This is a genomic window from Streptomyces sp. NPDC048288 (assembly GCF_043201555.1).
Classification (GTDB): Bacteria; Actinomycetota; Actinomycetes; order Streptomycetales; family Streptomycetaceae; genus Streptomyces.
Genome location: NZ_JBICZD010000015.1, coordinates 157,287 through 247,190 on the forward strand (window position 1 = coordinate 157,287; position 89,904 = coordinate 247,190).

Sequence of the window (89,904 nt, forward strand, 5' to 3'; positions counted from 1 at the left end):
CCACTTAGTCCGTGTGTGGTTTCCCCCGCGAGGCCGCGGGGGCCGGGGGGTGTGCGGGTTTTGTGGGGGGGGGGGGGTGGGGGTGGGGGGGGGGGGGGGGGGGGGGGTCCCCCCCCGCCCCCCGCACCGGTGAAAATGAGGGATCAGCCCGCGTGGCCGTCGGAGCGCTTGCGGTGCAGGGTGAACTTCTCGAAGACGGAGAGTTCGCCGTTCGGCTTGTTCACGTTGTAGTACGTGATGTGCATCCGGGTGGTGTCACCGGGGTGCCGGCCGGGGTCGACGGTGAACGCGGCGAAGCCGTAGGGGTGTTCGACGTCCCGGACGCCGACCCACACCGCCTCCTCCTTCACATAGGTGGAGGTGCGCTTGCCGTTGGAGCCGGCCGTCGCCGAGACAGCGGTGATCACCTTGGCGGTGCCGTCGGTGAAGAACTTCTGGTTCGTGGTGCCCGAGACGCCACCGCCGCCGAGGATCATGTGGACGGTGCCCAGACCGGCGTCGATGTCGTCGGTGGCCTGGGAGACCGGGTTGGGGGTGAGCGTCTCGCTGCCCGTCACCACGCCCCGCACGGACAGCGACCGCTCGTAGTTGTGCTCGTGGCCGCAGAGCACCAGGTCGACGCCGTACCGATCGAACAGCGGGCCGTACTTCTCGCGCAGGCCGAGGTCCGCGCCGTTGGCGTCCGAGGAGCTGATCATGACCTGGTGCATGGCCACGACCACCCAGTCGATGTCGCTGGAGGAGCGCGCCGCCTTCAGTTCCTTCTCCAGGAAGGCGAGCTGACGGCCGCCGGAGTAGCCGCTGATGTAGACGTCGCCGCCGTCCTGGAGGCAGTTGTCGTCGTTCTGCAGCACGATCACCCGGACCGAACCGGCCGTGAACGCGTACCACAGGCCCGCGAGTTCGGCGTCGGTCTCGGTGGAGGGGAGGGAGAAGTAGGCCTGGTAGGCGCCGAGCCCGAGCGGACCGTTGGCCTTCTCGATCTCGTGGTTGCCGGCCGCGGGCATCCAGGGGCGGAAGCGCGCCGAACGGGTGTTGTTGGTGAAGAAGTTGTTCCAGGTCCGCACCCGGTCGACGTCCAGGTTGGCGTAGCAGAGGTCGCCGTTGAGGAGGTGGAACAGCGGGGCGACCTGCTCGATGCCGGTGACGATGTCCTTGGTAGCGGGCGTGGAATTCGCGTCCAGGCCGACGGTGCCGTCGGCCGCCCAGGTCACCTGCGGGGCGGACTGGTCGCCGAAGCTGGTGAAGGTGACGGGCCGGCGTCCGCGCGGAGCGGTGCGGAACGTGCCGCTGTCGGGGGTCGCCCCCTCGTGCGTGGCGAGGTAGAGGTAGTCCGTGTCCGGGGAGAGCCGGTTCAGGGCGGCGTGGTGGACGTAGACGGTGCGGTTGGAGGTGCCGTCGACGTAGGTGACGGTGCGGGCGGCGGCGGTGGATCCGAAGCCGTGCTCCAGGGTGCCGTAGCGGACGACGGGCTTGGTCACCGGCCGGTCGGTGATCCACGAGACCGCCATCTGGGTGCGCGGGTCGGCGCCGAAGGTGAGGTGCAGGCCCTGGACGGGGGGCGCACCGGAGGAGTCCGCGGTGAGCTGGAAGGCCGGGGCGGCGAGCGGCGCGGCCTGTGCCGTACCCGCCCCCAGCAGCCCGGTGGCGGCGGCGCCCGCCCCCGCGGTCCCCAGCAGGCCCAGCGCGTGACGACGGCTGAACCCTTCCGAACCCCCCGGCGATCTGCCCTCTGACGAGTCTGCCTGTGTGGTCATGACGCCCTCCCGACGTGCAGCTGAGCCGACAACGACCGCACCCTGGCCCAGCCCAACTGCCCCCACATGAACACCACATGACCACACGGCCCGCACACGTCAGACAAAAGACCGCGCAGACCGACACGTGCCCGTCCCTTTACCGGCAGCCGCCCCTTCCTTGACCCTCGCGCCCCGGACCGCGCCTGACGCTCCGTCAGCCGGTGGGGCGCGGGGCGCGCAGATGGGCGCGCTCGGCCAGTTCCTTCTCGTCGACCAGCTCCAGCATGGGCTTGCCGGGCGCGCACATCATGGTCACGACGAACCGGGTCCTGGCGTCGGCGAGCGCGTTGCCGTCCTGGTAGTGGATGACGTCGCCGCCCGGCTCCCAGAACGTTCCGCCGGCCTCGACGACCCGCTCGGGCTCGCCCTCCAGCTCGAAGCGGACCGCGCCCTCGATGACGTAACCGAACGCGGGTCCCGAGTGGCGGTGCGGCGGGGTGCCCGGGTCGCCGGGCTCCCACTCCACCCGAATGGTCATCGCCGAGGCGCCCTCGGGAATCGTGATCGGTGCCGCGTCCTGCAGCAACGTCACGGCCGTCTTCCACCCCTCCGAACGAGGCTGCCCGCCGGTGCCCTGCACCGCGTCCTGGTCCGCCATGGTGTTCCACCTCCGTAGGTCGACCGCCCCATGGGACCACCACATCCTCGGTGGGATGCGCATTCACCCTTCGGATCCCCTGCGGCGTTTCTCTCCGCCGACCGGACCCGCGGGGGGATCCGTGGCACGGCGGGCACGGCGGGCGCGGCCGCAGGTGCGCCGGGCGGCGCCGAGTCCGGCTTGTAGGATGATGATCCAACTCTGGAGGACATCCATGCGCTCCGACGACCACGCGGACTCCCTCGACCAGGCGACGAAGGACTTCGTGGCGGCGCGTCCCCGGCTCTTCGGCATCGCGTACCGCGTGATCGGCAGCGCGGTCGAGGCCGAGGACATCGTCCAGGAGACCTGGGTGCGCTGGCAGGGCACCGACCGGGCCAGCGTCCACGAACCGGCCGCGTTCCTGACCACGGTCACCACCCGGCTGGCGATCAACTTCATCCAGTCCGCCCGGGTGCGCCGGGAGTCCTACGTCGGCCCGTGGCTTCCGGAGCCCGTCGACACGAGTCCGGATCCGCAGCTGGGCGCGGAGCGCGCGGAGGCGCTCGACATGGCGGTGCTCTTCCTGCTGGAGAAGCTCAACCCGGTGGAACGGGCCGCCTACGTGCTGCGGGAGGCGTTCGACTACACCTACCAGCGGATCGCCGACATCGTGGAGACCAGCGAGGCCAACGCGCGCCAGTTGGTGAGCCGGGCCCGGAAGCGGCTGGCGACGGAGCGCAAGGAGCCGGTCGGCTCCGCCGAGCACCGGCGGTTCCTGGAGGTGTTTCTCGCCGCGGCGCAGAACGGCGACCTGTCGGTGCTGGAGGAGGTCCTCACCGAGGACGTGGTCAGCTACTCCGACGGCGGCGGGGTGCGCGGGGCGTCCAGGATCCCGGTCGTCGGGCTGCCGCACGTCTCCAAGTACCTGGTCGCCTTCGCGCCGCGGTTCTGGCCGCCGACGGAGGTCCGCTGGGTCGAGGCGAACGGCAGGCCGGCCGTGCTGGTCTCGGCCGGCGGCACCGCGGTCGCCCTGCTCACCGCCGATGTGTCGGAGCGCGGCATCGAACGTCTCATGTGGGTGATGAACCCGGCCAAGCTGGCGCCCTACGTGGCGGGGGGGGGGGGGGGGGGGCCCCCCCCCCCCCCCCCCCGGCGGGGGGGCCCCCCCCCCCCGCGACGGTGTCACAGCGGAAGCGGCTGTCCGGTCACCACTGGTGCAGACAGAAACTTCCGAGAGGAACGCATCATGAAGATCGTCGTGATCGGTGGCACCGGGCTGATCGGCTCGAAGGTGGTCGCCGGGCTCCGCGAGCACGGGCACGAGGCGGTCGCGGCCGCGCCCAGTACCGGCGTGAACACCCTCACCGGCGAGGGTCTGGCCGAGGTCCTGGAGGGCGTCTCCGCCGTGGTCGACGTGTCCAATTCGCCGTCGTTCGAGGACCAGGCCGTCATGGACTTCTTCCGTGCGTCCACGGCGAACCTGCTCAAGGCGGAGGCCGAGGCCGGCGTGGCCCACCATGTCGCGCTGTCCGTGGTGGGCACGGACCGGCTCCAGGGGAGCGGGTACTTCCGGGCCAAGCAGGCCCAGGAGGAGCTGATCGAGGCGTCCGGCCTGCCGTACTCCATCGTCCACGCGACGCAGTTCTTCGAGTTCGCGAAGGGGCTCGCCGACGGGGTCACCGAGGGCGACACCGTGCGCCTGCCCGACGCCAGGATCCAGCCCGTCGTCTCCGACGACGTGGCCGCCGCCGTCGCCCGCACCGCGGTCGGCGCCCCGGTCGACGGCGTGGTGGAGGTCGCCGGCCCCGAGGCGTTCTCGCTGGAGGAGTTCATCCGGATGGGCCTCAGCGCCCAGGGCGACCCCCGCAAGATCGTCACGGACCCGGCGGCCACCTACTGGGGCGCCGAACTCCAGGACGACACGCTCCTGCCCGGCCCGGACGCGCACATCGCCGAGGTCACGTTCGCCGACTGGCTCGCCCGGCAGCGGTGATCCCCGAGGAGAGCGGCCCCCGCCGGGATGCCGGGGGCCGCTCTCCCACACCGCCGGGCGGCTGAGCGGACTTCAGTGGGTGTCCTCGCCATAGAAGCTGGCCACGGCTGAGCCCGCGGCGCAGGCGCCGGGCACCGCGTGCGCCGACGGCGTCCGGGCCGGGGCCGACCGGGGCCCGGGTACTCGCCGCGAGACCGGTCCCGGAGAGCAGGTCGTCCGGAAGGTCGTATCCCGTCGGCCCTCCGAACATCCCGAGGACCAGCGCCGCCCAGTGGTGGGCCTGCCGGATCAGCAGTCCGCCGCGTACGTCGAAGGAGATGCGCAGCGCGTCGCTCTTCGTCGTCCTGGCTCCGCTCCCCCACGATGTCCAGCACGCCGTTCGCCGATCGCCTCACATCGTGCTTCTGCCATGAGGCGGAGCGGGAGCCGGATCTGTGGCACGGGGCCGACCGGGGCCGGCGGAGCCGCTGCTACGACGCGCCGACGAGGATCATGGTGACGCACAGCCCCATCGCCACGGTGATCAGGATCATCGCGGTCAGCGTTCCCCGCAGCCACTGCCCGAAGCGGGCGCGGTGCCGCTGTTCCACCACGTTGATGCTGGTGGCGATGTGCTCGGTCACCATGCGGGCCACATAGGTCTGTTCCTCCAGGTACCAGCGCTCGATGTCGGTGCGCTGCTCCGGGGTCAGTCCCGGCTCCCGGGCGGTGAAGTCCGTCACGCGCCGGCGTGCGGCGCGCAGGTGGGCCTGCTGGTGCAGGTAGTCCTGGAGGTCGCTCAGGCCGCGGGCGGCCTCCTCGCTCGTGTCCATGGTGTGCTCCACAGGTGAGGCGGCGGCCGTCCGGCCGGTCGCGGTCAGCGCCGGCGAGGGAGAGCAGCGCGCACGAACGTATCGAGCCGGGACGGGTCGGGACCGGCGATCTCGCGAACGCCGCGGAGAGCTGGAGGAGCAAAAGGTGTGAACCACCAGCCTGACAACTTCCACCGGAAGCCGCAAGGGCGCCGAAGAAGACGTCATCAGTACGCAAGCGCGCGACGTCGTTCCCGTCCATAGCGGCTTCGTGGACGGATCCGGCCGGCGGGGGGGGTCTACGACGCTCCGAAGCGGGAGGGGTACGACGTGAGCCTCGTCCCCAGCACCCGACCCTACGGACAGCTCACTTGTGGCCCCTCACGCGGCCGCGGTGACGGACCGGTGCCGGTTCAGCTCGGTCGTGCGGTGGGCAGCGGTGGCAGTTGGAGGTGCTCGCGCAGGGTGGTGCCGCGGTACTCGGTGGGGTAGACGCCTCGGCTCTGGAGTTCCGGGACGAGTTTGTCGACGATGTCGGTGACCGAGGTCGGCAGCAGGTCCGGCACGATGTTGAAGCCGTCGGCGGCGCCGGTGGTGACGTACCGGGTCCATTCGTCGGCGACGGAGGACGGGGTACCGACGAAGGACGGGTGGCCGGGCGCGACCTCGGTGGCCAACTCCCGCAGCGACAGGCCGCGTTCGGCGGCCAGTTCGCGCCATTTACGGATCTGGGCGAGCTTGCCGGTGCGCTGCGCGATCGCGATCGTGCCCCGGGACGGGTCGAGTTCGGCCTCGCTCGGCTCGATGTCGGGCAGCGGGCCGTCCGGATCGTAGCCGGACAGGTCGGTGCCCCAGTACTGCTCGAAGAAGGCGAGCGCCCGGGGCCCGTTGACCTGTTCGGTGCGCATCCAGCGGGCCTTCTCCGCCGCCTCCCGCGCGGTGTCCGCGAGGATGACGCTGGCGCCCGGCAGGATGCGCAGCGAGTCCGGTGAGCGGCCGTACCGGGCCAGCCGCTCCCGCAGGTCGGCCGCGTAGGCGACGGCCTTGCCGTACTCGGTGTTGTTGGAGAAGACCACGTCGGCGTGGCGGGCGGCGAGTTCGCGGCCGCCGTCGGAGTCGCCGGCCTGGAAGAGCACGGGCCTGCCCTGCGGACCGGCCGGGACGGTGGCGAGGGCCCGCAGCCGCACGAGGTCCGTCTCCCGCTCGACCGGGCGGGCCGGGCCGTCGGCGTCCCGGGAGGCCCACAGTTCCTTCGCCGTGTCGACGAACTGTCCCGCGCGGTCGTAGCGGCGCTCGTGCTCCAGCCAGCCCCCGTGCCGGAAGTTGGCTCCGGTCCAGGCGTTGTCGGTGGTGACGATGTTCCATCCGGCCCGGCCCTCGGACAGCAGGTCGAGGGAGGCCAGGCGACGGGCGAGGTCGGCCGGGTAGTTGTAGGTGGTGTTCTGGGTGGCCACCAGGCCGATCCGGTCGGTCACGGCGGCCAGCGCGGACAGCTGGGTGATGGCGTCGGGGCGGCCGGCCACGTCGAGGTCGAAGATCCGGCCCCGGTTCTCCCGCACCCGCAGCCCCTCACCGAGGAAGAAGGCGTCGAAGAGTCCTCGTTCCAGGGCCCGCACCACGTCGACGAAGGTCTCGATCGCGGTGTGGGAGGGAGCGTCGGGGTCGGTCCAGACCAGTTGGGGCCCCACACCGGCGTAGAACAGGCCGAGATGGAGCTGGGGTCGGGTGGACGGTTCGGTCATGGCGGTCACCTCAGGCGTGGGCGGCGGGCGCGGCGGCGAATCGGTTGGCGGGGCGGGGCAGGCCGAGCGTGGTCCGCAGGGTGTCGCCGGGCCGGGGCGGCTGGTGGAGGCCTGCGGCGGCCAGGGCGGGCAGTACCTGCTCGGCCAGCACCGGGAGGTCGTCGGCGAGGACGGCCGGGTGCAGTCGTATGCCGTCGACGAACTGGGCGAGTTCGGCGAGGAGTTCGGTCAGTTGCTCCGGGGATCCGGTGTGCCGCAGTCGGCCGGACTCGGGCCGGGGGGCGGTGCGGTCCAGTGCGGCCAGCCGGTCGGCGGCGGGCACGGCGGTGTCGAGGACGACCTCCACCTCGGCGAAGACCAGGGGTGCGCCGGCCTCCCGGGCGGCGTCCACGCGGGCGGCGACGGCGGCGGGCGCGGGCCGGCCGACCAGGACCACGTCGGCGCGCTCGTCGATCTCCAGCGCGTCCGGTGCGAGGACCACGACCTGTCCCTGCGGCGGACGCGGGGTGATGAGCGGGCCCTTGACCGTGAAGGAGGCGCCCTCGAAGTCGATGTGGTGCACACGGTCCGCGTCCAGGTACCGGCCGGTGGCGACGTCCTTGACGACCGCGTCGTCCTCCCACGAGTCCCACAGGGCGCGGGCGGTGTCGACGACGTCCTCGGTCTCCCGGCGCAGCGCCCCGGCCGGGACCGGTTCCCGGCCCACGGTGGCGAGTGCGGCCGCGTCGGCCGCCGCTCCCACCAGCCAGGCGGCCCGGCCGTGCGACGCGTGGTCCAGGCTCGCCAGCTGGGTGGCGAGGTGGAAGGGCTCGGTGGTGGTGATGTGCAGGGTGGGCGCGAGCCCGATCCGGTCGGTGAGCAGGGACAGGTACGCCGCGCGCGCCCCGGCCTCGATCCGGCCGACGGACCCGGTACCGGGCGGCAGCGGGGCGTCGGCGAAGGTGACGAGGGCGAAGCCCGCCTGCTCGGCGGCGACGGCGGTCTGCCGCAGCGCCTTCGGGGTGACGGCGGCCCGGGTGGCCGGGTGGGCGCCACCGCCGTCGGCCTCCAGGGCGAGGTGCAGTCCGGGCAACCCGGTGTGACGGTCAGTCATGGGGAGTTCCTCCGGTGGACGGTTCGCACTGCGGTGCGGGGGCGGGGACGGGGAGGGCCGGGCGGCCGGTGGCGGCGGACCCGGAGACGTGCGGGGCCGCCCGGGCGGCTGCCGTGGGTGCGGTGCGGGCCGACCAGAGCGCCACGCCGACCGCCGCCAGCACCGCGATGGCGGCGCCGGTGGCCAACCCCCAGCGCACTCCGGCGTGTTGGGAGATCCAGCCGATGACGGGCGCACCGACCGGGCTGCCGCCCAGGGAGATCACCGTGTAGACCGCCATCACCCGCCCGCGCATGGCGTCGCTGACCTCGGACTGGACGAAGGCGCTGACGGCCGTGTTCAGCGTCATCAGCGTGAAACCGGCGGGCAGCAGCAGTACGAGGAAGGCGGGATACGACGGCATCAGCGCCGCCATCGCCTCGAACCCGCCGAACAGCAGCGCGCCGACGACGACCGTCCGCACCCGGGGCGAGACCCCGCGCGTGGCGGCGATCGTCCCGGCGACGGTCCCGACGGCCAGGGCCGTGTTCATGAAGCCGAGGCCCCGGGAGCCGACGTCGAAGACGCGCCCGGCGAACAGGGTCAGGGTGGTCGGGAAGTTCACCGCGAAGGTCGCGGTCAGCCCGAAGACCGTGAACACGCCGACGAGTTCGGGCCGGGCGGCCACATAGCGCAGGCCCTCCGCCCCCGCCCCCGTCCACGGCGGGCGGGGCGTGGCCGGCCCGCCGCCCGTGCGGGGCCGGATCGCGAGCACACCCGCGAGGACCACGGTGAACGACACCGCGTTGAGGGCGAACACCCACCCGGTGCCGATCGCCCCGATCAGCACTCCGGCGATCGCCGGGCCGATCAGACGCGCGGCGTTCAGGGAGAGGATGTTCAGACCCGCGGCCTTCGGGATCAGCGTCCGGCCGACCAGTTCGGTGACGAAGGACAGCCGGGCGGGGTTCTCCACCGTGAACACGCTGCCCAGGGCGAAGGACAGCGCGTACAGCGCCCACAGCGGAGCATGACCGGAGAACACCAGCGCCGCCAGCAGCAGTGCCTGCACCGCGTACAGCGTCTGGGTCCACAGCAGCAGGGTCCGCCGGTCGTGGCGGTCGGCCAGGACTCCGCCCCACAGACCGAACAGCAGCACCGGGGCGAACTGCAGACCGGCGACCGACCCGAGCGCGGTCCCGCTGTGGGTGAGCGTCAGGACGTACCAGTCCAGCGCGACGCCCTGCATGGCGCTGCCGATGTTGGACACCAGACCCGTGCTCCAGTAGATCCGGTAGTCACGGACCCGCAGCGCGGCGAACGCCCCTGACGGGACGGTTCGGTTGACGGCCATGCGTCTCTTTCCGAGGGTTCGATCCACGGTGGTGAGGGCCGTACGACGATCTCGTCGCCAAGTCGGCCTGGGGCGAAGGCGATGGGTAGCCGCGCGGGGGCTTCGCAGGCGACGGCCCTACGCGACGACGGCGCTACGAGGCGCGGGTGGGGAGAGAGAAACCCGGTGGGACGGGCCAGGGGTCAGCGACAGGTCTCGTCGAACTGATCGGCGCGACGGCCCACCCAGAACGGGTCGAGCAGCACGGTGCGTGCCTGACCTGCGGTCTCCATGACCGGATCAAAACACACGGCGGAAGGTGCGTCCACCACGCGTCCCGCCCCGTGAGACGGCGCGGTCAATCGAACGCGCGGTGTCCCCGGTGGCCCGCTGGTCGTCGCCACGGCACCGCGTCGATCTGCCCTGACGGTGTCCGTCACACCGTGTCGTCCGCCGGCAGCGCGTACAGCCCGGGCAGGTTGACCACGATCGCCTCCTGGGTGCTGCGGGCGATGACGACGACGGCCTCGTCGGTGGGGTCGGGGTTCTCCTCGCGGTGCGGGACGTACGGGGGGACGAAGATGTAGTCGCCCGGTGCGGTGCGCAGCCGTACCTCCTCCGGGCGGTCGCCCGTGTCGTCGACGAAGACGAACTCGGGGTGGCCGCTGACCACGTAGATGGCGGTCTCGGAGGCGCCGTGGTGGTGGTCGGAGCTGGCGGTCGCGGGGGCGACGTGGGTCTGGCCCATCCAGAGTTTCTCGGAGCCGACGGTCCGTCCGCTGACGGCGGCGAACCGCCGCATGCCGCCGCTCTGTGCGGTGTCGCCGTCGAGGGCGTCGGCGCGGACGTGGTGCAGCCGGGTGCGCAGGGGTGCCGCCGGGCGGTCCTGGGTGTCGTGGAGATGCGGGTGGAAGCCTTCACCGGGGGTTGTCAGCGGCTCGCTCATGGCGGGGACGCTAGGACCGGACGGAAAAGGATGTCAAGAGGTGTCCTTTGGGGTTCACCTGCGGCAATGTTGCCGCAATGAAGGAGGCGGGCGGGCCGGAACCCGCTGCGGGGCGGTGCGGTTCCGGCATGATGAAGGTATGTACATCTCTGCGAAGGCGGACTACGCGGCGCGTGCCCTGCTGGAGCTCGCCCGGCAGCCCGACCGGCCGCTGACCTGTGAGGCGGTCGCCTCCTCCCAGGACATTCCGTTCCGGTTCCTGAAGTCCGTGGTGGGCGAGTTGCGCCGGGCCGGACTGGTCCGCAGCCAGCGCGGCTGCGAGGGCGGGTACTGGCTGGGCCGGCCCGCCGCCGAGATCACGCTGCTGGATGTCGCCCGGGCCGTCGACGGAGAGGTGATCACGCTGCGCGGCGAGCCGCTGGCCGAACTGGACTATCCGGGGCCCGCCGGGGGGCTGCCCGGTGTGTGGCGGCGGATCGAGGAGGAGGCCACGGCGGTGCTGGCGGGGGTGACCATCGCCGGGCTGCTGCTGTCGGACACGGCGGGCCGGGGCGCCGCCCAGGGGGCCGCGTGACGGACGGGCGCCGGGCCGGGCCGCCGGTCGAAGTGGTCGAGTACACCGATCCGTTGTGTCCCTGGGCCTGGGGTTCGGAGCCGGTCTTCCGCGCGCTGCGTTCGGCGCTGGCCGGGCGGGTGCGCTGGCGCCGGGTGTACTGCATCCTCTTCGACCACGACGACGACCCCGCCCCCGATCCGGCGGCCGAGACCGCCTGGTACGCGCGTTACGTCGAGGACATCGGCGGTCACACCCGGGCCCCCCGGGCGGTACGGCTGAGCCGGGTGGCGGCGAGTTCCTGGCCGTCCTCGCTCGTCGCGAAGGCGGCCGAGCTCCAGGGGCCGGAGGTGGCCGACCGGGTGCTACGACGGCTGCGGGAGACCGTGTTCGTACTCGGGGAGCCCGCGGACACCGGGGCCTCGGCGCTGGACGCGGTCCGGGGTGTGCCCGGGCTCGACGCACGGCGGCTGGCGGCCGACGCCGGTTCCGCCGCCGTACTGGACGCCGTGCGCGCCGACCACGCGGAGGCGCGCCGGCCGGTGCCCGACGTGCTGTCCGTGCGGGCCGATTCGCCGCATCCCGGCGCGGCCAAGGAGACCCCGGACGGCGGGCGCCGGTACGCGTTGCCGACGCTGCTGGTGCGCGGGCCCGGCGGCTGCCGTGCGGTGCCCGGGTGGCGACCGTACGAGGCGTACGCCGCCGCTGTCGACGCCGTCCGCCCGGGGCCGGCGACGGAGGTCAGGACGCTCCCCGGGGCGGCAGCGCTGGCCCGGCACCGCACCCTCACCGAGCCGGAGCGCGCGCTGCTGACGCGGGGCGCGTGGCCGCCGGCGGACGCGGTCCAAGTGGACACCGCCGGCGGCCCGTTGTGGCTGCACCCGGAGGAGGCCGCGACCCATCCGGCCACCCGGCAGGCGCCCTCACCGGCGCCCTGACCGGCACCCTGACCGGCACCCTGACCGGCAGGGGAGCGCCGTCCCGCCCAATGAGACACCAATTGGTGTCCATTGACAGCCACTCCCCGCGACCCGCACGATGTGGGGCATGCACACGACCCACCCCGGTGTGGTGTGCCGCTATGTGGATCTGCGGCGCACCTGTAGCGCACTCTGTCACTGACCGCCTGCCCACGCCCCGCAGGCGCCTGACCGCAGCCACCGGTACCGGCCCTTCTCTCCCCCGCCGGACCCGACCGCTCTGCGCGCCCCCCTTCTCGCGCCGCGACGTCTTCCGAGCGCGGCCCGCCGCCCCCGCAACGCGCTGTCACGGCCCCGCCGTGACCCGCCCGTCGCGGTGCGGTCGCGGGCCGCCGCCCGACGCCTTTCCTCCTCCCCCGGCTGTGCCCTCGCGGCGTGGACCGGGGCCGTAGCAGAGAGACAGCCATGTCCGCACGCCTCACCCCGCCACGCCCCAGACCGGCCACCCGATCCCGCCGCCCCGCCGGCCGGCTGCGCGCCACCGCCCTCGGCGCCGTGCTCGCCACCGTGCTCGTGCCCTCGCTCAGCGCCTGCGGCGGCACCGGCGCCGCCGCCTCCGGGAGCGCCGCCACCCTCAAGTGGGCCTCCTCCTACTTCCCCGCCCACTGGGACCCGGTGGTCTCCGGCAGCGGCGCCCAGTTCCGCGAACTCGCCCTGGTCTACGCGTCGTTGACCCGCACCGACGGGAAGGGCAACGCCGTCCCCGACCTGGCCAGGAGCTGGGACTACAACAAGAAGGGCGACGAGATCACCTTCCACCTGCGCCCCGGGCTGAAGTTCAGCGACGGCGAGCCGGTCGACGCGGCCGCCGTGAAGGCCGCGATCGAGCGTGCCAAGAAGCAGAAGAACTCCGCCCTGTTCGGCGACCTGACGTCCATCAAGTCCGTGGACGCCAAGGGCCTGGACGCGGTCGTCCACCTCACCCAGGTGGACTACCAGATCCCGCAACTGCTCGGCGAGCGCGTCCTGCAGATCGCCAGCCCGAAGGCCGCCGCCTCCCCCGACACGCTGGACCAGCACCCGGTCGGCGCGGGCCCGTTCACCGTCACCCAGCTCGTGCCCGGCACGAAGGTGGTCCTGAAGAAGAACCCGGACTACTGGGACGCGAAGAACATCCACATCGACCGCGTCGAACTGACCTCGGCCCCCGACGCGTCGACGGTCGTCTCCGGACTCCAGACCGGCGTCTACAACTTCGCGGACATCGCGCCCAGTCAGGCCGACGCGGCGAAGAAGGCCGGCCTCGACGTCTTCGTCCAGCCGGGCTTCAACGCCTCCAACATCAGCCTGAACATCAACAAGGCGCCCTTCGACAACACCGAGGTCGTCGACGCCGTCCGGTACGCGATCAACCGTCAGGAGTTCGTGGACAAGCTGACGTTCGGCTACGGCGAGGCCACCGACCAGCCCTTCCCCAAGGGGTACATCGCCTACGACCCGAAGTCGGCGGACGCCTACCCCTACGACCCGGCGAAGTCGAAGAAGCTGCTCGCCGAGGCGGGGTACAAGTCCGGGGCCATCAAGCTGAACCTGGTCATCCCGGCGGAGGACCCGCAGGCGGAGATCGTCCAGTCGCAACTGGCGAAGGTCGGCATCACCGTCACCATCAAGATCGACAAGAACTGGGCCACCCCGTTCTTCGCCAAGGACCTCACGTTCTCCGTGTACGGCACCACCGGCCGTGACTCGGCGCTGCAGACCCTCACCGCGCACTTCGGCCCGAACGGCCCGCTGAACCTCAGCTCGCCGTACGAGCCGGCCGGCTTCGAGGCCGCCGTGGCCAAGGTCCGGGAGACCCCGCTGGACGCCTCGGACTACACCCAGGTGCTCCAGGCGGCGACCAGGGCCGGGCTGCGGAGCAAGGCGCTCGTCTTCACCTACTCCTCGCCCAACCTCTTCGCCAAGAGCAAGTCGGTCTCCGGCCTGCCGAAGAACCCGGCCCACCTCGACTGGACCGGCGTGACCGTCTCCGGCTCCGACTGACCGGCGTCCGCAGCCGGAAGAACACCGACAAGAGAGGGGGCAACACCATGACGGCAACGCAAGCTCCGGCCGGCCCGGCCGTGCGCGCACCGCGTCACCGGGGTGCCACGGCCGGGGTCCGGCGCGGGTCGGCCCGGGTCCTGGCCACCCTCGCCCGGTCCGTCGCGATCTTCGTGCCCGTCTTCCTGGTCGCGACCTTCGTGACGTTCGCGCTGCGGTCGCTGAGCGGGCTCAGCCCGGCGCGCATCCAGCTGGGCGAGGACGCGACTCCCGAGGCGATCGCCCGGATCGAGGCCCAGTGGGGGCTCGACCGGCCCTTCCTGGTCCAGTACGGGGACTGGCTCGGCGGCGTCCTGCACGGGCAGCTCGGCACCAGCTGGGTCAACGGCGCCGACATCTCCACCCTGATCGGCCTGGGGCTCGGCGTCAGTCTGTCGGTGGCGACCTTCGCCCTCGTCATCGGCGTGGTCGCGGGCTTCGTGCTCGGCACGGTCGCCGCGCTGCGCCGCACCACCTGGGTGGACCGGACGATCACCGGCTTCGTCACCGTCATCTCGGTGATGCCCGCGTTCGTCGTCGGCATCGTGCTGGTCGCGGTCTTCGCCGTCGGACTGCGTCTGTTCCCGTCCGCCGGGTACCTCCCGGCGGCGCAGGGCATCGGCCCGTGGCTCGCCCACATCACCCTGCCGGCCGTGGCGCTCAGCTTCGACGTGGTCGCCGACGTCGCCCGCCAGCTGCGCACCAGCCTGGTCGCCGCGTACGGCGAGAACTACGTGACCGGCGCGGTCGTCCGGGGGCTGAGCCCCCGGCGGATCTTCTTCGGCCATGTGCTGCGCAACGGCCTCGGCCCCGCCCTGGCCACGCTCGGCCTGAAGTTCCCCGCGCTGGTCGGCGCCTCCGTGGTCACCGAGTGGATCTTCGGACTCCAGGGTTTCGGCCGGTTCGCCAACGACTCCGCGCAGGCCGGTGACGTACCGGCCGTGCAGGGGGTCCTCGTGGTGTCGATCGTCCTGGTCGTCACCTTCAACCTGATCGTCAACCTGGTGCTGGCCCGGGTGACCCCGGCCGCCCGGCGGGGGGTGTGAGCATGGTCCGCCGCGTCCTGTCCCTGGCCTCCGGCAGAATCGCCGTCGCCGTCCTCGTCCTGGTCGCCCTGCTCGCCCTGCTGGGGCCGCTGCTCGCCCCGCAAGATCCGCTGGCCACCAGCGACAACACGCTCGCCGCCGTCTCCGGGGCGCACTGGCTGGGCACCGACTACCTCGGCCGGGACGTGCTCAGCCGGCTGCTGGACGGCTCCCGGATCAGCGTCCTCGGCTCCCTCGAAGTAGCCCTCACCGCACTGGTCGTAGGGGTCGTCCCCGGCATCCTGTCCGTGCAGCTCGGCCGGGTCTTCGAGTGGATCACGCTGCGGCTGGCCGACACCCTGGTGGCGCTGCCGTTCCTGCTGTTCGCCGTCGCGGTGATCGCGCTGCTCGGCAACGGCATCACCCAGGCCATGCTGGTCACCGGTGTGCTGGTGTCCCCGCTGTTCTACCGGGTGGCCCGGGCGGCGACCCTGGCCGTGACCCGCTCCCCGTACGTGGAGGCGGCGGTGATCTCCGGTGCCTCGACCGGCTGGATCGTGCGCCGGCACGTGTGGGCCAAGGTGCTGCCGCCCATCGCGGTCGCCCTCGCCCAGACCGTCGGCGTCGGCTTCGTGATCGTCTCCAGCCTGACCTTCCTCGGCATCGGCGTACAGCCGCCGGCGCCCACCTGGGGCGGACTGCTCGCCTCCGACCTCGGCTATCTCAGCCACCGGCCGTGGGCGCCGGTCACCCCCGCGCTGCTGATCACGGTCACCGTCTGGGCCTGCAACCTGCTGGCCGACGCGATCCGGGACGTCTCCGGCGAGGCGGGACGCGCTCTCGTCAACGACCGCCGGGCGCGGGCCCGTCGGGCCGCCGCGGCCGGCCCCGTCACCTCAGGAGGTGCGTGATGACGACCCTGTCCGGCGACCTCGTCCCCGCCGGGACACGTACCTCCGCACCGGCGGCCGACCCGGTGCTCTCCCTGCGCGGGGTGCGCATCACCGACCAGGCCCGGGGCCGCGAGATCGTCCACGGCGTGAGCTTCGACCTCGCTCCCGGCCGGACCGTCGGCATCGTCGGCGAGTCCGGCAGCGGCAAGACGCTGACCTGCCGGGCCGCGCTCGGGATCCTGCCCCCGCACTTCGAGGTGACCGAGGGCACGATCGAGATCGCCGGCACCGACATCGCGACCCTGTCCGCCCGCCGCTGGACCGAGCTGCGGGGCACCACCGTCAGCGCGGTGTTCCAGGACCCGGCGTCCTACCTGAACCCCTCGATCCGGGTCGGCGCCCAGATCGCCGAGGTGGTCCGGGTCAAACTCGGCGTGCAGCGCCGCGAGGCCCGGCAGCGGGCGCTGGACCTGCTGGACGCGGTCCGGCTGCGCGATCCCGAACTGGTCTACGGCCAGTACCCGCACGAGCTCTCCGGCGGCATGCTCCAGCGGGTCCTGATCGCCACGGCGGTCGCCGCCGACCCGCTGGTCCTCATCGCGGACGAGGCCACCACCGCCCTCGACGTCACCGTCCAGGCGGAGATCCTCGACCTCCTCGCCGATCTGCGCAACCGCACCGGGCTCGCCCTCGCCCTGGTCTCCCACGACCTCGCCCTGGTCGCCCAGTGGTGCGACGAGGTGCTGGTGATGCGCCGGGGCGAGGTGGTCGAACAGGGGCCCACCCACACGGTGTTGCGGGAGCCGCGGCACGAGTACACCCGGCTGCTCATCGCCGAGCACGAGCAGTACGGCCTGGAGAAGTTCCTCGGCACGGAGAGCTTCGCCGATACGGAGGAGGAAGCGTGAGCGGCCCCACTCAGACGGAAGCGGACGACCCGGTCCTCGCCGTCACCGGACTCGACGTCGACTACGGCCCGCGCCGCCGGCGCCGCCGTGCCCTGGACGGCGTGTCGCTGACGGTCGCGCCCGGCGAGACCGTCGGTCTCATCGGGGAGACCGGGTCCGGCAAGTCGACCCTCGCCCGGGCCGTGCTCGGCCTGGTGCGCCCGTCGGGGGGCTCGATCGCCGTCGCGGGCGAGGACGTCACCGCGCACGGCCGCCGGCAGTGGCGCGAGCTGCGCCGCCGGGGCGTCGTGCAGTACGTCTTCCAGGACCCGCTGCGCAGCCTCGACCCCGACCTCACCGTGGCGGACTCCCTCACCGAGCCGCTGCTGGTGCGCGGTGTCCCGCGCAAGGAGGCCCTGGAACGGGCCGGTGCCCTGCTCGACCGGGTGCGTCTCGCCGCCGAGCTCCTGGACCGGCTGCCCGCCGAGCTCTCCGGCGGCCAGCGCCAGCGGGTCGCCGTGGCCCGCGCACTGGTCACCCGGCCCCGGCTGGTCATCCTCGACGAGCCGGTGAGCGCCCTGGACTCCGGCAACCGGGTCCAGGTCCTGGAGATCCTCAAGGACCTCCGCGACACGGGCGTGGCCCAGCTCTTCATCTCCCACGACCTCGGATCCGTCGCCGGCGTCGCCGACCGGATCGCGGTGCTCTACCGGGGCCAGCTGGTCGAGACGGGCACCGCCCGTGACGTCATCGCCCGCCCCCGGCACCCCTACACCCGGCTGCTCGTCGGCTCGGCGCCCACGCTCCGGGGCACCGCGCCCGCCGGCCGCGCCGAACGCGAGGCGCTGCGCGCGCTGCTGCACGCCTGACGCCGTGCCGAGCGCCCCCGCCTCCTCGCCAAGCACCCTCGCCCAGCCCCCTCGGAAAGGACCGTCCATGTCCCGCAAGATCCACCTCGCGCTGCACCCGTACGGCGTCGGCGGCCCCGGCCAGCACGGCCTGTGGAAGGACGACCGGATCGCGAAGAACGCCAGCATCGACATCGGCTACTACATCCGGCAGGCGCAGGCCGCCGAACACGCCCTGTTCGACGCCCTGTTCATCGTGGACAGCCAGTTCATCAACGCCACCTACCCGGCGCACTACCTCAACCGCCTGGAGCCGCTGACCCTGTTGTCGGCGGTCGCCACCCACACCCGGCACATCGGCCTGGTGGGCACGGCCAGTTCGACCTACAACTCGCCCTTCAACCTGGCCCGCCGGTTCGCCTCGCTGGACCACATCAGCGGCGGCCGGGCCGGCTGGAACGTGGTCACGAGCTTCGACACCGGCACGTCGAAGAACTACGGCCTCGACGAGCACCTCGACTACGCCACCCGCTACGGCCGCGCCCTGGAGTTCGTGGAGGTGGCGCGCGGGCTGTGGGACTCCTACGAGGACGACGCCTTCCCCGCCGACGTCGCGCGCAACCTGTTCCTGGACCCGGGCAAGCTGCACGAACTCAACCACGAGGGCGAGCACTTCAGGATCGCGGGCCCGCTCAACCTGTCCCGCTCGCCGCAGGGACAGCCGGTGATCTTCCAGGCCGGTGTCTCCGAGGAGGGCCGGGATCTCGCCGCGCGGGTCGCCGAGGGCATCTACGCGCCGGGCGGTTCGCTGGAGCAGGCGCGGGAGTACTACGCCGACATCAAGCGCCGTACCGCCGCCTACGGCCGCGACCCCGAGCACATCAAGATCTTCATCCACGGCGGCCCGGTCGTCGCCGCCACCGACGAGGCGGCCCGGCGCCGGGAGCGGGAGATCTTCGAGGAGGACAACGACCTCGAACGCAACCTGGCGCTGCTGGGCCGGTCGTTCGGCGCCTACGACTTCAGCGGCCATGACCTGGACGGGCCGTTCCCGGACATCGCGCACCTCGCGGAGAAGGGCGGCCGCACCAGCGCGGCGCAGGTCGTCGAGCGGGCCCGCACCGAGCGGCTGACGCTCCGCCAGGTCGCGGAGTCCGCCAACGAGTTCCGCCGCTCGCCGTTCGTCGGCGCGCCGGAGACCGTCGCGGACGCCGTCGAGCGCTGGTTCGCCGCGGGCACCTTCGACGGCATCAACCTCGCCTTCCGTACCGAGGAGGACCTCGAACTCTTCGTGGACGGCGTGGTCCCGCTGCTCCAGAAGCGCGGCGTGTTCCGTACCGAGTACGCCGCCGACACCCTGCGCGGCAACCTCGGCCTGCCGGTCCCCGTCAACCGTCACACCCGCGAGCGCGCGCTCGCGAACGACTGAGTGCGCGGGCGACCGGCCCACGGTGAACGCCCCCGCCCCGTCCCCAAGTGCCCGTCCGTGGCCGCCCGCCGAGCGTGCGGCGCCACCACCGACCTCCGGAGCGACCCCATGAGCACACCCGAGTACACCGACCACCACGCCCCCTCCGGTCTGGCCACCCGCGGCACCGTCCTCCTCGTGCCGGGCCGGGGCGAGACCCGGGCCACCTACGAACGGCTCGGCAGGCGACTCGCGGTCGACGCCTACCGGGTCCGGGTGGTCGACGCCCCGGACCTCGACGCCGACGACCTGCCCGCCGCCCTGGCCGACTTCGGCGCCGCTCTCGCCGAAGCCGCCGGGGGCACCGCGCCCGACGGCGCCGAGGGGGTCGTACGCCCCCTCGTCCTGGCCGGGGCGGACACCGGTGCGCTGGCGATCGCCGCGCTGCTGGGCCTGCCGGGGGCAGCGGGGGACGCGCGGCCGGACGCCGTCGTCCTCGCCGGCCTTCCCGGCCGCTCCGAGGCGCGCCCCGGCGGCGGCACCTGGGACGAGGAACTCGACGTCCGCACCTCGTGCCCGACGCACCGCGCCCGGCTCACCGACGACTCCCGCTTCCGCCGGGGAGCACTCGACGGGCCGGTGGCCGAGGCGCTGCTGACAGCGGCGTACGAGGGTGAAGTCGCCGTACCGGCGCTGCTGTTGACCGGTGACGCCGATCCGCTCGCGGACCGCGAGCTTCTGGACCGGGCGGTCAAGGCCTGGCCGCGGACCCGTCTCGCGGTCGTCCGGGGCGGCCACCACGACGTGCTGAACGATCTCCAGCACCGTTCGGTGGCGGGGGAGGTCGTCACCTTCCTGGAGGCGCTGCGCAACGACCTCGTCCCGGCGATCGCGGTCGCGTCGAGCGCGTGGTGAGCGCCGTCGGCACCCCCGCCCACTGACCCCGACCTCTCCGTCCCGACCCTGGAAGGGCCCGCCCTCATGGCCACTGTCCTGTCCGTCTCCGGAAGCCCGTCCGCCACCTCGCGCACCGCGCGGCTCCTGCGTCACCTGGACCGCCGACTGGCCGCACAGGGCCACGAGGTGATCCCGCTCGATGTGCGGACCCTGCCCGCGCAGGCCCTGCTGGGCGCGGACTTCGCGCACCCGGCCGTCGTCGAGGTCGCCGCGCTGTTCGAACGGGCCGAGGGCGTGGTGATCGGCACGCCGATCTACAAAGCGGCCTACTCGGGCCTCCTCAAGTCCCTCCTCGACCTGCTCCCGCAGTACGCGCTGGCCGGCAAGACCGTGCTGCCGCTGGCCACCGGCGGCAGCACGGCACATGTCCTGGCCATCGACTACGCCCTGCGTCCCGTGCTCAGTTCGATGGGCGCCGCGCACATCGTGCCGGGCTGGTTCACGCTCGACAAGGACATCACGACGGACCCCGACGGCAGGCTGACCGTGGCGCCCGCCTCGGCGACGGCGCTGGCCGAGGTCACCGACCGGTTCTCGGCGGCGCTGAGCGGACGGACCTCCCGGCTGGCGGCCGCGGGGTGAGCCGAACACCCATTCTCTTGCGGAGGTTAACGGTTGGCCCGCGTGGGACGCGACGCATTTCCCGCGCCCGCCCGCCGGGGCACGGCCGGTCAGCTGTCGAAGTCGACCGTCAGCTTCTCGGAGACCGGGTACGACTGGCAGGTCAGCACGTACCCGGCGGCCACCTCGGCCGGTTCGAGGGCGTAGTTGCGGCGCATGTCGGCCTCGCCGTCGGTGATGCGCGCACGGCAGGTGCCGCACACGCCGCCCTTGCAGGCGAAGGGGAGGTCCGGGCGGATGCGGGCGGCGGAGTCGAGGAGTGTGGTGCCGCGCGGCAGCCGGGCGGTGGTGGAGCGGCCGTCCAGGGTGACGGTGACCTCGCTGGCCGGGCCCGTGGCCACCGCGTCCTCGTGCCGGAGGGGTTCGATCGGCTCGTCGGCGTAGAAGAGTTCCTGGTGGACCCGGCCGCCGGGCACGCCCAGCGCGGCCAGGAGCTGTTGGGCGTCGCGGACCATCCCGTGCGGGCCGCACAGCCACCAGTGGTCGGCGGACGGGACGTCGATCAGCCCCTCGATCAGCGCGCCGAGCCGGTCGCCGTCGAGGCGGCCGGAGAGCAGGTCGGCCTCGCGGGGTTCGCGGGACAGCACATGGGCGAGGTGGAAGCGGGCGCGGTACTCGTCCTTCAGGTCGGCCAGTTCGTCGGCGAACATCACGGTGTCGGTGCGCCGGTTGCCGTAGAACAGGGTGACCCGCGAGCGGTCGTCGGCGGCCAGGACCGACTCGGCGATGGACATCATGGGGGTGATGCCCGAGCCGGCCGCGATCAGCACATGGTGGCCGGGCACCGTGAGGTCGGGGGTGAAGGCCCCGGTCGGTGGCATGACCTGGACGGTGTCGCCCGGGCGTACCTCGTGGACCAGCCAGGAGGAGAAGAGTCCGCCGGGCACCTCGCGGACGCCGATGCGGGGCGGTGCGCCGGCCGGCGAGCAGATCGAGTACGAGCGCCGTTCGTCCCGTCCGCCGACCTCGCGGCGGAGGGTCAGCGACTGTCCGGGGCCGAAGGCGAACTCCTCGGTGAGGGCCGCGGGGACGTCGAAGGTCACCGCCACGGCGTCCTCGCACAGCCGCTGCACCGCGGCGACGCGCAGGGGATGGAAGGCCGGGCGGCGGCGCCGTGCCGTCGTCGCGGGGGCACCGGCGGTCGGTGCCGTCAGCTCTGCCATCAGATCTCCTTGACGTACTCGAACGGCTCGCGGCAGCTGAGGCACCGCCACAGCGCCTTGCAGGAGGTGGCCGCGAAGCGGGAGGTCTCCTCGGTGTCGGCCGATCCGCAGCGCGGGCACGCGACCGTGCGCCGGGTGGGCGACAGGGTCAGCGGGACGGGACCGGCCGGGTGCCGGGGCGCCGTCATCGGCGGGGCGATGCCGTGTTCGGCGAGCTTGCGGCGTCCGTCGGGGGTGATCCAGTCGCTGGTCCACGGCGGGTCCAGGACCGTGCGGATCTCCACCCGGGCGAAGCCGGCGTCCCGCAGCCGCGCGGCGACCCCGGCGCGCATCTCGGCCATGGCGGGGCAGCCGGAGTAGGTCGGGGTGAGGCTCGCGACCACCGTGCCGTCGGCCTCGACGGCGACCTCGCGCAGCACCCCGAGGTCGGCGAGGGTGAGCATGGGAAGTTCGGGGTCGGGGACCTGTTCGGCGAGGTGCCGGGCCCGCCGGAGGTCGGACAGCACGGTGGTCACCACGTCGCCTCCGGGTGGGCGCGGGCCACGCTCTGCAGTTCGGCGAGGAGCGGGGCGAGGTGCTCGGTGTGGTCGCCGTCGCGGCCGTCGCCGGGCCGGGGCGCGGGGTGCGGCAGGGGCAGTCCGGCGGCGTCGAGGACCTGCCGGAGGTCCGCCTGGACCGCCTCGCGGACGTCCTGTGCGGCGAACAGCTCCGCCCAGTGGGGAGACTGCGCTTCCAGGGCCGTCAGCATGCGCGCGTGGGACTCCTCGGTGCCGTCGCCCAGGCGTACGACCCACTCGGCGGCGTACTGCCGGTGGTAGGTGAGTTCCTTGACGCCCTTGGCGGCGATCGCCGCGAGCACCGGGTCGGGTGCGGCGGCCAGTTCGGTGAAGTGGGCCAGGCGCCAGCTGGCGAAGACCAGGAGCCGCAGGACGGAGAAGGCGAAGTCGCCGTTGGGGAGTTCGGCGAGGGTCACGTTGCGGAAGTCGGCGGGGCCGCGGAAGTAGGCGTAGGCGTCCTCCGTGCGGCCGGTGCCGTCCGTCTGGCCGCAGCGGGAGTAGAGCAGGCGGGCCTGGCCGAGCAGGTCGAGCCCGATGTTGGCCAGCGCCACCTCCTCCTCCAGTTCGGGGGCGAGGGTGACCCACTCGGCGAGCCGCTGGGCCAGGACCAGGGCGTCGTCGCCGAGCGCCAGGCACAGGGCGGCCAGCGCGGTGGCGTCGACGCCCTCGGGCACGGTGGTGTCGACACCGTGCAGCGGGTCCTCGAAGCCGGTCCCGAACGCCCAGCGGGCGTCGCCGTCGTCGTGGCCCTCGGCCAGGCTCAGGTAGACGTGGTCGTCGTCGCTCATCACCGGCTCCTAGATGTGCGGGACATCGTCGGGGATGTCGTAGAACGTCGGGTGCCGGTAGACCTTGTCGGCGCTCGGGTCGAAGAAGGGGTCCTTCTCGTCCCGGGTGGAGGCGGCGATGCGGTCCGAGCGCACGGCCCAGATGCTGACGCCCTCGTTGCGCCGGGTGTACAGATCGCGGGCGTGGGTGAGGGCCATCTGGTCGTCGGCCGCGTGCAGCGAGCCGACGTGGACGTGGTTGAGGCCGCGCTTGCCCCGGACGAAGATCTCGTACAGCGGCCAGTTCCCGGTGTCGCTCATGCCACAGCCTCCTCGCGTGCCCGGGCGGCCTGCTTGGCGGCGTGGGCGCCGGCGGCCGCACGCACCCAGGCACCCTCCTCGTGGGCGGTGCGTCGGCGTTCCGTCCGCTGCGCGTTACAGGGGCCGTTGCCGCTGATGACTTCCTTGAGCTCGGAGAAGTCGGGGGTGCCGAAGTCGTGGTGGCCGCGCTCCTCGTTCCAGCGCAGCTCGGGGTCGGGCAGGGTCACGCCGAGCCGGGCCGCCTGGGGCACGGTCATGTCGACGAAGCGGCGGCGCAGCTCGTCGTTGCTGTGCCGCTTGATCTTCCAGGCCATCGACTGCGCCGAGTTGGGCGAGTCGTCGTCGGGCGGTCCGAACATCATCAGGGACGGCCACCACCAGCGGTCCACGGCGTCCTGGACCATCTCCCGCTGGGCGTCGGTGCCGCGCATCATGGTCATCAGCAGTTCGTAGCCCTGCCGCTGGTGGAAGGACTCCTCCTTGCAGATCCGGACCATCGCCCGCGCGTAGGGGCCGTAGGAGCTGCGGCACAGCGGCACCTGGTTGCAGATGGCGGCGCCGTCCACGAACCAGCCGATGACGCCGACGTCCGCGAAGCTGAGCGTCGGGTAGTTGAAGATCGACGAGTACTTCTGGCGGCCTTCGACCAGGCGCTCGGTGAGGTCCGCGCGGTCGGCGCCCAGGGTCTCGGCGGCCGAGTACAGGTACAGGCCGTGACCGGCCTCGTCCTGGACCTTGGCGAACAGGATCGCCTTGCGGCGCAGCGACGGCGCCCTGGTGATCCACTCGCCTTCCGGCTGCATGCCGATGATCTCCGAGTGCGCGTGCTGGGCGATCTGCCGGACCAGCGTCCTGCGGTAGCCCTCCGGCATCCAGTCACGCGGCTCGATCCGCTGGTCCCGCGCGATCGTCGCCTCGAAGTGGGACTCCAGCGCGTGCTCGGCGTCCCTTCCGGCCGCTTCAGTCATCTCCACCAACTCCCAACCGACCATTCGTTCGGTTCATCATAAGGTGCTCCCTCCCCGATCTGGCAAGGGCCGCGCCCGACCAGGTCACGCGGAAGGGCGGCCGCCCCGCCGCGGTCACCGGGCGATGTCGGCGCCGCCCGCGAAGACCCCGCCGTGGCCGGTCGGGAGCAGCAGCCCGGGTTCGGTCTCCAGCCGCTCGCACACCTGGTGCAGTTCGGTGATCATCCGGCCGCTGATGGTGTTGCGGGCCTCGGGGCGGTGCAGAGTGACGACGACCCGGTCGGCCCGCTCCTGCACCAGCAGCGTCTCGCACTCCGGGGAGCCGGTCACACCCGCTCCACCAGCAGGGCGACACCCTGGCCGACGCCCACGCAGAGCGTGGCAAGGCCGCGGCGGCCGTTCTCCCGCTCCAGGCGGCCGAGGAGGGTCAGCAGGATGCGGGCGCCGGAGCAGCCGAGCGGATGCCCCAGGGCGATGGCGCCGCCGTCGGCGTTGACCCGGCCCTCGTCGAGCTTGAGCCGGCGGATGACGGCGAGGGCCTGGGCGGCGAACGCCTCGTTGAGTTCCACGGCGTCCAGGTCGCCGCTCTGCCAGCCGGCCCGGGCGAGGGCCTTCTCGGTGGCGGGGACCGGGCCGAGGCCCATGAGGTGGGGCTGGACCCCGGCGGAGGCGGAGGCGACGATCCGGGCCCGGGGCGTGAGGCCGTACCGCTCCACCGCCTCGGCACCGGCGACCACCAGGGCCGCCGCGCCGTCGGACAGCGGCGAGGACGAGCCGGCCGTGACGATGCCGTCCGCGCGGAAGACGGTCCGCAGGGAGCCCAGCTTCTCCAGGGTGGTGGCGGGACGGGGGCCCTCGTCCCGGGCCACCTCGCCGTCGCGCACCGGGACCGGCACGATCTCGCGGTCGAAGCGGCCCGCCTCCTGGGCGGCCACGGCCCGCTGGTGGCTGCGCAGGGCGAAGGCGTCGGAGTCGGCGCGGGTGATGCCGTCCAGGGCCGCGGCCTCCTCCGCGGTCTCGCCCATGGAGAGGGTGACCCGCACCACCCCCGGTCCGGCGTCCGCGGGCACGGCACGGTCGGCGGCGGTGAAGCGCGGGTTGGTGAACCGCCAGCCCAGGGCGGTGTCGTGCACCTGACCGGGCTTGGCCCACGGGGTGCCGGGCTTCTCCATCACCCAGGGCGCCCGGGTCATGGACTCCACTCCCCCGGCGACCACCAGCTCCGCCTCCCCCGCGCGGATCGACTGGGCCGCCGAGGCCACGGCGGTCAGGCCCGAGGCGCACAGGCGGTTGACGGTGTAGCCGGGCACGGTGTGCGGCAGCCCGGCGAGCAGCACCGCCATCCGGGCCACGTCCCGGTTGTCCTCGCCCGCCTGGTTGGCGGCCCCCAGCACGACCTCGTCCACGGCCGCACCGGGCACACCGGCACGGCGGACGGCCTCACCGACGACGAGGGCGGCGAGGTCGTCGGGGCGCACCGCGGCCAGGGCACCGCCGTAGCGGCCCTGCGGGGTGCGGGCCCCGTCGATCAGGAACACGTCGTCGGACATCGGACAGCCTCCTCGGCTCAGGGGTGGACGGCACCCCGCGCGCGCCTTTCGACGGCCCCGTTCCCCCTCTTGACATGCGGGGGCCTTGCTGGATTACTTGACCACGCCGCACGCTAACCGAATGTTCGGTCGGTTCACAAGGTGGTGGAAATGACGACCCAGGTACCGGGTACGACACCTGGCCCCGTCGAAACGATGTTCGCCGCGGACGAGGCGTCCCGGCGGCTGGGCATCGAGTTGCTGGAGCACGGCGAGGGGACCGCCGTCCTGCGGATGACCGTGTCCGCCTCCCAGGTCAACGGACACCGGATCGCCCACGGCGGCTATGTGTTCCTGCTCGCCGACTCGGCGTTCGCCTACGCCTGCAACAGCCACGGCCCCGTGACCGTCGCCGCCGGCGCCGACATCGACTTCATCGCCCCGGCGTACGAGGGAGACGTCCTGGTCGCCACCGCGCGGGAGCGCGTCCGGTTCGGCCGCAGCGGTGTCTACGACGTGAGGGTCGTGCGCGGCGACGAGGTGATCGCGGAGTTCCGCGGCCGCAGTCGCACCCTGCGCACGAAGAAGGAGGAGCCGCAATGAGCAGCGAAGTGATCGCGCCCGAGCCCAGGGGCACTCGCCGGGGAGAGCCGCTCCCCGAGGCACTGCTGGACGACGCCGAGCGGATGTCCCGCGCGGAGCTCCAGGCGCTCCAGCTCACCCGGCTCCGCGCGACACTGCGGCACGCGTACGACAACGTCGAGCTGTACCGCGAGAAGTTCGACGCGGCCGGTGTGCGCCCCGACGACTGCCACACCCTCGCCGACCTCGCCCGCTTCCCCTTCACGACCAAGGCCGACCTGCGGGACACCTACCCCTTCGGCATGTTCGCCGTACCGATGTCCGAGGTACGGCGGGTGCACGCCTCCAGCGGCACCACCGGCCGCCCCACCGTGGTGGGTTACACCGACAACGACCTGTCGATGTGGGCGGACGTCGTCGCCCGCTCCATCCGGGCCGCCGGCGGCCGCCCCGGGCACAAGGTCCATGTCTCCTACGGCTACGGGCTGTTCACCGGCGGCCTGGGCGCCCACTACGGCGCCGAGCGCGCCGGCTGCACGGTGATCCCCGCGTCCGGCGGGATGACCGCGCGCCAGGTGCAGATCATCCAGGACTTCCGGCCCGAGATCATCATGGTCACGCCCTCCTACATGCTGACCCTGCTCGACGAGTTCGAGCGCCAGGGCATCGACCCGCGCTCCACCTCCCTGAAGGTGGGCATCTTCGGTGCCGAGCCCTGGACGGAGGAGATGCGCCGCGAGATCGAGGAGCGGCTCGACATCCACGCGGTCGACATATACGGGCTGTCCGAGGTGATCGGACCCGGGGTGGCGCAGGAGTGCGTGGACACCAAGGACGGGCTGCACGTCTGGGAGGACCACTTCTACCCCGAGGTCGTGGACCCGCTGGGCGACGAGGTGCTGGCCGCCGGCGAGAGCGGGGAACTGGTCTTCACCTCGCTCACCAAGGAGGCGCTGCCCGTCGTCCGCTACCGCACCCGTGACCTGACGCGGCTGCTGCCGGGCACCGCACGCCCCGGGTTCCGCCGTATCGAGAAGATCACCGGCCGCTCCGACGACATGATCATCCTGCGCGGGGTCAACGTCTTCCCCAGCCAGGTGGAGGAGATCGTGCTGCGCACGCCGGGCGTGACCCCGCACTTCCAGATCCAGATCAGCCGGAAGGAACGGATGGACCACATGACCGTCCGCGTGGAGGCCCGGCCCGACGCCGGCCCCGCCGACCGCGCGGCCGCCGCCCGGACCATCGCCCAGGGCGTCAAGGACGGCGTCGGGGTCAGCGTCGAGGTCGACGTGGTCGACCCGGAGACCCTGGAGCGCTCCCTCGGCAAGCTCCGCCGGGTCAGGGACCTGCGCAGGTCCTAATCCACTGGCGGGCGGCGGGCCGGGGTGCCTACCGTCCTCCCCATGCCCGAGCTCCAGTTGCTCCGAGCGGACCACACCCCCGCGCTCCTCGCCTTCGAGCGGGAGAACCGCGCCTATTTCGCGGCGGTGATCCCCGATCGCGGCGACGACTACTTCGCCCGGTTCGACGAGATCCACCGCGCGCGGCTGGCCGAACAGGAGGCCGGGGTCTGCTACTTCCATGTGCTGGTCGACGCGGCGGGCGCGGTGCTGGGGCGGATCAACCTGGTGGACGTGGCGGACGGCGCGGCCGATCTGGGCTACCGGATCGCGGAGCGCGCCGCCGGGCGCGGGCTGGCCACCTCGGCCGTGCGGGAGATCTGCCGACTCGCCGCCGACGGCTACGGACTGACCGCGCTGCGGGCCGCCGCGCGGCAGGAGAACGCGGCGTCCCGGACCGTACTGGACCGCAACGGCTTCACCGTCACCGGCGAGATCCTGCTCTCGGGCCGCCCCGGTCTGACCTACCTGCGCCGGCTCCAGGGGGCATGAGCCGCCCTGACCGGCACCGGGCCGCGGCGCCCGTGGTGCGCCGCGGCCCTCCGGGAACCGGTCAGCCGCTCACCGGCCTGCCACGGCCCCACGCCCAGGCGAGGCGGTCGGCGCCGGACTGGTTGGTGGTGGCCAGCCAGGGGCGGGACGCGTCGCCGATCAGCTTCTGGATCGAGTACGTGTCGTCGGTGCGCAGGCCCGGCCAGTACACCGAGCCCATGCCGAGCTCGCGGAACACGTCGGTGTCGGCCTGGATGAAGTTGACGGAGTTGTCGTCCGGCGCGGGCTTGTTGTAGTCGAGGCCCGTGGTCATCGGGGCACCGAACTCGTCGGCGACGGTGCGTCCCGCGCAGTCGCCGAGGCGCTCCTTGAGGTCGGCCGCCCACTGGTCGTAGGTGGCGTAGCTCTTCCAGAACCCGTAGTGGTGCAGGGAGAGGTAGGTGCCCTTCAGGCGCGGGTCGGCGCAGACGGTGGTGACGTGGTCGTTGTAGCCGGCGCCGGAGACGAAGACCCGGTTGTGCGGGACGGACGGGTAGGTCGCCAGCCACTTGGCGGCGAGGTCGGCCCATTCGGCGTCGGTGTAGCCGTGCGGCTCGTTCATCGGCTCGAAGTAGACGTGCGGGTCGTGCCGGTAGGCCTTGACGACCGTGTTCCACATGGGCCAGTAGGTGGCCTCGTCGTCGATGAAGCCGTCCTTGTTGGCGCCGGTGCCCTCCCAGTAGGAGACGATCACCTTGAAGCCCTGGGCGGAGGCCGCGTCGATGACCCCGCGGTACGACTTCCAGTACGAGCCGTTCACCGTGTACGGGTTGATGGGCAGCCGTACGGTGTTGGCCCCGAGGTTGGCGCGGAACGCCGCGATCACCCGGGTCGCCTTGGCGTAGGTCTGGGTGTAGCTGTCGGAGAGCGACAGGCCGGAGAGGACCACCGGGTCGTCGGCGTAGTTGTCGCGCGGGTCGGCCCAGTTGACGCCCTTGAACTGGCTGGTGCCGTGGCCCGGGACGGCGGCGGAGGCCGGGCTGCCGGTGAGGGTGGTGGCGCCCACCGCGGCGATCGCGACCGCCGCGAGGGCGGCGCGGGTACGGGGGGTGATACGGGTTCTGGCGGGGGTCTTGCGCATCAACGTGCCCTTTCAGGAGACGGCGGCTCGACGCAGGGGCCCGACGGCCCCGGACCACGTGTTCACGTAAACATCGACGCGGTGTGTTTACGTGAACATCCGCTGCGCGACGCTGCGACGGGATCTCCGTCGGGGCTGGTCACACGGCGATGTTTACGTAAACTCGAAAGCGTCGGAATCGTGGCATCCGCCCCTGCGGCCGTCAAGGTTTCCGGTCCCGACTTCCCGTGCATGAAGGAGAATTGAGGGGTGGGGCGATGGAGCTGAACGAGCCGGAGCAGTGGGTGCCGCCGGCCGCGGGCAGTGCGCGGCGCAGCGGGTCCGGGGTGCCCGGCGGGCGCCGCAAGCAGCGGGTCTCCATGGCCGATGTCGCCGAACTCGCCGGGGTCTCCTCGCAGACCGTCTCGCGGGTCTCCAACGGCCATCCGGGGGTGATCGCCGCCACCCGGGAGCAGGTGCTCGCCGCGATGCGCGAGCTGGGCTACCGGCCCAACAGCGCGGCGCGCGCCCTGCGTTACGGCCAGTTCAACACCATCGGCGTGATCCTGTTCAGCCTGGCCTCCACGGGCAGCAGCCGTACCGTGGAGGCGATCGCCACGCATGCCGCGGCCGAGGGGTACGCGATCACCCTCATCCCCATCGACGTGGCCACCCAGGACAACGTGCTCGGCGCCTTCACGCGGATGGGCGAGCTGGCCGTGGACGCCGTCATCGTCATCATGGAGATCCACCTGCTCGACAGCGGTACGGTCCAACTGCCGCCCGGCGTCCATGTCGTGGTGGTGGACTCGGATGCCGGGGACCGCTACAGCGTGGTCGACACCGACCAGGCCGACGGCGCCCGCAAGGCCGTACGGCATCTGCTGGAGCTGGGACACCGGACCGTGTGGCACGTGTCCGGTCCCGGGACGTCGTACGCGGGCGAGCGCCGCACCCAGGCCTGGCGGGCCGTACTGGAGGAGGCCGGGCGCCCGGTCCCGGCGCCGCTGCGCGGTGACTGGTCGGCCGAGTCGGGTTACGCGGCCGGACTGGCGCTCGCCGAAGAGCCGGGCTGCACCGCCGTGTTCGCGTCCAACGACCAGATGGCCCTGGGGCTGCTGCGCGCCTTCCACGAGCGGGGCCGGTCCGTACCGGCGGACATCAGTGTGGTCGGCTTCGACGACACCCCCGACGCGGCCTTCTTCATCCCGCCCCTCACCACCGTCCACCAGGACTTCGCCGAGGTCGGCCGCCGCTGCGTGCAGGGCGTCCTGCGTCAGATCCGCACCCGCGACGACTCCCGCCCCGGCACCGATCTCGTCCCGGCCCACCTGGTGATCCGGGCCAGCACCGCCCCGCCCCGCGCCTCGGCCGGAGCCTGATCGCGCCTCAGGTCCTTCAGGTCAGCCGGCCGGCGCGTGCGAGGTGAGGGCGGTCAGGGCGTGCCGGAGGGTGGTGCCGTTCGACGGGGGTTCGTCCCAGCGGGCGGCGATGTGGCCGTCCGGGCGGACGAGGAGGGCGCCGCCGCGCGGGCTCGGGCGGTCCGGGCCGGCGTGCTCCCCCGGCAGGGCCTCGACCCGCAACGGCCAGCGGGCGGTGCCCTGTTGTTCCCAGCGGGCCGGGTCCGGGGTGAGCAGGGTGAACCACTCGCCGCAGGCGTCGAGCGTCGAGCGGTCCGGGCCGAGCCAGTGGTGGGGCATGCGGTGGCCCGGCAGCGCGGTGGGGACGTACTCGGTGCCGCAGGGGTCGGGCGGGCCGGCGTGGTCGGCCAGGACGGCAGCGGAGCGGTAGGCCACGCCGAGCACCAGGCCGAGTTGCGCGAAGTACCGTTCCGACCAGGGCAGTTCGACCGGTGTGGACGCCGACGCGCCGCAGCGGAGGTGTTCGGTGCGCAGCTTCTGCACCTGGATGAGGAGTTCGGTGTTCCCGACGGCCTGGCGGAGCGTCTCGCGGGCGACGGGCAGCCGCTCCGTCTCGTACGTTTCCAGCAGGGCCGGTGCGGCCCAGCCCTGGAGCACGCCGGCCAGTTTCCAGCAGAGGTTGTGGGCGTCGGCGACGCCGACGTTCATGCCCAGGCCGCCGATCGGGGGGACCGCGTGCGCGGCGTCGCCGGCCAGCAGGACCCGGCCCCGGGCGAAGCGCTCGGCCACGGACGCGGACATCGACCAGTGCTGGACCCGTACCACGTCGGCCCGTACGTCGGCGCCGGGGCCGAGGGCCCGGGAGACGAGGCCGGACCAGTCGGCGTGCTCGGCGTCGCCGGGCGTGGCGCCGAACCAGGCCCAGCCGCCGTCGGGGTAGAGCGGGGTGAAGGTGCCGAACGCCGTGAAGTAGACCCCGGCGGGCTGGTCCGCGCACCAGCGGGCCAGGTCGGCGTCGAAGACGACGGTGGTGAAGCTGCCGAGCGCTCCGGGACCGGTGCTGCCGATGCCCAGCCGCTCGCGGACGGTGGAGTTCGCGCCGTCGGCGGCGAGCACGTACCGGGCGCGGACACGGGTGCGGGTGCCGCGTTCCCGGTCGGCGACCAGGGCGAGGACACCCTCGGATTCCTCCTCCAGGCCGACGAGTTCGGCTCCGAACCGTACGTCTCCCCCGGCCGCCGAGAGCAGGACGGGCTCCAGCCGGTCCTGCGAGGTGAGCGTGCCGACGACCGGGCTCTCGGGCACCGGCGCGTGCACGCCGACCATCGCGGCGGTGGCGAAGTCGGGGTCGTACAGGGTGTCGCGGAACCGGACCCGGCCGTACTCGGGCGCGAACGCGTCGGCCGCGATCCGGTCGGCGATCCCGAGCTGCCGGAAGATCTCCATCGAGCGCACGTTGACCAGCCGGGACCGGGGGAACGGGGACAGCTCGCGATGCTTCTCGACCAGCAGGGTCGGCACGCCCCAGCGGTCCAGCAACGCCCGGGCGGTGAGCCCGACCGGCCCACCGCCGACGATCAGCACCGGCACCTCGACGTCCGCTCCAGGCATGACTCCATCATCCGGGCCCGCCGCCCGGCCGCAATCACCGCGGATCGGGGTACACCCGAACGGGTCCCGGCAGGCGCGACGGACCCGGCTGGCGCGACGCTCCCGGCGGCCCCGGCGGTCATGTCCGGGGACCGGCCGCGTACGCCAGCGGTGGCGCCATGGCCTGGACGTCCGCTCCCTCGCCGACCCACAGCCCGATGTACAGCGCGGCGGCCGCCTCCAGGAGCCCCGCCCGGTCGAGACCACCGGCGGCCAGCGGTGCGCAGCCCACGTCCCGCACCAGCCGGCCCACCCGCGCGAGCGCCTCCTCGTCGTCCCCGCAGAGCGGAACGGCCAGCGGCCGCCCGTCGAAGACCGGTGGCCGCATGCGCCACACGTCCTCGTGGCAGAGATTGAACGCCTTGACCACATGGGCTCCCGGCGCCGCCGCGGCCAGTCGCCGCGCCGCCGACGCACCGCCCTCCGTCAGCAGCCGGAATCCCGCGCCGACCGGATTGGAGCAGTCGATCACCGTCCTCCCGTCGAGGGCCGCCCGCAACTCCCCCACCACGGCCGCGCCCGCCGCGAAGGGCAGTGCGGCCAGCACCACGGGACCGGACTCGGCCGCCGCGCGCGGACCGGCGGCCCGGATGCCGGCCCCGATCCGCGCCGCGAGCCGTTCGGCCCTGCCGATGTCCCGTCCTCCGACGGTGACCTGGTGCCCGGCCCGCGCCCAGTGGGTGGCGAGGGCGTCCGCCATGTTGCCCGTCCCCAGTACGCCGATCCGCATCAACCGCTCCTTCTCCAGGCCTGCTTGAGTCGTTCGCACCGACGCTACGCAGCCCGTCGGGCACCATCTGGTACGTGACGACCGACGCCTTCCTCGCCGACTGCCGCGCCCGCCTCGCCTTCGACCTGCTCTCGCACACCTGGAACGCCGTGGTGCTCTGGGCCCTGCGGGACGGGCCGAGGCGCCCGCTCGAACTGCGGGAGCGGATCGGGGGCATCAGCTCCAAGGTGCTCACCGAGACCCTGCGGCGCCTGCAGTTCAACGGTCTGGTGACGCGCCGGTCGTTCCCCGGGGCACCGCCGCGCGTGGAGTACCGGCTCACCGCTCTCGGACGGTCGTTGCTGGGCCCCATCGACGCCGTCGGAGCCTGGGCCTTCGCGCACGGCGACGAGGTCATGGCCGCACAGGAATCCGGCGGCACCGCCACCGAGTGAGCGACCGCGTCGGACGCCGGTGCCGGTCACGGGCTCGTACCCTGTGCGGTGTGCCTGCCTCCCGTCTGCATCGCGTCGCCGTCCTGGTGCTGGAGGGGGCGAAGCCCCTGGACGTCGGGATCCCGGCGCAGGTGTTCACGACCCGGGCGAGCATGCCGTACGAGGTACGGGTGTGCGGGGCGGCGCCCGGTCTGGTCACCGGTGGCGACGGGCTGTCGTACCACGTCGCCCACGGCCTCGACGCGCTGCAGTGGGCGGAGATCGTGTTCGTGCCCGGGTACCGGTTCCCGGACCGGGAGGACCCGCCGCCGGCCGTCGTGGACGCGCTGCTGGCCGCGCACGCGCGGGGTGCGCGGCTGGCCGCGATCTCCACCGGGGCCTTCGCGCTCGCCGCGACCGGGCTGCTCGACGGGCGGCGGGCCACGACGCACTGGCACTACACGCGGGCGCTCGCCGAGAGGCATCCGCTGGTCAAGGTCGACGAGAACGTGCTGTTCGTCGACGAGGGCAGTGTGCTGACGTCGGCCGGTGCCGCCTCGGGCATCGACCTGTGCCTGCACATCCTGCGCGGTGACCTCGGGGTCGCCGCGTCCAACCACGCGGCCCGGCGGCTGGTCGCGGCGCCCTATCGCAGCGGCGGTCAGGCGCAGTACGTGCCGCGCAGTGTGCCCGAGCCGCTGGGTGAGCGGTTCGCCGCGACCCGCGAATGGGCCCTGCATCGGCTGGACGGACCGCTCACCCTCGACGCGCTCGCCCGGCACGCGGGGGTCTCGGCGCGCACCTTCTCCCGGCGCTTCGCCGAGGACACCGGGTACACGCCGATGCAGTGGGTGATGCGGGCCCGCATCGACCTGGCGCGGGAGTTGCTGGAGCGCTCGGAGCGGAGCGTCGAGCAGATCGCCGACGACGTCGGCCTCGGCACCGGCGCCAACCTGCGGCTGCACTTCCAGCGGATCCTCGGGACGACACCGAGCGACTACCGGCGCACGTTCACCAAGGGCGAGTAGCGACGGCCGGGCGCCCCACGTGCGGCGAGGTCTCCGGCGACTGCTGGCGGAATCCTTTCGAACCATGGCGATCTCGCCGCTGTCGCCGCCGGACGCGGGCCGCGAACCTGGGGGTGTAGCGAAGGGACGCCATTCATGACTCGTATCGCCATCAACGGATTCGGCCGCATCGGACGCAATGTGCTGCGCGCTCTGCTGGAGCGGGACAGCGACCTGGAGGTCGTCGCCGTCAACGACCTCACCGAGCCCACCGCGCTCGCGCGGCTGCTCGCCTTCGACTCGACGGCGGGCCGGCTGGGACGTCCGGTGAGCGTCGACGGGGACGTCCTCGTCGTCGACGGCCGCCGTATCAAGGTGCTCGCCGAACGCGATCCGGCGCAGCTGCCGTGGGCCGAGCTCGGCGTGGACCTCGCGCTGGAGTCGACCGGCCGCTTCACGTCGGCGAAGGCCGCCCGCGCCCACCTCGACGCGGGTGCGCGGAAGGTGCTGGTCAGCGCGCCGTCGGACGGTGCCGACGTCACGCTCGCGTACGGCGTGAACACCGACGCGTACGACCCGCAGACGCACACGGTCGTCTCCAACGCCTCCTGCACGACCAACGCGCTCGCGCCGCTGGCCGCCGTCCTCGACGAACTCGCCGGGATCGAGCACGGGTTCATGACGACGGTGCACGCGTACACCCAGGAGCAGAACCTCCAGGACGGCCCGCACCGCGACCCGCGGCGCGCCCGGGCCGCGGGGGTCAACATCGTGCCGACGACGACGGGCGCCGCCAAGGCGATCGGCCTGGTGCTGCCGAACCTCGACGGCAGGCTGTCCGGCGACTCGATCCGGGTGCCGGTGCCGGTGGGCTCGATCGTCGAGCTGAACACGACGGTCTCCCGTGACGTGACCCGTGACGACGTGCTGGCCGCGTACCGCGCGGCGGCGGACGGGCCGCTCGCGGGCGTCCTCGAGTACTCGGAGGACGCGCTGGTGTCCTCGGACATCACGGGCAACCCGGCCTCGTCGATCTTCGACTCGGCCCTGACCCGTGTCGACGGCCGGCACGTGAAGGTGGTCGCCTGGTACGACAACGAGTGGGGCTTCTCCAACCGCGTGATCGACACGCTGGAGCTGCTCGCGCGCTGACGGGCGGAGCGGCCGGCCACGGTTCGGTGGCCGGCCGCTGCCTGTCGTACGTCAGCCCGCGGCCCCGGCCGGGTGCGGCGCCGTTTCCGTCGCCGGCCGCGGGGCCCGCGCCGGGCGGATCCCGATCAGCGCCACGGCGATCACCGCGGCCACCAGCATCCCGATGCCGCCGACGAGGGCGCAGGTGTGCAGGGCGTCGGTGAAGCTCGCGCCGTAGGCGCTCTGGGCCTGTCCGGTGCTCTGCGGGGTCTTCAGCTGCAGGAACGCCCCGGCCTGGATGCCGACGTGCGAGACCAGCCCGCTCACCTGACCCTGGTCGGCGGGGCTCAGCCCGGACGAGGCGAGGTGTCCGGGCAGGGTGGCCAGGGTGCGGTGGGTGAGGACGACGCCGAAGACGGCGGGGCCGAGGGCGCTGCCGATCTGGCGGAGCGCGCTGTTGGCCGCGGCGGCGGTGCCGCCGAGCCGGTGCGGCAGGGCGTTCATGGCGATGGTGGTGATCGGTGCCATGGCGAGCGCGATGCCGATCCCGAGCACGCCGATGACCAGGGCGGCCTCACCGGTGCCGGTGTCGGCCTGGAAGGCGTTCACCAGGAGGGCGCCGATCCCGCCGACCACCAGGCCGGTGACCAGCAGCAGTCCGGGCGTGACCCGGTTCATCAGCCGCCCGACGAGCGGGCCGAGCACCACCGTGAAGCCGTTGATGGCGATGAGCCGGATGCCGATGTCCAGCGTCGAGGCGTGGTGCACGAGCCCGAAGTACTCGCTGAGCGCGAAGACCAGGCCGACCTGGGCGAACAGGGTGACGGCCATGACGACCGCCGCGCCCGAGAACGCCGCCGACTTGAACAGGCGCATGTCCAGCATCGGGCAGGCCGAACGGAGTTCCACCACGACGAAGCCGACGGCGCCGAGAGCGGCGGCCACGAACGCGATCACGGCCTGCGCCGACGACCACCCGTCGCTGCCGCCCTCGATGACGCCGTAGACGAGCCCGGTGATGGCGACGACGGCCAGCAACTGCCCGGGAACGTCCAGGTGACGCTCGCGCTCGGCCCGGGAGTCGGTCAGCAGGGCGGCGCCGATCACGGCGGTCGCGACGGCGACGACGAGCGAGGGCAGGAAGATCCAGCGCCAGCTCGCGTGCTCCACGATCAGGCCGTTGACCACCGGGCCGAGGGTGAGTCCGAGGCCGAGGGCGGCCGTCCACAGGGCTATCGCGCGGGCTCGCCTGCGCGGGTCCGGGCAGACATGCCCGATCAGCGCGAGGGTGGAGGGCAGCAGGGCGGCGGTGCCGACGCCGGTGAGCGCCTGGCCCACGCAGACCTGGACGACGCTGCCGGCGGTGAGGCACACCAGGCAGCCGAGGCAGAACAGCACCAGCCCGGCCAGGTACGTCTTCTTACGGCCGTACAGGTCACCCACCATGCCGCAGGTCAGCAGCAGCGCCGCGGTCGGCAGGATGAAGGCGTCGGTGATCCACTGGAGCCCGACGGTGGAGGCGTCGAGGGCCTGTTGCATGACCGGAAGCGCGACGGAGACCCCGACGACCGGCAGATAGGAGACGAACACCCCGAGGCAGGCCAGCACGATGGTGGCCGTGGTGTGCCGGTTGCCGGTGCCCGTGTCGGGCGGCGCGGACGGGGACGAGGCAGGAGAAGGCATGGCCACAGGGCACCTCGAAGCAGTGGAGTGACAGGGCGACATACATCGGCGGCGGACGCGGCTCTGCCGCCGGGCCGACAGCGCGGCCCCCGTCATGTCGATCCCGCCGCACGACCGCGCGGCGCCTGCGCGGCATGCTTCGGCCGGAATCTCCGTTGACGTGAGCCACTTCTGTCGGGACGAGCGCTACGGACCGTATACCGACGCCCCGCCCCCGGAGATGCCCTTGGACCTGCAACCTAAGCTGAACGCCGCTGACGCCTGCTCGCACGGCCGCCGGCTCTCAGTCCTCGTTCGCCACCACCCGGACGAGCTTGCCCTTCGCGTCCGTCTGCAGGTAGCCGCTCTGGCTGTACTCGTTGCTGAGGTAGACGGACATCCCGGCGGGGTCGCCGAAGGCGTTGCCCGGGAGGTCCACGAGCAGGTAACGGGTGTTCACGTTGGGCACGTTGAGCTTCTTCTTCGCCTGGGCCAGCAGCGAGGGGACCTTGTCCCAGTCGAAGCCGTCAAGGCGGACGGGCTTCTCGTCGGCAAAGAGACCGCTGCCCTTGATGATGTCCTCCTCCACGCCCTGACCCGCGCGGTAGGTGTAGCTGTCGTACGCGCTGTTGCTGCCCTTCACCATCACATAGGCGATGACGTAGTCCGGGTAGACGGCGAGCTTGCCGAAACGGTCCCGGCCGGTCTTCTTCTTGAAGGCGGCGATCGCGGTGCGGATGCCCTGCGGGGTCAGCAGGTCGGTCGTGGTGGTGGTCTCCCCCGAGCCCGAGTCCGTGCCCGTCGCCGTGGGAGAGCCGGTGGCAGCGGTCGAGGGCGAGGTCGTGCCGGTGGAGCCGCCGGACGGGGAGTCGTGGGTGCCCGATCCCGGCAGCTGGGTCCACAGGAGCGTGCCCGCGAGGGCCACTCCGGCGGTGGGCAGGACGAAGAGGGTCCAGCGGCGGCGGGGAGCGACCGGCACGGGAGCGGTCGGGCCCATGTGCTGCGGTCCGGTGGTGTCCTGGGGCGGCGCCACCGGGGGCTGGAGCGGGAAGGACGTGGGGGTGGTCTCGGCCTGGGGCTGGGCCTGGGTCTGGGTCTGGCGGGCGGCGTCGGCCAGCATGCGGTCCAGTTGCCGGACGTCCGGGCGGGCCTGCGGGTCGCGGACCAGGACGCGGTTGAGGACGTCCGTGAGGGGGCCCGCGTTGGCCGGCGGCGGTATGTCGTCGGAGAGGACGGCGGCGAGCGTCGCGAGGGTGGTGCCCCGGCGCAGCGGATGGTGGCCCTCGACGGCCACGTACAGCATCATCGCGAGCGACCACAGGTCGGCGGCCGGACCGCCGTCCTTGCCGGAGACCCGTTCGGGGGCCATGTAGTCGGGGGTGCCGATGACCGACCCGGTGGCGGTGAGGGCGGTGGCCTCACGGACGGCGGCGATACCGAAGTCGGTGAGCACCGGGCGGCCGTCGGGGCGCATCAGGACGTTGGCGGGCTTCACGTCGCGGTGCTCGATACCGGCCTCGTGGGCGGCCCGGAGGGCGGCCAGCACCTCGCGGCCGATGCGCGCGGCCTCGACGGGGTTCATCGGACCGCGGGCGAGACGGTCCGCCAGGGAGCCGCCGGTGACGAGTTCCATGACGATCCACGGGTAGGTGCCCGGTCCGCCGTCGACGATGTGAGATCGTCACCACGTTGGGATGGTCGACCCGGGCCAGTGCCCGGGCCTCCCGGAGCACCCGCTCCCGCAGCAGCCGCGCGGCCTCCGGGTCGTACTCGGCGAGCCCGGGGTCGGCCGGCCGTACCTCCTTGACGGCCACACTGCGGTGCAGCACCAGGTCGGTGGCGCGCCAGACCATGCCCATGCCGCCGCCACCGAGCCGTGCCCGCAGCTCGAACCGCCCGTCGACGACCCGTCTCGCGGGGTTGTCCCTGCCCTCGTCGTTCATGCGCGGGAGCTTAGTTGCCGGGACCGACAGCCTCGCACCGCGCTCAGTAGCTGGACCCCAGTGACTGCGTCGTGTAGGCGCACTCGGTGTAGATGTAGCCGTAGCGGAGTTTGGCGGTGTCGGATCCCGGGGTGGCCGTGCTGTCGTTCTTCGGTTTGTGCACGAAGTAGGTGGTGCCGGGCGGGAGGCTGATCGTGCGCTGCGGGTAGTTCTTGCCGCTGTCGCTACAGGGTTCCCATCCGGAGATGAGCGAGCTGGCGAACGAGTAGGCCTTGCAACTCCCGCACGCCTTCAGGGTGAAGCTGCCGGTGACCGGGCCGGTGTAGAGCACGGTGATCTCGTCGGGGCTGTCGTTCTTGACGGTCACGGAGATGCCGCCGCCGCCCGCGGTGGTGGGCAGCTTCTTGCCGGCGGCCGGGAGCGTCTGGGCGACCTCGGCGCCGATCGCGATCTTGCGGGCGCGGTCGCGGTTCTTGTGGTGCGGGTTGTCGGTGACGAACTGCTGCATGGTCTCCTGTGCCTGCTCGAAGTCGCCGTCCTGGTACTGCTTGACGCCGCACTCGTACGCGCCCGCGTCACCGCTGCTGTCGGCCCGGGCCGCGACCTTGGTCAGGCCGTCGGACTGGCCGCTCGCGTCGTTCGACAGCTGGATGATCTGGGTGTTGAGGGTGTGCAGCCGGGTGACGGCGGTGCAGGGGTCGCTGCCGGAGACGGCCTTGGCCGCCTTCTTCTCGGCCGCGTCGACGGCGGGTACGACCTTGTCGGCCTGGTCGGACTCGGGGAAGGTGCCCAGCAGGTCGCCGAATTGCGTGACCCAGTCGGTGCCGCCGTCGGTCAGGGCGCCCGCTCCGCACTCGTACAGCGAGGTGGCCAGCCGGTCGTCGGGCCAGTCGGCGAGCGAACCGAGCTGGTCCTTCGGCATCGAGTCGGGCACCGTCCGCAGGTACTTCAGCGGTTCCACGGCCGTGCAGTAGTCGTTGTGGCTGTAGGCCGCGCCGACCGTCGTGTAGTAGGTCTTCAGCCGGTCGGGGACCTGGGCGGCGGCGCGGGAGCCGGAGTGGTGGACGACGAGGTCGCGGTAGACGGCCAGGGCGTCCTGGTACTCGGACTTGGCGGCGGCGAAGCCCTCCTTGCCCGCCGCCGTGACCTGCTGGTCGGCGGTGTCGAGACGGTCCAGGAGCGCGCGTTCGACGGCTTCCTGCCGCGCGCTGTCGTACCAGAGGGCGCCGCCGACCGGGACGGCCAGCAGGACGAGGCCCAGCAGGAGTGCGACGGGCTGCTGCCCCGGCCACACCAGGCGGGTGCGCAGGCCGACGAACGCGCCGTGCAGGGCGGCCAGCAGCAGGAACACGAGGTAGAGGACGAGCGCGGCTCCGGGCACGCCGTCGGCGTCCGCGGGCAGGGCGACGAGCAGCAGGACGACGGTCGCCGCCAGGCACACGGCCATCGGGAGCCATCTTCGGACGAGCAGATAACCGAGACCGAGTCCGCTCAGGTTGAGGAGGGCCACCGCGACCGCCCGCAGGGCGTCCGGCGGCGCGGGCGGCGGGGCGGCCGGCATCGGCGGGACGAAGGAACCCGGGGGCGGGAACCCCTGCCCCGGGGGTGGAAACCCTTGGTACGCGAACCCCTGGCCGGGTGATCCGCCCTGCCCCGGGGCGCCCTGGTGCGGCGCCCCTTGGTCCGGGCCCCCCTGGCCCTGAGGTGGTCCCTGATCCGGCGGTCCCTGGTACGGACCGTACGTGTCCCCGGACATGGCGGCTCCCCCAATTGCTGCCGAATCCTTATGAATTGACAGCGTACGGCCAAACGTGCGAATTCGACAGAGCCCCGGCCCGCCGGCCCTCGGCGGCACCCTAGGGCTGCGGGAACTCCTGCTCGGCCCAGATGATCTTGCCGTCGCCGGTGTAGCGGGCGCCCCAGCGGTGGGCGAGCTGGGCGACCAGGAAGAGGCCCCGGCCGCCCTCGTCCGTGCTGCGGGCGTGCCGCAGCCGGGGGGCGGTGCTGCTGGCGTCGGCGACCTCGCAGGTCAGCCGGGAGTCGCGCAACAGCCGTAGCCGGATGGGCGGTTCCGCGTAGCGGATGGCGTTGGTGACGAGTTCGCTGACGATGAGTTCGGTGGTCACCGCCAGCTCGTCGTAGCCCCACTCCGCGACCTGGCGGGTCGCCCGGGCGCGCACGTCGGCGACGGCGGCCGGGTCGACGGGCACGTCCCAGGAGACGACGTCGGCGGCGGCCAGGGCATGGGTGCGGGCCAGGAGCAGGGCGATGTCGTCGGGCTGGGGAACCGGGACCAGGTGCTGGACCGTGGAGGTGCACAGCGCGTCGAGGTCGGTGGCGGGGCCGCTCAGGGCGGCTCGCAGCCGGGACATGCCCCGTTCGACGTCCTGGTCGGCGCCCTCGATGAGACCGTCGGTGTAGAGGCCCAGGAGGCTGTTCTCGGCGAGTTCGATCTCGGTGGCCTCGAAGGCCATGCCGCCGAGCCCGAGCGGCGGTCCGGGCGGCATCTCGGGGAAGTCGACCTGCCCGTCGGGTGCCACGACGACGGGCGGCGGATGCCCCGCGCGGGCCATGGCGCACCGCCGGGTCACCGGGTCGTAGACGGCGTACAGGCAGGTCGCCCCGACGAAGGTGTCGGTGCTGCCCTCGGCGCCCGCGCCCCCGCTCTCCTCCTCCCCGAGCCGCAGGACGAGGTCGTCGAGGTGGGCGAGGAGTTCGTCGGGGGGCATCTCCATGTCGGCGAGGGTCCGCACGGCGGTGCGCAGCCGGCCCATGCTCGCCGCCGCGGACAGGCCGTGGCCGACCACGTCGCCGACGACCAGGCCGACGCGGGCGCCGGAGAGCGGGATCACGTCGAACCAGTCGCCGCCGACACCGTCCGTGGCGTCCGCCGGCAGGTAGGCGGAGGCCACCTCCAGGGCCGTACCGCCCGTCAGGGCCTGCGGCAGCAGGCTGCGCTGCAGGGTGACCGCCGCCGTGTGCTCCCGGGTGTAGCGGCGGGCGTTGTCGACGCAGACGGCGGCGCGCGCCACCAGCTCACGGGCGAGCAGGACGTCGTCGGACTGGAAGGAGACCTGGTTGAGGGAGCGGGCGAACGTGGTCAGGCCCAGGACGGTGTTGCGCGCCCGCATCGGGACCGAGATGAGCGAGTGCAGTCCGAACTCCCGGATGCGGGCCGCGCGGGCGGGCTGTTCGGTGACCCACAGGCTGTCGTCCGGGTCGAGGACCGGGATGAGGATCGGCTCGCCCCGGATGAGCAGGTCGACGCCGTGCGGCGGAGGGAGGAAGTCCACCCGGTCGCCGACCCGCGCCACGGCCTCGGGGTGGCCCTCCCGCACGGTCTTCAGCGCGGCGCGCCGCATCACCGGTCTGACGGGCGCCGGGCCCGCGTCGGTCAGCCAGGCGCCGTGGCCCTCGCTGCTGAGAACGGGCTCCAGGAGGTCGACGATGACGAAGTCGGCGAAGCGGGGGACGGCGAAGTCGGCGAGTTCCTGGGCGGTGCGCAGCACGTCGAGGGTGGTGCCGATGCGGGTGCCGGCCTCGTTGACCATGGACAGCAGCTGGCGGACGCTCCACCGCTCGGTGACGTCGGTGACCAGGTAGCAGACGCCGGTCACCGAGTCGCCGGTGTCGACGAGCGGGAAGAAGGAGGTGGCGTAGGCGCGTGGGCGGTGCGGATCGGCCCAGCTCCAGCCGAGGTACTCGTAGTCGGTGACCGGCTCCCGGGTCGTCAGCACCTTGCGCATCAGGCCCTCGATGGTGGTCGCCTCCAGACCCGGCAGCAGTTCGCTCAGCCGGCGGCCCAGGCGCTGCTCGCGCGGCACTCCGCCGAAGCGCTCCAGCGTGTCGTTCAGCCACACGTAGCGCAGGTCCAGGTCCATCACGGCCATGCCGATGGGTGAGCGTGTGAGGAACCCGTCGAGGACGGACTGGCCCATCGCCCACTGGGGCCGCTGCTCCCGGGCCGAGAGGAGGAAGCACTCCCCGCCGTCCATGCTGAAGGAGGCGGAGACCCGCAGGGCCACGTCGATGCTGCGGCCGTCGCGGTGGCGTACCGGGATGAGACCGCTCCATCCCATGCCGGAGCGGCAGCGCTCGGCGACACCGGCGGCACGGGCCGGGTCGGCGCGCATGGCGAGCAGCCGCGCCGCGGGGCGGCCCACCACCTCGGCGGCCGGGTGGCCGAGGAGCGCCTCGGCGCCCCGGGTCCAGCCGACCACGACGCCCTCGGCCGACAGCACCGCCGCCGCGTCGCTGGAGGCGTCGAGGAACTCGCTCGGGCCCGCGGGGGCGGGCACGTCGAAGCCCTCGCGCGGAGAATTCGGAGAATTCATTGGCTACATCCTCTACGTAACCCCATGTTCCTGCTTGTCCGCCCGCCACGCACGGCCCGCAAGGAGAGAGAACGGTGAGGTTGTGCGGGTGCGGGCGGGAGCCCGGCGCGGGACGGGGTACCCGGTCTGGAGTTGGGCGAGCGGCGGGTACGGGGCAGCATGGAAGGGCCGTAGCAGCTGCGTCGGCATCGGCCCGTGGCCGGTGGAGGTGGTTGAGGGATGGCTGTGGGTTCCCTGCGGTCCGGTGGCGCCGACGGCTCCGGTGGTGAGGAGTACGGCCCCGACAGAGCGCGTCCGACCGGTCTGCTGGACGTCCTGAGCGTGGCCGCGGTGGCACTGGACGTGCACGGGCGGATCGTGTTCTGGACCCCGCAGGCCGAGGAACTGTTCGGTTACACGGCCGAGGAGGCGCTGCGCAGGAACGCGGCGCGGCTGCTGGTCGACCCCGAGCACCTGAAGGCCGTGGTGGGCCTCTTCACGGACGTGCTGGAGACCGGCCGCAGCTGGGCCGGTGCCTTCCCGGTCCGGCACAAGGACGGCAGCAGCAGGCTGACGGAGTTCCGCACCATGCGGCTGCTGGACGATCTCGGCGACGTCTACGCGCTGGGCATCGCCGCCGACCACACCCTGCTGCAGCGGGTGGAGACCGACCTGGCGCTGTGCGAGCGGCTGATCAACCAGTCCCCCATCGGCCTGGCCCTGCTCGACCCCGACCTGCGGTATCTCCTGGTGAACCCGGCGCTGGAGCGGATCGACGGCGTGCCCGCCGAGGAGCACATCGGCCGCCATCTGCGGGAGACCCTGCCGTTGCCCGACATCGACACCGTGGAGTCGGCGCTGCGCCAGGTGCTCACCACCGGCACGCCCCTGCTGGACCAGTACCACGTGGGCCGGCCGCCCTCCGATCCCGAGCACGAGCACGCCTGGTCGCTGTCGTTCTACCGGCTGGAGGACCCCGGCGGCCGGGTGCTGGGGGCGGCCATCTCGGTGGTCGACGTCACCGAGCGGCACCGCGCGGCCGCCGAGGCCGACCGGGCCCGCAGGCGGCTGGCGCTCATCGCGGACGCCTCGACCCGGGTGGGCACCTCGCTGGAGGTGGAGCGCACGGCGCACGAGCTGGCCGAGATCGCCACCCCGGTCCTCGCGGACGTGGTCGCCGTGGACGTACTGGACTCGGCGCTGGCCCTGCGCCGCTCCCGGCGCCCGGGAAACGGTCCGGAGCTGTTCCGCGCGCTCGCCCTGAAGGCGGCCCATCCCACGGTCGCCCTGCGCGCCGCGGACCAGCCCGGCAACCTGGCCGCCTACGACGGCGACCGGCTGGTCACTCTCTGCGTGCACACCGCGCGCCCGGTCCTGGTCCCTCATGTCGGCCCGCACGATCTGCCGCGCATCGCCCGCAGCCCCGAGGCGGGCGCCCTGCTGGCGCGGGCCGGTGTGCACTCGTATCTGGCGGTGCCGCTGATCGCGCACGGCGAGGTGCTCGGCGCCCTCGACCTCAAGCGCACCCGCAATCCGCTGCCCTTCGACGAGGACGACGTCGTCCTCGCCACCGAGCTGGCCGGGCGGGCCGCCGTGGCCATCGACAACGCCCGCTGGTTCCAGAGCGTCCGCAACACGGCCCTCACCCTGCAGCGCAGCCTGCTGCCCGACCACCCGCCGCAGCACACGGGCCTCGAACTGGCCTCCCGTTACGAGCCGGCCCAGGCGACGAGTGAGGTGGGCGGCGACTGGTACGACGTGATCCCGCTGTCGCAGGACAGGACGGCGCTGGTCGTCGGCGACGTCATGGGCAACGGCATCGACGCGGCCGCCACGATGGGCCGGCTGCGCACCGCGACCTGCGCCTACGCCGATCTGGAGCTGCCCCCGGCGGCGGTGCTCCAGCACCTGGACCGGATCACCTGCGACCTGGAGCACTACATCGTCACCTGCCTGTACGCGGTGTACGACCCGCACACCAGGCGCTGCGACATCGCGAACGCGGGCCACATGCCGCCCGCGCTGGCCCGGCCGGGGGTCGCCGCCACCCTGCTGGAGCTGCCGTCGGCCGCCCCGCTCGGCGTCGGCGGGATCCCCTTCGAGACCACGGCCGTCGACCTGACCGCCGGTGACCTGCTGGTCCTGTACACCGACGGCCTGGTGGAGACCCGCCGCCATCCCATCGACGACCGGCTGAACGTCCTGCTCGGCTTCCTGGACGAGCCCCACCGGCCGCTGGAGGAGACCTGCGACCTGCTGCTGCACGGGCTGCGCCACCCGGACGACCACGACGACGTGGCCCTGCTGGTGGCGCGGACGCTCTAGCGGGCGCCGCAGCAGTCCGGGTCCGTACGGCAGAAGCAGGACGCCGTGATCGGCACGTCCGCCGTCGCCGCCGCCAGCTTCAGCTGCTGGGCCACGATCCGTGCCTCGCCGTCCTTGCCGAGCCGCTGGAGGCACTCGTGGAAGCCGTGCAGGGACCACACGTTGCCCGGGTGCTGCAGGGGCCGGGGCAGGGTGTCGTCCAGGCCGAGGTCGGCGCGGTAGACCGCCTCGGCCTCCTTGACCCGGCCGCGTTCGAGCAGCAGGGCGCCGTAGGCGTGCCGGGTGGGCTGCATCCAGCCCCAGGGCTCGTCGTAGGGGAGGTGGTCGTCGAGGTCGACGGAGCGGCGCAGGGCGGTGAAGGCGGTGTCGAAGTCGCCCTTGCGGTAGGCGAGTTCGCCGTCGAGCATGGCGGCGGCGATCTCCAGGATGTCGGCGCAGGTGTTGTTGAACAGCATGCGGGTGCCGGGGACCGCGGCGACGGCGTCCCGGAAGCGGGCGCGTTCCGTCTCGGCCTCGGGGATCCGGCCGGTGGCCGCGTACGCGACACCGCGGGCGTAGTGCAGCATCGCGGTGGTCACGCAGTACAGCACGGGGTCGGCGGGCAGCGGCAGGCGCAGGATGTCGTCCCAGCGGCCGAAGCGGACCAGGACGTGCACCCGCATCGCCGGGAAGCCCTCCAGCCAGTCGGCCATCGGCGGGCTCTCCACCCGCAGCAGCTCTTCGGGTACGGCGGCTTCGAGCCGTGCGGCGAGGGCGAGGGCGTCCCGGCGGCGGCCCAGGAACATCGCGCCGTAGATCCCGAAGTGGAGGTTGTGGCAGCGGTAGAGGGTGTAGAAGTTCATGGCGCCGGCGCGGGCCTGGTACTTCTCGTCGGCGGCGAAGGCCGCGGCGTTGTCGGAGACCACGCGCCGGTAGTCGCCGCAGAGGACCTCCAGGTGCGAGGGCATGTGCTGGAGGTGCCCCGCGTCGGGCACCAGGCCGCGCAGCAGGTCGGCGACGGGCAGGGCGGCCTCGGGCGTCGGGGACATCTCCATCAGGTGGATGTAGAGGTGCAGCAGGCCGGGGTGCCGGTTGGCCTCCTCGGTGGCCAGGGCCCGCTCCAGCACGGACTTGGCCTCGGGTGTCCGGGCGTCCGCGGCGGGCCGGCCGGTGCGGATGTCCCAGAGCTGCCAGGGGGTGAGGTTCATCAGGGCGTCGGCGTAGAGGGCCGCGATGTCGAGGTCGTCGGGCGCCTGTTCGTACACGGTCCGCATGCTGTCGGCGTAGCCCGTGTTCCACACCGAGCAGGCCGCCGCGTCCGGCGCGACGGCCTGCGGGTAGCGGGCGCGCAGCGCCTCGACGAGGGCGCGCTCGACGGGACTGGCGTGGGCGGCCTTGGCGTGGGCGCGTTCCACGGCGGCGTGGGTGCGCTCCGTGGTGCGCGCCAGGTCCTCCTGGTCGAAGAACTCCCAGGGTTTGTTGTAGTTGGGGCCGAGGGCGTAGGCCACGCCCCAGTCGGCCATGGCGCAGTCCGGGTCCGCCGCGCCGGCCGCCTCGAAACAGCGGACGGCCTCCTCGTGGTTGAAGGCGTAGGTCCAGTTGAGGCCCCGGTCGAACCAGGTCTGCGCCTCGGCGGACGAAGTGGTCACGGGCCGGGTGTGACGGCCCAGGTCGTAGTAGTCCACGGTGGCGAACCTATCGACGCGGAGTCTGCGGCGGATCCCCGTTCATCCGAAGTCATGAGGATGGCGCGGCGGTTGACGGACCGCCGCGCCACGGGTGCCGGCGGCTGCTCAGGGAGCGACCGCGCGGCCGGTCTGCGCGGAGATCCGCCCGGCGCACAGGCCCTTGGCCGCGAGGGTCTGTGCGATGCGCGGGATCGCGGCCAGGGTGTTGGCCGGCCACTCGTGCATGAGGATGATCTGGCCGCCGGTTAGCCGGGAGACGGCCTGCACGATCGCGTCGGTGCTCGCGCCGTTCCAGTCCCGCGAGTCGACGTCCCAGATGATCTCGGTGAGCCCGTACTTGGCCTCGACCGTGCGCACGGTCGCGTTGGTCTCGCCGTACGGCGGCCGGAACAGGGTGGGTGTCCCGCCGCCGGCACCGGCAATGGCCGTCTGGGTGCGGGAGATCTCCGAGTCGATCTGCGCCTGGGTCTGCTGGGTCAGGTGCGGGTGGGTGTAGCTGTGGTTGCCGACCCACATGCCCGCGCTCACCTCGGCCTGGACCTGGGCCGGGTAGGCGGCCGCGTACTGGCCCTCGTTGAACATGGTGGCCCGCAGCCCGTTGGCCCTCAGGGCGCTGAGCAGGCCCGGGGTGTGGGCGGTGGACGGCCCGTCGTCGAAGGTGAGACCGACGTAGCCGGCGCAGGTGGCTGAGTGGGCCGGGGCGGCGGCGACGGAGAGGGTGCCCGCGGCGGCCAGCGCGATCGCGGCGGCCGTTGCCAGCAGGGGTCGTGACGAGTGCTCCGCTGCGGCGCGCATCAGGCCACCGTGATGTTGGAGCTGCCGCTGCTCTGGTAGCCCTCGGTGGCGAGGATCTGGTAGTAGCTGAAGCTGCCGAGGGACATTCCGGCGTTGGCCCAGGCGTTGAAGTGGTTGCCGGTGGTGATGGTGCCGCCCGTCCGCTTCGACTGGCGGACGCTCCAGTACTGGTTGAAGGTCTTGGTGCCCTCGACGGACGGGGCGTTGTACCGCGTCGTCAGGTAGATGTCGTAGGTGCCGCCGTCGCTGGTGACGCTGCCCTTGTACGTCCCGGTGGGCCGGTAGGTGCCCCAGTTGTCGACGATGTAGTACTCGACGAGCGGGTTGGACGTCCAGCCGTAGAGCGACAGGTAGCCGTTCCCGGAGGGGCTGAAGCTGCCGGAGTAGGTGACGTTCCGGCGGGCGCCGGTGCTCCAGCCCTTGCCGCAGACGAAGTTGCCGGTGTTGCTCCAGCTGGTGCTGTAGTTCCCGCCGGAGCCGAGGGTCATGGAGACCGTGCCCTGCGCGTCGGTCCAGAACGAGTAGTAGTAGCCGTTGTTGGTGCCGGTCTGGTTCGTGGTGACGACCGTGGCGGCGCGGGCGGTGCCGGGCAGCGCGAGCCCGGCGGCGGCGCCCAGCAGCAGGGCGCCGGCGCTCCGTCGGCTCAGTGCGTGGTCGAGCGGGTTCATGCGGTGCCTCCTCGTGTGGCCTGTGCGGGTGTGACGTGTGACGTGTGACTTGGTGGGGAGTGTTGGTCTGCGCATGTCACCTGTCAACAGTTTCGGTGATTATTTCGAAACCTTCGCCGCACCCACTTCACCAGTCATCGCAGCTCAAGCAAGCCGATCATCTGCATGCGATCGCACGAACCGGAATCCGGCCAATCGGAGATCAAATACTAGGCGTTCAAATCATCGAATGTTTCGACGTCGCGTCCGAATGCTGCTGCGGTGAGGGAACATGCCGCTGACTGGAGCAATCACCGGCGGGTCGGGTGAGGGCCCGGGAGGCTGGGCGTCTTGTCGAGATTCGTATGCCAGGAGTCCCGGGTGAGCCACGACGGTCGCATCCCAGCCCTGCCCGCGCCCCCCGCGTGGATGCGCTGGCTTCCGGTCCTGTACGTCGTCGGTGTGCTGCTGGTCGAGCCGGTCACCCCTGTGCAGTGGCCGGTGAGCTTCGCGCTGATCGCCCTGCCCCTGGTGACCGCCTTCGCGCACCCGCCCGCCGTCGTCGCCGGCGCCACCGTCTTCGCCGTAGGCCTCGAACTTTTACTGGCCGGAACGCCGTGCTGCGCCGGGCGCAGCGTCGGCCTCGTCTGGGAGCGGCACTACGTGGCCGCCTACGCGTGCACCGCCCTGGTCGGCGCCCTGGGCACGATCCTGGCCACGCACCGGATCCGCCGGGAACGCACCCTGGCCGACGTCCGGTTCGTGGCCGAGATCGCCCAACGCGTCCTGCTGCGACCCGTCCCGCACCGGATCGGCAACCTGCTGCTGGAGAGCTTCTACCTGTCCGCCGCCGCGGAGGCCCGCATCGGCGGCGACCTCTTCGAGGCCGTGCCCACCTCGCACGGGGTACGGCTGCTCATCGGCGACGTGCGCGGCAAGGGGCTGCTCGCGGTGGAGACCGCGGCCGCGATGCTGGGCGCGTTCCGCGAGGCCGCCCACGACGAACCCGACCTGCGGGCCCTGGTGGAGCGGGTGGACATCAGCATGACGCGCCGGGCCGACCAGTTGGGCGGAAGCGAGACCGGAGAGCGGTTCGTCACCGCCGTGTTCGCCGAGATCCCCGAGGACGAGCGGATCGTGCGCATCCTCAACTGCGGGCATCCGCCGCCGCTGCTCATCCGGCCCGGCGACATCCGCGAGCTGGACCGCGGACAGCCGGGGCCGCCGCTGAACCTGGGCATGCTCGTCGGGGACCCCTACCGCGTCGACACCTACGCCTTCGGCACCGGCGACCAGCTGCTGCTGTACACGGACGGCGTCACGGAGACCCGGGACCCGGCCGGCTCCTTCTACCCCCTGCTGCAGCGGCTCCGTTCCTGGGGCCCGGTGCCGCCCCCGGAACTGCTGGACCGGCTCCACCAGGACCTGCTGGAGTACAGCCACGACCAGTTGCAGGACGACACGGCCGCCCTCACCGCGTTCCTGCTGCCGTGACGCGCGCGTCGTGAGCGTTCGCCACCGACCAGGTGAGGCCCGGGCGGCGGGCCCGGATGTTTGAAAACGACCTCGCTGACCAGGTCGTGTCCGAGTACGAACCGGGCCGGCGCGGTGAGCACGCCGTCGTCGCCGCGTGCGCGGCCATATACCGCTGCGCGGACGAGACCGGCTGACGTCCGGTCAGAGGAAGCTGACGCCCTGGGCGAGGGTGAGTTCGCCGGAGTAGTTGACGGTGTTGGTGGCGGAGCGCATGTATGCCTTCCAGGCGTCGGAGCCGGACTCCCGGCCGCCGCCGATCTCGGCTCCGGAGGTGCCGATGTTGACGTTGGCGATACCGCAGTCGGAACCGGCGGCGGAGAGGAAGATCTCGGCCTCGCGCTGGTCGCGGGTGAAGATGCTGGACGAGAGGCCCTGCGGGACGTCGTTGTGCAGTGCGATCGCCTCGTCGAGGGTGTCGTGGGTGAGGACGTAGAGGATCGGCGCGAAGGTCTCCTCCCGTACGACGTCGGTCTGTTCGTCGACGCGGACGAGCACGGGCTCGGTGCAGGCGGCTCCGGATGCCGCCTCGGCCAGTCGGCGGTTGCCGCCGGCCAGGACCTTGCCGCCCTGGGCCTGCACGCGGGTGAGGGCGTGCCGCATGGCGTCCAGGGCGGTGGTGGAGATGAGCGGGCCGACCAGCGTGGTGTCGTCGAAGGGGTTGCCGACGGGGAGCCTGCCGTAGACGGCGGTGAGGCGTTCGACGAGGGCGTCGGCGATGTCGCGGTGCACGATGAGTCGGCGCAGCGTGGTGCAGCGCTGGCCCGCCGTGCCGGCCGCTGCGAAGACGATGCTCTGGACGGCGAGGTCCAGATCGGCGGAGGGGGCGACGACCGCCGCGTTGTTGCCGCCGAGTTCCAGCAGGCTGCGGCCGAAGCGGGCGGCGACCCGCGGACCGACGTCTCGGCCACCGAGGAGGAGGCGGTGGACGTCTCCCGGGGCGCCCGTGTCCTCGGCCACCCGGGCGAGCAGGTGGTGGCAGGCCAGGGCGGTCAGCGGGGTGAGTTCCGAGGGCTTCCAGACCACGGTGTCGCCGCAGACCAGGGCGACGGCGGTGTTCCAGGACCACACGGCCAAGGGGAAGTTGAAGGCGGAGACGACACCGACCACGCCGAGCGGGTGCCAGGTCTCGGCCAGCCGGTGCCCGGGGCGTTCGGAGGCGATCGTACGGCCGTAGAGCCGGCGCGACAGTCCGACGGCGAACTCGCAGATGTCGATCATCTCCTGGACCTCGCCGAGCGCCTCGGAGCGGATCTTGCCCGCCTCGACGGTGACCGGCTCGGCCAGGTCGTTCCGGTGTGCGCGCAGCAACTCGCCGAGGCGGCGCACGAGTTCGCCCCAGCGCGGGGCGGGTGTGGTGCGCCAGGTCAGGAAGGCGGCGCGGGCGGCGGCGACGGCTCCCTCGACGTCGGTTCCGGTGGCGGCCTTCAGTCCGAGGAGGTGTTCGCCGGTGACGGGGGTGCGGGCCGGGAAGTCCTCGCCCTCCGGGTCCCGCGCGCCGATGTTCCGCAGGCAGGCCAGGGCGCGGGCGCAGCTCGTCCGTGGTGGGCAGCGCGGTGCTGGTCATCGTGGTTCTCCAGGGGTGCGGAGTCGGCGCGGCGGGTCGGTGAGGCCGAGGGTGCGGGCGACCTGGGCGAGGGAGCGGTTCTGCTGCTGCTCGTAGAGGGCGAACGGGTCGAGGAGCTCGCGGCCGAGCGCGCCGGAGAGCCAGTCGGCGTCGTGGACGGTGCCCTGCCGGTCGTCGTCGCGGGTGCCCTCGGCGCCGAGGTTGGACTGGAAGATGCCGGCGGCGGAGCGGGGCAGGAAGTCCTCGTAGACGACGGGTTCGGCGCGCAGCCAGCCCTGCCGGACCAGTTCGCCGATGCCTGCGGGCGGTCGGCCGCCGTCGCGGGGGCGGTCGTCGGCGAGCCGGTAGGTGAAGTAGGCGAGTCCCCGGGCGGCGAGTTCCTCCTCGCTGCCGGGCATGTGCCGCTCCCAGACGGTGCGTGCGATGTCGTCACGGGCGCGGGTGGGGTGCTCGGACGCCTGTGTGTCGATCCGGTCCAGGAGGTCGTCGTACAGGGCGCGTCCGGTGCGGGTCAGGGCGATGCCGCGGGCCTCGACCTCGCCGAAGCGCACCTCCAGGCGGGCGCGCAGCTCGGCGTCGAAGAAGCGGGGGTCGGCCGGGGTGAGCAGGGAGGTGAACACCCGGAAGGGGTTGCGGGCCAGTTCCTCGCCGTCGACCGGCCGGAAGGCGGTGGAGACGACGGGAACGGCGCTGGCCGCGGCCTCCCGCAGATCGTAGAAGCCGACCGGGTGCATGCCGAGGGCGCCGAAGACCCGGGCGACCTGCCCCAGTTCGCGCGGTGTGCCGACCCGGATGGCGCCGTGCCGCTCGGCGGTCACCCGGGCGAGGGAGCCGAACCGCTCGGCGCCGGCTCCCCGCGCGCGCAGGACGTCCTCGTTGACCTCGCGCGACACGTCCACCAGCGTCGTGTACGCGGGCACCTCCCGCCCGTACATCTCCGACAGCCGCACCGCGAACGCGGCCCGCAGCTGCCACTGACTGACCGTGGGCCCAGTGGCGATCATGTCTTCGATGGTCGCCGACCGGGCCGCCGCCGTACAGACGGCGGGGCCGGGCACGCGGGGGTCGCGGACGGAAGCCGCGTACACGCCACGGAAAACCCAGTGGACCGATCTTGGTATGTGATCCCTACCATATTGACCGCAAGACAACCATGCGACCGGTCCGTCGGATGCGAGCCGGTCGAGGTCGCCGATGCCAGGGTCCGCTCCCCGGGCTGCGGTGATCTTCCTACTCAGGAGGACCTTCCGCATGTTCCGACGTATTGGCAATGTCGTCGTCCGACATCCCGTCTGGACGATCGTGGCATGGCTGATCGCGGCGGTGGCGATCGTCGCCACCGCCCCGAGCCTGCCCTCGAACAGCGACGAGAGCAGTTTCCTGCCCAAGAGCTACGAGTCGATCAAGGCGGCGGATCTCCAGGAGAGGGCGTTCCCCAGCGCCTTCACCCCGTCCGCGATCGCCCTGTACCAACGCGCCGACGGCGGCAGGCTCACCGCCGACGACAAGAAGGACGTCGCCCGGATCACCACCGAACTGGGCGCCAAACACATCGACCAGGTGCAGAAGGTCGTCCCCGGCCAGCCGTCCGAGGACGGCAAGTACACCCTGACCCTGGTCCAGATGGACAGCAAGAACGCCGGCCAGCCCGTGCAGGCCGACGCGGCCAAGGTGCTGCGCGACGACGTCAAGGAACTGGCGAAGGGCACCGACCTGGAGGTCAGGCTGGGCGGTTCGGCCGCGCAGGCCCTGGACCAGCAGGACTCGTCGAAGCGCGGCGAGGCGCTGATCGGCATCGGCACCTTCGTGATCATCCTGGTGACCCTGCTGATCATCTTCCGGGCTCCGATCCTCGCGTTCCTGCCGCTGATCACGATCGGCCTGGTGTCCGCGATCGCCAACGGGCTGATCTCGTACGCCACCAAGCTGTTCGATCTGCAGGCCAACAGTTCCGTGTCGTCGATCCTGATCGTCGTGCTCTTCGGCGTGGGCACGGACTACTTCCTGTTCCTGATGTTCCGTTACCGCGAACGGCTGCGCGCGGGCGACGAACCCAAGGAGGCGATGATCAACGCGGTCGGCCGGGTCGGCGAGGCCATCGCCTCGGCGGCCGGCGCGGTCATCATCGCCTTCCTCGCGCTGGTGCTGTCCACGCTGGGCTTCCTGAAGCAGATGGGCCCGGCGCTGGCCATCGCGGTCTCCGTCACCCTGATCGCGGGGCTGACGCTGATCCCGGCGGTGGTCTCGCTCATCGGCCCGAAGGTGTTCTGGCCCTCGAAGTCCTGGCAGCGGGAGCCGGCCAACGCCCGTTTCGCGGCCCTGGGCCGTGGGGTGCGGCGGCGCCCGGCGCTGGCCGCCGCGGCGTCCGGTCTCGTGCTGCTCGTGCTGTCGCTCGGCACGCTCGGCTACAAGGCCACGTTCGACCTGGCGTCGGGCTCGATGCCCAAGACCAAGGAGTCCATGGTCGTCCAGGACGAGATGCAGAAGGCGTACTCGGCGGGGGCCGCCGCGCCCACCGACGTCTATCTGTCCAGCACCGACGGCAAGCCGCTGGACCGGGCCGGGTTCGACGCGTACGCGCGGAAGCTGGGTGCCGTGGACGGTGTCGCGAGCGCCCGGATGAGCCAGGTCAACAAGGCCGGTACGACGGCGGACTTCACCGTCACGCTCAAGTACGAGGCGTCCACGGACAAGGCGATCGACGCCGTGGGCCGGGTGCGGGACGTCGCCCACGACAACGCCCCGCAGGGCACCGAGGCGCTCGTCGGCGGTATGTCCTCGATCTACAAGGACATCGACTCCGCGGTCAACCACGACTACCGGACGGTGTTCCCCGTGGCCGCCGTCCTGATCATGGTGATCCTGGGGCTGCTGCTGCGCAGCGTGGTCGCTCCCTGGTACCTGATCGCCTCGGTGGGGCTCGGCTTCGGCTCCACCCTCGGCGCCACGGTCTGGATCTTCCAGGACGCGCAGAACAAGCCAGGCCTGATGTTCATGCTGCCGGTGATCATGTACCTGTTCGTGGTCGCCATCGGCACCGACTACAACATCCTCATGATCGCCCGGCTCCGTGAGGAGGCCAGGGAAGGCCGGGATCCGCGCGAGGCGGCCGGTATGGCGCTGCGGCACGCGGGGCCGACCGTGGCCGCGGCGGGCTTCATCCTGGCGGCGACCTTCGCCACGATGATGCTGGCGGGCAACTCGCTGCTCACGGAGATGGGCTTCGCGGTCTCCTTCGGCATCGCGGTGGCCGCCTTCGTGATGGCGATGTTCTTCACCCCGAGCCTCACGGCGCTCATCGGCCACGCGGCCTGGTGGCCGGGCCACGCCGACCGGGCGGAACCGGGAGCGGGCACCGACGGCCCGTCCCCGGCCGCGGACGAGTACCAGACCGCGGGGCGTCCCGGCTAGGCCGTCTCCCCCGGCTCCCATGGCCCACCTCGCCGACCGGACGACGCCGGCGGCGAGGTGGGGTCCGGCGGGGCGGACCTACTCCGGCCGGAGGAAGAAACGCGCCTTGTGCTCGACTCCGTAGGTGCAGGGGCCGTTCCAGTGGTGCTCCACGTACTCGCCGGTACTCACGTCCCTCAGGTAGTAAATACCGTGCCACTTGTGATCAGCGACCATCAGCGCCGCTTTATGGCCGTCCGACCATTTTCCGCTGCGCTTCACGCGGTTGCCCTTCTTGCGCAAATACTTCCGGGGTTCGTTCGACGGCGCGCTGAGCTTCGATCGGGGCCAGCTTGATCGTTTCGTAAGCCTTATAGCCCGACCGGGTGAGCCTTCAGGTGAGGCGGGTCAGCCGGACGCGGTTGCGCAGTTCGCCGAGGCCGCTGACCCGGGTGACGACCAGATCGCCGTCGCCGAGGAAGATCTGCGGGTCGCGGGCGCTGCCGATACCGCTCGGGGTGCCGGTGAGGATCACGTCCCCGGCGCGCAGGGTCATGCCGTGGCTGAGTTCGGCGATGATCCGGGGAACGGAGAAGGCCATCCGGCCGCTGGTCGCGTTCTGCAGCAGTCGGCCGTTGACCTCGCACTGCACGCGCAGACCGGTGAGGTCGTCGATCTCGTCGGCGGTCGTCAGCCACGGCCCCAGCGGCATGGTCGCGTCGATGCTCTTGCCCTTGAGCCACTGGCCGCCGTGCGCCCGCTGGAGGTCGCGCTGGGAGACGTCGTTGGCGACCAGCCAGCCGAAGACGTGGTCGAGGGCCTTCTCCTCGGGGATCGAGCGTCCGTCGCGTCCGACGACGAGCGCGATCTCGGCCTCGTAGTCCCACTGGGCGGAGAGGCCGGGGTCGTAGGCGATGTCGTCGGTGGGGCCGATGACGGTGCCGGGGCCCTTGGTGAAGAAGGTGGGGTGCCGGGGGCGTTCGGCCGGATCCTGGCCCTCGCGCCTGCCCCGGGACTCCTCGAAGTGGTCCCAGTAGTTCCAGCCGGTGCACAGGATGTCGCGGTTGAAGCGGTGCAGCGGGGACTCCAGGCGGACCCCGGACAGCGCCAGGGTCTCGCCGGGTACGGCGGCGCGGACCGCGTCGAGGGCCCGGGGGCCGCCGCGGACGATGTCGTCCACCGTACCGACCGCCGCGGGCAGCACGGTGACCGTCCGCCCGGACTCGTTCACGACGCCGGAGCGCCGTACGCCGTCGACGGTGAGGGATGCGAGCTTCACGTCGCCCCTTTCGCTCGGGTGCGATCGGGTCTGCCTCGCCCGACCCGGAGGGCATTGACTTTAAATGACGACCGTGAAAAATACGAGATACAAGCTCCGGGAAGGACGCCTCCGTTGACTTCTCCTCCCTCTCCCTCGGCGCACCTGGCCCGCACCGTCCACCGCGGCCGCGTGGGCTGGTCGGACACCGACGCCTCCGGGCACCACCACAACGCGGCGGTGGTCCGCTTCGTGGAGGCGGCCGAGGCGGAACTGGTGCGCGAGCGCGGTCTCGACGGCTATTTCGGCACCGCGCCGCGCGTGCGCTACGAGGTCGACTTCAGCGCTCCGCTCTGGTTCCAGCAGGAGGTGACCACGGTCCTCGCCGTGGAGCGCATCGGCACCTCCTCGATGACGTTCCGGTTCGAGGTGTGGGGCGAGGAGACCGACGGCCGGCCGCGTCGGCTCTCGGCGTCCGGCCGCTACACCGTCGTCCATGTGCCGCGACGCGAGGAGCGGGGCAGCGCGCCCTGGCCCGCCGAGTGGATCGGCGCGCTCACCGCGGACGCCGGGCCGGGCATGGACGGCGCCCGGGAGGCGTAGCGCTCGGCGGGCCGACCGGGAAGGCAGGCCCGCCGAGACGGTGGACGGTCCGGTGTTCGGTTCGGTGAGGGGTTCTACGCGGCCAGGGCGTGGCCGGGGTGCAGAACGACCTTGGTGTAGCCCTCGATCCGCTGGTCGAACTTCTCGTACGCCCTCGGGGCGTCCTCCAGCGGCAGTTCGTGGGAGACCACGAAGCTGGGCTTGGCCCGCTCCGCGATGATCAGGTCACGGAGCTGGCGGTTGTACTGCTTGACATTGCACTGACCGGTCCCCATCCGCTGCCCCTTCTCGAACATCCTGCCGATGGAGACCAGCAGCTGGCCGTGCTTGGCGTGCTCGTCGGGACCACCGGGGTCGGACGGGACGTACAGACCGGGCACGCCCAGCATGCCGGTCGGCCGTACCGTCTCGACCAGGGTGTTCAGGACGACGGCGGGTTCCTCGTGGCTCGCGTCGTGCGCCTGGGCCTGGTAGCCGACGGCGTCGACGCCCTTGTCCGTGCCCTCGCCGCCGGTGTGTTCCTTGATCTGGGTCGCCGGGTCGCCCTGGGTGAAGTCGATCGGGATCGCCCCGATCTGCTCGGCCTTCGCTAGCCGCTCGGGCACCCGGTCGACCGAGAACACCTTGGACGCACCGCGCAGCAGCGCGGAGTAGGCGGCCATCAGCCCGACCGGGCCGGCCCCGAAGACCGCGACGCTCTCGCCGGGCGACACCTGGGCCAGCTCACAGCCGTGGTAGCCGGTCGGGAAGATGTCGGCCAGCAGGACGAAGTCGGTCTCGAACTGCTCGCCCGGCGGCAGTTTCAGGCAGTTGAAGTCGGCGAACGGTACCCGCAGCAGCTCCGCCTGCCCGCCCTTGTAGGGGCCCATGGCCACATAGCCGTAGGCTCCGCCGGCGAAGCCCGGATTGACCGTGAGGCAGAAGCCGGTCTTGCCGGCCAGGCAGTTCTTGCAGAATCCGCAGGCGACGTTGAACGGCATGACGACCCGGTCGCCCTGGGACAGCGAGGTCACGCCGGAGCCGACCTCCTCGACGATGCCGAGGTTCTCGTGTCCGAAGACGATCCCCGACTCGGCGGCCGTGCGGCCCTCGTACATGTGCAGGTCGGATCCGCAGATGGCGGTCGACGTGACCCGTACCAGCACATCGTTCGGGTGCTGGATGCGCGGATCGTCGACGTCTCGCACGGCGACGCTGAAGGGCTTCTCGTAGACGACGGCTTTCACCTGGCTCACCTCCGCGTCGAACGCCGGGCGACGACGACGGACCGCGCAGACCGAGGCGGTGGCCAGGAGAAACACGTCGAGGCAGAGCCCCCGGTCCGTGCCGCGACCCTAGGCGCTCTTGTTTCACCATCGGATACTTCCAGAAAACGCCGGTCGGGCGGACGCTGCAACCCCCTCGGGCGGATTGCCGGGCGGGGTCCGGGCCGTCCGGGATGCCGCCGGTGACGCACCGTGGCCGCCGGCGGGGGCGTCGTCCGGGCGATCCGCTCGGTGGCCGGTTCGCCACGCACCGCGAGTCGCTCCCCCTGAAATGCCCACATCGGGACGTACGCTCGCCAACAGGCCCTTATCTCAGGGGTGTTGGACCAAGGGGGAATCCGGTGGGAGTGGCGGAGACGCCGACCGTGCGGCCTGTCGCGGAACTGCTCGTCGAGAACTCCGCGCGGCGGGGCGGGAAGATCGCGTTCGCCGATGACCTGCGGGCGCTGAGCTGGGCCGAACTGGAGCGCAGGACCGGCCGGTTGGCGGCCGGGATGGGAGCGGGCCGGTCGACTCGGGTGGCCTTCTGCCTGGACAACGGCGTGGAGCTGGCCGAGGGGCTGCTCGCCACGGTACGGGCCGGCGCGGTGGGGGTGCCGTTGAGCTCCCGCGCCACCGATGCCGAGCTCGCCGGGCTGCTGGCCGACTGCGATCCGGCCGTGCTCGTCACCGACCGGCGCCATCTCGCACGGGTCGCCCGGCTGACCGCCGACCGGCCGGTGCGGTTGCTGGTCACCGGCGCGGGCCCGCTGCCGCCCGGGGCCGCCTCCTGGGAGGCGCTGGCCGTGGCACCGTCGTCCGCCCCACCCGACGACCTGGGCCTGGACGAGCCGGCCTGGCTCCTCTACACCTCCGGGACCTCCGGCTCCAGCCGGGCGGCGATCTCCAGCCAGCGGTCCGCGCTCTGGTCCCCGGCCGCCTGCTACCTGCCCCGGCTCGGGCTGTCGGACGCCGACCGCGTGCTGTGGCCACTGCCGCTGTCCCACACCTACGCCCACTCGCTCTGCGTCCTGGGCACCACCATGGCCGGAGCGAGCGCCCGCATCACCGCGACCGCCGATCCGGCCGCCCTGGCACGGCTGACCGCCGCGTACGCGCCCACCGTCCTCGCCGGGGTCCCGCTCACCTACCGGCAGTTGCTCGACACCGGGCTGCGCCGCGTACCCTCCCTGCGGCTGTGCGTCACCGCCGGCGCGCCCAGCGACCCCGAGCTGCGAGAGGAGGTCGAAACCCGCCTCGGCGCCCCGCTACTGGACGGCTACGGCTCCACCGAAACCTGCGGCAAGATCGCCATGGAGGGCCTCGACGGTCCGCGCGGGCACGGCGACAGCGGGCTGCCGTTGCCGGGCATGGAGGTACGGCTCGTCGAGGTCGGCACCGCAGGCGAGGACACCGCGAGCGAGGACTCCACGGACGGGGATGCCGCGGGCGGTGGTTCCGCGAACGTGGACGCCACGGGCGGGGACGGTGCGGGCGGTGGCTTCACCGGCCAGGAGGCTGCGGACGGTGACTCCACCGGCCGGGACGCTGCGGACGGTGACTCCACGGATGTGCACGCTGCGGACGTGGACTCCAGTGGCTGGGCCGCTACGGACAGTGGCTCCTCGAACGTGGACTCCAACGGCCGGAACCCCACGGACGTGGACTTCGCAGGCGGCGACGCCGCAGGACGGGTCGGTGAGATCTGGGTACGTGGTCCCGGGGTCATGCTGGGGTATCACCGTCGGCCCGGGGAGACCGCCGATGCCCTGCGTGACGGCTGGTACCGCACGGGTGACCTGGGCCGGTTCGACGAGGACGGCCGGCTGACGGTCACCGGCCGCGTGAACGACCGTATCGTGCGCGGCGGTGAGAACGTCGACCCGGCCGAGGTCGAAAGGGTGTTGCTGGGCCTGTCCGGGGTGCGGGACGCGGCGGTGGTGGGGCGGGCCCATCCGCTGCTCGGTGAGGTGCCGGTGGCCTTCGTGGTGCCGGAGCAGCCGGACCTCGATCCGGTGCCGCTGCTGCGCGCCTGCGCCGCCGTGCTCTCCGCGCCCAAGGTGCCCGAGGAGGTGCTGTTCACCCCGGCCGTGCCGCGCACCGCCGCGGGCAAACCGCGCCGGGCCCTGCTGCGCCGGTCCCTCGCCGACCGCCCGGTCGAACCGGTCCTGACCGCACTGGCCGGCCGGACCCCGGGCGAGCGACGGGCCGCCCTCACCGACCTGGTGTGCACGGAGACGGCGGCGATCCGCGGGACGGCCGCCGACCCCGGCACCGCGTTCGCCGATCTCGGTCTGACCTCGATGGACGCCATGACCCTGTGGCACCGGCTGGGAACCCGCACCGGACTGCGACTCCCGGCGACGCTGGTGTGGGACCACCCGACCCCGGCCTCGGTCGCCGCCCACCTGGACCACCGACTGCACGGCACGGCCGACTCCGCACCGGCCACCACCGCAATCGCCGTAACCGCCGCAACCGCCGTCCGGCGTGCCCCGGAGAGCGACGACCCGGTGGCGATCGTGGCTGTCGGCTGCCGTTTCCCCGGCGGGGTGAGCTCGCCCGAGGATCTCTGGCGCCTGGTGGCCAACGGAGTCGACGCGACCGCCGAGTTCCCCGCCGACCGGGGCTGGGACCTGGCGTCCCTGCACCACCCCGACCCCGACAGGCTCGGGACGACGTACACCCGCCGCGGTGGCTTCCTCGACGACGTGGCGGACTTCGACCCGCTGTTCTTCGGCATGTCGCCCCGCGAGGCGCTGGCCACGGATCCCCAGCAGCGGCTGCTCCTGGAGGTCGCCTGGGAGACCTTCGAACGGGCGGGCATTCCGGCGCCGGAGCTGCGGGGCACCGCCACCGGCGTGTTCGTGGGCCTGATGCACGCCGGCGGGTACGCCCGCGGACTCTCGCCGCACGAGCTGGAGTCCCACCTCGGTGTCGGCTCGTCCGCCAGTCTGGCGTCCGGCCGGATCGCCTACGTCCTGGGGCTGCGCGGTCCGGCCATGACCCTGGACACCGCGTGCTCGTCGTCGCTGGTCGCGCTGGACCTGGCCGCCCGGTCGCTGCGCGCCGGGGAGTGTTCGCTCGCGCTGGCCGGCGGGGTGACGGTGCTGTCGAACCCGCATCCGTTCGTGGTGTTCAGCCGACTGCGCGGGCTGTCGCCGGACGGCCGCTGCCGGTCGTTCGCCGCGGGCGCGGACGGCACCGCCTGGGCCGAGGGCGTCGGTCTGGTGCTGCTGGAGCGGCTGTCCCACGCCCGCCGCCACGGCCATCCGGTGCTGGCCGTGCTGCGCGGCTCCGCCGTCAACTCGGACGGCGCGTCGAACGGTCTGACCGCCCCGAACGGCGAGGCGCAGCGGGACCTGATCCGGCTGGCGCTGGCCGACGCGGGGCTCGGGCCCTCCGACGTGGACGCGGTCGAGGGGCACGGCACGGGAACCGCGCTCGGCGACCCGATCGAGGCGGGCGCGCTGCTCGCGACGTACGGGCGGCACCGCGATCCGTCCGACCCGCTGTGGCTGGGCTCGGTGAAGTCCAACCTCGGACACACCCAGGCCGCGGCGGGGGCCGCGGGCCTCATCAAGCTGATCGAGGCGATGCGCCACGAGGAGCTGCCCGCCTCCCGCTACGCGGAACGGCCGTCGCCGCACGTCGACTGGGCGGACGGCGCGGTACGGCTGCTCGACCGGGCCCGCCCGTGGCCGCGCCGGGACCGCCCGCGCCGCGCGGCGGTCTCGTCGTTCGGTATCGGCGGCACCAACGCCCACGTGATCATCGAGGAGCCGACGGACCAGGCACCGGAGCGCCCCTCGGCGCCGGCGGCGCCGCTGCCGGTCACCCCTTGGCTTGTGGGCGGCAGTGGCGAGGCCGGGCTGCGCGCACAGGCCGCGAGGCTGGCGGCGGCGCTGACCGGCACCGCGGACGGGACGGGCACCCTGGACGCCGCGTACTCGCTCGCGACGACCCGGGCACCGCTGTCGCACCGGGCGGCCGTCGTGGCCGCGGATGCCGAGGGGCTGCTCGCGGGGTTGCGGGACCTGGCGGCCGGTGTGGACGGTCCGGCGCTGCTGCGGGGCGTCGCGCATCCGCGTCCGAAGGTGGCGTTCCTCTTCCCGGGCCAGGGAGCCCAGCGCCCCGGGATGGGCCGGGAACTGCGGGCGGCCTTCCCGGTGTTCGACGCGGCCTTCACCGGTCTGTGCGAGGAGTTCACCCCGTGGCTCGACCGCCCGCTCCTTGAGGTCCTCGACGACCCCGAACTGCTGCACCGCACCGACTACGCGCAACCCGCGCTCTTCGCCCACGCGGTGGCCCTGCACACGCTGCTCGCCGACCTCGGGGTCCGTCCGCAGTACCTGCTCGGCCACTCGATCGGCGAACTGGCCGCCGCCCATGTGGCCGGGGTGTTCTCCCGCGCCGACGCCGTACGGCTGGTCGCCGCGCGCGGCCGGTTGATGGCGGCCCTGCCCGCCGGGGGCGCGATGCTCGCGGTCCGCGCCCCGCTGGCCGACGTGACGCGGCTGCTCGACGGGGTTCCCGGCCGGACGGTCGCGGTCGCCGCGGTCAACGGACCGGAGTCGGTCGTACTCTCCGGGCCCGAGGAGGCGGTGACGGAGCTGGCGACCGCCGTCGGACGGCCGTACCGGCGGCTGCCGGTGAGCCATGCCTTCCACTCGCCGCTGCTGGATCCGATGCTGGCCGACTTCCGCGCGGTCGCCGAGTCGGTGGCCTACCGCCGGCCGTCCGTTCCGGTCGTGTCCACGCTGACCGGCGGGATCGCGTCGGACGCGCTCGCCACCGCCGGTCACTGGGTGCGGCAGGCGCGCGAGACGGTCCGGTTCGCGGGTGCGGTGGGCGCGCTGGCCGAGGAGGGCGTCACGGCCTTCGTCGAGGCCGGTCCCGCGCCCTCGTCGGGGGTGACCGCCGAGGAGTGCGTGGGACAGGACGCGAATGCGGTGTTCCCGTCGTGCGGGGACGCGGGTACGACGGTGGAGGCGCTGGCCGCCCTCCATGTGCACGGGATCTCGGTCGACTGGCGGTCGGTGTACGCGCACACGGGTGCCCGCCGACGTCCGCTGCCGACCTACCCCTTCCAGCGGCAGCGGTACTGGCTCGACGCCGGCCGGCCGACGGAACGCTCCGGCCACCCCCTGCTGGGCGAGCCGGTGCCCGACGCGGACGGGCCCGGGATCCGGCACACCGCCGTCCTCTCCCTCGACCGCCATCCCTGGCTGGCCGACCACCTGATCGGCGACCGGGCGGTGGTGCCCGCGACCGTCTTCGCCGAACTCGCCGTGCGAGCCGGGCAGGCCGGGCGGGCCGGTCAGGCCGACGGCTCCCCCGGCCCGGTACGGCTGGCCGAACTGGCCCTCCACGAACCGCTCGTGCTGCATCCGGGGGCCGGGGCGCGCGTGCAGGTGGTGACCGGGAAGCCGGACGAGACGGGCGGTCGGCCGGTCACCATGTGGGCCCGGCGGGCCGACGCGCCGGGCCGATGGACCCGGCACGCCACGGCGACGACCGCGCCGCCCGAGACACCGGCGGCGACGACCACACCGACCGACGCACCGTCGGCAACGACCGCGCCGCCCGAGCCACCGTCAGCAACGACCACACCGGCCGACGCACCGGTCGGCGACCCGCCCGGGACCTGGCCGCCGCCGGACGCGCGGCCGGTCGCCGTCGACTACCCGCGCCTCGCCGCCCACGGCCACCGCTACGGGCCCGCCTTCCGCGCGGTGACCGCGCTGTGGCGGCGGGGCGAGGAGGTCTTCGCCGAACTGGCGCTGCCGCCGGGGGAAGCGGCGACCGCGGGGTCGTACACCCTGCACCCCGCCCTGTTCGACGCGGCGCTGCACGCCGCGCTGCTGGCCGAGGAGCCCGGTGCGCCCAGGGCGCCGCTCACCTGTTCCGGTGTGACGGTGTACGCGAGCGGTGCCTCCGCCGCGCGGGCGGTCGTACGACGGCTCGGTCCGGACGAGTTCCGGGTCGCCCTCTCCGACGGTGCCGGGCGGCCCCTGGCCGTGGTGGAGTCGGTGGTCACCCGGGCGATCTCGACACGGCCGTCCGCGGAGACGTACCGCCTGGCCTGGCGACCCGTGAGGCCGGACGCCGCCGTGAGCACCGAGCACGAACTGCTCGACGTGGCGCGGCTGGCCGCCGGGCTGCCGTCGGACGCCACCGTGCCCGAGCGGGTGCGCGGGCTGCTCTCCGCGGTGCTGGAGCGGGTACGCGACTGGACCGCCGACGCGCGGCCGGGCCGGCTGCTGGTGCTCACCGGCAACGCGAGCGGCGACGATCCCGATCTCGCGGAGGCCGCCGTCGCCGGACTGGTCCGCAGCGCGTCCTCCGAGCATCCCGGGCGGATCGTGCTGGTCGACCGGCGGGACGCGCCGGTCGACCCGGCGGTCCTGGCGGCGGCGCTGCGGTCCGGCGAGCCGGAACTGGCCCTGCGCGACGGGGCCGTCCTGGCACCCCGGCTGACGCTCGCCGATCCACCGGCCGACGGGACGGCCGAACCGGCCCTGGACGGGACCGTGCTCGTCACCGGAGGCGGCGGCGCGCTCGGGGCGAGTCTGGCCCGCTATCTGGCCGTCGAACGCGGGGTGCGGCGGCTGGTGCTGGCCGGCCGCAGCGGCAAGGTCCCGGAGTGGGCGGGCGAACTGCCCGCCGACGTACGGGTGGTGGCGTGCGATGTGAGCGACCGGACCGCCGTGGACGCCCTGGTGGCGTCCTGCGGGCCGGGGCTCAGCGGGGTCTTCCACCTGGCCGGGGTGGTGGACGACGGGGTGGTGGACGCCATGACGCCCGATCGGCTCGCGGCCGTGCTGGCGCCGAAGGCGGACGGCGCCTGGCATCTGCACGAGGCGACGAAGGGCCTCGTTCTGTCCGCGTTCGTGCTCTACTCCTCGGCGGCGGGGGTGCTCGGCAGGCCCGGACAGTCGAACTACGCGGCCGCCAACGGGTTCCTGGACGCCCTCGCCCGGCACCGGGTGGCGCACGGGCTGCCCGCGCAGGCGCTGGCGTGGGGGCCGTGGGCGACGGCGGACGCGGCGGGGATGGCGGGCCGGGTCGCGCCCGGGAGCCTGCGCGAGGGCGGTGTGCTGCCCGTCGGCGAACGGGAGGGCATCGGCCTTCTGGACACCGCGCTGCGCACACCGGACCCGGTGCTGGTCCCGGTGCCGCTGGATCTGCGGGCCGCGACCGGCGCGGACGCGCCGCCCGTCCTCGCCGACCTGCTGCCCCCGAGCCCGGCCGCGGGCGAAGCGGCGCCGCCGGTCGCTGCCGCCGAGCAGCGACCCGGCGCCTGGCGCGACCGGCTCGCTGCCGTTCCACCGCCCGAACGCCGCTCTCTCCTGGGCGAGTTGATCCGCGCCGAGATCGCGGCGGTCCTGGGCTACCCGGACCCGGCCGCGCTGCCCGGCGAGCGGTCCTTCACGGAACTCGGTTTCGACTCCCTGTCCGCCGTGCAGATCCGCAACCGGCTCGGCGCGTTCACGCGGGTACGACTGTCCCCGACCGTCGTCCTGGAGTACCCCACGCTGCCCGAACTGACGGCACACGTCCACGCGGCGCTGCTGGACGCGGGCGCGGGGACAGGGGCGGAGACGAAGACCGGGACGGATGCCCCACATGCGGAAGGCGCCCGCGAGATCCCGGCCGAGCCGACGCCAGAGCCGGGGCCATCGGCCGACGCGGCACCCCGGCTCTCTTCCGCCCCCTACCGGTTCAGTCCCCTCTACCACCGGGTGCTGCGGGAGCGGGGACCGGCGGAGGCGATGGCGTTGCGGTTCCTGGCGTCGTACGCGCTCCCGGTCTTCTCCGACGGCGAGCGCGCCCGCCACACCGTCCCGCCCCTCCAACTCGCCCACGGCGACGGCACTGCGCTGGTGTACCTCCCGGACTACCTGACCCCGCACCTGCGGCTGCCCACCGCGCTGGCCCGGCGGTTCGACGGCGAGCGCGATCTCCATCTGCTGGAGCATCCCGGGTTCGGCACCCGCCGGGCCGTTCCCGACAGCGTGGCCACGCTGGTGCGGGCGCATGCCGACACCGTGCGGTCGCTGCCCGTGGAGCGGCCGCCCGTGCTCGTCGGTTACTGCGCGGGCGGGGCCATCGCCCATGCCGTGGCCCGGCAACTGGCGCGGGAGGGGCAGCCGCCGGCCGGGGTGATCCTGATCGAATCCCACGCGGGGGTGCTGCGCCGGGGCGACGCGCGCGGACAGGCCCTGATGGCCGCGGGCGCCGCGCTCGCCGCCGAAGTGGTCGACGGCCTCGACGACTCCCTCCTCATCGCCGGAGGCGGGTATGCGCGCGTGATGGAGAGCTGGCGGCCCCAACCGTCCCCGGTTCCCACCCTGTTGCTGCGCGGCCGGCCCACCGCCGACATGCTGCGGATCGATCCCGACGGGGACTGGCGGCCGCACTGGCCACTGCCGCACGACGGCGCCGACCTCCCCGGCGACCACTACTCGCTGCTCCAGCAGGACGCCGAGGGCACGGCCGCGGCGATCCGCGCCCGGCTGAACGACTGAACGGCTCAACGGCTCAACGGCTCAACGGCTCAACGGCTGACCGACTCGCCCACTCACCGACTGACCGACCGACCGCGCAGGCCCACCAGAAGGAGAGAACCCGGATGACCTCGGACTGGGACTCGGACCCGGACTCGGACTACGACCTGATCGTCGTCGGCGGCGGGCCGGCCGGCTCGACCGCCGCGACGGCCGTGGCCCTGCGCGGGCACCGGGTGCTGCTGCTGGAGCGGGAGACCTTCCCCCGTTACCAGATCGGCGAGTCGCTGCTGCCCGCCACGGTGCACGGCGTGTGCCGTCTGCTGGGGGTCGCCGACGAGGTCGCCCGGGCCGGATTCACCCTGAAGCGCGGCGGCACCCTGCGCTGGGGCCGTGACCCGGAGCCCTGGCAGTTCTCCTTCGCCATGACGCCCCGGCTGCCGGAGCCGACCGCGACCGCCTTCCAGGTGGAGCGGTCCCGGTTCGACGAGATCCTGCTGCGCAACGCGGAACGCGTCGGCGTCGAGGTCCGGGAGGGCAGCCCGGTGCGCCGGGTGCTCGCCAAGGGCGAGCGGGTGCGCGGTGTCGAGTACACCGACCGGGACGGGAATCCGCGCACGGCGCACGCCCGGTTCGTCCTCGACGCGTCCGGCAACACCAGCCGGATCCACGGCCGGGTGGGCGGGGCGCGCGTCTACTCCGACTTCTTCCGCAATCTCGCCGTGTTCGGCTACTACGCGGGCGGCCGCCGCCTCCCCGCGCCGAACAGCGGCAACATCTTCTGCGCCGCGTTCGACGCCGGCTGGCTCTGGTACATCCCGCTGCGCGACGACCTGACCAGCGTCGGTGCGGTGATCGCGCCGGAGCACTACCCGGCCGTCCAGAACGATCCGCGGACCGCCTGGCAGGACATGATCAAGGCCTGCCCGGAGGTCGACCGGCTGCTGACGGACGTACCGGTCGCGACCGAGCCGCCGTACGACCGGGTCCGGGTGCGCAAGGACTACTCGTACTGGAAGACGACCCTGTGGACCCCGGGCCTGGCGCTGGTCGGCGACGCCGCGTGCTTCGTGGACCCGGTGCTCTCCTCGGGGGTCCATCTGGCCACGTACGGCGCCCTGTTGGCGGCCCGGGCGGTGAACTCGGCCCTGGACGGCAGTGTCGCGGAGGAGCGCGGCTTCGCCGAGTTCGAGGCGCGCTACCGCCGGGAGTACGGCGTGTTCTACGACTTCCTCATCGCCTTCTACGACATGGAGCGCAACGAGGACTCGTACTTCTGGTCGGCGAAGAAGATCACCCGGGTGGAGGTGGACGAGGCCGCCGCCTTCGCCGAGCTCGCCGGGGGCGCGGCCTCGGGTGACACCGGGTTGCCGGCCACGGGCGGGCTCGGCGCCCGGTGGAGCACCGCGACGGCCGAACTGGAGGACGCGGTGGGCCGGTTGGCGGCCGCCGACGACCGTGCGAACCCGCTCCTGACCACCCGGGTGGTCACCGACACCTTCCGCACCGGCAACGACCTCCAGGAACAGGCCCTGTACGGCGCTCCGCCGGACGCCCCGGACGCGCCGTCCGGGGAGTCCGGGCGGCTGGCGGTCGCCGCGGACGGCCTGTCCTGGCTCCCGGCCTGACCTCTCGCCGCGGCTCCTCAGCCGGAGAAGGACCGGGCCCGCGAACGGTCCCCCGGCAGACCCGGACCGGTGTCCTCGCGGCCGCGCAGCCGGTGGTCGAAGAACGCGGCGAGGCAGGCCCGTTCGGTGGTGATCGCGTCCGCGGGGGCGATGGTGCCGATGTTCTCGACGACCGTCTTCCTCGGCAGCCGGAGCCGGTGGGCGATCTGCGGGAGCATCGCCTCCACGTCGGTGTAGGTCGCGTGTTCCGCGCCGCGCAGGCTCAGCCCTTCGCGCGGGCCGCTGCTGTGCCGCCACAGGGCGTTCCAGGAGGGCACCGTGGAGAGGTCGTTGCCGTCCTTGCCGACCAGCAGGAAGGGCCGGTCGAGGCCCTCGGCGGCGACGGTGGAGAGGTTGCCCCGGTCGCCGTCCTCCTGGACGTAGGCGAGCACGCCGTCGAAGTTGGCCCCGGCCGCGATGCGCGGGTCGTCGTGCATGGCCTGGAGGGCGGTGAAGCCGCCGGCCGAGTGGCCGAACATGCCGAGCCGGTCCCAGTCCGGCAGGCCGCGCAGCTCCCGGGGCAGGGCAGCGGGCAGGGCGTCGAGGAGGAAGCGGGTGTCGGCCACCCGGACGGCCACGGTCTTCCTCAGGAGCGCGGTGACGCGGTCCTGGTCCGGGGAGGCCTTGTCGAACTCGGCGGGCAGGACGGTGCGTTCGACGTGACCGCCGGGGAACTGGACGGCCGTGGCGTCGTAGGTGTGGTCGAGGGCCACCACGACATAGCCGCGGGAGGCGAGGTCGTCGCAGAGGGTGGTGCCGAGGGAGCGCGGGTCACCGGCCCCCGGCGAGTAGCAGACGACCGGGTAGGGGCCGTGGTCCCGGTCGGCGGGGGCGCCCTGGTGGGCGTGGGTGCGGGTCGCCGACCAGTCGACCCGGTCGGCGGGCACATGGGCAAGGTTGTTGACGGCGGCGAAGCCGGCGGCCTCCCCGGGGAGCATCTGCGGTGCCCTCGGACGGCCGCCGACGGCTCGTGCCGGGTAGCGGACGCTGATCATCAGTTCCCGGTACGGCCGCGCCGGGACCCAGGGATCGGCCCGTGCGGTGTCGACCAGGCGCAGGGAGACCGTGCCCACGGGGTGCGGTCCGCCGGGCGCGGGCAGGGTCAGCCGGACCCGTCCGGATGTGCGCGGGGTGGCCGACGCGGTGCGGGCGGAGACGGCGGACAGGGCGACGGCGGCGACGGCCGACAGCACGGCGGAGCGGCGGGTGAGCAAGGCGGTTCTCCTTGTCTGCGCGTGGTCGCGACACCGCTCAGCCTTGTGGATCGGGCCGGCCGTCACCATCCGGCATTCCGGTGGTCACACCGGGGGGTTGGCCCTACGGCGCGTCATCCGGTGTCGGTTGTCGTTGATTCGTCCAAGGCCCGCGGATCTTTGTCCATGGACGGAGCGGCGGACGGCGGTGAGGGTCGGTCCATGGGTGGATTCGGGGTCGAGGACCGGCGGGTGCGGGCGGACGGGCGGGCGGAGCGGGCGGCGGCTCCGCGCGTGCCGGGTGGTCTGGTGGCGCTGGCGCTGGGCGGGTTCGGCATCGGGCTGACGGAGTTCCTGATCGCCGGGCTGCTGCCGCAGGTGGCGTCGAGCTTCTCGGTGTCCGGGGCGACGGCGGGCCGGCTGATCTCGGGGTACGCGCTGAGTGTCGCCGTCGGCGCGATCGCGCTCACCGCGGCGACGGCGCGGCTGCCGCGCAAGCGGGTGCTGGCCGGTCTGGTGGTGCTGTTCGTCGTCGGCAACCTGTTGTCCGCGATCGCGCCCACTTACGCGGTGATGCTGCTCGGGCGGATCGTCGCCGCCCTGTGCCACGGCTCGTTCTTCGGGATCGGCTCGCTCGTCGCCCGCGACCTGGTCGCGCCCGAGCGCAAGTCCCGTGCGGTGGCGGTCGTGTTCGCCGGGCTGACGCTCGCGAACGTGCTGGGCGTACCGTTCGGTGCCTTCGTGGGCGAGCGCTGGGGATGGCGGGCGGCGTTCTGGGCCGTCACCGCGATCGGGGTGCTGGCGCTGGCCGGCATCCTCGCCCTCGTCCCCGGCCGGGCGGGGACCGGGACCGGGAACGGGGCGCCCACCGGCCTGCGGGACCAGTTCCGCGCGTTCCGGTCCGCGCAGGTCTGGCTGACCCTCGCGGCCACCGCGCTCGGCTACGGCGGGATGTTCGGCGCGTTCAGCTACCTCGCCTACACCTTCACCGAGGTCGGCGGGTTCGCCTCGGCGGACGTGGCCTGGCTGCTGATGGTGTACGGCACGGGTCTGGTCGTCGGGAACCTCGTCGGCGGGCGGGCCGCCGACCACGACCGGGACCGCACCCTGGTCCTCGCGCTGCTCGGACTGACCGTCACCCTGGCCGTGTTCGGTCTGCTCGCCGCCGACGCCGTGGCGTCGGTGATCCTGGTGTTCCTGATGGGGGTGACGGGTTTCGCCGCCGTCCCCGGCATGATCACCCGGGTGACCGACGCCGCCCACGGGGCGGCGCTGGCCGCGAGCGCCAACGTGTCCGCGTCCAACGTCGGCAACGCCCTCGGCGCCTGGCTCGGCGGCCTGGCCATCAGCGCGGGACTCGGCTACACGGCCCCGCTGTACACCGGCGCCGTGATCGCACTGGCGTCCGTGCTGGTCATGCTCGTAGCCGCACGGACCGTCACGCGTCCAGGCGGTTGATGCCCCCGCCGTACAGGATCCCGCTCTCGGCCACCCCCAGACGGGTCGGCGCGGGCGAGGCGCTCGGTGGCCGTCGTGCGGGCCGGGAGGTCGGGGGCGACGAGCGGGGCACGGCGTCACCTCGGCAGATGGCGGGTGAACCAGTCGGCGGCGAGGTGGGCCACGCGCTCCAGGGCACCGGGCTCCTCGAACAGATGGGTCGCGCCGGGGACCACTTCGAGCCGGGTCTCGCCCGGGAGCTGCCGCAGCGCCGCCCGGTTGAGCCGCAGCACCTCCTGGTCCGCGCCGCCGACGATGAGCAGCGTCGGCGGGCGGACCGACGGCAGCGCGCCCTCGGCCAGGTCCGGCCGTCCGCCCCGGCTGACGACCGCGCGGACCGTGTCCGGGCACGCCGCCGCGGTGACGAGGGCGGCCGCGGCGCCCGTGCTCGCGCCGAACAGCCCGTGCCCGAGGCCCGCGGCGGGTCCGTAGCCCTCCAGCCAGTCGGCGAGGCCGGTCAGCCGCCCGGCGAGCAGGCCGATGTCGAAGCGGAGCCTCCCGGTGACCGCGTCGGCGGCCTCCTCCTCCCCGGTGAGCAGGTCGGCGAGCACGGTGCCGATCCCGGCCGCGCGCAGCTCGGCGGCGACGAAGCGGTTGCGGGGGCTGTGCCGGCTGCTGCCGCTTCCGTGCGCGAAGAGCACCACGCCCCTCGCCGCCTCGGGCACGGCCACGTCGGCTTCGAGCAGCACACCCGTGGCGGGTATCCGCACACTCTCCATGACCGCGTTCACGGCATCCTCCTCACCGTGGAACCCGTCAAGCACCGGTCAGGACCAGTCTCCCTCCTGCGGACCACGCCCCCCCATGTTTCTCCGGGGTTTCCGGCGGCTGTGAGTGCGGGGGCGATGGTCACGACTTGGGCCGAGCGCTTGTGTGCTTGTGCTTTCGGAGTGGACCATGGCCGGATCCCGCCCGTACCCCGAGTCCGCTGGAGGTCCCGGTGACCGCTGGCCCCATCGCTCCCGATCCGGTCGACACGACTGCCGCGGCCGAGACCGAGCGGCGGAAGCTGCGCAAGCACTTCGGCCGCTTCGACATCCTGTTCTTCCTGCTGTGCACCATCGTCGGCGTGGACACCATCGGCACCGTGGCCTCGTACGGTGCCGAGGCGTTCACCTGGCTGATCGTGCTCGCCGTCGTGTTCTTCGTGCCGTCCGCGCTGCTGATCGCCGAGCTCGGGGCCGCGTTCCCCGACGAGGGCGGGCCCTACATGTGGACCAGCCGGGCCTTCGGGCGGCTGGCGGGCGCCGTCAACAACTTCCTGTACTGGATCACCAACCCGGTGTGGCTGGGCGGCACCCTCGCCGTCTCCGCGGTGACCGCGTACACGACCTTCTTCAACGACGGGAAGGATCTGAGCGCCCCCGCCTTCTACGTCTTCACCGTCGTCTTCGTCTGGGTGGGCGTGCTCGCGGCGATCCTCTCCTTCGACGTCGGCAAGTGGATCCCGACCATCGGCGCCTGGAGCCGCTTCCTGCTGCTCGGCCTGTTCACGGTCACGGTCGTGGTCTACGGCGTCCAGCACGGCCTGCACGGCTTCGGGATCGGCGACTTCTCGCCGACGTACGCCGGATTCGTCAGTCTGGTGCCCGTCCTGATGTTCAACTACGTCGGTTTCGAGCTGCCCAACACGGCCGGCGACGAGATGACCGACCCGCAGAAGGACGTGCCGTACGGCATCTTCCGCAGTGCCGTGCTCTCGGTCCTGCTGTACGCGCTGCCGATCCTCGGCATCCTGCTCGTCCTGCCGGTCAAGGCGATCACCGGCCTCGGCGGCTTCGTCGACGCGATCCGGCAGGTCTTCACGGTGTACGGCGGCCATGTCGCCGCCGACGGCACGGCCACGCTCAGCGGGTTCGGCTCGGTGCTCGGGGATCTGGCCGCGATCATGTTCATCCTCACGGTGCTGTCCTCCGGCGTCACCTGGATCATGGGCTCCGACCGCGCCCTGGCCGTCTCCGGCTACGACGGCGCCGCGCCCCGCTTCCTGGGCGTGATCTCCAGCCGGTTCGGCACCCCGGTGCGGGTGAACATCCTGAGCGGCCTGGTCTCCACCGGCGTGCTGATCCTGGCCCACGAGCTGACCAACGGCAGTGCGGCCAAGCTGTTCGGCGCGGTCCTCGGGCTCGCCATCTCCACCACCCTCATCAGCTACCTGGGCATCTTCCCGGCGCTGCCGTTCCTGCGCCGGAAGTTCCCGCACACGCCCCGCCCCTACCGGGCCCCGTTCGCGTGGGCCATCAGCACGGTGCTCACGCTGCTGATCGTCTTCGCCAGCGTGCAGCTGATCGCCCCGGGGGCCGGTGACCACTGGTTCGGCGCCGCGTACCGGCCCGACGGCTGGCACCACGACGAGCGGGTGAAGTACCTGCTGACGGAGCTGGTCCCGCTCGTCGGGTTCATGCTGCTCGGCGTGGTCTTCTGGGCCCTGGGGAGGCCGACCCGGGCGTCCATCGCCGGCCGGAAGTAGCCCGCGCCGGGGCCACCGTCGGACCGGGGCCACCGTCGGACCAGGCCCGCCGTCGGGCCGGGTCCGTCAGACCGGATCGGTCCAGCCCGCGTCGGACCGGGTCAGGGTGAACGCGTCGAGCGTGCAGACCGCGAGCAGCAGGCCGGCCAGCAGCAGGGGCAGGGACGGCCGGCCGTGCAGGACGGCGAAGGCCCCGGCCAGGGCCCCGGCGAACATCGCCAGCACCGACAGGGCCCGGCGGCCGCTCCGGCCGCCGGGCCCGCCGGCGGCCCTGCTGTCCGCGGCCATGCCGGTGATGGTCAGGGTCAGGACGGTCGTGGTCAGGTCGGGTACGGCGAGCGCGCGGGCGGTCGCGTTCTGGACGCCCAGGGCGAGGCCGAGGAGGGCGATCAGCGAGTACCGGGAGCCGGCCGTGTCCAGGGGCCCTGCGAACCGGGCGACGGCGTAGCCGGCCAGGACCAGCAGCGTCTCCAGCACGAGCGCCCGGTGCAGGACGCGGCCGCGGTGGGCCCGGGCCCGGTGGGCGATGCGGCCGCCGAGGAGGGCGCCCGCCCCGAAGGCGGCCAGCGCGGCCAGCGAGGCGACCAGGGAGAAGCCCGCGGCGCCCGCGAGCGCGAAGCCGGAGAAGACCACGTTGCCGGTCATGTTGGCGACGAAGACATGGCCCAGTGCCAGGTAGCTGAAGGCGTCCACCAGGCCGGTGACCACGGTGAGGGCGAGCATCACCGGGGGCAGCGGGCCGTGGCGGTCCGCCGGGTCGGGCAGCACGGTCGCGCGTGCCTCACGCAGGACGGGGCGGACGGCTTCCCTGATCGACATGACGGTCCCTTCGGGACGGGAACGGCGGCGCGCCTCTCACCGGCGGCTCCCCTCCAGCGTCCGGCCGCGCCCACCGCCCTGTCCAACATATGAATCCGGACGCACCGCTCGCTCACGCCGATCGATTCCGGTCGATCGACCCGGTGCGCCGATGTGTCCTGATCCACCCCCCCTGCCGGAGCCGGACCCGCTGGCCGAAGATCATTGCGCGTACGCTCGTGCACATGGTCCAGCATCGAACGATCGACGTGAACGGAATCCGGCTGCACATCGCCGAGGAGGGCTCCGGCCCGCTGGTCGTGCTGCTGCACGGCTTCCCCGAATCCTGGCACTCCTGGCAGCACCAGTTCGGCCCGCTGGCCGCGGCCGGCTACCACGTGGTCGCACCCGACCAGCGCGGGTACGGCAGCAGCGACCACCCGGAGGATGTCGACGCGTACAGCATCTTCCACCTGGTCGGCGATGTCGTCGGGCTGATCCGGGAGTTGGGCGAGGAGCAGGCGTTCGTCGTCGGGCACGACTGGGGTGCTCCGGTCGCCTGGCACACCGCGCTGTTCCGGCCCGACCTGGTGCGCGGGGTGGCCGGGCTGAGCGTGCCGCCGCCGTTCCGGGGGGCGGAGCCGCCGCTGCAGGCCATGAACAAGCTGTTCGGCGGCCACTTCTACTGGAACTACTTCAACCTCCCGGGCGTCGCGGACGCCGAGTTCGCCCGTGACACCCGCACCACGCTGCGGAAGTTCCTCACCATGGCGGCCGGCGACGGCAGCGGCGAGATCGCGCAGCCGCTCGTCGACCCCGAGCGCGGCTGGCTCGCGGACATGCCGGACCCCGAGAAACTGCCCGAGTGGCTCACCGAGGCGGACCTGGACGCCCTCACCGAGAGCTTCTCCCAGGGCTTCACCGGGGCGCTCAACTGGTACCGCAATCTCGATCGCAACTGGGAACTGACCGCTCCCTGGCAGGACGCGATCGTCACCCCGCCCGCGCTGTACGTCTACGGCGACCGCGACGTGGTCCCGGCGTTCCCCGGCACCCCCGAACTCATCGCGCAGCTGCCCCGGCTGATGCCGAACCTGGTGCGCGAGCCCCTCGAACTGGCGGGCTGCGGACACTGGACCCAGCAGGAACGGCCCGACGAAGTGAACGCGGTGCTCGTCGAGTTCCTCAAGTCCCTCACCTGAGGCCCCGCCGCGGTCGGGCTCGTGGTTCCGCGTACCTCTACGATCATCCCGTGAGTACGTGGAACCAGAGCCTGACCGCGGCCGGTGTCCGGGAGCCGGAGCTGCGCCGGGACTTCAGCACCCAGCGACGCGTGGTGCGGCAGTACCGCCGCAGCGCCTACCTGGCCTGCCGGATGCTGCTGCCACCGGCGGTGCTGCCCCATGTCCTGGGCGCCACGGCCCTGATGCACCACGGCGACGACCTCCTGGACACCGGCCCGAAGCCGCAGCGGGCGGCGGCCTGGACCGCCTGGGAACAGCGGGTGCGCACGGCCCTGGAGACGGGGACGACCGACGATCCCCTGCTCCGCACCCTGCTGCACACGGTCGCCGCGCACCCCCGGCACCGGGGGCTCGTGGAGTCGTTCATGGCCACCGCCACCGTCGACCTGGAGTTCACCGGGTTCGCCACCGAGGCCGACTACCAGGCCTACCTGGACGCCTACTCGCTTCCGGCCTTCCTCCTGGTCGCGGCGCTGATCGGCCCCGAGACCGACCCCGACGGCGCGTTCCACGCCGGGTGCCGCACCTTCATCGACGGCAGCCAGCGGCTGGACTTCGTCAACGACCTCGCCGAGGACCTGCGGGAGGGGCGGCCGGGCATCCCGGCGGAGACCCTCAAGCGCTTCTCGGTCACGGAGGAGGACCTCGCGGCGGGCCACGCTACCCCCGCCGTCCGGTCGCTCGTGGAGCACGAGGCCGAGGCCGCCCGGGCCGACCTGCGGGCGGCCCGTGACCTCCTCGGCCTGGTCCCGGCCGCCGGCCGGCCGATGGTCGGCGCCCTGATCGAGATCGAGCTGCTCACCGCCGAGGCGGTGCTCGCGCGCGGCCCCGGGGTGCTGCGCGGCTCGGCGTCCCCGTCCCTGCCGGGCACCCTCAAGGTGCTGCTGGCCGCCCGCCGCGACGCCCGCACCGCACGCCGCTGACCGCAGCCGTCACCCCGCGTCGGCCACCACGCCTTTCGGCGATGAACTCCTCCTCCGTGCCGGCCCGTTGCCGGGGACCGCGGCGGTCCCCGGCGACGGCGCCCGCGTTCAGCGGTAGCAGGTGGTGATGCCCGGGTGCCAGCGGCAGGCGATCCCGGCGAAGCCGCCGTTGGCGACGACGTCGACGGTGAACTCGTCGCCGCCGTCGAGGACTTGGCGGTCCTGGACGAGGCCGTCGGTGCCGTCCCGGACGGTCTCCACCAGCCACCGTCCGTGGCCGAGGGTCAGCGGCACCGTGGCCGTGCGGGCGGCGCCCGCGTACACCCCGCCCAGGAACCAGCGGTCCCCGCTGCGGCGGGCCAGGACGGCTTCCTGGCCCGGGCTGCCCGCCAGCAGCCGGGTGTCGTCCCAGGCGGCGGGCTCCTGGTCGAGGAAGCCCCGGGCGAGCGGCCGGGCGTCGTACGACTCGGGGGTGCCCGCGAACATCTGCAGCCCCGACTCGTAGGCGACGGTGAGCCCGACCTCGGCCGCGTCGGAGTTGGGGCGCAGGCCGACGCGCTGGAAGCCGCCGGGGGTGAAGTCCATGGAGCCGATGACGTTGCGGGTGAAGGGCAGGGTGGTGAGGTGGGCGGCGGTGTTGGTGCGCTTCTCCTCGCCGCCGACGGCCTCCATGCTCATCACCTGCGGCCAGGTGCGCTGGATGCCCTTGGGCAGGGTGGCGCCGTGGAAGTCGACCATGAGGTGGTGTGCGGCGGTCTCCGCGAGGATGGTGTCGTACCACTGGAACATGGACTGCGCCTCGGAGTTCATGAAGTCGATCTTCACGCCCTTGACGCCCCAGCGTTCCAGCGTGGGCAGCCACTGGGCGCGTTCCTCGGGGGTGTCGAGGTCGCGCTGGTGGATCCAGACGATGATCCCGACGCCCTTGGCGCGCGCGTAGTCGACGAGTTCGGGCATCCAGCTGTTCGTCTGCCAGTCGGGGTCGGTGACGTCCCACTCGTCCTTCTTGAAGTACCAGCCGGAGTCCACCGCCTCGTAGGGCCAGTGGTGTTGGGCCGCGTAGTCGACGTACGCCTTCTGGGCGGTGAGGCTCTGGCCCGCCGTGCGGCCGCCGGCCAGCCAGGTCCACAGCACCGTGCCCGGGCGGATCCAGGAGGTGTCGGCGACTTCGGAGGCGGGGGCGAGGTCGTCGGTGAAGGTGGACCGGGTGACGGTGGCGAGAGTGCCGGTGATCATGGCCCGCCAGGGGGTGGTGAGGGGGCCGTCGGTGTGGACGCGGTCGTCGGCGAGCTGGACGCGGTAGGTGCCGGTGCCCTGGGTGTGGGCGAGCCGCGCGCCGGAGTAGGTGCCGGAGAGGTCGGATTCGGCGAGCAGGGTGTAGCCGCCCGCTGTCGAGAAGAGGGCCTGGTCCGAGTACGCGGCGGTGGGGGCGGTGGCCGCCGTGTACTGGTTGAACTGGCCCTCGTTGTCGACCCGGTAGGTGCTCAGCCATGCTCCCGCGTCCGCCGGGAGGTTGAAGGCGGAGGTCTCGCCGAGGACGTCGCCGTGTCCCGTGGGCAGTACGTACCGGTAGGCGATGCCGTCGGCCGAGGCGCGGACGACGAGGTCGAGGCGGGAGCCGGCGGCGGTGGCGAAGGACAGCCGGGTCTCGTCCATGTGCACCCTGCGGTCCAGGCGTTTGCCGGACTTCGCCCGGTACCGCTCGTCGACCGTACGGTTTTTGCGGTGCAGGAAGCGCAACCCCTGGGACAGATCGGCCTGTTCGGTGACGATGCCGAGGGGCGACGGCTCGATGACCGTAGCGCCGTCACGGGTGACGGAGAGGCTCAGTGTGCCGGTCGTGTCGTCCAGGGAGATCCGGGCGCGCGGTGCGTGTGCGGCTTCGGACACGGTCCAGTCGTGCGACTGTGGCTGGCCGGCCCGTGCGGGCGCGGTGGTGAGAAGGGCGGCCGCCAGCCCGGCGCAGAGCGCCGCGACGACGGTTCTTCCGAGTGGAACAGCCATGAGAACCCTGCCTTCCGGTCGGTGGTTACGGCAGTCCCCACGCCGCGCCCGGTTCGCTGACGGCGACGGGTGCGATGGCGAGGTCGGGGCGGGAGCCGGAGTGCACGAGGACCTCGCGGCCCCGGGGCAGGTCGATGGCGAGGGTGCCGTCGCCGAGGTCGTGGGTGCGGGCCGGGGTGCCGTCGTCGAGCAGGACGGTGAGCCGGCCGGTCAGGCCGTGCCGGAGCTTCAGCGGCTCACCGGCCAGGCTGCGGATCCGGATGAACCGGGTACTGCCCGCCTTCCGTACCGCGCTGACCAGGAAGGCGCCCTGGGTACGGAAGTTGTGCAGGGTGAGGTCCGCCCAGGCGGCCGGGACGGCCGGGAAGACGCGGACGATCCCGCCCCAGCTCTGGCAGAACATGTCGTGCAGGGACTGCGAGGCGGACAGCGGGGTCTCGATGACCGGACCGGCCTCGGTGTAGTGGGTGTTGGCCCTGCAGGGGTAGCGGGTGCTGGGGTCGAAGAACTTCCGCAGGTAGCCGATGGCGGTGTCGCCGTCGCCGGTCATCGCGTACATCGAGGCGGCCCCGGTGTAGCTGTAGCCGCGGTGGGCGCCGGTCAGCGCGTGCCAGTGGACGACGGACCGGGTGATCAGGTCGCGGTTCTCCGGCTGGTCCCAGTTGACGAGGTACAGCGGGTACACCATCAGCAGGTGCGAGTAGTGGCGGTGGGACTGCGCGTACGGGGTGTCGGCGCCGATCATGAAGCCGTTGCCGTCGACCGGGTACGGGGTGAGCCGGGCCAGCACCTCCTGCCAGCGTGGCTTCAACTCGTCGTCGATGCCGAGCAGTTCGGCGGAGTCGAGCAGGGTCTGGCAGCCCCAGCGGATCAGGGCGAGGTCGTAGTTGGTGTCCTGCGGCGGGACGATCGGGTACTCGGGCGAGAGCGTGCTCGGCAGGTGCAGTTTGCCGTCGCTGCCCGGGGTGAGGAAGTGCCGGTAGTAGTTGATCGTGCGGCGCAGCAGCGGGTAGATCGTGTCGCGGAGCAGCGACTTGTCCATGGAGTGGCGGTACGACAGCCAGACGTTGTGCAGGGCCCAGGTGAGGTCGCCGGTCTCGGCGCCTGTCCCGGGTTGTCCCACCTCACGGTTGGCGAACATGTCGGAGCTGCGGCCGATGCCGGAGCTGTCCGTCCGGTAGGCGGCGGGGACGTTGGCGGTGAGCTGCTCCTGGCTCTGGCGCAGGGTGGTGGCGAGGGAGTCCAGTTCCGGGTGGTTGAAGGCGTGGATGAGCCAGTACTCGAGCTGGACGTTCAGGTTCCACCAGACGGCGGGCCAGGGGGTGGGTTCCAGCCAGGGGCCGGGGGTGGCCATGACCGGGCCGTCGGCGCGGCTGGCCGAGGCGACCTTGTAGAGCTGGATCCAGTGGAAGCTCTGCAGGCGCTGGTCGGGGAAGGAGACGAAGCTCTTGCGGTAGAAGGCGTGCCACCAGCGGGTGTGGCGCCGTCTGAGTGTGCTGTATGACATGGCACTTCGCAGGTTCCGCCGGGAGTCGGCCTCGGCGGCCGTGTCCGAGGGGAAGCTGTGGCCGACGCTCAGGAGCAGTTCGTCGCCGGTGCGGCGGTAGGAGGTGGCCGTCTGTCCGCCGCCGGTGAGGGGCTGGAGCACCTGCTCGGTGCCGTCGGCCGTGGTCCGGGTGGTCCAGGGCGGGTTGGCGGTGTATCCGGCGGGCGGTGACTCCTGGATCTTCCGGGGGCTGATGGCCTCCTCGGGGTGGAAGGTCCAGCTGACCTGTTCGCCGCCGGCGGCCGTGGCGCGGACGGTGAGCACCTCGTCGTGGATGAGGGCGGCGAGGGTGAGGGTGCCGGCGGTGGTGGTGACGGTGCCGGTGAGTTCGGCGTTCCACAGGCTGAGGCGCCAGTCGACGGCGGTGATGGTGCCGACCGGTTGGAGGGTGAGGTGGCCGACCGGGAGGCGGGCGGTGCCCCAGCCGCTGCCGAACTGCGGCCGGTGGTCCTGGACCCGGCCGTGCTGCACGGTGAAGCGGATCTGGTTCGCGCCCGGTTCCTGGTAGATCATGCTGCCGAGCAGCCCGTCGCCGAGGAACGGACCCTCGTACCAGAGGGTGGGGAGTCTGCTCCACAGCAGGTCCTGGCCGCGCAGGAAGCGGTCCCAGGCGCCGTCGGTGGTCATGGTGTCGCGGAGTGTCCAGGGGCGGCGCCCGGCGGCGGCCACGGCGTCGGCAGGTTCCGCCGGAGTCGCACGGGCGGTCGTGGGCAGGGCCGTGACCGCGGCGCCGCCGAGGGCGGTGCCGAGCACGGCTCGGCGGGGCATCGGTGAACGGTTTTCCGGCTGCGAGGTCATCGTCGTCCTCCAGACCTGACGGATCATCGATACATCGGGTGTATCGGGGAACCTAGGGATCCCGCGTACACCTGTCAACAACCCCAACAGTGCACGGATTCGGCCGACTTGGGCCAGATTCACCTTCTGAGCTGAGCGTTCACATCAATAACCATCACTCAAGTTCTTGACTCCTCCGATGTATTGAGGTTGCCTGCGTTTCCGCTCGCACCTCCTCACCGGAAAGGACCCTCGATGAACCGGAGATCCGTCCTACGGGCCGGCGCCGGAGCGCTGTTCACCCTCCCGCTGACCACGGGTGTCGCCGTCGCGGCGGCCGACCCGACCGACGGCTGGACGCAGACCTCGTTCACCTACAGCTGGCAGAAGCCCTGGAACCTCGACCTCGCCGACCGGCACAGCTATGCCGACGGGGTGCACCGCATGTGGGTGTACGCCACCGACGAGCCGTTCGAGGAGGGCAGCGACACCGACCCGCGCACCGAGATGCGCTGGAAGGTCGACTACAGCACCGGCAGCCACATGTGGGACGCCGACGTGTACCTGCCGTCCGGCACCGACGGCGCGTCCTTCGTGCAGATCCTGCGCAGCGTCCACCCGTCGGGCACCCCGGCCACCGACATCATGCTCAACGTGTACGACACCGGCGGCGGCACCGTGCGCCGGTACGACGGCACGGTGCTCCGCACCGGCGCGTACGACACCTGGTTCAACGTGAAGATCGCGCACGAGGCGAGCACCGGGACCGGCACCGTCCGGGTCTACTTCGACGACTCCCTCGTCCTGACGGTGGCCGACCGGGGCCCGGCAACCCGCTACTTCAAGAACGGCGTGTACAACCACGGTTCCGGCCGGGCGGAGGCCCGTTTCCGCAACCTCCGCCACTGGACGAGGTGACCTGCCGCCGTCAGCCCTTGCGCCACTTCTGGTTGCTCGTACCGGCGCAGGTCCACAGCTGGAGCTTGGTGCCGCTGGCCGTGGCGTTGTCGGTGACGTCGACGCACTTGTCGGCGAGCGCGCTGACCAGGTCGCCGGCCGAGCTGAGGTAGAACAGCTGGGCGCGGTTGCCGCTGCAGTTGGCGACCTGGATCGCGGTGCCGTCGGCGGTGTTGCCCCAGGCCAGGTCCATGCACAGACCGAGCGAGCGAATGGTGCCGTCCGACTGGAAGACCCACTTCTGCCGGGCGGCGCCCGAGCAGTCCGCGATCTGCAGCCGGGTGCCGTCCCCGCCCCCGCCCGTGACGTCGACGCACCGGCCGGATCCGGTACCGATCAGCTTCACGCCGGCGACGGTGGTGGACTTGGTGCCGCCGCTGGACGAAGAGCCCCCGGAGGAGGACGAGCCGGACGAGGAGGACCCGGACGAGGAGGACTTGGTACCGCTGGACTTCGTACCCGAGGACGTGGAGCCCGAGTTCGAACCCGAGCCGGACCCCGAGCCGACGGTCCCGCTGCCGGACTGCTGTCCGGTCGAGCCGGTGCCGGTGCCGGCGGCCGACCCGGAACCGCCGGAGGTGTCCTTCGCGGGCCGGTGGGACGGCGTGTGCGAGGGCTTCGGCGAGGACGACGGGGAGGCCGAGGGGGACTCGGAGGTCGCGGACAGGGTGGTGGGCTCCCCCGCCGCCACCGCGGCGGCCGTCGTGGAGTCCGGGTCGGGGAAGAGGTCCACCCGGCTCAACAGCGGTACGGCCAGGGCGGTGACCACGGTGAGTCCGGCCGCCGCGCCGACGGTCGCCCACACCCGCACGCCCGGCACGAGCCCGCGGCGGGGCGTGGCGGGGCGGCGGGCGAAGGTGTCGCTGAATCGTCCCGCCGGGGTACCGGGCCGTTCCGCCGAGGGCCGGGGTTTGCGAAGGGGCGGCACGTCGTCTCCTGCAGGTCTCGTGAAGGTCTCGGAGCGCCCGGGACAAGCGGGGGCACAGGAACAGTAACCAAGGGACGGCGCCGAACCGCGCGCCCGCCCACGAAGATCCCGCCGAACGTCACCTTCCGTCCACCTATGCGGAGTTGGCTGTGACGAATTTGTTGAAGTGCGCAGCAAGGGCGACTTCGGGAACTTCCGTCTTTCGCGCTAGCGTTCGCCACTGAAGCGATTCACCACACCCCCTACCCCCCGCTCCACACCCCCACGGCAGCACACAGCACCACAGCACCACCCGACACCGGAAGGCGGAGGCCGTGAGCCTCATCGACCATGACCGCGCCGACGGCGCGGACCGGACGCTCGGCCTCCTTCTCGCGGAGCGCGACAGCCTGCGCCGCTTCGTGACCGGCCTGATGGGGCGCGACCCCCACGGCGCGGAGGACGTCGTCCAGGAAACCCTGTTGCGGGCCTGGCAGTCGGCCGACCGGCTGGACTGGCGGGACCGGCCCATCCGGCTGTGGCTCTTCCGGGTGGCCCGCAACCTGGTGGTCGACGGACGGCGCCGGGACCGGAGCGTTCCGGTGGGCATCACGGCGGCGGACTTCGGCCCGGCCATGCCCACGCCGGTACCCGACCACGCCGAACAGGTCGGCGACCGCCGGGTCCTGGTCTCCGCACTGCGCACCCTCACCCCGGCGCACCGCGAAGCGGTCGCCCGGGTCCATCTGCTCGGGCAGCCGGGCGAGGACGTGGCCCGCCGGCTCGGGCTGCCCCCGGGCACGGTCAAGTCCCGTACCCACCACGGCATCCGCGCGCTGCGCGCCACCCTCGAATCCCACGGCTTCCGCCCGGCCGGGGCCGAGCAGCTCCGGAAAGAGACGCGATGACCTCCGACACCATCACCACCCTGCTCGGCCTCGTCGGCGTCCTGGTCCTGGTACTCGCCGTCACGCACTGGCTGGTGCGGCGCGGCGGCGGCTGGAAGGCCCTGTGGCGCCGGCTCGGCCGCGAGATCACCCTCACCGTCCGGGCGTTCACCGGGCCGGTGCGCATGGAGCTGCGCTACCGGCGCGGTCTGCGCCTGCTGGTACGGCTGCTGCGCGACCCAGCCGTGTGGGCCGACGCCGAGCGGGCCACCGCGCTGGCCGCGGCCGTCCGCCCCGGGGTCCGGCCGTACGGTGTGCTGGCCGGACCCGAGTGGCTGGGTGTGCTGGTCGCGGCGGACGGCGAGGCCCTGCGCGAGCCGCCGGAGCCCTGGGCGGCGGACGAGAGCGACCCGCGCCTGTGGTGGATCGACCGGTCCGACCTGACGGACGCGGCCGAGGAGTCCGTCGCACCACTGCTGGTCTGCGTGGGGCACGACCTGGGGCACGCCGTGCTGCTCGACGTGCGCTCCGGGCCGCCCGCGCTGTCGGTGTACGGCCCCGCGCGCGCCGCCCGTACGGCCCGTGCCGTGCTCCAGGCGCTCGCGGCCCAGCTGGACGCCCGGCTGCCGGAGGGCCGGGTCGCCATCGGCGCCGGGGTGCATCCCCGGCATCCGGGGCTGCCGGCCGCGGCGGCCGTCGGGCAGCCCGGCATCGAGGTCGCGGTGTGCGCCGAGCCGTTGGAGCGGGCGCTGCCGTCCGGTGTGCGGCTGCTCAGCCTCGGGGTCGCCCGGGGCCGGACCCGGCTCCTCGAGATCGCGCCGGACGCGATGCTCACCGTGCACGGCGCGCCCGCCGCCCGCGTCGACGTACTGCCGCTGTCCCGGGCCGTCGCCCGGACGCTGGCCGTCCTGCCGCCGGCTCCCGGCCTGCCGGACGACGACGAGGTCGCGCCCGCGGCGGACGTCACGCCCGTCACCGACCCCGACCTGCTGCCGGACGAGCCGGACCTCGACGCCGGCGCGGCCCCCGCCGCCCAGCCGACCGGTGTCTCCGCGACCCGGCCGGCCCCCGAGCCCGCACCCGCCGCCGCACCGGTCCCGGCTCCGGCCGCGGCCGTCGACGGCGACGACGACTTCGCGGAACCGAGCACCTCCGAAGCGGCCGGCGTCTCCGCGACCTCGCCGCAGGCGCCGTAGCCGCCCCGACCGCCGTACCCGTCCCCCGATCCCGTACGAACGACCGCCCGGCTGGGAGCCGTGAACCTCACCATCACCACCGTGGACGCCACGGACGGACAGCGCCGCGACCACCAGGTCCGGCTGCCCTCGAACGCCACCGTCGGCGATCTCGCCGCCGCCCTCTCCCAGGACGAGGACGCCGCCACCGGCGGCGCGGACTGGGCGACGGCCGGCGCGCCGCGCACGCGCGGCCTCTACGCCGGGGACCACCGGCTCGACCCCGCCGCACCGGTGTCCGGCAGCGGGGTCCACGACGGCGGGCTGCTCGGGCTCGGCGGTCCGGCGCGCCCGGCCGACCTGGTCCGGGTCCATGACGACGGCGAGCGGGACGGTGTGCTCGCCGAGGTGCACCTCGTCTCGGGGCCGGGTGCCGGGCGTACCTGGCGGCTCGCGCCGGGCAGCCACGAGATCGGCACCGACCCGCTGTGCGCCCTGCGGCTCGACCCCGCCGCCGGGGTGCCGGAGTCCGGGCTGTGGGTGACGGTCGGCGCGGACGGCACCGCGGCCTGGCAGCGCATCGACGCCGACCCCGAGGCCGCGGTCCGGGCCCGGCTGGCCTCACCGCCGCCGGACGACGCCATCACCCAGCTGCGCCGCCCGCGCCCGCAGCCGCCGCGCGAACGCCCGGCGGGGCCCGGCCCGGTGCCGTGGCCGGCCGGGGAGGATCTCACCGTCGGCCCGATGCTGCTGCGGATGACCGCGCCCGTCGAGCCGGACGCCGCCGTCACCCCGTCCGCCGACGGCTACGGCGTGGACTACAACCGGCCGCCGCGCATCGCCCCGCACCTGGACGCCGAGCGGGTCCGGCTGCCGCAGCCGCCGTCGCCGCCGCAGAAGCGGCCGTTCCCGACCGTGATGATGATCTCCCCGATCGTCCTCGGTCTGTTCATGGTCAGCATCTTCAAGTCGTACTACTTCCTGGTGTTCCTGTTCCTCAGCCCGATGATGATGCTGTCGAACTGGGCGACCGGCCGGCGGGCGGCCCGCAAGCAGTTCCTGGAGTCGGACGCGGCCTACGAGCGGCGCCGTGACGTCCTGGAGGAGCAGGTCCGGGACGCGGTGGTGGGCGAGCGCCGGGTGCGGGACAAGACCGGCCCGGACCCGGCCGCCGTCGCCCTGATCGCGACCGGACCCGGCGGCCGGCTCTGGGAGCGGCGCCGCCGCGACCCGGACCACCTGGTGCTGCGCCTGGGCACGGTGGACCAGCCGTCGGTACGCGAGCTGGAGGACCCGGCGCGGGACGAGAACCACCGCTCGATCCGCTGGAACATCCCCGACACGCCGATCGGCGTCGACATCACCGCCCATGGCGTGGTGGGCATCGCGGGTCCGGCCGCCGAGGTGCAGCCGCTGGCCCGCTGGCTGGTGGCGCAGGCGGGCGTGCTGCACAGCCCGCGCGACCTGAGGGTCGTGGTCCTGACCGAGCCGGACCGGGTGGCGGACTGGGCGTGGACGCGCTGGCTGCCGCATCTCAAGCCCGGCACGGCCGCCGGACCGGTGGTGCTGATCGGCAACGACCCCGAGTCCACCGCCGCCCGGATCAGCGAGCTGGTCTCCCAGGTGCAGTCGCGCCGCCGGCAGGCCGGCAACGACCGGGACGTGGTCTTCACCGACCCCGATGTGCTGGTGATCGCGGACGGGGCGCGGCGGCTGCGCGACGTGCCCGGCATGGTCCAGGTGCTCAAGGAAGGCCCGCGGGTGCGGATCTTCAGTGTCTGTCTGGACGAGCAGGAGCGGCTGCTGCCCGAGGAGAGCACGGGTGTCGTCCTCGCGGCCGACGGCCGGCTGACCGTGCGCCGGCCCGGTGCGCCGGACCTGCCCGCCGTCCGTGCCGACCGGGTCTCCCCCGAGTGGTGCGAGCAGCTGTCCCGCGCCCTGGCCCCGATCCGTGACGTCAGCCCCGAGCACGACGCCGGACTCCCCCAGCGGGTCCGCCTGCTCGACCTGCTGGAGCAGGAGCCGCCCAACGCGCAGGCGCTGTGGGAGCGCTGGCAGTCCGAGCCCGCCTCCACCTCCTTCCTGATCGGCACCGGCTTCGACGGGCCGCTCTCCCTGGACCTGGTGCAGGACGGGCCGCACGGCCTGGTCGCCGGTACGACGGGTTCCGGCAAGTCGGAGCTGCTGCAGACGTTCGTGGCCTCGCTGGCCGCCGCCAACCGGCCCGACGAACTCACCTTCGTGCTGGTCGACTACAAGGGCGGCAGCGCCTTCAAGGAGTGCGCCAACCTGCCGCACACCCTCGGCATGGTGACCGACCTCGACGCCCACCTCGTGGAGCGGGCCCTGGAGTCGCTCGGCGCCGAACTGCGCCGCCGTGAGCAGGTGCTGGCCGCCGCCGACGCCAAGGACCACCCCGAGTACCGGGCCAAGCGGGCCGCCGATCCGTCGCTGGCCCCGCTGCCCCGGCTGCTGCTGGTGATCGACGAGTTCGCCACCCTGGTCCGCGAAGTCCCCGACTTCGTGCCCGGGTTGATCAGCATCGCCCAGCGGGGCCGCTCGCTCGGCATCCACCTGATCCTGGCCACGCAGCGCCCGGCCGGTGTGGTCACCGGTGACATCCGTGCCAACACCAACCTGCGGATCGCGCTGCGGGTGACGGACATGACCGAGAGCCAGGACATCATCGACGTCAAGGACGCCGTCGACATCTCCTCCGCCACCCCCGGCCGGGCCCTGGTCCGGCGCGGGCCGAAGCAGGCGGACCCCTTCCAGACCGCCTGGGTGGGCGCGGAGCGGCCCCGGGAGACCCCGGCCGCGACGGCCGAGACGGAGGCGGCGGGTCCGCGCAGGCCGGTGCGTGCGGTGGACGTGGGCTGGGACGCGCTCGGCCGCCCGGCCGAACTGCCCGCCGAGCGGCGGACAGTGACGACCACGTCCGCCCAGGGCCCGGCCCCGACCGACCTCCAGGTCCTCGTCGAGGAGATCCGCACCGCCGCCGACCTGCTCGACGACTTCACCCAGCAGCCCAGCCCCTGGCTGCCCCCGCTCCAGCGCGAACTGACCCTGGACGACCTGGACGGACTCGGTGCCACCCGCGAGGGCCGGCTGGTCATCCCCTACGCCCTGGAGGACGTCCCGCAGCTGCAGCAGCGCCGGGTCGCCGTGGCCGACCTGGCCACCTTCGGGCACCTGTACGTGATCGGCGCCCCGCGCTCCGGCCGTACGCAGGTGCTGCGGACCATCGCCGGTTCGGCGGCCCGCGCGGCGAGCACCGCCGACGTGCACATCTACGGCATCGACGCGGGCGGCGGCGGACTGACCGCCCTCGGGGCGCTGCCGCACTGCGGCGGTGTGGTCTCCCGGCACGACCTGGAGCGGCTCGGCCGGATGCTGCGCCGGCTGAACCGGGAGCTGACCGAGCGGCAGGACCTGGCGCAGACGCACAGCGCGACCGGTATCGCCGAGCTGCGCAAGCTGCTGCCGAAGGCCGAACGGCCCGCGCACATCCTGCTGTTCATCGACGGCTGGGACTCGCTCTCGGTCATCATCGACGAGCACGACCACGGCCAGCTGGTGCAGGAGGTGACCCGGCTGATCCGCGAGGGCGCCGCCGCCGGCATCCATGTCATCGCCACCTCCGAACGCTCCCTGCTGGGCGGGCGGATGGCCGCGCACAACGACCACAAGCTGCTGCTGCGGCAGGGCGACCGCAGTGACTACCAGGCCGTCGGCATGATGCCGAACAAGATCCCGGCCGACATTCCGCCGGGCCGCGGCTGGCACGTGCTCAGCGGCACCGAGACCCAGGTGGCGCTGCTGGCTGCCGGTGGCGGCACCGAGCAGGCCGAGGCGCTGCGGGCGATCGGCGAGAGCGCCCGCAAGCGGGACGCCCAGGTCCCGGACGCCCGGCGGCCGTTCCAGGTCGCGGTGCTGCCGCGCTCGGTGGAGTTCGCGGAGGCCTACGAGAAGGTCGCCGCGACCGACCGGCGGCCGATGTGGGGGCTGCTCGGGGTCGGCGGCGACGAGGGCGGTGCGGTCGGCACGGACCTCGCGGGCTCCGCGTCGGCGTTCGGCGTGTTCGGCCCGGCCGGGTCGGGCCGCAGCAACGCGCTCGCCTCGATCGCCGTGTCACTGCTGGCCGGCGGTACCTCGCTGGTGGTCCTGACCCCGCGCGAGTCGCCGCTGCGCGCCCTGGAGCGGCACGGCACGGCCACCGTGCTCACCGAGAACGACCCGTCGGCGGAGACCGTGCGGGCGGCGCTGGACGCCCTGCCGGGGCCGCGGGTCGTGATGATCGACGACGCCGACCTGATCACCAACTCGGCGGCGGACAAGCTCCTCAAGGAGATCGCCGTCTCCGGCCGGGACCAGGGGCTCGGGCTGGTCTACGCGGCCTCGGCGGAGGGCTTCCAGAGCGGGATGAGCGGCTGGACGCTCGCGGCCCGGCGGGCCCGGCGCGGTCTGCTGCTCTCGCCGAAGAACCTCACCGAGGGCGACCTGGTCGGCGTACGGCTGATGCCCAGTGTGGTGCGGGCGACGACGCATCCCGGCCGGGCGTGGATGGCCGGTCCCGGTGGCACGCTGCTGGCCCTCCAGGTGCCGCTCACCCCGCTGCGGGCCTGACCCGCGCGGGCGCATACGGAAGGGGCCTTCCCGGAGTCGCCGGGAAGGGCCCATGCGGATTGGCCCCCGCCGGGCCGGGCCCCCCCGGGGGGGGCGGGGCCCGGGGGGGGGCGCCCGGGGCCCCGGGCGCGGCCCTCCACGCCCGGCCCGGGT

63 protein-coding genes and 5 pseudogenes are annotated in these 89,904 nt (G+C 73.0%); 33 read left to right on the forward strand and 35 right to left on the reverse strand.

The genetic code is table 11. The annotated features are described in order from the left end of the window. Nucleotides 1-143: 143 nt before the first annotated feature. Nucleotides 144-1,757, reverse strand: coding sequence for a purple acid phosphatase family protein (locus tag ACGFZS_RS41345; RefSeq protein WP_393799478.1), 1,614 nt, complete (start codon nucleotides 1,755-1,757; stop codon nucleotides 144-146). A gap of 196 nt (nucleotides 1,758-1,953) precedes the next feature. Beyond that, on the reverse strand, nucleotides 1,954-2,397 hold the full coding sequence (locus ACGFZS_RS41350) for a cupin domain-containing protein (RefSeq protein ID WP_393799479.1): 444 nt from the start codon (nucleotides 2,395-2,397) through the stop codon (nucleotides 1,954-1,956). A 214-nt stretch (nucleotides 2,398-2,611) separates the two neighbouring features. On the opposite strand from ACGFZS_RS41350, the pseudogene ACGFZS_RS41355 reads away from it, so the two are divergent. Beyond that, nucleotides 2,612-3,493, forward strand: a pseudogene (locus ACGFZS_RS41355) (RNA polymerase sigma-70 factor); the annotation flags it as partial. Between the two features lie 132 nt (nucleotides 3,494-3,625). After that, the gene (locus ACGFZS_RS41360) at nucleotides 3,626-4,372 is read left to right on the forward strand and encodes an SDR family oxidoreductase (protein WP_393799558.1); all 747 of its coding nucleotides are present in this window, start codon (nucleotides 3,626-3,628) and stop codon (nucleotides 4,370-4,372) included. Nucleotides 4,373-4,842: 470 nt separating this feature from the next. On the opposite strand, the gene ACGFZS_RS41365 is transcribed toward ACGFZS_RS41360, so the two are convergent. The 5 genes from ACGFZS_RS41365 to ACGFZS_RS41385 form a co-directional block, all read right to left on the reverse strand. Then, complete coding sequence (locus tag ACGFZS_RS41365) at nucleotides 4,843-5,184, reverse strand: hypothetical protein (protein WP_359223622.1); 342 nt, start codon at nucleotides 5,182-5,184, stop codon at nucleotides 4,843-4,845. A gap of 392 nt (nucleotides 5,185-5,576) precedes the next feature. Next, entirely contained in the window at nucleotides 5,577-6,905 is a 1,329-nt protein-coding gene (locus ACGFZS_RS41370) for an NtaA/DmoA family FMN-dependent monooxygenase (RefSeq protein WP_393799480.1), read from the reverse strand. A 10-nt stretch (nucleotides 6,906-6,915) separates the two neighbouring features. After that, nucleotides 6,916-7,998, reverse strand: coding sequence for an LLM class flavin-dependent oxidoreductase (locus tag ACGFZS_RS41375; protein ID WP_393799481.1), 1,083 nt, complete (start codon nucleotides 7,996-7,998; stop codon nucleotides 6,916-6,918). Continuing rightward, nucleotides 7,991-9,331: an MFS transporter gene (locus ACGFZS_RS41380; RefSeq protein ID WP_393799482.1), complete on the reverse strand. Its 1,341-nt coding sequence runs from the start codon at nucleotides 9,329-9,331 to the stop codon at nucleotides 7,991-7,993. Before ACGFZS_RS41380 ends, ACGFZS_RS41375 begins: the two co-directional genes overlap by 8 nt. A gap of 415 nt (nucleotides 9,332-9,746) precedes the next feature. Continuing rightward, nucleotides 9,747-10,256 carry a cupin domain-containing protein gene (locus ACGFZS_RS41385; RefSeq protein WP_393799483.1) on the reverse strand — a complete coding sequence of 170 codons (510 nt, stop codon included), beginning with the start codon at nucleotides 10,254-10,256 and terminating at the stop codon, nucleotides 9,747-9,749. A 139-nt stretch (nucleotides 10,257-10,395) separates the two neighbouring features. On the opposite strand from ACGFZS_RS41385, the gene ACGFZS_RS41390 reads away from it, so the two are divergent. From ACGFZS_RS41390 to ssuE, 10 genes are all read left to right on the forward strand, one after another. Continuing rightward, entirely contained in the window at nucleotides 10,396-10,830 is a 435-nt protein-coding gene (locus tag ACGFZS_RS41390) for an Rrf2 family transcriptional regulator (protein ID WP_365678319.1), read from the forward strand. Further along, on the forward strand, nucleotides 10,827-11,747 hold the full coding sequence (locus ACGFZS_RS41395) for a DsbA family protein (protein WP_393799484.1): 921 nt from the start codon (nucleotides 10,827-10,829) through the stop codon (nucleotides 11,745-11,747). Before ACGFZS_RS41390 ends, ACGFZS_RS41395 begins: the two co-directional genes overlap by 4 nt. A gap of 447 nt (nucleotides 11,748-12,194) precedes the next feature. Next, nucleotides 12,195-13,772, forward strand: coding sequence for an ABC transporter substrate-binding protein (locus ACGFZS_RS41400; protein ID WP_393799485.1), 1,578 nt, complete (start codon nucleotides 12,195-12,197; stop codon nucleotides 13,770-13,772). 47 nt (nucleotides 13,773-13,819) lie between these two features. Beyond that, nucleotides 13,820-14,857, forward strand: coding sequence for an ABC transporter permease (locus ACGFZS_RS41405; RefSeq protein ID WP_393799486.1), 1,038 nt, complete (start codon nucleotides 13,820-13,822; stop codon nucleotides 14,855-14,857). Between the two features lie 2 nt (nucleotides 14,858-14,859). Then, nucleotides 14,860-15,747: an ABC transporter permease gene (locus ACGFZS_RS41410; protein ID WP_393799487.1), complete on the forward strand. Its 888-nt coding sequence runs from the start codon at nucleotides 14,860-14,862 to the stop codon at nucleotides 15,745-15,747. Then, entirely contained in the window at nucleotides 15,747-16,637 is an 891-nt protein-coding gene (locus tag ACGFZS_RS41415; RefSeq protein ID WP_393799488.1) for an ABC transporter ATP-binding protein, read from the forward strand. The genes ACGFZS_RS41410 and ACGFZS_RS41415 overlap by 1 nt, the downstream gene beginning before the upstream one ends. Continuing rightward, nucleotides 16,634-17,485 carry an ABC transporter ATP-binding protein gene (locus ACGFZS_RS41420; protein WP_393799489.1) on the forward strand — a complete coding sequence of 284 codons (852 nt, stop codon included), beginning with the start codon at nucleotides 16,634-16,636 and terminating at the stop codon, nucleotides 17,483-17,485. The genes ACGFZS_RS41415 and ACGFZS_RS41420 overlap by 4 nt, the downstream gene beginning before the upstream one ends. Before the next feature lie 67 nt (nucleotides 17,486-17,552). After that, complete coding sequence (locus ACGFZS_RS41425) at nucleotides 17,553-18,893, forward strand: NtaA/DmoA family FMN-dependent monooxygenase (protein WP_393799490.1); 1,341 nt, start codon at nucleotides 17,553-17,555, stop codon at nucleotides 18,891-18,893. A 108-nt stretch (nucleotides 18,894-19,001) separates the two neighbouring features. Then, nucleotides 19,002-19,787 (forward strand): alpha/beta hydrolase, encoded by a 786-nt coding sequence (locus ACGFZS_RS41430; RefSeq protein WP_393799491.1) that lies wholly within the window; start codon nucleotides 19,002-19,004, stop codon nucleotides 19,785-19,787. Nucleotides 19,788-19,853: 66 nt separating this feature from the next. After that, nucleotides 19,854-20,411, forward strand: coding sequence for an NADPH-dependent FMN reductase (gene ssuE / locus ACGFZS_RS41435; RefSeq protein ID WP_393799492.1), 558 nt, complete (start codon nucleotides 19,854-19,856; stop codon nucleotides 20,409-20,411). Between the two features lie 89 nt (nucleotides 20,412-20,500). On the opposite strand, the gene paaE is transcribed toward ssuE, so the two are convergent. The 7 genes and pseudogenes from paaE to ACGFZS_RS41470 all read right to left on the reverse strand — a co-directional run bounded on the left by paaE (nucleotide 20,501) and on the right by ACGFZS_RS41470 (nucleotide 25,776). Further along, nucleotides 20,501-21,613 carry a 1,2-phenylacetyl-CoA epoxidase subunit PaaE gene (gene paaE, locus ACGFZS_RS41440; RefSeq protein WP_393799493.1) on the reverse strand — a complete coding sequence of 371 codons (1,113 nt, stop codon included), beginning with the start codon at nucleotides 21,611-21,613 and terminating at the stop codon, nucleotides 20,501-20,503. Then, on the reverse strand, nucleotides 21,613-22,128 hold the full coding sequence (paaD, locus tag ACGFZS_RS41445) for a 1,2-phenylacetyl-CoA epoxidase subunit PaaD (protein ID WP_393799559.1): 516 nt from the start codon (nucleotides 22,126-22,128) through the stop codon (nucleotides 21,613-21,615). Before paaD ends, paaE begins: the two co-directional genes overlap by 1 nt. Further along, nucleotides 22,125-22,958, reverse strand: a complete 834-nt coding sequence (paaC, locus tag ACGFZS_RS41450) for a 1,2-phenylacetyl-CoA epoxidase subunit PaaC (protein ID WP_393799494.1) — start codon at nucleotides 22,956-22,958, stop codon at nucleotides 22,125-22,127. The genes paaD and paaC overlap by 4 nt, the downstream gene beginning before the upstream one ends. A 9-nt stretch (nucleotides 22,959-22,967) precedes the next feature. Then, nucleotides 22,968-23,258 (reverse strand): 1,2-phenylacetyl-CoA epoxidase subunit PaaB, encoded by a 291-nt coding sequence (paaB, locus tag ACGFZS_RS41455; RefSeq protein ID WP_355727655.1) that lies wholly within the window; start codon nucleotides 23,256-23,258, stop codon nucleotides 22,968-22,970. Then, complete coding sequence (gene paaA, locus ACGFZS_RS41460; RefSeq protein WP_393799495.1) at nucleotides 23,255-24,226, reverse strand: 1,2-phenylacetyl-CoA epoxidase subunit PaaA; 972 nt, start codon at nucleotides 24,224-24,226, stop codon at nucleotides 23,255-23,257. The genes paaB and paaA overlap by 4 nt, the downstream gene beginning before the upstream one ends. A gap of 120 nt (nucleotides 24,227-24,346) precedes the next feature. Continuing rightward, nucleotides 24,347-24,556 (reverse strand): annotated as a pseudogene (locus tag ACGFZS_RS41465) (enoyl-CoA hydratase/isomerase family protein); the annotation flags it as partial. Continuing rightward, nucleotides 24,553-25,776, reverse strand: coding sequence for a thiolase family protein (locus ACGFZS_RS41470; protein ID WP_393799496.1), 1,224 nt, complete (start codon nucleotides 25,774-25,776; stop codon nucleotides 24,553-24,555). The gene ACGFZS_RS41470 and the pseudogene ACGFZS_RS41465, both read right to left, overlap by 4 nt. 150 nt (nucleotides 25,777-25,926) lie before the next feature. On the opposite strand from ACGFZS_RS41470, the gene paaI reads away from it, so the two are divergent. From paaI to ACGFZS_RS41485, 3 genes are read left to right on the forward strand one after another with little or no spacing between them, the layout of a single operon-like run. Next, nucleotides 25,927-26,358 carry a hydroxyphenylacetyl-CoA thioesterase PaaI gene (paaI, locus tag ACGFZS_RS41475; protein ID WP_393799497.1) on the forward strand — a complete coding sequence of 144 codons (432 nt, stop codon included), beginning with the start codon at nucleotides 25,927-25,929 and terminating at the stop codon, nucleotides 26,356-26,358. Then, the gene (paaK, locus tag ACGFZS_RS41480) at nucleotides 26,355-27,701 is read left to right on the forward strand and encodes a phenylacetate--CoA ligase PaaK (RefSeq protein WP_393799498.1); all 1,347 of its coding nucleotides are present in this window, start codon (nucleotides 26,355-26,357) and stop codon (nucleotides 27,699-27,701) included. The genes paaI and paaK overlap by 4 nt, the downstream gene beginning before the upstream one ends. Before the next feature lie 42 nt (nucleotides 27,702-27,743). Further along, nucleotides 27,744-28,232: a GNAT family N-acetyltransferase gene (locus ACGFZS_RS41485; RefSeq protein WP_393799499.1), complete on the forward strand. Its 489-nt coding sequence runs from the start codon at nucleotides 27,744-27,746 to the stop codon at nucleotides 28,230-28,232. A gap of 61 nt (nucleotides 28,233-28,293) precedes the next feature. Here the strand turns inward: ACGFZS_RS41485 and ACGFZS_RS41490 are convergent, their stop codons facing one another. Further along, complete coding sequence (locus ACGFZS_RS41490) at nucleotides 28,294-29,352, reverse strand: glycoside hydrolase family 5 protein (RefSeq protein ID WP_393799500.1); 1,059 nt, start codon at nucleotides 29,350-29,352, stop codon at nucleotides 28,294-28,296. Nucleotides 29,353-29,609: 257 nt separating this feature from the next. On the opposite strand from ACGFZS_RS41490, the gene ACGFZS_RS41495 reads away from it, so the two are divergent. After that, nucleotides 29,610-30,713 carry a LacI family DNA-binding transcriptional regulator gene (locus ACGFZS_RS41495; protein ID WP_393799501.1) on the forward strand — a complete coding sequence of 368 codons (1,104 nt, stop codon included), beginning with the start codon at nucleotides 29,610-29,612 and terminating at the stop codon, nucleotides 30,711-30,713. A 21-nt stretch (nucleotides 30,714-30,734) separates the two neighbouring features. Here the strand turns inward: ACGFZS_RS41495 and ACGFZS_RS41500 are convergent, their stop codons facing one another. Beyond that, nucleotides 30,735-32,303 carry an FAD-dependent monooxygenase gene (locus ACGFZS_RS41500; RefSeq protein WP_393799502.1) on the reverse strand — a complete coding sequence of 523 codons (1,569 nt, stop codon included), beginning with the start codon at nucleotides 32,301-32,303 and terminating at the stop codon, nucleotides 30,735-30,737. Nucleotides 32,304-32,421: 118 nt separating this feature from the next. Continuing rightward, nucleotides 32,422-33,072 (reverse strand): NADPH-dependent F420 reductase, encoded by a 651-nt coding sequence (locus tag ACGFZS_RS41505; RefSeq protein ID WP_393799503.1) that lies wholly within the window; start codon nucleotides 33,070-33,072, stop codon nucleotides 32,422-32,424. Between the two features lie 74 nt (nucleotides 33,073-33,146). On the opposite strand from ACGFZS_RS41505, the gene ACGFZS_RS41510 reads away from it, so the two are divergent. From ACGFZS_RS41510 to gap, 3 genes are all read left to right on the forward strand, one after another. Continuing rightward, the gene (locus ACGFZS_RS41510; RefSeq protein WP_393799504.1) at nucleotides 33,147-33,506 is read left to right on the forward strand and encodes a winged helix-turn-helix transcriptional regulator; all 360 of its coding nucleotides are present in this window, start codon (nucleotides 33,147-33,149) and stop codon (nucleotides 33,504-33,506) included. A 50-nt stretch (nucleotides 33,507-33,556) separates the two neighbouring features. Next, nucleotides 33,557-34,513 carry a GlxA family transcriptional regulator gene (locus ACGFZS_RS41515; protein ID WP_393660894.1) on the forward strand — a complete coding sequence of 319 codons (957 nt, stop codon included), beginning with the start codon at nucleotides 33,557-33,559 and terminating at the stop codon, nucleotides 34,511-34,513. 135 nt (nucleotides 34,514-34,648) lie between these two features. Next, a complete protein-coding gene (gap, locus tag ACGFZS_RS41520) occupies nucleotides 34,649-35,644 on the forward strand; it encodes a type I glyceraldehyde-3-phosphate dehydrogenase (protein ID WP_393799505.1) in 996 nt (331 codons plus the stop codon). A 51-nt stretch (nucleotides 35,645-35,695) separates the two neighbouring features. On the opposite strand, the gene ACGFZS_RS41525 is transcribed toward gap, so the two are convergent. From ACGFZS_RS41525 to ACGFZS_RS41540, 4 genes and pseudogenes are all read right to left on the reverse strand, one after another. After that, entirely contained in the window at nucleotides 35,696-37,306 is a 1,611-nt protein-coding gene (locus tag ACGFZS_RS41525; protein WP_393799506.1) for an MFS transporter, read from the reverse strand. A gap of 283 nt (nucleotides 37,307-37,589) precedes the next feature. Then, a pseudogene (locus tag ACGFZS_RS41530) lies at nucleotides 37,590-39,228 on the reverse strand (protein kinase). A gap of 43 nt (nucleotides 39,229-39,271) precedes the next feature. Further along, nucleotides 39,272-40,789, reverse strand: coding sequence for a hypothetical protein (locus tag ACGFZS_RS41535; RefSeq protein ID WP_393799507.1), 1,518 nt, complete (start codon nucleotides 40,787-40,789; stop codon nucleotides 39,272-39,274). Between the two features lie 295 nt (nucleotides 40,790-41,084). Then, nucleotides 41,085-43,562: a SpoIIE family protein phosphatase gene (locus tag ACGFZS_RS41540; RefSeq protein WP_393799508.1), complete on the reverse strand. Its 2,478-nt coding sequence runs from the start codon at nucleotides 43,560-43,562 to the stop codon at nucleotides 41,085-41,087. Nucleotides 43,563-43,781: 219 nt separating this feature from the next. Here ACGFZS_RS41540 and ACGFZS_RS41545 point away from each other — a divergent pair, with 219 nt between their 5' ends. Beyond that, entirely contained in the window at nucleotides 43,782-45,866 is a 2,085-nt protein-coding gene (locus tag ACGFZS_RS41545) for a SpoIIE family protein phosphatase (protein ID WP_393799509.1), read from the forward strand. On the opposite strand, the gene ACGFZS_RS41550 is transcribed toward ACGFZS_RS41545, so the two are convergent. From ACGFZS_RS41550 to ACGFZS_RS41560, 3 genes and pseudogenes are all read right to left on the reverse strand, one after another. Continuing rightward, nucleotides 45,863-47,530: a hypothetical protein gene (locus tag ACGFZS_RS41550; RefSeq protein ID WP_393799510.1), complete on the reverse strand. Its 1,668-nt coding sequence runs from the start codon at nucleotides 47,528-47,530 to the stop codon at nucleotides 45,863-45,865. The genes ACGFZS_RS41545 and ACGFZS_RS41550 overlap by 4 nt on opposite strands. Before the next feature lie 111 nt (nucleotides 47,531-47,641). Then, nucleotides 47,642-48,328 (reverse strand): annotated as a pseudogene (locus ACGFZS_RS41555) (polysaccharide deacetylase family protein); the annotation flags it as partial. Further along, nucleotides 48,328-48,996 carry a glycoside hydrolase family 11 protein gene (locus tag ACGFZS_RS41560; RefSeq protein ID WP_365678397.1) on the reverse strand — a complete coding sequence of 223 codons (669 nt, stop codon included), beginning with the start codon at nucleotides 48,994-48,996 and terminating at the stop codon, nucleotides 48,328-48,330. The gene ACGFZS_RS41560 and the pseudogene ACGFZS_RS41555, both read right to left, overlap by 1 nt. Nucleotides 48,997-49,404: 408 nt before the next feature. Between ACGFZS_RS41560 and ACGFZS_RS41565 the strand changes: the two genes are divergently transcribed. Then, a complete protein-coding gene (locus tag ACGFZS_RS41565; protein ID WP_393799560.1) occupies nucleotides 49,405-50,469 on the forward strand; it encodes a PP2C family protein-serine/threonine phosphatase in 1,065 nt (354 codons plus the stop codon). Between the two features lie 183 nt (nucleotides 50,470-50,652). Here the strand turns inward: ACGFZS_RS41565 and ACGFZS_RS41570 are convergent. Next, nucleotides 50,653-52,075, reverse strand: a pseudogene (locus ACGFZS_RS41570) (aldehyde dehydrogenase family protein). After that, on the reverse strand, nucleotides 52,072-53,079 hold the full coding sequence (locus tag ACGFZS_RS41575; RefSeq protein WP_393799511.1) for a 2-oxoadipate dioxygenase/decarboxylase family protein: 1,008 nt from the start codon (nucleotides 53,077-53,079) through the stop codon (nucleotides 52,072-52,074). Before ACGFZS_RS41575 ends, ACGFZS_RS41570 begins: the two are co-directional and overlap by 4 nt. 247 nt (nucleotides 53,080-53,326) lie before the next feature. On the opposite strand from ACGFZS_RS41575, the gene ACGFZS_RS41580 reads away from it, so the two are divergent. Continuing rightward, a complete protein-coding gene (locus ACGFZS_RS41580; protein WP_393799512.1) occupies nucleotides 53,327-55,486 on the forward strand; it encodes an MMPL family transporter in 2,160 nt (719 codons plus the stop codon). A gap of 78 nt (nucleotides 55,487-55,564) precedes the next feature. Here ACGFZS_RS41580 and ACGFZS_RS41585 read toward each other — a convergent pair whose 3' ends face one another. Continuing rightward, nucleotides 55,565-55,747 (reverse strand): hypothetical protein, encoded by a 183-nt coding sequence (locus ACGFZS_RS41585; RefSeq protein WP_393799513.1) that lies wholly within the window; start codon nucleotides 55,745-55,747, stop codon nucleotides 55,565-55,567. 112 nt (nucleotides 55,748-55,859) lie between these two features. Further along, complete coding sequence (locus tag ACGFZS_RS41590; protein WP_393799514.1) at nucleotides 55,860-56,744, reverse strand: fumarylacetoacetate hydrolase family protein; 885 nt, start codon at nucleotides 56,742-56,744, stop codon at nucleotides 55,860-55,862. Nucleotides 56,745-56,858: 114 nt separating this feature from the next. On the opposite strand from ACGFZS_RS41590, the gene ACGFZS_RS41595 reads away from it, so the two are divergent. Continuing rightward, entirely contained in the window at nucleotides 56,859-57,326 is a 468-nt protein-coding gene (locus ACGFZS_RS41595; protein WP_393799515.1) for an acyl-CoA thioesterase, read from the forward strand. 74 nt (nucleotides 57,327-57,400) lie between these two features. Here ACGFZS_RS41595 and ACGFZS_RS41600 read toward each other — a convergent pair whose 3' ends face one another. Continuing rightward, nucleotides 57,401-58,552, reverse strand: coding sequence for a glutathione-independent formaldehyde dehydrogenase (locus tag ACGFZS_RS41600; protein ID WP_393660918.1), 1,152 nt, complete (start codon nucleotides 58,550-58,552; stop codon nucleotides 57,401-57,403). Nucleotides 58,553-58,956: 404 nt separating this feature from the next. Between ACGFZS_RS41600 and ACGFZS_RS41605 the strand changes: the two genes are divergently transcribed. Continuing rightward, nucleotides 58,957-67,101, forward strand: a complete 8,145-nt coding sequence (locus ACGFZS_RS41605) for an SDR family NAD(P)-dependent oxidoreductase (RefSeq protein ID WP_393799516.1) — start codon at nucleotides 58,957-58,959, stop codon at nucleotides 67,099-67,101. A 104-nt stretch (nucleotides 67,102-67,205) separates the two neighbouring features. Next, a complete protein-coding gene (locus ACGFZS_RS41610) occupies nucleotides 67,206-68,708 on the forward strand; it encodes a tryptophan 7-halogenase (RefSeq protein ID WP_393799517.1) in 1,503 nt (500 codons plus the stop codon). Nucleotides 68,709-68,725: 17 nt separating this feature from the next. On the opposite strand, the gene ACGFZS_RS41615 is transcribed toward ACGFZS_RS41610, so the two are convergent. Continuing rightward, nucleotides 68,726-69,961 carry an alpha/beta hydrolase family protein gene (locus ACGFZS_RS41615; protein WP_393799518.1) on the reverse strand — a complete coding sequence of 412 codons (1,236 nt, stop codon included), beginning with the start codon at nucleotides 69,959-69,961 and terminating at the stop codon, nucleotides 68,726-68,728. Between the two features lie 273 nt (nucleotides 69,962-70,234). On the opposite strand from ACGFZS_RS41615, the gene ACGFZS_RS41620 reads away from it, so the two are divergent. After that, nucleotides 70,235-71,398 carry an MFS transporter gene (locus ACGFZS_RS41620; RefSeq protein ID WP_393799561.1) on the forward strand — a complete coding sequence of 388 codons (1,164 nt, stop codon included), beginning with the start codon at nucleotides 70,235-70,237 and terminating at the stop codon, nucleotides 71,396-71,398. A gap of 116 nt (nucleotides 71,399-71,514) precedes the next feature. On the opposite strand, the gene ACGFZS_RS41625 is transcribed toward ACGFZS_RS41620, so the two are convergent. Beyond that, complete coding sequence (locus ACGFZS_RS41625; protein ID WP_393799562.1) at nucleotides 71,515-72,156, reverse strand: dienelactone hydrolase family protein; 642 nt, start codon at nucleotides 72,154-72,156, stop codon at nucleotides 71,515-71,517. A 221-nt stretch (nucleotides 72,157-72,377) separates the two neighbouring features. On the opposite strand from ACGFZS_RS41625, the gene ACGFZS_RS41630 reads away from it, so the two are divergent. After that, nucleotides 72,378-73,907: an APC family permease gene (locus ACGFZS_RS41630; protein WP_393799519.1), complete on the forward strand. Its 1,530-nt coding sequence runs from the start codon at nucleotides 72,378-72,380 to the stop codon at nucleotides 73,905-73,907. 66 nt (nucleotides 73,908-73,973) lie between these two features. Here the strand turns inward: ACGFZS_RS41630 and ACGFZS_RS41635 are convergent, their stop codons facing one another. Beyond that, nucleotides 73,974-74,726: a YoaK family protein gene (locus ACGFZS_RS41635; RefSeq protein WP_393799520.1), complete on the reverse strand. Its 753-nt coding sequence runs from the start codon at nucleotides 74,724-74,726 to the stop codon at nucleotides 73,974-73,976. A gap of 224 nt (nucleotides 74,727-74,950) precedes the next feature. On the opposite strand from ACGFZS_RS41635, the gene ACGFZS_RS41640 reads away from it, so the two are divergent. Next, nucleotides 74,951-75,907 (forward strand): alpha/beta fold hydrolase, encoded by a 957-nt coding sequence (locus tag ACGFZS_RS41640; protein ID WP_393799521.1) that lies wholly within the window; start codon nucleotides 74,951-74,953, stop codon nucleotides 75,905-75,907. 50 nt (nucleotides 75,908-75,957) lie between these two features. Further along, on the forward strand, nucleotides 75,958-76,872 hold the full coding sequence (locus ACGFZS_RS41645) for a squalene/phytoene synthase family protein (RefSeq protein ID WP_393799522.1): 915 nt from the start codon (nucleotides 75,958-75,960) through the stop codon (nucleotides 76,870-76,872). A 108-nt stretch (nucleotides 76,873-76,980) separates the two neighbouring features. Here the strand turns inward: ACGFZS_RS41645 and ACGFZS_RS41650 are convergent, their stop codons facing one another. Together ACGFZS_RS41650 and ACGFZS_RS41655 are read right to left on the reverse strand one after the other, a co-directional pair. Continuing rightward, nucleotides 76,981-78,876: a glycoside hydrolase family 97 catalytic domain-containing protein gene (locus ACGFZS_RS41650; protein ID WP_393799523.1), complete on the reverse strand. Its 1,896-nt coding sequence runs from the start codon at nucleotides 78,874-78,876 to the stop codon at nucleotides 76,981-76,983. 25 nt (nucleotides 78,877-78,901) lie between these two features. Further along, nucleotides 78,902-81,220 (reverse strand): Tat pathway signal sequence domain protein, encoded by a 2,319-nt coding sequence (locus ACGFZS_RS41655; RefSeq protein WP_393799524.1) that lies wholly within the window; start codon nucleotides 81,218-81,220, stop codon nucleotides 78,902-78,904. A gap of 234 nt (nucleotides 81,221-81,454) precedes the next feature. Here ACGFZS_RS41655 and ACGFZS_RS41660 point away from each other — a divergent pair, with 234 nt between their 5' ends. Next, nucleotides 81,455-82,117 (forward strand): polysaccharide lyase family 7 protein, encoded by a 663-nt coding sequence (locus ACGFZS_RS41660; protein WP_393539775.1) that lies wholly within the window; start codon nucleotides 81,455-81,457, stop codon nucleotides 82,115-82,117. Nucleotides 82,118-82,127: 10 nt separating this feature from the next. Here ACGFZS_RS41660 and ACGFZS_RS41665 read toward each other — a convergent pair whose 3' ends face one another. Then, complete coding sequence (locus ACGFZS_RS41665; protein ID WP_393799525.1) at nucleotides 82,128-83,084, reverse strand: ricin-type beta-trefoil lectin domain protein; 957 nt, start codon at nucleotides 83,082-83,084, stop codon at nucleotides 82,128-82,130. A gap of 314 nt (nucleotides 83,085-83,398) precedes the next feature. On the opposite strand from ACGFZS_RS41665, the gene ACGFZS_RS41670 reads away from it, so the two are divergent. The 3 genes from ACGFZS_RS41670 to ACGFZS_RS41680 are packed head-to-tail and all read left to right on the forward strand — an operon-like array spanning nucleotide 83,399 to nucleotide 89,751. Then, complete coding sequence (locus ACGFZS_RS41670) at nucleotides 83,399-83,971, forward strand: sigma-70 family RNA polymerase sigma factor (RefSeq protein ID WP_393799526.1); 573 nt, start codon at nucleotides 83,399-83,401, stop codon at nucleotides 83,969-83,971. Beyond that, nucleotides 83,968-85,146 carry a hypothetical protein gene (locus ACGFZS_RS41675; protein WP_393799527.1) on the forward strand — a complete coding sequence of 393 codons (1,179 nt, stop codon included), beginning with the start codon at nucleotides 83,968-83,970 and terminating at the stop codon, nucleotides 85,144-85,146. The genes ACGFZS_RS41670 and ACGFZS_RS41675 overlap by 4 nt, the downstream gene beginning before the upstream one ends. Nucleotides 85,147-85,206: 60 nt before the next feature. Next, the gene (locus tag ACGFZS_RS41680) at nucleotides 85,207-89,751 is read left to right on the forward strand and encodes an FtsK/SpoIIIE domain-containing protein (RefSeq protein WP_393799528.1); all 4,545 of its coding nucleotides are present in this window, start codon (nucleotides 85,207-85,209) and stop codon (nucleotides 89,749-89,751) included. The last annotated feature ends 153 nt before the right edge of the window (nucleotides 89,752-89,904 follow it).

Excerpts from the sequence above, each read along its gene's own strand:
- ACGFZS_RS41345 (WP_393799478.1), bottom strand. The coding sequence starts at position 1,757 with ATGACCACACAGGCAGACTCGTCAGAGGGCAGATCGCCGGGGGGTTCG.
- ACGFZS_RS41350 (WP_393799479.1), bottom strand. The coding sequence starts at position 2,397 with ATGGCGGACCAGGACGCGGTGCAGGGCACCGGCGGGCAGCCTCGTTCG.
- ACGFZS_RS41360 (WP_393799558.1), top strand. The coding sequence starts at position 3,626 with ATGAAGATCGTCGTGATCGGTGGCACCGGGCTGATCGGCTCGAAGGTG.
- ACGFZS_RS41365 (WP_359223622.1), bottom strand. The coding sequence starts at position 5,184 with ATGGACACGAGCGAGGAGGCCGCCCGCGGCCTGAGCGACCTCCAGGAC.
- ACGFZS_RS41370 (WP_393799480.1), bottom strand. The coding sequence starts at position 6,905 with ATGACCGAACCGTCCACCCGACCCCAGCTCCATCTCGGCCTGTTCTAC.
- ACGFZS_RS41375 (WP_393799481.1), bottom strand. The coding sequence starts at position 7,998 with ATGACTGACCGTCACACCGGGTTGCCCGGACTGCACCTCGCCCTGGAG.
- ACGFZS_RS41380 (WP_393799482.1), bottom strand. The coding sequence starts at position 9,331 with ATGGCCGTCAACCGAACCGTCCCGTCAGGGGCGTTCGCCGCGCTGCGG.
- ACGFZS_RS41385 (WP_393799483.1), bottom strand. The coding sequence starts at position 10,256 with ATGAGCGAGCCGCTGACAACCCCCGGTGAAGGCTTCCACCCGCATCTC.
- ACGFZS_RS41390 (WP_365678319.1), top strand. The coding sequence starts at position 10,396 with ATGTACATCTCTGCGAAGGCGGACTACGCGGCGCGTGCCCTGCTGGAG.
- ACGFZS_RS41400 (WP_393799485.1), top strand. The coding sequence starts at position 12,195 with ATGTCCGCACGCCTCACCCCGCCACGCCCCAGACCGGCCACCCGATCC.
- ACGFZS_RS41405 (WP_393799486.1), top strand. The coding sequence starts at position 13,820 with ATGACGGCAACGCAAGCTCCGGCCGGCCCGGCCGTGCGCGCACCGCGT.
- ACGFZS_RS41410 (WP_393799487.1), top strand. The coding sequence starts at position 14,860 with ATGGTCCGCCGCGTCCTGTCCCTGGCCTCCGGCAGAATCGCCGTCGCC.
- ACGFZS_RS41415 (WP_393799488.1), top strand. The coding sequence starts at position 15,747 with ATGACGACCCTGTCCGGCGACCTCGTCCCCGCCGGGACACGTACCTCC.
- ACGFZS_RS41425 (WP_393799490.1), top strand. The coding sequence starts at position 17,553 with ATGTCCCGCAAGATCCACCTCGCGCTGCACCCGTACGGCGTCGGCGGC.
- ACGFZS_RS41430 (WP_393799491.1), top strand. The coding sequence starts at position 19,002 with ATGAGCACACCCGAGTACACCGACCACCACGCCCCCTCCGGTCTGGCC.
- ssuE (WP_393799492.1), top strand. The coding sequence starts at position 19,854 with ATGGCCACTGTCCTGTCCGTCTCCGGAAGCCCGTCCGCCACCTCGCGC.
- paaE (WP_393799493.1), bottom strand. The coding sequence starts at position 21,613 with ATGGCAGAGCTGACGGCACCGACCGCCGGTGCCCCCGCGACGACGGCA.
- paaC (WP_393799494.1), bottom strand. The coding sequence starts at position 22,958 with ATGAGCGACGACGACCACGTCTACCTGAGCCTGGCCGAGGGCCACGAC.
- paaB (WP_355727655.1), bottom strand. The coding sequence starts at position 23,258 with ATGAGCGACACCGGGAACTGGCCGCTGTACGAGATCTTCGTCCGGGGC.
- paaA (WP_393799495.1), bottom strand. The coding sequence starts at position 24,226 with ATGACTGAAGCGGCCGGAAGGGACGCCGAGCACGCGCTGGAGTCCCAC.
- ACGFZS_RS41470 (WP_393799496.1), bottom strand. The coding sequence starts at position 25,776 with ATGTCCGACGACGTGTTCCTGATCGACGGGGCCCGCACCCCGCAGGGC.
- paaI (WP_393799497.1), top strand. The coding sequence starts at position 25,927 with ATGACGACCCAGGTACCGGGTACGACACCTGGCCCCGTCGAAACGATG.
- paaK (WP_393799498.1), top strand. The coding sequence starts at position 26,355 with ATGAGCAGCGAAGTGATCGCGCCCGAGCCCAGGGGCACTCGCCGGGGA.
- ACGFZS_RS41485 (WP_393799499.1), top strand. The coding sequence starts at position 27,744 with ATGCCCGAGCTCCAGTTGCTCCGAGCGGACCACACCCCCGCGCTCCTC.
- ACGFZS_RS41490 (WP_393799500.1), bottom strand. The coding sequence starts at position 29,352 with ATGCGCAAGACCCCCGCCAGAACCCGTATCACCCCCCGTACCCGCGCC.
- ACGFZS_RS41495 (WP_393799501.1), top strand. The coding sequence starts at position 29,610 with ATGGAGCTGAACGAGCCGGAGCAGTGGGTGCCGCCGGCCGCGGGCAGT.
- ACGFZS_RS41500 (WP_393799502.1), bottom strand. The coding sequence starts at position 32,303 with ATGCCTGGAGCGGACGTCGAGGTGCCGGTGCTGATCGTCGGCGGTGGG.
- ACGFZS_RS41505 (WP_393799503.1), bottom strand. The coding sequence starts at position 33,072 with ATGCGGATCGGCGTACTGGGGACGGGCAACATGGCGGACGCCCTCGCC.
- gap (WP_393799505.1), top strand. The coding sequence starts at position 34,649 with ATGACTCGTATCGCCATCAACGGATTCGGCCGCATCGGACGCAATGTG.
- ACGFZS_RS41525 (WP_393799506.1), bottom strand. The coding sequence starts at position 37,306 with ATGCCTTCTCCTGCCTCGTCCCCGTCCGCGCCGCCCGACACGGGCACC.
- ACGFZS_RS41535 (WP_393799507.1), bottom strand. The coding sequence starts at position 40,789 with ATGCCGGCCGCCCCGCCGCCCGCGCCGCCGGACGCCCTGCGGGCGGTC.
- ACGFZS_RS41540 (WP_393799508.1), bottom strand. The coding sequence starts at position 43,562 with ATGAATTCTCCGAATTCTCCGCGCGAGGGCTTCGACGTGCCCGCCCCC.
- ACGFZS_RS41545 (WP_393799509.1), top strand. The coding sequence starts at position 43,782 with ATGGCTGTGGGTTCCCTGCGGTCCGGTGGCGCCGACGGCTCCGGTGGT.
- ACGFZS_RS41560 (WP_365678397.1), bottom strand. The coding sequence starts at position 48,996 with ATGAACCCGCTCGACCACGCACTGAGCCGACGGAGCGCCGGCGCCCTG.
- ACGFZS_RS41565 (WP_393799560.1), top strand. The coding sequence starts at position 49,405 with ATGCGCTGGCTTCCGGTCCTGTACGTCGTCGGTGTGCTGCTGGTCGAG.
- ACGFZS_RS41575 (WP_393799511.1), bottom strand. The coding sequence starts at position 53,079 with ATGATCGCCACTGGGCCCACGGTCAGTCAGTGGCAGCTGCGGGCCGCG.
- ACGFZS_RS41580 (WP_393799512.1), top strand. The coding sequence starts at position 53,327 with ATGTTCCGACGTATTGGCAATGTCGTCGTCCGACATCCCGTCTGGACG.
- ACGFZS_RS41610 (WP_393799517.1), top strand. The coding sequence starts at position 67,206 with ATGACCTCGGACTGGGACTCGGACCCGGACTCGGACTACGACCTGATC.
- ACGFZS_RS41625 (WP_393799562.1), bottom strand. The coding sequence starts at position 72,156 with ATGGAGAGTGTGCGGATACCCGCCACGGGTGTGCTGCTCGAAGCCGAC.
- ACGFZS_RS41635 (WP_393799520.1), bottom strand. The coding sequence starts at position 74,726 with ATGTCGATCAGGGAAGCCGTCCGCCCCGTCCTGCGTGAGGCACGCGCG.
- ACGFZS_RS41640 (WP_393799521.1), top strand. The coding sequence starts at position 74,951 with ATGGTCCAGCATCGAACGATCGACGTGAACGGAATCCGGCTGCACATC.
- ACGFZS_RS41650 (WP_393799523.1), bottom strand. The coding sequence starts at position 78,876 with ATGGCTGTTCCACTCGGAAGAACCGTCGTCGCGGCGCTCTGCGCCGGG.
- ACGFZS_RS41655 (WP_393799524.1), bottom strand. The coding sequence starts at position 81,220 with ATGACCTCGCAGCCGGAAAACCGTTCACCGATGCCCCGCCGAGCCGTG.
- ACGFZS_RS41660 (WP_393539775.1), top strand. The coding sequence starts at position 81,455 with ATGAACCGGAGATCCGTCCTACGGGCCGGCGCCGGAGCGCTGTTCACC.
- ACGFZS_RS41675 (WP_393799527.1), top strand. The coding sequence starts at position 83,968 with ATGACCTCCGACACCATCACCACCCTGCTCGGCCTCGTCGGCGTCCTG.